87 protein-coding genes and 1 riboswitch (1 of these 88 only partly in view) are annotated in these 106,946 nt (G+C 74.3%); of the genes, 38 read left to right on the top strand and 49 right to left on the bottom strand.

All coding sequences use genetic code 11. The features are described 5' to 3' along the window. Positions 1 to 525: 525 nt before the first annotated feature. Both ICW24_RS15580 and ICW24_RS15575 read right to left on the bottom strand, forming a co-directional pair. Positions 526 to 2,265, bottom strand: coding sequence for an acyl-CoA carboxylase subunit beta (locus ICW24_RS15580; protein ID WP_226346642.1), 1,740 nt, complete (start codon positions 2,263 to 2,265; stop codon positions 526 to 528). A gap of 28 nt (positions 2,266 to 2,293) precedes the next feature. Beyond that, positions 2,294 to 3,472 carry an acyl-CoA dehydrogenase family protein gene (locus tag ICW24_RS15575; RefSeq protein ID WP_226346641.1) on the bottom strand — a complete coding sequence of 393 codons (1,179 nt, stop codon included), beginning with the start codon at positions 3,470 to 3,472 and terminating at the stop codon, positions 2,294 to 2,296. 495 nt (positions 3,473 to 3,967) lie between these two features. On the opposite strand from ICW24_RS15575, the gene ICW24_RS15570 reads away from it, so the two are divergent. The 5 genes from ICW24_RS15570 (at position 3,968) to ICW24_RS15550 (ending at position 11,651) form a co-directional block, all read left to right on the top strand. Then, positions 3,968 to 4,957: an ABC transporter permease gene (locus ICW24_RS15570; protein ID WP_226346640.1), complete on the top strand. Its 990-nt coding sequence runs from the start codon at positions 3,968 to 3,970 to the stop codon at positions 4,955 to 4,957. A 1-nt stretch (position 4,958) separates the two neighbouring features. Further along, complete coding sequence (locus ICW24_RS15565; protein WP_226346639.1) at positions 4,959 to 6,050, top strand: ABC transporter permease; 1,092 nt, start codon at positions 4,959 to 4,961, stop codon at positions 6,048 to 6,050. Beyond that, positions 6,047 to 8,422, top strand: a complete 2,376-nt coding sequence (locus tag ICW24_RS15560; RefSeq protein ID WP_226346638.1) for an ABC transporter ATP-binding protein — start codon at positions 6,047 to 6,049, stop codon at positions 8,420 to 8,422. The genes ICW24_RS15565 and ICW24_RS15560 overlap by 4 nt, the downstream gene beginning before the upstream one ends. Next, positions 8,419 to 10,146 carry an ABC transporter family substrate-binding protein gene (locus ICW24_RS15555; RefSeq protein ID WP_226346637.1) on the top strand — a complete coding sequence of 576 codons (1,728 nt, stop codon included), beginning with the start codon at positions 8,419 to 8,421 and terminating at the stop codon, positions 10,144 to 10,146. Before ICW24_RS15560 ends, ICW24_RS15555 begins: the two co-directional genes overlap by 4 nt. An 878-nt stretch (positions 10,147 to 11,024) precedes the next feature. Then, complete coding sequence (locus ICW24_RS15550) at positions 11,025 to 11,651, top strand: hypothetical protein (RefSeq protein WP_226346636.1); 627 nt, start codon at positions 11,025 to 11,027, stop codon at positions 11,649 to 11,651. 262 nt (positions 11,652 to 11,913) lie between these two features. Here the strand turns inward: ICW24_RS15550 and ICW24_RS15545 are convergent, their stop codons facing one another. Both ICW24_RS15545 and ICW24_RS15540 read right to left on the bottom strand, forming a co-directional pair. After that, on the bottom strand, positions 11,914 to 13,494 hold the full coding sequence (locus tag ICW24_RS15545) for an amidohydrolase (RefSeq protein WP_226346635.1): 1,581 nt from the start codon (positions 13,492 to 13,494) through the stop codon (positions 11,914 to 11,916). Between the two features lie 582 nt (positions 13,495 to 14,076). Beyond that, positions 14,077 to 15,087, bottom strand: a complete 1,011-nt coding sequence (locus ICW24_RS15540; RefSeq protein ID WP_226346634.1) for an aldo/keto reductase — start codon at positions 15,085 to 15,087, stop codon at positions 14,077 to 14,079. 826 nt (positions 15,088 to 15,913) lie between these two features. Here ICW24_RS15540 and ICW24_RS15535 point away from each other — a divergent pair. Then, complete coding sequence (locus tag ICW24_RS15535; RefSeq protein ID WP_226346633.1) at positions 15,914 to 17,704, top strand: acetyl/propionyl/methylcrotonyl-CoA carboxylase subunit alpha; 1,791 nt, start codon at positions 15,914 to 15,916, stop codon at positions 17,702 to 17,704. A gap of 109 nt (positions 17,705 to 17,813) precedes the next feature. Here ICW24_RS15535 and ICW24_RS15530 read toward each other — a convergent pair whose 3' ends face one another. Then, a complete protein-coding gene (locus ICW24_RS15530) occupies positions 17,814 to 18,122 on the bottom strand; it encodes an antitoxin (protein ID WP_226346632.1) in 309 nt (102 codons plus the stop codon). Positions 18,123 to 18,289: 167 nt separating this feature from the next. Continuing rightward, positions 18,290 to 19,714, bottom strand: a complete 1,425-nt coding sequence (locus ICW24_RS15525; protein ID WP_226346631.1) for an NAD(P)H-quinone dehydrogenase — start codon at positions 19,712 to 19,714, stop codon at positions 18,290 to 18,292. A 187-nt stretch (positions 19,715 to 19,901) separates the two neighbouring features. Here ICW24_RS15525 and ICW24_RS15520 point away from each other — a divergent pair, with 187 nt between their 5' ends. From ICW24_RS15520 to ICW24_RS15500, 5 genes are read left to right on the top strand one after another with little or no spacing between them, the layout of a single operon-like run. Further along, entirely contained in the window at positions 19,902 to 21,002 is a 1,101-nt protein-coding gene (locus ICW24_RS15520; RefSeq protein WP_226346630.1) for a DUF7847 domain-containing protein, read from the top strand. After that, positions 20,999 to 21,688 carry a DUF4129 domain-containing protein gene (locus ICW24_RS15515; RefSeq protein WP_226346629.1) on the top strand — a complete coding sequence of 230 codons (690 nt, stop codon included), beginning with the start codon at positions 20,999 to 21,001 and terminating at the stop codon, positions 21,686 to 21,688. Before ICW24_RS15520 ends, ICW24_RS15515 begins: the two co-directional genes overlap by 4 nt. Then, entirely contained in the window at positions 21,685 to 22,959 is a 1,275-nt protein-coding gene (locus ICW24_RS15510; protein ID WP_226346628.1) for a DUF4350 domain-containing protein, read from the top strand. Before ICW24_RS15515 ends, ICW24_RS15510 begins: the two co-directional genes overlap by 4 nt. Further along, positions 22,956 to 24,035 (top strand): AAA family ATPase, encoded by a 1,080-nt coding sequence (locus ICW24_RS15505; protein ID WP_264176652.1) that lies wholly within the window; start codon positions 22,956 to 22,958, stop codon positions 24,033 to 24,035. The genes ICW24_RS15510 and ICW24_RS15505 overlap by 4 nt, the downstream gene beginning before the upstream one ends. 48 nt (positions 24,036 to 24,083) lie before the next feature. Then, a complete protein-coding gene (locus tag ICW24_RS15500) occupies positions 24,084 to 25,394 on the top strand; it encodes a DUF58 domain-containing protein (protein ID WP_226346626.1) in 1,311 nt (436 codons plus the stop codon). Between the two features lie 37 nt (positions 25,395 to 25,431). Here the strand turns inward: ICW24_RS15500 and ICW24_RS15495 are convergent, their stop codons facing one another. Beyond that, complete coding sequence (locus ICW24_RS15495; RefSeq protein WP_226346625.1) at positions 25,432 to 26,421, bottom strand: stage II sporulation protein M; 990 nt, start codon at positions 26,419 to 26,421, stop codon at positions 25,432 to 25,434. A gap of 195 nt (positions 26,422 to 26,616) precedes the next feature. Here ICW24_RS15495 and ICW24_RS15490 point away from each other — a divergent pair, with 195 nt between their 5' ends. Beyond that, positions 26,617 to 27,423, top strand: a complete 807-nt coding sequence (locus ICW24_RS15490; protein WP_226346624.1) for an RDD family protein — start codon at positions 26,617 to 26,619, stop codon at positions 27,421 to 27,423. A gap of 48 nt (positions 27,424 to 27,471) precedes the next feature. On the opposite strand, the gene ICW24_RS15485 is transcribed toward ICW24_RS15490, so the two are convergent. Both ICW24_RS15485 and ICW24_RS15480 read right to left on the bottom strand, forming a co-directional pair. Then, positions 27,472 to 28,689: an amidohydrolase gene (locus tag ICW24_RS15485; RefSeq protein ID WP_226346623.1), complete on the bottom strand. Its 1,218-nt coding sequence runs from the start codon at positions 28,687 to 28,689 to the stop codon at positions 27,472 to 27,474. Positions 28,690 to 28,815: 126 nt separating this feature from the next. Next, positions 28,816 to 29,916, bottom strand: a complete 1,101-nt coding sequence (locus ICW24_RS15480; protein ID WP_226346622.1) for a mannose-1-phosphate guanylyltransferase — start codon at positions 29,914 to 29,916, stop codon at positions 28,816 to 28,818. Between the two features lie 284 nt (positions 29,917 to 30,200). Here ICW24_RS15480 and ICW24_RS15475 point away from each other — a divergent pair, with 284 nt between their 5' ends. Together ICW24_RS15475 and ICW24_RS15470 are read left to right on the top strand one after the other, a co-directional pair. Continuing rightward, positions 30,201 to 31,334: a glycosyltransferase family 4 protein gene (locus ICW24_RS15475; protein ID WP_226346621.1), complete on the top strand. Its 1,134-nt coding sequence runs from the start codon at positions 30,201 to 30,203 to the stop codon at positions 31,332 to 31,334. A 221-nt stretch (positions 31,335 to 31,555) separates the two neighbouring features. Next, a complete protein-coding gene (locus ICW24_RS15470; protein WP_226346620.1) occupies positions 31,556 to 32,776 on the top strand; it encodes a D-alanyl-D-alanine carboxypeptidase family protein in 1,221 nt (406 codons plus the stop codon). Positions 32,777 to 32,928: 152 nt separating this feature from the next. On the opposite strand, the gene ICW24_RS15465 is transcribed toward ICW24_RS15470, so the two are convergent. The 6 genes from ICW24_RS15465 to ICW24_RS15440 form a co-directional block, all read right to left on the bottom strand. Further along, positions 32,929 to 33,498: a 2'-5' RNA ligase family protein gene (locus ICW24_RS15465; protein ID WP_226346619.1), complete on the bottom strand. Its 570-nt coding sequence runs from the start codon at positions 33,496 to 33,498 to the stop codon at positions 32,929 to 32,931. A 166-nt stretch (positions 33,499 to 33,664) separates the two neighbouring features. Further along, on the bottom strand, positions 33,665 to 34,609 hold the full coding sequence (locus tag ICW24_RS15460) for a hypothetical protein (protein WP_226346618.1): 945 nt from the start codon (positions 34,607 to 34,609) through the stop codon (positions 33,665 to 33,667). Next, entirely contained in the window at positions 34,606 to 35,448 is an 843-nt protein-coding gene (locus tag ICW24_RS15455) for a hypothetical protein (protein WP_226346617.1), read from the bottom strand. Before ICW24_RS15455 ends, ICW24_RS15460 begins: the two co-directional genes overlap by 4 nt. Before the next feature lie 66 nt (positions 35,449 to 35,514). After that, a complete protein-coding gene (locus ICW24_RS15450; RefSeq protein WP_226346616.1) occupies positions 35,515 to 36,366 on the bottom strand; it encodes an exodeoxyribonuclease III in 852 nt (283 codons plus the stop codon). Between the two features lie 98 nt (positions 36,367 to 36,464). Next, positions 36,465 to 37,328 (bottom strand): HAD-IIA family hydrolase, encoded by an 864-nt coding sequence (locus ICW24_RS15445; RefSeq protein ID WP_226346615.1) that lies wholly within the window; start codon positions 37,326 to 37,328, stop codon positions 36,465 to 36,467. A gap of 148 nt (positions 37,329 to 37,476) precedes the next feature. Beyond that, on the bottom strand, positions 37,477 to 39,702 hold the full coding sequence (locus tag ICW24_RS15440; RefSeq protein WP_226346614.1) for an NADP-dependent isocitrate dehydrogenase: 2,226 nt from the start codon (positions 39,700 to 39,702) through the stop codon (positions 37,477 to 37,479). Positions 39,703 to 40,139: 437 nt separating this feature from the next. Here ICW24_RS15440 and aqpZ point away from each other — a divergent pair, with 437 nt between their 5' ends. The 3 genes from aqpZ to ICW24_RS15425 all read left to right on the top strand — a co-directional run bounded on the left by aqpZ (position 40,140) and on the right by ICW24_RS15425 (position 43,270). Next, positions 40,140 to 40,889 carry an aquaporin Z gene (gene aqpZ, locus ICW24_RS15435; protein ID WP_226346613.1) on the top strand — a complete coding sequence of 250 codons (750 nt, stop codon included), beginning with the start codon at positions 40,140 to 40,142 and terminating at the stop codon, positions 40,887 to 40,889. Between the two features lie 226 nt (positions 40,890 to 41,115). Then, positions 41,116 to 42,147, top strand: coding sequence for a hypothetical protein (locus tag ICW24_RS15430; protein WP_226346612.1), 1,032 nt, complete (start codon positions 41,116 to 41,118; stop codon positions 42,145 to 42,147). Between the two features lie 133 nt (positions 42,148 to 42,280). Then, positions 42,281 to 43,270, top strand: a complete 990-nt coding sequence (locus ICW24_RS15425) for a malate dehydrogenase (RefSeq protein ID WP_226346611.1) — start codon at positions 42,281 to 42,283, stop codon at positions 43,268 to 43,270. Positions 43,271 to 43,361: 91 nt separating this feature from the next. Here ICW24_RS15425 and ICW24_RS15420 read toward each other — a convergent pair whose 3' ends face one another. Continuing rightward, positions 43,362 to 43,712, bottom strand: coding sequence for a DUF3017 domain-containing protein (locus tag ICW24_RS15420; protein ID WP_226346610.1), 351 nt, complete (start codon positions 43,710 to 43,712; stop codon positions 43,362 to 43,364). Next, positions 43,709 to 44,557 carry a bifunctional methylenetetrahydrofolate dehydrogenase/methenyltetrahydrofolate cyclohydrolase gene (locus ICW24_RS15415; protein WP_226346609.1) on the bottom strand — a complete coding sequence of 283 codons (849 nt, stop codon included), beginning with the start codon at positions 44,555 to 44,557 and terminating at the stop codon, positions 43,709 to 43,711. The genes ICW24_RS15420 and ICW24_RS15415 overlap by 4 nt, the downstream gene beginning before the upstream one ends. A 67-nt stretch (positions 44,558 to 44,624) precedes the next feature. Between ICW24_RS15415 and ICW24_RS15410 the strand changes: the two genes are divergently transcribed. Further along, positions 44,625 to 45,620, top strand: a complete 996-nt coding sequence (locus ICW24_RS15410) for a hypothetical protein (protein WP_226346608.1) — start codon at positions 44,625 to 44,627, stop codon at positions 45,618 to 45,620. A 65-nt stretch (positions 45,621 to 45,685) separates the two neighbouring features. On the opposite strand, the gene bar is transcribed toward ICW24_RS15410, so the two are convergent. The 3 genes from bar to ICW24_RS15395 form a co-directional block, all read right to left on the bottom strand. Continuing rightward, positions 45,686 to 46,822, bottom strand: a complete 1,137-nt coding sequence (gene bar / locus ICW24_RS15405) for a barbiturase (RefSeq protein ID WP_226346607.1) — start codon at positions 46,820 to 46,822, stop codon at positions 45,686 to 45,688. 70 nt (positions 46,823 to 46,892) lie between these two features. Next, positions 46,893 to 47,864: a carbamate kinase gene (locus ICW24_RS15400; protein WP_226346606.1), complete on the bottom strand. Its 972-nt coding sequence runs from the start codon at positions 47,862 to 47,864 to the stop codon at positions 46,893 to 46,895. Positions 47,865 to 48,090: 226 nt separating this feature from the next. Further along, the gene (locus tag ICW24_RS15395) at positions 48,091 to 49,254 is read right to left on the bottom strand and encodes a CaiB/BaiF CoA transferase family protein (RefSeq protein ID WP_226346605.1); all 1,164 of its coding nucleotides are present in this window, start codon (positions 49,252 to 49,254) and stop codon (positions 48,091 to 48,093) included. Positions 49,255 to 49,421: 167 nt separating this feature from the next. Here ICW24_RS15395 and ICW24_RS15390 point away from each other — a divergent pair, with 167 nt between their 5' ends. Both ICW24_RS15390 and ICW24_RS15385 read left to right on the top strand, forming a co-directional pair. Further along, positions 49,422 to 50,417 carry a ketopantoate reductase family protein gene (locus ICW24_RS15390; protein ID WP_226346604.1) on the top strand — a complete coding sequence of 332 codons (996 nt, stop codon included), beginning with the start codon at positions 49,422 to 49,424 and terminating at the stop codon, positions 50,415 to 50,417. Further along, positions 50,414 to 51,664, top strand: coding sequence for a glycosyltransferase (locus ICW24_RS15385; RefSeq protein WP_226346603.1), 1,251 nt, complete (start codon positions 50,414 to 50,416; stop codon positions 51,662 to 51,664). The genes ICW24_RS15390 and ICW24_RS15385 overlap by 4 nt, the downstream gene beginning before the upstream one ends. Before the next feature lie 33 nt (positions 51,665 to 51,697). On the opposite strand, the gene ICW24_RS15380 is transcribed toward ICW24_RS15385, so the two are convergent. The 10 genes from ICW24_RS15380 to ICW24_RS15335 form a co-directional block, all read right to left on the bottom strand. Continuing rightward, positions 51,698 to 51,946 carry a hypothetical protein gene (locus ICW24_RS15380; RefSeq protein ID WP_226346602.1) on the bottom strand — a complete coding sequence of 83 codons (249 nt, stop codon included), beginning with the start codon at positions 51,944 to 51,946 and terminating at the stop codon, positions 51,698 to 51,700. 177 nt (positions 51,947 to 52,123) lie between these two features. Then, on the bottom strand, positions 52,124 to 52,645 hold the full coding sequence (locus ICW24_RS15375) for a hypothetical protein (protein ID WP_226346601.1): 522 nt from the start codon (positions 52,643 to 52,645) through the stop codon (positions 52,124 to 52,126). 287 nt (positions 52,646 to 52,932) lie between these two features. After that, entirely contained in the window at positions 52,933 to 54,828 is a 1,896-nt protein-coding gene (locus ICW24_RS15370) for a hydantoinase B/oxoprolinase family protein (protein ID WP_226346600.1), read from the bottom strand. Beyond that, positions 54,825 to 56,936, bottom strand: a complete 2,112-nt coding sequence (locus ICW24_RS15365) for a hydantoinase/oxoprolinase family protein (protein ID WP_226346599.1) — start codon at positions 56,934 to 56,936, stop codon at positions 54,825 to 54,827. Before ICW24_RS15365 ends, ICW24_RS15370 begins: the two co-directional genes overlap by 4 nt. 152 nt (positions 56,937 to 57,088) lie before the next feature. After that, complete coding sequence (locus ICW24_RS15360) at positions 57,089 to 57,799, bottom strand: SRPBCC domain-containing protein (RefSeq protein ID WP_226346598.1); 711 nt, start codon at positions 57,797 to 57,799, stop codon at positions 57,089 to 57,091. Then, a complete protein-coding gene (gene cutA / locus ICW24_RS15355; protein ID WP_226346597.1) occupies positions 57,796 to 60,282 on the bottom strand; it encodes an aerobic carbon-monoxide dehydrogenase large subunit in 2,487 nt (828 codons plus the stop codon). Before cutA ends, ICW24_RS15360 begins: the two co-directional genes overlap by 4 nt. Beyond that, positions 60,279 to 61,019, bottom strand: coding sequence for a (2Fe-2S)-binding protein (locus ICW24_RS15350; protein ID WP_226346596.1), 741 nt, complete (start codon positions 61,017 to 61,019; stop codon positions 60,279 to 60,281). The genes cutA and ICW24_RS15350 overlap by 4 nt, the downstream gene beginning before the upstream one ends. Continuing rightward, entirely contained in the window at positions 61,016 to 61,951 is a 936-nt protein-coding gene (locus ICW24_RS15345) for an FAD binding domain-containing protein (RefSeq protein WP_226346595.1), read from the bottom strand. Before ICW24_RS15345 ends, ICW24_RS15350 begins: the two co-directional genes overlap by 4 nt. A 102-nt stretch (positions 61,952 to 62,053) precedes the next feature. Continuing rightward, the gene (locus tag ICW24_RS15340) at positions 62,054 to 63,664 is read right to left on the bottom strand and encodes a uracil-xanthine permease family protein (RefSeq protein ID WP_226346594.1); all 1,611 of its coding nucleotides are present in this window, start codon (positions 63,662 to 63,664) and stop codon (positions 62,054 to 62,056) included. 284 nt (positions 63,665 to 63,948) lie between these two features. Beyond that, entirely contained in the window at positions 63,949 to 65,709 is a 1,761-nt protein-coding gene (locus ICW24_RS15335) for a PucR family transcriptional regulator (protein WP_226346593.1), read from the bottom strand. A 34-nt stretch (positions 65,710 to 65,743) separates the two neighbouring features. On the opposite strand from ICW24_RS15335, the gene ICW24_RS15330 reads away from it, so the two are divergent. The 4 genes from ICW24_RS15330 to ICW24_RS15315 all read left to right on the top strand — a co-directional run bounded on the left by ICW24_RS15330 (position 65,744) and on the right by ICW24_RS15315 (position 70,861). Next, positions 65,744 to 66,919, top strand: a complete 1,176-nt coding sequence (locus ICW24_RS15330; RefSeq protein ID WP_226346592.1) for an oxamate carbamoyltransferase subunit AllH family protein — start codon at positions 65,744 to 65,746, stop codon at positions 66,917 to 66,919. Then, positions 66,916 to 68,598: an AllF/FdrA family protein gene (locus ICW24_RS15325; RefSeq protein ID WP_226346591.1), complete on the top strand. Its 1,683-nt coding sequence runs from the start codon at positions 66,916 to 66,918 to the stop codon at positions 68,596 to 68,598. The genes ICW24_RS15330 and ICW24_RS15325 overlap by 4 nt, the downstream gene beginning before the upstream one ends. Before the next feature lies 1 nt (position 68,599). Then, the gene (locus ICW24_RS15320) at positions 68,600 to 70,099 is read left to right on the top strand and encodes a YlbE family protein (RefSeq protein WP_226346590.1); all 1,500 of its coding nucleotides are present in this window, start codon (positions 68,600 to 68,602) and stop codon (positions 70,097 to 70,099) included. A 63-nt stretch (positions 70,100 to 70,162) separates the two neighbouring features. After that, positions 70,163 to 70,861 carry a nucleotidyltransferase family protein gene (locus tag ICW24_RS15315; RefSeq protein WP_226346589.1) on the top strand — a complete coding sequence of 233 codons (699 nt, stop codon included), beginning with the start codon at positions 70,163 to 70,165 and terminating at the stop codon, positions 70,859 to 70,861. Positions 70,862 to 71,049: 188 nt separating this feature from the next. On the opposite strand, the gene ICW24_RS15310 is transcribed toward ICW24_RS15315, so the two are convergent. The 6 genes from ICW24_RS15310 to purN all read right to left on the bottom strand — a co-directional run bounded on the left by ICW24_RS15310 (position 71,050) and on the right by purN (position 76,227). After that, positions 71,050 to 71,187, bottom strand: coding sequence for a hypothetical protein (locus tag ICW24_RS15310; protein WP_226346588.1), 138 nt, complete (start codon positions 71,185 to 71,187; stop codon positions 71,050 to 71,052). Between the two features lie 14 nt (positions 71,188 to 71,201). Further along, positions 71,202 to 72,338: an APC family permease gene (locus ICW24_RS15305; RefSeq protein ID WP_226346587.1), complete on the bottom strand. Its 1,137-nt coding sequence runs from the start codon at positions 72,336 to 72,338 to the stop codon at positions 71,202 to 71,204. Positions 72,339 to 72,402: 64 nt separating this feature from the next. Next, positions 72,403 to 73,089 (bottom strand): carbon-nitrogen hydrolase family protein, encoded by a 687-nt coding sequence (locus ICW24_RS15300; protein WP_226346586.1) that lies wholly within the window; start codon positions 73,087 to 73,089, stop codon positions 72,403 to 72,405. Between the two features lie 5 nt (positions 73,090 to 73,094). Beyond that, the gene (locus ICW24_RS15295; protein ID WP_226346585.1) at positions 73,095 to 73,355 is read right to left on the bottom strand and encodes a hypothetical protein; all 261 of its coding nucleotides are present in this window, start codon (positions 73,353 to 73,355) and stop codon (positions 73,095 to 73,097) included. Positions 73,356 to 73,574: 219 nt separating this feature from the next. After that, a complete protein-coding gene (gene purH, locus ICW24_RS15290) occupies positions 73,575 to 75,224 on the bottom strand; it encodes a bifunctional phosphoribosylaminoimidazolecarboxamide formyltransferase/IMP cyclohydrolase (protein WP_226346584.1) in 1,650 nt (549 codons plus the stop codon). A gap of 29 nt (positions 75,225 to 75,253) precedes the next feature. Next, positions 75,254 to 75,332, bottom strand: a riboswitch (ZMP/ZTP riboswitch). A 262-nt stretch (positions 75,333 to 75,594) separates the two neighbouring features. Then, positions 75,595 to 76,227 (bottom strand): phosphoribosylglycinamide formyltransferase, encoded by a 633-nt coding sequence (gene purN, locus ICW24_RS15285; protein WP_226346583.1) that lies wholly within the window; start codon positions 76,225 to 76,227, stop codon positions 75,595 to 75,597. 55 nt (positions 76,228 to 76,282) lie between these two features. Here purN and uriH point away from each other — a divergent pair, with 55 nt between their 5' ends. Beyond that, on the top strand, positions 76,283 to 77,236 hold the full coding sequence (uriH, locus tag ICW24_RS15280; protein WP_226346582.1) for a uridine-preferring nucleoside hydrolase UriH: 954 nt from the start codon (positions 76,283 to 76,285) through the stop codon (positions 77,234 to 77,236). A 255-nt stretch (positions 77,237 to 77,491) separates the two neighbouring features. Next, a complete protein-coding gene (locus tag ICW24_RS15275) occupies positions 77,492 to 77,812 on the top strand; it encodes a nucleotidyltransferase family protein (RefSeq protein ID WP_226346581.1) in 321 nt (106 codons plus the stop codon). 163 nt (positions 77,813 to 77,975) lie between these two features. Here the strand turns inward: ICW24_RS15275 and ICW24_RS15270 are convergent, their stop codons facing one another. Then, positions 77,976 to 79,229, bottom strand: coding sequence for a cell division protein PerM (locus tag ICW24_RS15270; RefSeq protein ID WP_226346580.1), 1,254 nt, complete (start codon positions 79,227 to 79,229; stop codon positions 77,976 to 77,978). Positions 79,230 to 79,608: 379 nt separating this feature from the next. Between ICW24_RS15270 and ICW24_RS19765 the strand changes: the two genes are divergently transcribed. Next, positions 79,609 to 80,310, top strand: coding sequence for a prepilin peptidase (locus ICW24_RS19765; protein WP_226346579.1), 702 nt, complete (start codon positions 79,609 to 79,611; stop codon positions 80,308 to 80,310). A 74-nt stretch (positions 80,311 to 80,384) separates the two neighbouring features. Here the strand turns inward: ICW24_RS19765 and ICW24_RS15260 are convergent, their stop codons facing one another. The 3 genes from ICW24_RS15260 to sucC form a co-directional block, all read right to left on the bottom strand. Beyond that, positions 80,385 to 81,707: a cation:dicarboxylate symporter family transporter gene (locus ICW24_RS15260; protein WP_226346578.1), complete on the bottom strand. Its 1,323-nt coding sequence runs from the start codon at positions 81,705 to 81,707 to the stop codon at positions 80,385 to 80,387. 215 nt (positions 81,708 to 81,922) lie between these two features. Then, positions 81,923 to 82,807 (bottom strand): succinate--CoA ligase subunit alpha, encoded by an 885-nt coding sequence (gene sucD / locus ICW24_RS15255; protein ID WP_226346577.1) that lies wholly within the window; start codon positions 82,805 to 82,807, stop codon positions 81,923 to 81,925. 16 nt (positions 82,808 to 82,823) lie between these two features. After that, complete coding sequence (gene sucC / locus ICW24_RS15250) at positions 82,824 to 84,005, bottom strand: ADP-forming succinate--CoA ligase subunit beta (protein ID WP_226346576.1); 1,182 nt, start codon at positions 84,003 to 84,005, stop codon at positions 82,824 to 82,826. Positions 84,006 to 84,529: 524 nt separating this feature from the next. On the opposite strand from sucC, the gene ICW24_RS15245 reads away from it, so the two are divergent. Together ICW24_RS15245 and ICW24_RS15240 are read left to right on the top strand one after the other, a co-directional pair. Continuing rightward, positions 84,530 to 85,144: a M23 family metallopeptidase gene (locus ICW24_RS15245; RefSeq protein WP_226346575.1), complete on the top strand. Its 615-nt coding sequence runs from the start codon at positions 84,530 to 84,532 to the stop codon at positions 85,142 to 85,144. A 62-nt stretch (positions 85,145 to 85,206) separates the two neighbouring features. After that, positions 85,207 to 85,653 (top strand): SRPBCC family protein, encoded by a 447-nt coding sequence (locus tag ICW24_RS15240; RefSeq protein WP_226346574.1) that lies wholly within the window; start codon positions 85,207 to 85,209, stop codon positions 85,651 to 85,653. Positions 85,654 to 85,716: 63 nt separating this feature from the next. Here the strand turns inward: ICW24_RS15240 and pcrA are convergent, their stop codons facing one another. Continuing rightward, positions 85,717 to 88,170, bottom strand: coding sequence for a DNA helicase PcrA (gene pcrA, locus ICW24_RS15235; RefSeq protein ID WP_226346573.1), 2,454 nt, complete (start codon positions 88,168 to 88,170; stop codon positions 85,717 to 85,719). Positions 88,171 to 88,446: 276 nt separating this feature from the next. On the opposite strand from pcrA, the gene ICW24_RS15230 reads away from it, so the two are divergent. Together ICW24_RS15230 and ICW24_RS15225 are read left to right on the top strand one after the other, a co-directional pair. Next, the gene (locus ICW24_RS15230; RefSeq protein WP_226346572.1) at positions 88,447 to 88,692 is read left to right on the top strand and encodes a ribbon-helix-helix protein, CopG family; all 246 of its coding nucleotides are present in this window, start codon (positions 88,447 to 88,449) and stop codon (positions 88,690 to 88,692) included. Beyond that, positions 88,689 to 88,931, top strand: coding sequence for a toxin (locus tag ICW24_RS15225; RefSeq protein WP_226346571.1), 243 nt, complete (start codon positions 88,689 to 88,691; stop codon positions 88,929 to 88,931). Before ICW24_RS15230 ends, ICW24_RS15225 begins: the two co-directional genes overlap by 4 nt. Positions 88,932 to 89,260: 329 nt before the next feature. On the opposite strand, the gene ICW24_RS19760 is transcribed toward ICW24_RS15225, so the two are convergent. From ICW24_RS19760 to ICW24_RS15205, 4 genes are all read right to left on the bottom strand, one after another. Further along, positions 89,261 to 89,626 (bottom strand): hypothetical protein, encoded by a 366-nt coding sequence (locus ICW24_RS19760; protein ID WP_307781359.1) that lies wholly within the window; start codon positions 89,624 to 89,626, stop codon positions 89,261 to 89,263. Between the two features lie 142 nt (positions 89,627 to 89,768). Beyond that, positions 89,769 to 93,590: an efflux RND transporter permease subunit gene (locus ICW24_RS15215; RefSeq protein ID WP_226346570.1), complete on the bottom strand. Its 3,822-nt coding sequence runs from the start codon at positions 93,588 to 93,590 to the stop codon at positions 89,769 to 89,771. Positions 93,591 to 93,855: 265 nt separating this feature from the next. Beyond that, entirely contained in the window at positions 93,856 to 94,269 is a 414-nt protein-coding gene (locus ICW24_RS15210) for a pyridoxamine 5'-phosphate oxidase family protein (protein WP_307781358.1), read from the bottom strand. Between the two features lie 484 nt (positions 94,270 to 94,753). Further along, positions 94,754 to 95,761: a LacI family DNA-binding transcriptional regulator gene (locus ICW24_RS15205; protein WP_226346569.1), complete on the bottom strand. Its 1,008-nt coding sequence runs from the start codon at positions 95,759 to 95,761 to the stop codon at positions 94,754 to 94,756. 246 nt (positions 95,762 to 96,007) lie between these two features. Here ICW24_RS15205 and ICW24_RS15200 point away from each other — a divergent pair, with 246 nt between their 5' ends. Genes ICW24_RS15200 through ICW24_RS15180 form a run of 5 tightly spaced genes read left to right on the top strand, consistent with a single transcriptional unit; the run spans position 96,008 to position 100,504 of the window. Beyond that, on the top strand, positions 96,008 to 96,970 hold the full coding sequence (locus ICW24_RS15200) for a substrate-binding domain-containing protein (RefSeq protein ID WP_226346568.1): 963 nt from the start codon (positions 96,008 to 96,010) through the stop codon (positions 96,968 to 96,970). Positions 96,971 to 96,973: 3 nt separating this feature from the next. Then, positions 96,974 to 97,981: an ABC transporter permease gene (locus tag ICW24_RS15195; RefSeq protein WP_226346567.1), complete on the top strand. Its 1,008-nt coding sequence runs from the start codon at positions 96,974 to 96,976 to the stop codon at positions 97,979 to 97,981. Next, positions 97,978 to 98,838 carry an ATP-binding cassette domain-containing protein gene (locus ICW24_RS15190; protein ID WP_226346566.1) on the top strand — a complete coding sequence of 287 codons (861 nt, stop codon included), beginning with the start codon at positions 97,978 to 97,980 and terminating at the stop codon, positions 98,836 to 98,838. Before ICW24_RS15195 ends, ICW24_RS15190 begins: the two co-directional genes overlap by 4 nt. Further along, a complete protein-coding gene (locus ICW24_RS15185) occupies positions 98,835 to 99,857 on the top strand; it encodes a PfkB family carbohydrate kinase (RefSeq protein WP_226346565.1) in 1,023 nt (340 codons plus the stop codon). Before ICW24_RS15190 ends, ICW24_RS15185 begins: the two co-directional genes overlap by 4 nt. Next, positions 99,854 to 100,504: a nucleoside/nucleotide kinase family protein gene (locus ICW24_RS15180; protein WP_226346564.1), complete on the top strand. Its 651-nt coding sequence runs from the start codon at positions 99,854 to 99,856 to the stop codon at positions 100,502 to 100,504. The genes ICW24_RS15185 and ICW24_RS15180 overlap by 4 nt, the downstream gene beginning before the upstream one ends. Before the next feature lie 78 nt (positions 100,505 to 100,582). Here the strand turns inward: ICW24_RS15180 and ICW24_RS15175 are convergent, their stop codons facing one another. Beyond that, positions 100,583 to 102,142, bottom strand: a complete 1,560-nt coding sequence (locus tag ICW24_RS15175) for an OFA family MFS transporter (protein WP_226346563.1) — start codon at positions 102,140 to 102,142, stop codon at positions 100,583 to 100,585. 139 nt (positions 102,143 to 102,281) lie between these two features. Next, positions 102,282 to 103,493, bottom strand: coding sequence for a glycosyltransferase family 4 protein (locus tag ICW24_RS15170; RefSeq protein WP_226346562.1), 1,212 nt, complete (start codon positions 103,491 to 103,493; stop codon positions 102,282 to 102,284). Between the two features lie 135 nt (positions 103,494 to 103,628). Here ICW24_RS15170 and ICW24_RS15165 point away from each other — a divergent pair, with 135 nt between their 5' ends. Together ICW24_RS15165 and ICW24_RS15160 are read left to right on the top strand one after the other, a co-directional pair. Then, positions 103,629 to 104,447, top strand: coding sequence for a PIG-L family deacetylase (locus ICW24_RS15165; RefSeq protein ID WP_226346561.1), 819 nt, complete (start codon positions 103,629 to 103,631; stop codon positions 104,445 to 104,447). Then, on the top strand, positions 104,444 to 105,775 hold the full coding sequence (locus ICW24_RS15160) for a lysylphosphatidylglycerol synthase domain-containing protein (protein ID WP_226346560.1): 1,332 nt from the start codon (positions 104,444 to 104,446) through the stop codon (positions 105,773 to 105,775). Before ICW24_RS15165 ends, ICW24_RS15160 begins: the two co-directional genes overlap by 4 nt. On the opposite strand, the gene ICW24_RS15155 is transcribed toward ICW24_RS15160, so the two are convergent. Together ICW24_RS15155 and ICW24_RS15150 are read right to left on the bottom strand one after the other, a co-directional pair. Continuing rightward, positions 105,726 to 106,511 (bottom strand): type 1 glutamine amidotransferase, encoded by a 786-nt coding sequence (locus tag ICW24_RS15155; protein ID WP_226346559.1) that lies wholly within the window; start codon positions 106,509 to 106,511, stop codon positions 105,726 to 105,728. The genes ICW24_RS15160 and ICW24_RS15155 overlap by 50 nt on opposite strands. Next, positions 106,508 to 106,946: the 3' end of a Mur ligase family protein gene (locus tag ICW24_RS15150; protein ID WP_226346558.1), read on the bottom strand. Its footprint extends 863 nt past the window's final position; 439 of the gene's 1,302 nt are visible here — the last part of the coding sequence; the start codon falls outside the window, past its right edge; it ends in the stop codon at positions 106,508 to 106,510. Before ICW24_RS15150 ends, ICW24_RS15155 begins: the two co-directional genes overlap by 4 nt.

The raw sequence follows: 106,946 nt of genomic DNA, 5'->3' as shown, positions 1-106,946 counted from the left end.
AGACACACCCGAAAATCCTGGCTGAAACAATGCAACCCATCACAGGCTGCGAATTGACTTCAACCAACAAACAATTGGCATCGATTTTTGGCACGCTGTTGAGTTCTCAAACATCGGACGCTCTCGAAAGATCCGGAAGCTTTTCGCTTCGTTCTCTTCCCGGCTGACTTCTTCAGCTTATCTCTTCCTCTTCGTGCCGGTCAAATTCGCTCTTTCCGATGTGATTCGGAAGGAGAGGCTTCGACCTGCGCTTCGGAAGCGACTCGCAGAAACTTATTGCGCTGTCCTCGAAGAGTCAAATCCGCCGACTCGCGGGCACGCTCGTAGAGCGAGATCCTCGTCGGTGGGTGTGCTCCCGGAACCGGGCAACCTGGACATCATAAGCACGTCGTCGGTGACGGGTCAACTCCGGGCCGGGCGGTCGGCGCGTGTGCGACCGCACCACTGCCGGCGACCGGGAGCTCGGGCCCGGAAAAGCCCTGGTCAACCCGGTCAGCCCTGGTCGGGCCCCGGTCGGCCCCACGGTCAGACGGGGTACACCCCGTGGCGCCGCCGGGAGAACTCCCGTTCCCGGCGGGTGGCGAACCGGAGGCGACGCGCGATGTCGTCGCGGAGTTCGTCGGCCTCGACGACGGAGTCGATGACGAGGTCGGCGGCCAACCGCTCGAGGTCGACGTCCGTCTCGTACTCCGCCCGCCGCGCCGCGACGAACGCCTCACGCTCGTCCGGGTCCTCGATCCCCGCGATCCGGTTCGCGTACACCGCGTTGACCGCGGCCTCGGGGCCCATCACCGCGATGCGGGCCGTCGGCAGCGCGATCGTCGCCTCCGGCCCGAACCCCGGACCGCCCATCGCGTACAGGCCGGCGCCGTACGCCTTGCGGACGACGACGCAGAGCTGGGGCACCGTGGCCTCGGACACGGCGGCGACCATCTTGGCGCCGTGCCGGATGATCCCGCCCCGCTCGACCTCCGAGCCGATCATGAAGCCCGGCACGTCGGCGAGGTACACGAGCGGGATCGAGAACGCGTCGCAGAGCCAGATGAAGCGGGTGGCCTTGTCGGCCGAGTCGGTGAACAGCACCCCGCCCTTGACCATCGAGTTGTTAGCGACGATGCCGATCGTGCGCCCCTCCAGGCGCCCGAACCCCACGACGAGCTCGGCCGCGAACAGCGGCTTGATCTCGAAGAACGACTCGTCGTCGACGAGCCCGTCGATGACCTCGTGGACGTCGAACGGGCGGCTCTCCACCTCCGGCACGGTCGTGCGGGTCAGCGGCGCCGACGGCTCCTCCGCCTCGTAGACCGGAGGGTCGAGCCGCCAGTTCTCGGGCAGGTAGGAGAAGTACAGGCGCGCGAGGTCGATGGCCTCCTCGTCGTCGGCCACGAGAAGGTCGCCCACCCCGGAGACCGTGCAGTGCATCCGCGCCCCGCCCATCTCCTCGAGGCTGACCCGCTCCCCCACGACCATCTCGGCCATGCGGGGGCTGCCGAGGTACATCGACGCGTTGCCGTCGACCATGATGACGACGTCGGTGAAGCTGGGGATGTAGGCGCCGCCCGCCGCCGAGGGGCCGAAGAGGCAGCAGATCTGCGGGACCCGCCCCGAGAGGGCGACCTGGTTGTGGAAGATCCGCCCCGCCCCCCGGCGCCCCGGGAACATCTCGACCTGGTCGGTGATGCGCGCCCCGGCCGAGTCGACGAACCAGAAGACCGGGAGTTCCTCGCGCAGCGCGGCCTCCGTCGCCCGGATGATCTTCTCGACCGTGCGCGCCCCCCAGGAGCCGGCCTTCACCGAGGGGTCGTTGGCGATGACGATCGCCGGACGCCCGTCGACGGTCCCCCGACCCGTGACCACCCCGTCCGCGGGCAGGCCCGGCGCCATCGCGTTGGCGTACCGCCCGTCCTCGACGAAGCTACCCGGGTCGAAGAGGCGATCGATCCGGTCGCGGACGTACAGCTTGTTCTGCGAGTCGAGCTTGGCGCGCGCCTTCTCGGACAGCGTCCCCGACGCCTCGTGGGCGGCGGCGAGCCGGGCCCGGACGTCGGCGACGCGCGGGTCGCCGCCCCGCTCCGGCGGCGTCGGTGCCGCGAACGACCCGTCCGTGGGGCCGTCCGGCGGCGTGGGCAGGACCGTCCTCGCCGCGGCCGTGCCGGTCGTGGTGGTCCTGGTGGTCGTCGGGGTCGTCTCGGCGCCTGCGCCGAGGGAGGTGTCGGTGGCGTCCGTGGTCTCGGTGGTCTCGGTGGTGTCGGTGGTCTCGCTCATGTGTGGTCCTCGTCGTCTCGGGCGGGCGTCAGCTCGGCAGGCCGAGGCCGCGACCGATGAGCATCCGCTGGACCTCCGACGTGCCCTCGCCGACCTCGAGGATCTTCGCGTCCCGGTAGAACCGGGCGATCGGGTACTCCTCCATGAACCCGTTGCCCCCGAACACCTGCGCGGCCGTGCGCGTCGCCGACACGGCGGCCTCCGTGGCGTACAGCTTGGCCATGGCGGCGGCGTTCTTGACCTCGGCGGACGTGCGCCGGCCGGCCTCCAGCTCGTCCTTGAGCCACGCCGCCTTGTAGGTGAGCAGGCGGGCGGCCTCGACGGACACGGCCAGGTCGGCGATCGGGAACGAGACGCCCTGGTTGACGCCGATCGGACGCCCGAAGGCGATGCGCGTCTTCGCGTACTCGGTGGACTGCTCGAGCATCGCCTGCGCCATGCCCACCGCGAGCGCCGCGATGGCGATGCGACCGTCGTCGAGGGTGGCGAGGAACTGGCGGAACCCGTGCCCGCGCGCCCCGAGCAGGTTCTCCTCCGGGACGCGGCAGTTCTCGAACGTGAGCCCGTGGGTGTCGCTGATGTGCCAGCCGAGCTTGCGGTAGGGGGGCTCCACGGTGAACCCGGGGGTTCCGGCGGGGATCATGATGGCGCTGATCTCGGGACGCCCGTCCTCGCGCTGCCCCGTGCGGGCCGTCACCGTGACCACCGACGTGATGTCGGTGCCGGAGTTCGTGATGAACGCCTTGGCGCCGTCGACGACCCACTGGTCGCCCTCCAGGCGCGCCCGGGTCTTCGTGGCCCCCGCGTCGGAACCCGCCTCCGGTTCCGTGAGACCGAAGCCGGCCAGCGCGCGCCCGGCGACGAGGTCGGGCAGGAAGCGCTCCTTCTGGGCGTGGTCGCCGAAGGTGAGGATCGGGTTGATGCCGAGGCCGACGCCCGCCGACAGGGTGATGCCGATCGACTGGTCGACCCGGCCCAGCTCCTCGATCGCGAGGCACAGGTAGGTGAACGCGCCCTCTTCGCGGGTGCCGCCGTACTCCTCCGGGACGACGATGCCGAAGAGGCCCATCTCGCCCATCTTGGGCACGAGCTCACTCGGGAAGTAGGAGTCGCGGTCCCACTGCGCGACGTGCGGGGCCACCTCCTGCTCGGCGAAGTCGCGGACCGCCTGGCGGAAGTCCTCGTGGTCGCTCGACAGTTCGAACATCGGCTGCTCCTTCGGCACGGGTGTCCGACCGGCCGCGGTCGCGGCGGTCGGCGCCGACGCGATGGCGACCGCGATCCGATCGGGACCGAGGGCCGGACGCGCCGTCGACGTCCCCGCCAACGTAGATCAGATCGGCGCCGGATGCGGCCCGGGCCCGACTGGCGGGCATGGACGTCTCGGGGGGCAATCCCTCCCGGGTCGCGGCGCAGCGGGACTCGATTCGACTCGGGCACAGTAGGTTTGCGACGCGACGCACCCGAATCGACGGGACCCTGTCGGTGCCCGGTGTTAGCTTCCGGTCATCGGCAGCGCAGGTCGCGCCGACGTCGACCCCGGCGTGGGCGCGCCCGGCGGTCCCCGTCGCGGACCGCCGCCCACGACACGACCGCCGGGAGGGGCCATGACCACACGTCCGGCCCGGCGTGGCCCGCGTCGACGCCGGCGCCCGGCCGCCGGATGGGCGGGCCCCGCTCCGACGGACGGCGGTGAGCCCGCGTGATCCGCTACCTCACGGCTCGGGTGGCCTCGTACGCGCTCATGGTGTTCGTCGCGACCTCCCTGTCGTACGTCGCGGCCGTGTCGTTCCTCGACCCGCGGCCCCGGCTCCTGCTGCGCACCCCGCGCCCCACGCCGGAGGCGGTCACGGCCCAGCTCACGGCCAACGGCCTCGATCCCGACGCCGGCGTGCTCGAGCGGTACGCGCGCTGGCTCGCCGGGGTCGTCTTCCGCTTCGACTGGGGGCTCGGTCCGGACGGTACCCGCGTGAACGACGAGTTCTTCGCCCGCGCTCTGGTCTCGGGGCGGCTCGTCCTCCTCGCGACGCTCGCCTCGATCGTCGTCGGCGTCGCCCTGGGGGTGTACGCGGCCTCCCGGCAGTACAGCTGGGGCGACCGGGTCGTCACCGGGGCGAGCTACCTGGTCAGCACGATCCCCGCCGTCGTGCTGTGCCTCGGCGTGCAGCTGGCGGGGATCGCGGTCAACGAGCGCGCCGGCCGCAGGCTCGTCCATGTCAGCGGCGCCTCGTCACCCACGCCGCCGGCGGGCGCGTGGGGCGGGCTCGTCGACGTCGCACAGCACCTCGCCCTCCCGACGATCGCCCTGACGCTCCTCGGCCACGCCGGCTATCAGCTCCTCCAGCGCTCTCTGCTCCTCGACACGATCGGGGCCGATCACGTGCGCGCCGCCCGCGCCCGGGGCCTCACGCGGGGGCAGGCGGTGCGGCGGCACGCGGTGCGGACCTCGTTCATCCCCGTGGCGCAGGGCATCGCGTTCGCCATCCCGGCGATCTTCACGGGCACGTTCGTCGTCGAACAGGTCTTCGCGTGGCAGGGGCTCGGCGTGTACACCCTGAGCGCGATCACGGCGACGCAGGACGTCAACGCGGTCGTCGCCGGGGTCGCCTTCGGCGGCGTGACGTTCGCCGTGGGGGCGATCCTCGCCGACCTCTCGGTCGCTCTCGTCGACCCCCGGGTGCGGGTGCACTGACGTGACGGAGCACAGCGTGCAGCACGGACCGGGCCGCCGGCACGAACAGCACGGACCGGGCGAACGGGGCGGGCGCGGCCGGCAGGGCGGCGAGGGGCCGACGACGGGGCCCGGACCGGTGCGCACGCCGTCGCTCCCGGGTGCCACGGGCGGTGTCGGCGGCGGTCTCGCGACGCCGGGGGCGGCCGCCGGGGCCGGGTTCGCGCGGATCACGACGCCGGTCCGGGCGCCGGTGGGCACCCCGAGGATGCGGCTCGTCACCCGGCGCCTCGCGCGCAACCCGGGCGCGGTGCTCGGCGGGGTGATGCTGGCCGCGGTCGTGCTCTTCGCTCTCGCGGGCAACGCCGGAAACCCGTACGCCTACGACCAGCAGGACCTGCTCAACCTCGGGTCGCCGCCCGGGACCGCCGGTCACCGCCTCGGTACGGACGCCGGCGGGTTCGACCTGTGGGCGATGCTCGTCCGGGGCACCGGGCGATCCCTGCTCGTCGCGCTCGTCGTCGGCCTCGTCACGCCGCTGCTCGCCGCCGTCTACGGGACGGCCATCGCCGTCCGGGGCGGCACGGTGGAGCGGGTCGGGGTGTGGGTGCTCGACATGATGCTCGTGCTGCCGTCGTTCCTCGTCGTCGCCGTGCTCATGGGCTCGACCGGCGGAGGCGCGCTCCACCTGGCCCTCGCCCTCACGGCGTTCGGCTGGGCCGGGCTCGCCCGCGTCGTCCGTGCGAGCGCCGCCTCGCTGCGCGAGCGCGACTACGTCCGCGCGGCCCGGTACCTCGGGGTGAGCGACCGGGAGATCGTCCTGCGCCACATCGTCCCCAACCTCGGCTCCTACCTCGTCGTCACGGTGGTGCTCACGACGTTCGGCGCGATCGTCGCGGAGACCACGCTGTCGTTCCTCGGGGTCGGCGTGCGACCGCCCGACGTCTCCCTCGGTCGGCTCATCGGCGACTCCGCCTCGCAGCTGGCCGCCTATCCGTGGCTCTTCTGGGGCCCGACGATCACCCTGCAGTGGCTGACGATCGCCCTCGCCCTCGTCGGCGACGGGGTGCGCGACACCCTCGACCCCACCTCCGGCTCGGGGGGTCGGGCGTGAGCCCCGGCCCGGTCGCCGGGAGCCGGACACCGGAGCGCGGCGCGGCGCCCGCCGGGGAACCGATCCTGTCGGTCCGCGACCTGCGCGTGCGCCTGGGCTCCGAGGCCGGTCCCGTCCACGCGGTGCGCGGCATCGACCTCGACGTGCACGCCGGGCGGACGCTCGCGCTCGTGGGCGAGTCGGGGGCCGGCAAGTCGGTCACCGCCCTCGCCCTCATGGGGCTGCTGCCCGACCGGGCGAACGTCGAGGGGTCCGTGCGGCTCGGGGGCACGCAGCTGCTCGGCCTGCCCGACCGGGCCATGTCCGCGTACCGGGGCCGCGACCTCGCGATGATCTTCCAGGACCCGTCGAGCTCCCTGACGCCGGTGCTCACCGTCGGCGATCAGATCGTCGAGGCCGTGCGCGCCCACCAGGACGTGTCCCGGCCGGCGGCGCGGCGCCGCGCGGTGGAGCTGGCCGACCTCGTGGGTCTCCCGAACCCGCGGACCGTGCTCGACGCCTACCCGCACGAGCTCTCGGGGGGCATGCGGCAACGGGTCGTCATCGCCGCCGCGATCGCGAACGAGCCCCGGGTCCTCGTCGCCGACGAGCCCACGACCGCGCTGGACGTGACGGTCCAGGCCCAGGTCCTTGACGTCCTGCGCTTCGCGCAGCACGAGACGGGCGCCGGGCTCCTGCTGCTCACGCACGACCTCGGGATCGTCGCCGGTCTCGCCGACGACGTGGCCGTCCTGTACGCGGGGCGCGTCGTCGAGCGCGCCGGGGTCGACGAGACCTTCGCCGGGCCCCGCATGCCGTACACGCTCGGGCTGCTCGGCGCCCTCCCGCGGCTCGAGCGCGCGCCGGGGCCGCCGATCACCGGTGTCGACGGCTCGCCGCCCACGCTGCTCGCCGAGCCGACCGGCTGCCCGTTCCTGCCGCGGTGTCCCCTCGCCGTCCCCGCGTGCGCGGACGGCGAACCCGCCCTGGTCCCGGTGCCGGCGGGAGGTGGGGGCGGGCCGTCCCCGACCGATCGACACGGCGCGCGGGTCGGGTGGTCCGGGCCGGGGGACTCCGGGCACGTCGCGGCGTGCCGTCGCGCGGGCGACCTGGGCCCCGGGGTCGACCCCCGAGACGTCTTCCCGGCACCGGTTCCCGCGACGCCGGCGCTGCGGGCGATCCCGCGGGAGGAGCGCCCGCCCGTGCTCGAGGTACGCGACCTCCGGGCCTCGTTCCCCCTCGGCGGGCGTGCCCCCTTCCGGCGACGCCGGGGCTCGGTGCGCGTCGTGGACGGCGTCGACCTCGACCTCGTCGCGGGTGAGTGCCTCGCTCTCGTGGGCGAGTCGGGGTGCGGGAAGACGACGACGCTGCGCCGGATCATGGACCTCGCCTGCGGGATGAGCACGGGGACGGACGTCGACGCGTCACGCGGCACGTCGGGAGGCGGGGCCAACGGTGAGTCCGGCGACGTCCGGGTGCTGGGCACACCGGTGTCGGGCCCGCCCGCGCGACGGCGGGCGCGGGCGGTTCGCGCGTCGGGCCGGCACGTGCAGCTCGTGTTCCAGGACTCGAGCGACGCGCTCGACCCGAGGCTGACCGTGTTCGAGGCGGTCGCCGAGGGTGCGCGCGCCGCCGGGACGCCCGCCGGGGACGTCGCCGCGCGCGTCGGCGAGCTCCTCGGCCTCGTCGACCTCGACCCGGTCCACGCGGACCGCTTCCCCGCCCAGCTCTCCGGCGGACAGCGCCAGCGCGTGGGCCTCGCCCGCGCGCTCGCGGTCGCCCCGAGCGTCCTCCTTCTCGACGAGCCCGTCTCGGCCCTCGACGTGTCGGTGCGGGCCGGCGTCCTCGACCTGCTCGGTGCCCTGCGGGCCGAGCTCGGTCTCGCCTACGTCCTCGTCGCGCACGACCTCGCCGTGGTCGCCCACGTCGCCGACCGGGTGGCCGTCATGTACCTCGGCCGCATCGTCGAGATCGGCGCCGTCGAGCAGGTCTTCGCCCGGCCCCGCCACCCGTACACGCGGGCGCTGCTGTCGGCCGTCCCGATCCCGGACCCGCCGCGGGAGCGTCGACGCGAACGCATCGCGCTCGCCGGCGACCCGCCCTCGCCCCTCGACCGCCCGGCGGGGTGCGTGTTCGCCTCCCGCTGCCCCGTCCTGCCCGGGCTCGACGCACCGGAGGCACACCGGTGCCGGACCCGGCAGCCCCCGCTGGTCGACGCGGACTCCCGTGCCGACCACCGGCACGCCTGCTTCTTCCCGGACGCTCCCCTGCTCGACCGGTCGACCCCCCGCGACACCGCGGCAACGTCCGGCCCGCACCTCGGCACCCGCCCGCGCCCCGCCTCCGATGCCCCCGTAGCCCCAGGGTCGCCCCTCGAAAGGACCCCCCGATGAGCGCACGTCCCCTCACCCTGGTCACGGCGGTCGCCCTCGCCGCCGCCGCGGGCCTCGCCGGATGCAGTTCCGGCGGTGGGGAACCGGGCGGCGGCGCCGCCACCCCGGCGACCCAGGACGCCGACGGGGCGAGCCGGCTCGCCGCGAACCACCCCGCCGATCGGTCGACGCTCGAGCAGGGCGGCACGCTGCGGCTGCCGATGACGGACTGGCCGGCGAACTTCAACGCCTGGCACATCGGCGGGAACGTCTCGTCCTACCGCGACGTCGTCGCGGCGACCGACCCCGTGCTCTACGACTACGCGCCGGACGGCACGATCTCGCCGCGGACCGACTTCCTCCTCGCCCTGCCGACGGTGCGGACCGAGGGCGGCCGGCAGGTCGTGACGTACCGGCTCAACCCGAAGGCGCGCTGGAACGACGGCACCCCGATCGACCACACCGCGTTCGCCGCGACGTGGAAGGCGAACGCCGCCCCGACGGGCAGAGGCCCGTACCAGAACGTCGCCACCGCGGGCTACGAGGACATCGCGGCGGTCTCGCGGGGGGCGACCGCGCACGAGGTCGTCGTCACGTTCGCCCGTCCGTTCCACCCGGTCACCGAGGTGTTCGGCAGCCTGCTCCACCCGAAGGTCGCCGCCTCCCCCGAGACGTTCAACGCGGGCCTGCGGACCGACGTCCACGCGGAGTGGCGCTCAGGGCCGTTCACGGTCGAGCGGGTGGACCCGACGAACAAGAGCCTGGTGCTCGTGCGCAACCCGTCCTGGTGGGGCGCGCGGCCGCTGCTCGACCGCGTGGTCTTCACCCAGATGGACGACTCGGCCACGATCCCGGCGTTCCGTAACGGCGAGATCGACGCGACCGGCGTGTCGACCAAGGCCCGCTACGCCCAGATCCAGGGCGCCCCCGGCCTCGACCTGCGCCGCAGCCAGCGGACGACGACGAACGTGCTCGTCCTCAACGCCAAGGCCGAGGGACTCACCGACGTGCGCGTGCGCAAGGCCCTGTGGCAGGCCGTCGACCGCGAGGAGTGGAAGCGGGTCCGGTACGCGGGGCTGAACTGGAGCGAGAAACCCGCGAATTCGGCCCTGTACTACTCCTTCCAGCCGGAGGCCCGCGACAACGTGCCGGTGAGCTTCTCGGTGCCGGAGGCGAGGAGGACGCTGGAGGCCGCCGGCTACACGGCGGGTGCCGACGGCGTCTACGCCAAGGCCGGGCGCCCCCTGTCCGTGACGTACACGAGCTTCGGGGACGACCCGATCCAGACCGCCCTCGCGCAGCTCCTGCGCACCCAGGTCCGCAAGGCGGGGATCGACCTGCGCCTCGACATCCGCCCCAAGGCCGCCTTCGGCGAGACCATCGCGAAGCGGGAGTACGGCATCGTCGCGATGGGATGGTCGTCCGGCTCACCGAGCCCGCTCGTCGCCGTCTGCCAGCTGTACTGCTCGGATTCCCCGTCGAACGCGTCGGGCGCCGGGACCCCGGACCTCGACACGACACTGCGCGGCCTCGGTGCGATCGCCGACCCGGCGCAGCAGGCCGCCGCGATCAACGCGGCGGAGAAGGCCTGGATGGCCCAGACCTACGGCCAGCTCCCGATCTCGAACGGGCCCGTCATCACGGCCACGCGGGCCGGTCTCGCGAACTGGGGGCCCGCGATGTTCGCGTCGCTGACCCCGCGGTGGGAGAACGTCGGTTGGACCCCGGGCAGCGCCCACGGCTGAGCCGCGGGTTCACCATCCGGGCAAGGGCGGAAGGGGGCCGGGCGGCGAGGGCACGTCGGGCAGGGCCGGCGCCGACGGGGCGGCCGGGACACTCGGGAACGGCGGCGGCGGGGCGGGCGTCGGCACCGTGGGGATCGCGGTGGACGGAGCAGGCACGGGCGGCTCCGGGGTGGTCGGGGTGGTCGGCCCGTCGGTCGCCGTCGCGCGGCCCGGATCGGTCGCGCCGGCGTCCGGCGACGCGCCCGGGGCCGCTCCGGTCCCGGTCGGGGTGGCCGGGGTCTCGGTGGGGTCCTGGGTACCCCCACCGGGGGGAGGTTCGGTGGCAGGGGTGCTCGCCCCGGTCGCCGGGTGCGTCGGGGTCGCCGTGACGGTCACGACGCCCGACGGACGGTTCCCGGGCAGCCCCGGGCCGCCGGGGCCGAGCAGCAGCCATCCGCCCGCGAGCGCCAGCGCGAGCGCCGCGGCCCCGCCCACCCACGCGAGCTGCCGCGCCGGCGAGATCGGCGCGGGCGGCCTCGAGGCGCCGGGAGTCCCCGGCGCCCCCGCCCCCGCCCGACGCCCGAAGCGCCTCCACCCACGAGGTGGCGTCGGTGCCGCCCGGGGCGTCGTCGCCGTCCGGGGCTCCCGTGTCGTCGATCGCTGCGGTGACGTCGGTGGCATCGCCGGCTCTGATGCGTGCGGTGTCCGCGCCCGGCGCGGCGTGCCGGCTTCGCCCGATTCGTCGGACATGCGTGGTCTCCCCTCCCCGCTCCCCGTCCCAGGGTCGCACGCTCCGACCCGTGCTCCGACACGGCGGACCGGCCGGCGAGGCGCTTGCCTGCACCCGGCATCTGGTCTACACACGAGTGAGGACAGGCGGTTTCGAGGAGGTGGGGCGGGTGACGCGGCGCACGTGGAGTCCGATCGTCGTCTTCCTCGGCGTGCTCGCGCTCATCTTCCTCGTGCTCGCCCCGATCCGAGCGGCGACGCGGGCCGACGACTCCTCACCCTCACCCCGGACGACGATCACCGACGGCGCCACTCCGGCCCCCAGCGCCTCGCCTCGCCGCACGACCCCCGCGACCCCCCGGCCGCGCGGCTCGGGCCGGTCCGCCCGCCCGAGCACCGAACCGAGGAGCATGTGGGACGCGCTCGACGAGGCCGCGGAACGCAAGCGACGCTCCGACGCGCAACTCGACGAGGACTCCACCGACCGCACCGGCACCCGCTGGACGCCGTTCTCCGGGCGGCAGACGGCGACGACGCGCCGGAGCCCGGCGAGGACCTCCTCGCCGCGCACCTCGCGCACCGCCCTCCCGCGCACCGCGCGCGAATCGGAGGCCTCCGCGGCACGCGCCCGGCGCAGCGAGCGGACCGCCCCCTGGACCCCCTCGCCGCGCTCCTCCAGCCGGTCGACGTCGTCGACCCGGTCGTGGGCCACGCCCCAGCCCGGCGCCCCCGACCGCCTCGCCGACTCCGTGGCCGAGTTGTTCGACGTCCTCGGCTCGGACCCCGGCCGCCGCTGACGCCCAGCGCCCCGTCAGGCGCGCTCGGGCCGTCCAGCGCTCAGGCCGTGCGAGTCGCCGGTGTCCCCTGCCGCGCTCACTCCGGCCCGCACGCTCACCTACGCTCGCCGCCCGATGCCCCCCCGTCGCGCTCACTCCAGCCCGCACGCTCACCTACGCTCGCCGCCCGATGCCCCCCCGTCGCGCTCACTCCAGCCCGCACGCCCACCTACGCTCGCCGCCCGATGCCCCCCGTCGCGCTCACTCCGGCTCGCACGCTCACCTACGTTCGCCGCTCGTACCGGCACTCCCCGGCGACCCACGTCTGCAGCACCCGGGTGGACCGCACCGACTCGGGCGCCTCGCCGAACGGGTCGCGGTCGAGGACGACGACGTCGGCGAGCCGGCCCGGCGCGATCGCCCCGACGCGCCCCTCCCCCATCGGGTCGGCGGGCGAGGTCGTGTACGCGTGCAACGCCTGCCGCATCGTCAGACGCTCGTGCGGCTGCCACCCCCCGGCCGGGGTGCCGTCGGCGCGGGTCCGAAGGACGGCGGCACCGAGGCCCTCGAACGGGTCGGCGGTCTCGACGGGGGCGTCGGAGCCGAAGGTCAGGGCGATCCCGGCCGCCCGCACCGAGTTCCACGCGTACGACAGCAGGCCGCGGCCCGCCAGGAGCGACTCGACGAGGTCGATGTCGCTCGGGGCGTGCGCGGGCTGCATCGAGGCGACGACACCGAGCGCCGCCATCCGCGGCAGGTCGGCCGGGTCGACGTGCTGCACGTGCTCGATCCGGTGCCGCAGTCGACGCCACCACGTCTCGCGGCTGCGCTCGAACGCGTCGAGCACGTCGGAGATCGCGCGGTCGCCGATGGCGTGCGCCGCCACCGCGATCCCGTTCGAACAGGCCAGACCGACGAGACGGTCGAGCTCCGCCGGCGGCGTCACGCACATGCCCGCGTTGCCGGGTTCACCGTCGAACTCGTGGCTCATGTGGCAGGTGTGCGAGCCGAGCGCGCCGTCGGTGAAGATCTTCACAGCGCCGGTCCGGAACCAGTCGTCACCGTCCCCGGTGCGGCGGCCCTCGGCGACCGCCGACTCGAGGGCCGCCGCCGGGATCGACTTGCGGACCCGCAGGCGCAGCTCCCCGGCCCGGTGCAGGTCGAGATACGCCTCGCGGACGTCCTCGCCGTCGAAGCACGTGACGCTCGTCAGCCCGAGCGACAGCAGGTGCTCCTGACCGCGACGCAGCAGCTCGCGCAGGTCGCCGCCGGCGTCGGACCCCTCGATGGCCTCGACCGGGTGCCGGGCCGCCTCGAGGAGGAGGCCCGTCGCGCGTCCGGCGTCGTCGCGGACGATCTGCCCGCCGGGCGGGTCCGGTGTCGCCGCGTCGATGCCGAGACGCGCGAGGGCCGCCGAGTTGACCCACATCGAGTGGCAGTCACCGCTGATGAGCGCGACCGAGCGCTCGGGGCATACGGCGTCGAGCACGTCGCGGTGTGGGACGTCGCCCGCGGCCCACAGGTTGGCGTCCCACAGCCCACCGAACGCCCACCGCGTGCTCGGCCACCCCGCGACGTGGTCGGCGAGGCGCCGCGCGCACTCCGCCGACGACGTCGCGGTGCGCAGATCCACGGACACCAGGCCCCGCGAGAGCAACCCCGAATGCAGATGCGCGTCGGCGATGCCGGGGATGACGGCCGCGCCCTCGAGGTCGACGACCTCGGCGCCCGTCCCGACGGCCCGGCGAACCTGCGCCTCCGAGCCCACCGCGAGGATCTGCCCGGCCCGCACCGCAAACGCCTCGGCGGGCCGCTCGGCGGCTCCGGTGTGGATGCGTCCGTGGCGGAAGACGCGGATGGTCACGGTGGCTCCTGGGGCGACGGGGGACAGCAGACGAACAGGGACCGACGTGGGCGAACGAGGCCGGGCCCGGGATCACGACGAGGGACGGACCGGCAGGTGCGTCGGTCCCGGCAGGGTACCCAGCGCGACCCGGCCGGATCATGTCGGCCGGGGACGGTGGGACGTGCGCGGCCGGCCCGTCCGACGAGGTCGGCTCCGGTCGACGCGGTCCGCCCTGTGGGACTGGTCGTCGCGGGTCGGCCGGGCCGACCGGGGCGGCCAGGTCGGGGCGGTCGATCCCCCGGCCGGCCGCTCCGGGCCCGTGCCGGCGCCGACAACGACAGTGACCCGGTTCTCGACGCGGTCGGCCCGGTCGGCCCGATCAAGGCGGTCCGCGCCGGTCGGCCCGATCAAGGCGGTCCGCGCCGGTCGACCCGATCAAGGCGGTCCGCGCCGGTCGACCCGGTCGGGCCGGTCGGCCCGGTCAAGGCGGTCCGCGCCGGTCGGCCCGATCGGGGCGCTCGATCCCCCGGCCGGCCGCTCCGGGCCTGTCCCGGGCCCGTGCCGGCGCCGACAACGACGGTGGCCCGGTTCCCGACTCGGTCAGCGACGCGGGGACATGAACCGGCGCAATGCCGCGGACGGACGCCGCAGGGCCCGGCGACGGCGGGGCACGGGGCGCCCGGTCGGGCCCGGCGCGGGCGTGCCGCCGTCGAGACCGTCGAGCAGGGCGACGTGCTCGGGCGAGAGGCGCAGATCGAGGGACGCCACCTGGTCGAGGAGCTGGCGCGGCCTCGTCGCCGTGCTCACGACCGCATCGCCGTGGAGCCACTGCCACGCGAGGACCACCTGAGCGGGCGACGCGCCCATCGCCAACGCCACGCGGTGCACGGTGGGCTCGTGCAGCAGGACGGCGCCGGTGGCGAGGGGCCGCAAGGCCGCGGTGGCGATGCCGTGCTGGGCGTGGAAGCCCCGCAGGTCGCGCCGGGCCCGGTACGGGTGCAACTCGATCTGGTTGACCGCGGGCGCCTCGCCCGTGGAGTCCATGAGCAGGGCGAGATCGACGGCCTCGGCGCCCGCGGTGCCCACGACGCGGATGCGTCCCTCGTCGCGGAGCGCGAGCAGCTCCCGCCAGGCGTCCACCCACGCGTGGACCTGGCGCGGGTCGGGCGCCGGCGAGGGATCGAAGTCGAGGTCGCCGACGTCGGCCTGCGACGGACCACCGCGCGGCGCGGCGGCGGCGGCGGCGGCGGCGCCGAAGGGTGCTCCCGGCAGGAGCGCGAGGTCGACCACGGGGTGGCGCAGCCGGCGACCCGCCTCGAGGAAGGCCTCGCGCGGACCCGGGCCGGCCGGACCGGCGGTGACGGTCACGGTGACGAAGGCCGACCCCTCGTCGGTGCGGGAGGCGGCCAGGGCGCCGGCGACGACGTCCTCGGCTCCCGCGGCCACGTCGAGACCGAGGCCGAGCCCGACGGCCCGCGCCACCACCGCCTCGGGCGACCCCGCCCTCCAGCGCAGCGAGTGAGGGGTGCGGGGAGGCACCCGCAGCCCCAGCGCGGGCATCGGCACGCAATGGCCGCCCGCGGGCAGCATGAGTGCCTCGACCCGGGACATGGTCACAACCGTATAACGCCCGCGCCGGACCCACAGGGAGCTCGGCGGACACCGCGGCGCCCTGGGTCGGCCCGACCCCGCTCGAGATCGTCGACGACGTCTTCCGCTGGAGCGAGGTCCGGTGGGGCCCCGCCGCGCTGACCGTCGGTCGTCCCCCGACGACGGGCTCCGCTACGGAGACGCCGAGTCGGTCCCGCAGCGCGTCGCGGACGCTCCCCCTCGGGTCGGGTAGGAGGACGCTCCCCCTCGAATCGGGTGGATCGTGCCGCGCAGGATCCGGGGCTGCCCCGGCGCGACCACGCCGACGGCACCCGCGGTCAGGCCGTGACGGCGCCCTCGGGCGATGGGAGTCCCGCGTGACGTGCGGCAGTCGGTGAGATCCGCCACGGGGCGAGTTTTCACGACAACTGCACGGGCAATGGCCCCGACCCGAAAAGCCCACGCCTCTGACCAGCGATGATGCGAACGGCGGTGCGAATGGCAGTGCAGTTGTCGTGAAAACTCCCTGATTCCGCTGCCGCCGGGCCGACGGCGAGGCCGGGCCCGTCGCGCAGGGCCGGACGGGCGCGCGTGGGCGGAGTCGGCGCCGGGACGGAGTCGGCGCCGGGACGGCGGGGCGGGCGGGCGGGGCAGACCGCCCGCCCGCGCCGCTGCGGGCGGCGCTGCGGGCCCCGGCAGGGACGGGCCGGACCGAGCTCGACGCGCGGCCGTGGGGCGCGTCGCGGACGGGACCGGCGCGCACGCCCGCCCCGGACCGGCCCGCCCCTGCCCGGAGTCGGGGCCATCGTCGGGCCGCACGTGCGAACCGACGCTAGGCTTCCGGCCCATGGCCCCCATCTCATCAGTGCTGATCGCCAACCGCGGGGAGATCGCCGTGCGCATCGCGCGCGCGTGCAAGGACTCCGGCCTCACTTCCGTCGCCGTGTACGCCGACCCCGACCGGGACGCGCTGCACGTGAAGGTGGCCGACGAGGCCTACGCCCTCGGTGGGTCGACCCCCGGTGAGAGCTACCTCGTCGTGGACAAGCTGCTCGACGTCGCGCGGCGCAGCGGCGCCGACGCCGTCCACCCCGGGTACGGCTTCCTCGCCGAGAACGCCGAGTTCGCGCGCGCCGTCATCGACGCCGGCCTGACGTGGATCGGCCCCGGGCCGGAGGCGATCGACTCCCTCGGCGACAAGGTCAAGGCGCGCCACATCGCCACCCGCGCCGACGCGCCGCTCGTCCCCGGCACGAAGGACCCGGTGTCGGGCGCCGACGAGGTCGTGGACTTCGCCCGCGAGCACGGACTGCCCGTCGCCATCAAGGCGGCCTACGGCGGCGGCGGTCGCGGACTCAAGGTGGCCCGCACGATGGAGGAGATCCCCGAGCTGTACGACTCGGCGGTCCGCGAGGCCGTCGGCGCGTTCGGCCGGGGCGAGTGCTTCGTCGAGCGCTACCTCGACCAGCCGCGGCACGTCGAGACCCAGTGCCTCGCCGACACCCACGGCAACGTCGTCGTCGTGTCCACCCGCGACTGCTCGCTGCAGCGCCGGCACCAGAAGCTCGTCGAGGAGGCACCCGCGCCCTTCCTCACCGCCGAGCAGGAGGACGAGCTGATCCGCGCCAGCCGCGCGATCCTCGCCGAGGCGAACTACGTCGGCGCCGGGACGTGCGAGTACCTCGTCGCCGCCGACGGGACCATCAGCTTCCTCGAGGTCAACACGCGCCTGCAGGTCGAGCACCCCGTCACCGAGGAGGTCACGGGGATCGACCTCGTCCGCGAGCAGTTCCGCATCGCGAACGGCGAGGAGCTGGGTTACACCCAGGAGGAGCTGCGCGCGGGCACCCGCGGGCACAGCTTCGAGTTCCGCATCAACGGCGAGGACCCGGGGCGCGGCTTTCTGCCGGCCCCCGGAACGGTCCTCACGTTCCGCCCGCCGTCGGGCCCCGGCGTGCGCCTCGACTCGGGGGTGGAGGCCGGTGACGTCGTCTCGGGTGCGTTCGACTCGATGCTCGCCAAGCTCGTCGTCACCGGCGCGACCCGCGCCCAGGCGCTCGAGCGGTCTCGCCGCGCGCTCGCCGAGATCGTCGTCGAGGGCATGCCGACCGCCCTGACGTTCCACCGGGCGGTCGTCGACGACCCGGCGTTCGCGCCCGCGGGGGACGCCCCCTTCACGGTGCACACGCGCTGGATCGAGACGGAGTTCGACAACACCATCGAGCCCTACGCCGGCCCCACCGCCGAGGGCTGCGAGGTCGACGAGCGCTCCCGCGTCGTCGTCGAGGTGGGCGGGAAGCGGCTCGAGGTGACCCTGCCGGGCGACCTCCGGGTCGGCGGCGCCGGCGGGGGCGGGTCCCGCCGCAAGGCGCCCCGGCGATCCTCGGCGCGCGCCGGCGGCGGGGCCGCGGCCGGCGGCGACGCCCTCACCGCGCCCATGCAGGGCACGATCGTCAAGCTCGCGGTCGAGGACGGCGCGACCGTGGCCGCCGGCGACCTCGTCGTCGTCCTCGAGGCCATGAAGATGGAGCAGCCGATCACCGCCCACAAGGCCGGCGTCGTCTCGGGGCTGACCGCCGCGGTGGGCGAGACGGTGGCGAGCGGCACCGTGCTCGCGACCATCACCGACGCCGACTGACCCGGCCCGGACACGACGAGAGCGGGGCGCCACCGTGAGGGTGGCGCCCCGCTCTCGTGGGTCGCTCAGGCGCGTCGGCCGAGCCGACCGGGCCGCGTCGAGGCCGGGCTCAGAGCCGCTCGTCCCGGATGGGGCCGGGGCGGTCGACCGGCTCGGGCGGGGTGACCGGGTCGGTGTGCACCGTGTCGGGGCGCTGGGTGGGGCGGCTCGCCTCGTCGCGGAACGCGTCGCGGGACCGGGTGGGCACCCCGATCGCGCTCTCGAGGCCGCCGCGCCCCTGGCGGAGCTTGCCGGCGTACTTGTTGCCGGTCCTGCTGTTGATCGTGCCCTCCACCCGGTCGAGACCGGAGCGCACCTTGTCGGGGTTGTCGGCGACGGCTCGGCGCACCTTGCCGATGAGGCGGTTGAAATCGACCATGTCGGTTCTCCTGTGGGTTGCGCGGGATCCTGGCGGATCCCCGGTGTCCGATCCCCGGCCCGGCGGGCGGGGTCCATCCGTCCCGAGGCTCCCGGAGGAGCCCGGGAGTCACCGGTCATGTTCCTGTCCTGCCCCTGGACGCCCCCGTCGAAACGGGTGGGCCGTGCTCAGCCCGCGACGTGGAGGCGGCGGGCCGCCTCGGCCACGGAGCCCGACAGCGACGGGTACACGGTGATCGTCGAGGCCACCTGGTCGACGGTGAGGCGGTGGTGCACGGCCAGGGCGATCGGGAAGATGATCTCGGAGGCCCGGGGGGCGACGACGACGCCCCCGAGCACCGTGTTGCCGCCCTTGGCGGCGAAGAGCTTGACGAACCCTTCCGTCAGGCCCTCCATCTTGGCCCGGGCGTTCGTGGCCAGCGACATCCGCAACGAGCGGACGTCGTTGCGCGCGTCGGCCTCCTCCTGCGTGAGCCCGACGGTGGCGATCTCGGGGTCGGTGAAGATGTTCGCCGCGATGCCCTCGACGTCGAGCGGGGTGACCCCGTCGCCGAGCGCGTGCGCCATGGCGATGCGGCCCTGCATGGCCGCCACCGACGCGAGGGGGAGGACGCCGGTGCAGTCGCCCGCCGCGTAGACGCCGCGCACGGACGTGCGCGAGACGCGGTCGACGACGATGTGCCCGCTCTCGGTCGTCTCGACGCCGACGTCCGCCAGACCGAGGTCGGTCGTCAGCGGAACGGAGCCGACAGCGAGCAGCGCGTGGGTGCCGGTGACCTGCCGGCCGTCGGTGAGCCGCACGAGGACGCCGTCCTGCGTTCGCTCGACGGACTCGGCGCGCGAGCGGTTGAGGACCTCCATGCCCCGCTCGCGGAACACGCGCTCGACGACCTCCGCGGCGTCGGGGTCCTCGCCGGGCAGCACCCGGTCGCGCGAGGACACGAGGACGACCTCGGTGCCGAGGTGCAGGTAGGCCTGCGCGAGCTCGGCACCGGTGACCCCGGAGCCGATGACGACGAGGCGGCGCGGGACGTCGCGCAGCGCCCAGATCTGCTGCCACGTGAGGATGCGGTCGCCGTCGGGGACGGCGCTGGACAGCACGCGCGGCGAGGCGCCCGTCGCGACCAGGATCGTGTCGGCGTCGAACTCCTGCCGCGACCCGTCGGCGAGCTCCGCCTCGACCCGGGTCGGCGACGCGAGCCGGCCGCGCCCGACGACGACGCTCACGCCCGCCGCCTCGAGGCCGGCGCGGATGTCGTCCGACTGCGCCCGCGCGAGGTGGAGGATGCGGTCGTTGACCTCGCCGAGGTCGGCGCCCATGAGCTCGATGTCGGGGTCGTCGGCGAGCTCGGGCGCGACGTGGGTCTCGTAGTGGACACCCATGCTCGCGGCGCTGTCGACGAGCCGGCCGAGGTAGCCGCCGGCGGCGACGAGCGCCTTGCTCGGGACGCAGTCGGTGAGCACGGCCGCGCCCCCGATCCCCCCGGACTCGACGATCGTCACCTCGGCCCCGACCCCGGCCGCCACGAGGGCCGCCTCGTAGCCACCCGGGCCGCCCCCGATCACCACCACCTGCTCGCGTCGCTCAGTCACGACCCCATCATCGCAAGCCGGGCGCCGGCCTCGCCCACCGTGGTCGCGGCCCGCGCGACGCCGCCCGCGGTTCCACAGGCGGCCGGCGCCTCCCGGGACCCCGGCCACCGGTGGGTCATGATGGACGGGCAGGAGCGCGAAGACCGACACCGGTCCGGGAGGGCCGCGACCGCACGGGAGGGACCACGTGTCCGACGACGACCGCCCCCAGAACCGACGGGACGACGCACCGGATCGACGGTGGCCGGGGGCGTACCCCCCGCCGGGCGGATCCGCCTCGCTGCCGCCGGAGCCCTCCCCACCGCCGCGCGGGCCGATGTACCCCGGTGGCGACACGTGGTCGGAGGTCCGGCCCGGCATCGTCCCGCTGCGTCCCCTCGGGGTGGGCGACATCCTCGGCGGCTCCTTCGCGACGATGCGCTACAACCCGAGGACGATGCTGGGGGTCAGCTTCGCCTTCTTCCTCGTCGTCGGCGTCCTCGCCGCGATTCCGGGCGTGATCTCGGGCGAGATGTTCCGTCAGGCGAACCCCTGGACCACGAGCGCGGCGGACGTCCCGATCAACGTGTTCCAGATCGTCACGGGCCTGCTGTCGGGGCTGCTCACCGGGTTCCTCATGATCCCGGTCGCCGCGGCGGTCCAGGGGAGGCGTCCCGGCCCGGGCGCGACGTGGACGCGACTGCGCCCCCGCATCCCGGCCCTCATCGGCCTCCTCCTCCTCGAGTTGCTCGGCGCGGCCCTCCTCACGCTCCCGTTCATCGGCATCGGTCTCGCCCTCGGCGCCGGGGCGCTGTCGAGCGACCCGGGGGGAGAGAGCGTGTTCGCGCTCGTCCTGCTGGTCGTGGGGCTGTTCGTGGGCTTCTTCGTCGCGCTCGCCGTGCTCTGGACGTTCCTCGCGTTCTCCGCCCCGGCGATCGTGCTCGAGGGGATCGGACCGGTGGCGGGGATCAAGCGGTCGTTCCGGCTCGTGCGGGGCGCGTTCTGGCGCACCCTCGGCGTGCTGCTGCTCGCGAGCATCGTCACCGGGATCGTGTCGGTGGCGCTCGTCGTCCCCGTCAGCCTGCTCACCGCGGTCGTGGGGTTCGGGCTGGGCGAGGCCACCGCGGCGGCCGCCGCGGTCCTCCTGGTCGTCGGTCTGCTGACCGTCGCGGTCCAGGCCGTCGCCCAGCCGTTCGGGGCCGGCGTCACCGCCCTGCTCTACCTCGACCGCCGCCTGCGCACCGAAGGCGCCTTCCCCGGCGAGCCGACTCTGACGCAGGAGTCACCTCAGGACCGCCCCCGCCGGTGACTCCGCCCCTGCTCCCCGCGGCCGCCTGGCCACCCGCCCCCGACGAGGCCCGTCGGCAACTGCGGGACGAGCTGGCGCGGCCGGAGTACGTGACGACGTGGTGGAGCCGGGTGCGCCGCTGGTTCGCCGACCTGATGTCGGTCGGCACGGGCGAGGGCGATCTCACCGGGGCCCTCGCCGTGGGCGGGGTCCTGCTGCTGGCCCTCGTGGCGCTCGTCGCCTGGCGGAGCGTGCGGGCGCGGCGGGCCGCACGAGCCGCCGCGGCCGCCCCGCCGGGGGTCGATCTGCAGCCGGGCACGACCGCGGCGCAGTACCGCCGCCGGGCGGAGGAGCACCTGCGCGGCGGGCGGCCGCACGACGCGGTCCTCGACGCCTACCGGGCGCTCACCGCCCGGGGGGCCGAGCTCGGCGTCGCGACCCCGGCACCCAACCGCACGGCGGGGGCCGTGGCGCGAGAGGTGGCCGGGCACCGCCCCGACCTCGCCGACGACCTGCGCGCGGCCGCGGCCCGCTTCGACGCAGTGCGCTACGGCGACGCCCCCGCCGAGCCCGTCGACGCCCTCGCGATCCTCGGTGTGGAACAGCGACTCGGGCCGGGAGTCGAACGCCCTCGCGTCGACGCCGGGATCGGTGCGACCGCCACCCCCACGGACCGCGGCGTCCCCGCGCCCCGGGACGCACCATGAGCGCGCCGACCGGCTCCCCCGGCACGAGCGCCGGCCCCGCCGGAGGTCGCCCCGAGCGCACCCCGGCCCGATCGTCGTCACGGAGTGGACCGCGCCGCGGGTGGGGCCGGCGGGTGGCGATCGCCGCCCTCGTCCTCCTCGGCGGCGGGGTGGTGGCGCTCGGCTCGGCGCCGGAGGAACGTATCCCGCTCGACCCCACCGGCGCCTACCCCGAGGGCGCTCGGGCGCTCGCCCAGGTCCTCGACCGCTCGTACGGAGTGCGCGTCGAGCCGGTGCGCGGCGCGGCCGCCCTCCGCGCCGCGCGGGTCGACTCCGGCACGACGCTCCTCGTCACCCACGCGGGCTCGCTGTCGGCCGCCGCCGCCGACGGCGTGACCCGTTCGGCCCGCGGCGCCCGCCGCCTCGTGCTGCTCGACCCCGCCGAGGAGACGCTGACCCACCTGGGGGTGCCGGTCGCCCCCGCGGACGGCCCGGTGCTCGCCCCGACCCTGCGGGGCGGGTGCTCGAGCACCGACGTCGACCCGGGCGACACGATCGACCTCGTCGGCGAGCCGCTCTACCGGGCCACCGGGGCCGGCGACGTGTGCCTGCGACCCGACGTCGAGGCCGATTCGGCCGACTCGGAGACCCCGACCGACGACGCCGACGGCACCTCCGACGGTGGGGCGTACGTCCGCGTCGCGGCCCGCGGCACCCGACCCGAGACCGTCGTGCTCGGGCTGTCACCCGCCCTGTCGAACGAGGCCATCGGCGACGACGACGCCTCCGCCGCAGTGGCCCTGCGGACCCTGCGGCACGGCGACCGGGTGCTCTGGTACCTCCCGTCGCCGGACGACGGCGCCCCCCTGCCGACCGGGACGGCCGTCGTGCCCGCCTGGTTCGGTCCCGGCGTCGCGCTGACCGGGGTGGCGTTGCTCACCCTCTGCCTGTGGCGCGGGCGACGCTTCGGTCCGCTCGTCGTCGAGCCCCTGCCCGCGGTGGTGCCGGCCGTCGAGACGGTCCACGCCCGCGCTCGCCTCTACGCCCGCAGCGGCGACGCCCGCCACGCGCTCGACCTGCTCCGGCGCGGCACGAGCGAGCGGATCGCCCGCCGGCTCGGCCTGCCGCCCGAGGAGGACCCGGCGATCGTCGCGCGCCACGCGGCGGAACGCACCGGCCTGCCCCCCGACGACGTCCGCGACACCTTGACCGGCGTCGACGTGACTCCCGCGCAACTGCCCGCCCGCGCCGCGCGTCTGCGCCGGCTCGAACGAGAGGTCGACCGCCCATGAGCCACCCGTCCGACGAGCCACGCCCCCCGACGGCGCCGCGGCACCCGCTCGAGAGAGCCGAGGTGGCCGACTCCCGGACACTCGCCGAGAACCAGGGCCACTCGCGGGCTGCGGCCCCCGACCCGGTCGACGACGACGCGCTCCGGGCGGCCGTCAACGCGGTCCGCGACGAGGTGGCCAAGGCGGTCGTGGGCCAGGGTCCAGCGGTCAGCGGTGTGCTCGTCGCCCTGCTCGCGCGCGGCCACGTGCTCTTCGAAGGGGTGCCCGGCGTCGCGAAGACGCTTCTCGTCCGGTCGCTCGCCGCCGCCCTCGACATCGAGACGCGGCGGGTGCAGTTCACACCCGACCTCATGCCGGGCGACATCACGGGCTCGCTCGTCTATGACGGCTCGGACTTCACGTTCCGACCCGGCCCGGTCTTCACGCAGCTCCTCCTCGCCGACGAGATCAACCGCACGCCGCCGAAGACGCAGGCGGCGCTGCTCGAGGCCATGGCCGAGCGTCAGGTCACCGTCGACGGCACGGCGCACCCGCTTCCCGAGCCGTTCCTCGTCGCCGCGACCCAGAACCCGGTGGAGTACGAGGGCACCTATCCCCTGCCCGAGGCGCAGCTCGACCGCTTCCTGCTCAAGGTGTCGGTGGCTCTACCCGGTCGGGACGACGAGGTGGAGGTCGTGCGCCGGCACGCGGCGGGCTTCGACCCCGCCGACCTCGGCGCCGCCGGGCTGCGCGCCGTCTGCGGGCCGACGGAACTGCTGACCGCGGCGGACCGGGTCCGTCGCGTCGGCGTCGGGTCGGACGTGGCCGGGTACATCGTGGACCTCGTCCGGGCCACCCGAACGCTGCCCGCCGTCGAGCTCGGGGTGAGCCCCCGCGGCGCGACCGCGCTGCTGGCGACCAGCCGGGCGTGGGCCTGGCTCTGCGGGCGCGAATTCGTCACCCCCGACGACGTCCAGGCCCTCGCGCACGCCACCCTCGCCCACCGGCTCACCCTGCGCCCCGAGGCCGAGCTCGACGGACTCGACGCCGACGCCGTCCTCGACGTCGCCCTGCGCTCGGTGGCCGTCCCGCGATGAGCCGGCCGGTGACCACCCGATGACGGACGCGACTCCCCGGAGGCCGCGATGGCCCTGACCGGCAGGGCCGTCCTGCTCGTCCTGTGCGGGTTTGTCGCCCTCGCCCTCGCCCCGTCGGGCGCGACGGTGCGGTGGTGGGTGCTCGCCGTCGCCGCGCTGGTCACGCTCGACCTGCTCCTGGCCCCCCGCACGGCGACCCTGGCGATCGCCCGCGGGACCACACCCCCGCTGCGGCGCTTCGACGACGGCGCGTCGCCGCTGGAGGTCACCAACACCGGCCGCCGACGCGTCCGGGCCGTGCTGCGCGACGCCTGGGTGCCCTCGGCCGGGGCGCACGAGACCCGGCACCGGCTGGACCTGGCGCCCGGCGCGACCGAGGCCGTGGCGACGCGGCTGCGCCCGACCCGCCGGGGCGACCGGCCCGCCGACCGCGTCACCGTGCGCACGGCCGGCCCGCTCGGACTCGCCTGGCGGCAGCGGTCGACGCCGATCGGCGGCAGCGTCCGCGTCCTGCCCGAGTTCGCGTCCCGGCGCCACCTGCCGGACCTCATGTCGCGGCTGCGGGACATCGAGGGCCGCGCCGTCGTCCGCGTCCGCGGCCGCGGCAGCGAGTTCGACTCCCTGCGCGACTACGTCGAGGGCGACGACGTCCGCAGCATCGACTGGCGCGCCACCGCGCGCCGACGCGACACGGTCGTGCGCACGTGGCGTCCCGAACGCGACCGCCGCGTCGTCATCGTCCTCGACACGTCGCGCACCAGCGCCGCCCGGGTGGGCGACGCGCCGCGTCTCGACACCGGCATCGAGGCGACGCTTCTCCTCGCGGCGGTCGCGGCGGGGGCGGGCGACGCCATCGACGTCGTCGCCGGGGACCAGGTCGTGCGCGCCCGCGTCACCGACGCCCGCCGCGGCCAGGTGCTGCCCCGCTGCAGCGAGGCCGTCGCGCCCCTGCAGCCCGCGCTCGTGGAGGCGAACTGGCCGGCCCTCGTCGCGGCCGCGACGGGTGGCGCCCGCCCGCGCTCCCTCGTCGTCCTCGTCACCGCCCTCGACCCGGTCACCGTGCAGGAGGGGCTGCTGCCGGTGCTGCCCGCCCTGCTGCGCCGGCACGCCGTCGTCCTCGCCTCGACGCGAGATCCCGAGCTCGAGCGCCTGGCGCGCGGGGTGGGCACCGGGCAGGACGGCGGCCGCGCCGACGACGCCTACCTGGCGGCCGCCGCGCAGCACGACCTCGACGAGCGGGAGCGCACGGCGCACGTCCTGCGCCGGCTCGGGGTGGACGTCGTCGACGCCGAACCCGAGGACGCCCCACGGGTACTCGCCGAGCACTACCTGCAGCTCAAGGACCTGGGGCGACTCTGAGTCCGGCGCTCGCGACCGGCCGGCCGGCACCGGCGCGTCACGCGGACGCGGGGGCCAGCGCCTCCTGGTCCTGGGCGTCGCCGGTCACGCCGCGGCGGGCGGCGGCCCGGCCGAGCCCGAAGACGTAGGCGAGGAAGGCGAGTTCCACGGCGACCCCGATGCCGATGCGCCCCCACGTGGGCAGGGGCGACGGCGTGACGAACGCCTCGACGATCCCGCTGACGAGCAGGACCCCGACGAGTCCGACGGCAATGCCGACGCTCGTGCGCCCCTCCTGGGCGACGGCGACGGTACGCGGCCTCGCACCGGGACTCACCCACGACGCGAACCAGCGCAACCCGACGCCGGCCGCGACGAAGACCGCGGTCAGCTCGAGGAGCCCGTGCGGGAGGATGAGGCCGAAGAAGAGCTCGCCCCGGCCGTGGCGCACCATGATCGACCCCGTCAGGGCGAGGTTGAGGACGTTCTGCCACAGCAGGTACAGCACGGGCGCACCGAGCACGCCGAACGCAATGCACAGGGCGGCCACCCACGCGTTGTTCGTCCAGACCCGGAACGCGAAGCTCGACGCGGCGTGCTCGCTGTAGTACCGCTCGAAGTCGACCTCGACGAGCCGGCGCACGGTCTCGGGGTCGGAGACGGCCGCCTCGAACTCGGGGTGCGCGACGAACCAGGCGCCCATCGCGACCGCGACGGCCAGGCTGACGAGCATCGTCGGCACCCACCAGCGCGCGCTGCGGTACAACGCGGCCGGAAAGGTGGCGCCGAAGAACCGGCCGACCCCCGCGGGGGCGACGCGACGCGGCGCGAGCCCGCGGCGACGCACGCGCATGAGCAGCGCCGACAGGTAGCCGACGGTGTCGGGATCGGGGTCCTCCGTGCGGATCCGTGAGAGGTCGGTGGCGCTGCGGCGGTAGAGGTCGAGCATCTCGTCGACGTCGGCCCCGGTGCGCCGCGGGCTCCGCTCCAGCTCCTCGAGCCGACCCCAGCGGCCGCGGCGCCGGTCGACGTACGCGTCGTGATCCACCCGACCACGGTACCCAGGCCGCGCCGGACGCACGGAGCGACCGGCCCGTCTACCCTGGCCGATGAGGGGGCGGTCCACGCTGGTGGCCCCGTCGCCGCGGGGACACGACCGCGCCGCCGGGTGACGACCACCGGGTGGAGCCGACCGGGGCGGGCGGGCCCGTCGGCCCGAGTGGCGAGGAAGGTGGTGGTCGGCGTGGTGACGGACGCGCGACGCGACGAGCTCGTCACCGGCGAGGCCGTCGCGGTCGAGCTGCCGGGGGCCGGACTGGGCCTGCGGGTGCTCTCGGGCCTCGTCGACGTCGTGCTCGCGGTCGTCGTGCTCGTCGTCGCCGTCCTGCTCTTCGGCGACGTCGTCTCCGGCCTCGACGAGGCGCTCGGCGCGGGGGTCGGGCTCGTGGCGACCGTCGGCGTCCTCGTCCTGCTGCCGGCGGTCACCGAGCACCTGACCGGCGGACGGACCCTCGGCAAGCGGATCACGGGTCTGCGCACGGTCCGCGCCGACGGCGGGCCCGCCGACCTCCGCCGCTACCTGACCCGCCACCTCATCGGGTTCGTCGAGGTGTGGCTGCTCGCCGGCGGGCCCGCCCTCGTGTCCGCCCTCGCGACGGCCCGCACCCAACGCCTCGGCGACCTCGCGGCCGGGACGGTCGTCACCCGCGACCGGCGCGCCCTGCGGGCGCCGGAGCCGATCGTCATGCCGCCCGCACTCGCGTCGTGGGCCGCGCACGCTCAGATCGGCGCCCTGCCGCCCGACCTCGTCGCGCGCACCCGCCGCCTCCTCCGGCACGGCGCCCAGCTCGACCCGGACCTGCGGGCGCGGCTCGCGGGCGAGCTGGCCGCGCAGCTGAGCGACCACGTGGCGCCGCCGCCCCCGGCGGGCGCCCGCGACGACGACGTGTGCCGGGCCGTCCTCGCCCGGCGTCTCGACCTCGACGGCGCCCGGCTCGACGCGCAGGACCGTCTCCGGGCGCGCCTCTTCGAGCAGCGGCCCCGCGGCTGACCCCTCGGTCGATCCGCGGCCGCCGGACGCGTGGCCGTCGGCGACGGCTCAGCCGAGTTCGCGCTCGGCCTCCCGGACCGCGAGCGACGCGAACGGCAGGGCCGCGAGCACCTTCGCGCCGACGAGCACGGCGCGCTCGTCGACGACGAGGTCACCCCGGTGCAGGTCGTAGGTCGGCCCGCCGGGCGCCCGGGTCCCCAGCCGGGCGTAGGCGCCGCCCCGATCGAGGAGCATCCACGCGAAGTCCTCGCCCCCGAGGGACTGCTGGGCGGCCTGCACGGCCGCGCCGCCGAGGGCCTCGCTGACGGCGATGCGCATCGCGTCGGCGCCGTCGGGGGAATTGACCACCGGCGGGACGCCACGCGTGTAGTCGACGTGGGCCGTGACGCCGAAGGGCGCGACGATCTGCTCGACGAGCTCGACGACGAGCGGTCTGGCCCGCTCCCACGCGACGACGTCGAGGATGCGCAGCGTGCCGGACACGCAGCCCTCGTCGGGGATGACGTTGGGGGCCGAGCCGCCGGAGATGCTCCCCCACACGAGGGCGGCCCCCGCGCGCGGGTCGAGGCGTCGCGAGATGGCACCCGGCAACGCCGTGGCCAGGTGTCCGAGGGCGTACACGAGATCGGCCGTGAGGTGTGGCCGCGACGTGTGGCCGCCCGGGCCGGTCAACCGCACGGTGACTTGATCGCTCGCCGCGGTGATCGGGCCGCGCTTGAGGCCGACGTACCCGACGTCGCGGCCCGGGTCGCAGTGCAGGGCGAAGACGGCGTCGAGGTCGTCGAGCAGGCCCGCCTCGACGAGCCGCGTCGCCCCGCCCGGCATCGTCTCCTCGGCCGGCTGGAAGATGATGCGCACGCCGAGCCCGCGCGCGTCGAGCTCGTCACGGCGGGCGTGGAGCGCCAGCGTCGCCCCGTAGAGGGCGGCGGTGTGGACGTCGTGCCCGCACGCGTGGCTGACGCCCTCGGTGCGGGACCGGAACGGCAGGCCCGTCTTCTCGAGCAGGGGCAGTGCGTCGATGTCGGCGCGCAGGCCCACCCGGTAGGTCGGATCGGTCGGTCCGAGGTCGAGGACGAGACCGGTGGGCACCAGGGGGCGAGGGGAGAGTCCGGCGATCTCGAGCCGTTCGCGGATCCGCCCGGTGGTCCGCGTCTCCTGCCAGGACAGCTCCGGGTCACGGTGGATGTCGCGCCGGAGGCGGACCATGTCGTCCTCGACGGTGAGCACATGTGCCAGGACCGCGGCCGGAATGCGTTCGATGCTCACAAAAAACGCAGTCTACGCCGGGGCCGACCACCCCACGGTGGCGCACAGGGGCCGCCGGGCGCGCGGGGACGACCGCCGACCGGGCTCGGACCCGGTGCAGAGGGAGGTGAGTGGCGGCAGGGCCGGTCAGGTGAGATCGGCGCGGCCGCCGGACTTCAGCGAGTCGACGATCGACTTGACCTGCTGGGCGCGCCGCCGGGTCGTGACGAGCAGGGCGTCGGGGGTGTCGACGACGACGACGTCGTCCATGCCGAGCACGGCGACGAGCCGGTCGGACGAGGAGACGACGACTCCCGAGGACTCGCTGACGAGCACCGAGCTCGTGTCGCCGAGGATGCGCACCTCGCCCGACTCGGTGTCGGTCGGCAGCAGCCCGGCGAGCGAGTCGAAGTCGCCCACGTCGTCCCACGGGAAGTCGGCGAGGACCACGGCGACCTTCCCGTCGGCCGAGGCGGGCTCGGCCACGGCGTGGTCGATGGCGATCTTCCGCAGGCCGTCCCACAGCTCCTCGAGCCGTTCGGGCTCCGCGGCGATGGCGCGCAGGCCCGCGGCGAGCTCCGGCTGGTACACGGCCAGCAGGTCGAGCAGCACCCGCGCCTTGACGACGAACATGCCCGCGTTCCAGCGGTATCCCCCGTTGTCGACGTACTGCTGGGCGGTGCGGGCGTCGGGCTTCTCGACGAAGGAGACGACCCGTCGGGCCCGGGGCGCGCCGTCGACGCCGATGGGACCGCCCGCGTGGATGTAGCCGAAACCGGTGGAGGCGAAGGTCGGCCGGATGCCGATCGTGACGACGAGCCCGGTGCGGGCCACGGCCACGGCCTCCCGGACGATGCTGCGGAACTCCTCCTCCCGGCCGACGACGTGGTCGGCGGCGAAGGAGCCGATGACGGCCTCCGGGTCCCGGCGCTCGATGAGGGCCGCGGCGAGCCCGATGGCGGCCATCGAGTCCCGCGGCGAGGGCTCGGCCACGAGTCCGTCGGGGGCGAGGTCGGGCAGCTGCTCGCGGACCGCGTCCTGGTGGGCCACGCCGGTGACGACGACGAGGCGGCCGTCCGACAGCGGCTCGAGGCGGTCGGCCGTGGCTTGCAGGAGGGAGCGGCCCCGGCTCGTGAGGTCGTGGAGGAACTTCGGCGACCCGGCGCGGGACAGCGGCCAGAGCCTCGTCCCGGCACCCCCAGCGGGGATGACGGACCAGAAATCGTCGATGCGACCGGGGGCGACCATACCCACCACGCTAACCGAGGCGAGTGATCCCGTGGTTCGCGCGCGGCCGGGCGGGGCGTCCGGATACCTGACGTGCCAGTCGAGTTCGCCGATCGGGCCGGAACACTGAGCGGCACTGGGTGGCCACCGGACGGCACCGGGGCCGGCGCCCGCCGCGCCCGTCACGTGCCCCTCGCCCGGGGTTCACCGGCACGTCACCCGCGTGGCCCACCTGTCACCCGGGCTTCATCCGTCCCACCCGCGGGCGTCGACGTCGATCCACCGGGGGCGGCGACGCTGGCGGCGTGCGGATCGCGATCGTCACCGAGTCGTTCCTCCCCTCGCTCAACGGGGTCACCACGAGCGTCTGCCGAGTCCTCGACCACCTGGCCCGGCTCGGCCACGAGGCGCTCGTCATCGCCCCCGGCCCCGCCCCGAGCAGCTATCGCGGCTTCCCGGTGGCCGCTGTGAGCAGTGTGCCGGTCCGGCAGTTCCACGTCGGGCTGCCCACCACGCAGATCGCGGCGTTGCTCGCCGACTTCGGCCCCGATGTCGTCCACGTCGCCTCCCCGTTCTTCCTCGGGGCAGGCGGCCTCGTCGCCGCGCGCGACCTCGGCGTCCCCACCGTCGCGATCTACCAGACCGACATGGCCGGGTACGTCGTGCAGCACGGTGGACGAGCCGGGCGGCCGGCCGCGCGGGCCACGTGGCGCTACCTGCGGTGGGTGCACACGCTCGCCGACCTGACCCTCGCGCCCTCCAACGCCGCGGCCGACGACCTGCGTCGGCACGGCATCGAGCGGATCGACCGCTGGGAGCGCGGCGTGGACACCGACCTGTTCCATCCGCGATGGGCCGACGACGCCGGCTGCCGCGCCTTGCGCCGCACCCTCGCCCCGCGCGGCGAGACGATCATCGGGTACGTCGGTCGCCTGGCCCCCGAGAAGGAGCTCGACCGGCTCGCCCCGCTGCTCGACCTGCCGCACACGCGCCTCGTGCTCACCGGCGACGGACCCGACCGGCAGCGCCTGGCCGCGGACCTGCCCGGTGCGGTGTTCCTCGGCCGCCGCGAGGGCGACGACCTCGCCCGCGCCTACGCCGCCGCCGACGTGTTCGTCCACACGGGCACGCGGGAGACGTTCGGCCAGACGCTCCAGGAGGCCGCCGCGACCGGGCTGCCCGTGATCGCCCCGCGTCGCGGCGGGCCCGTCGACCTCGTCGACGAGGGCGTCACGGGCCTGCTCTTCGACCCCGACGACCCGCACGACCTGCGGCGCCGCGTCGCGTCGTTGACCACCGACGACGAGGCGTGGGAGCGCCGTGCGTTGATGGGCGAGGCCGGCCTGCGCCGGGTCGCCCGGCGCTCGTGGGCGTCCCTCGTCGACCGTCTCCTCGACCACTACGCCTCCGTCGCCACCCCCGCGGCCCTGGCGCCCTGACGTCCCGACGTCCTCACCGCCGCGACGTCCCGACCGCCGCGGCACCCGACGTCCATGCCTTCTCGACATCCCGACGTCCCACGACACCTGGGGCTCACCCGGATCGCCCCGGCGGACGTCTACCCTGACCGGGGACGGTGCGACGGGCGAATCCCCGTCGGGAGCAGGGACGTCGCTTCGGCGAACCGCGGCCGGACGACGACGCCGAAAGGGGCAGGTGCGTGTCACGACGTGACGAGGGGCTCACCAGCCGACGCCGCGCGACCCGGGTGGTCGCCGCGCTGGGCGGTCTCGCCCTCACCGCCGGGGCCCTCGCCCCGACCGGGCCCGCGTCCGCCGCGACCAGCGACGATCCCCCGCCGGTGCCGAAGGAGGCCCAGGAGGCGAAGGACGACGGCCGGCCCGTCGGGGGCGACGCCCTCGGCCGAGGGGGCCTGGTCTACACCGGCGGCTCGGGAGTGCCCGCGCCCCCGGCCTACCCGGCCGGCGGCTACGTGCTCGCCGACGTCGACACCGGCGACGTCCTGGTCGCGAAGAGCCCGCACGCCCAGGCCCTGCCCGCGTCGACGATGAAGACCCTCACGGCCCTCGCCGTCGTCCCGCGCGTGCCTGCCGAGACCGTGTTCACGGCGCAGCCGGAGGACGCGAACGTCGACGGCACGCAGGTGGGCATCGACCCGGGGGTCCGGTACACGACGGGTCAGTGCACGTTGGCGCTGCTCATGTCGTCGGCCAACGACTGCGCGGTCGCGCTCGCCCGCGTCAACGGTGGTCTGGCCAAGACGACGAACGAGATGAACACGCTGGCCCGCTCGCTCGGCGCCCTCGACACCACGGCCCGCAACACGAGCGGGCTCGACGCCGCGGCGCAGGTGACGAGCGCCTACGACCTCGCGCTCATCGGCCGCGCCGCGGTGAGGGACCCCGACGTCGCCCCTTACCTCACGGTCAAGACCGCGAAGTTCCCCGGCGGGCGCACCAAGCAGGGCCAGAAGCGCACCGTCTACGAGATCACGAGCCACAACCGCCTGCTGTGGAACTACGCGGGCACCCTCGGGGTGAAGAACGGGTACACGGTCCGGGCCCGGCACACCAACATCGCCGTCGTCCGCCGCGGCCGGAAGTCGTACGTCTTCGCCTTCCTCAACGGCGCCTCCAACGGGTGGCGCGAGAACGCGAAGATGTTCGACTGGGCGTTCGCGCACGGGCCGAAGGTCGCGCCCGTCGGGCGCCTCGTCGACCCGGCGACGTCGCAGGACGACGAGCAGGGAGCCGGCGGGAGCGACTCCCCCGTCGCCGCGGCGGGTCAACGGGCCGGCGCGGTGTCGCAGCAGGCCGCGCAACGGCTCGGGGTGGACCCCCGCCTGCTGGCCGGTGGAGTCGCCGCCCTCGTGCTGCTCGGCGGGGCCGCGGCTCTGCGGGCGCGAGCCCGCCGCCGCTGATCGATCGGAGCGGCGAACGCAGGCGAGCTTGCGAGCCGCAGTGAGCGCGACAGCAAGCATTAGCGGCGAACGCAGGCGAGCTTGCGAGCCGCAGCGAGCGCGGCAGACAGCACCCCCACTCGTCCGGGCCGGTTCAGCAGGCTCGGTGCGGCTCAGGCGTCGAAGGCGGCCGGGTCGGCGGGGTCCTGCTCGGTCGGGCGGGCGTCGCCGGTGAGCTCGAACCCCCAGAGCCGCTCCCACTCCCCCTCGCCCTCGCGGGCGTAGAGGACGAGCTCGTGGACGACGAAGGCGGTGTCGACGCGCGCGAGCTCGGCCTGCGCGCGGTCGAGCGCGGCGTCGTCGAGATGGTGGGCCACGGTCACGTGCGGGTGGTAGGCGAAGTCGAGGGGCCGGTCGAGCGGGCCGCTGCGCACCCCCGCCGCGAGCGCGGCACACTCCTGGGCGCCCTCGGCGACGCACACGAAGACGACGGGTGAGACCGGGCGGAACGTGCCGGTGCCGCGCAGGACGACGTCGAACGGGGCGGTGCCCGCGGCCACCAGAGCGAGGTGCTCGAGGACGAGCGGCAGGCCCCCGTCCTCGATCGGGCCGGGCGGCAGCAACGTGATGTGCGTGGGGATGACGTCGGCCTGCACGTCGCCGAACGACCGGCGGGCGCGCCGCAGCATCGTGCCGTACGGCTCCGGGACGGCGATGGCGATGCCGATGGTCGTGCCCGTCACCGCCGGCCCTCCGGCGGCAATGCGGTCCGGCCGACCGGGCCGACCCGGCTCCGGCGTGCCGGCCGGGACGCCTCCGTGGTGCGCATCACGCCAGACATTGTGACAGGCGCGGGAGCTGCCCGAGCCTGACCGCCCGCCGCGGGGTCGACGGTCGCCGCCGGGCCCCTCACGCCCAGCGCCACTGCAATCCGTAGATGCCCGGCCCGAAGTCCTCGAGCAGCAGCGTGACCGTCGACGTCCTCAGCGCGGCCGGCACGAGCGTCTCGCGGCCCCCGACCTGCGTGATGATCTCGACGGCGATGGGCAGGTCCTCCGGGGTGAAGGCGACCTCGGTGAAGAACAGTCGCGTGCGTTGATCGGTGGACCGGAAGTAGCCGTCCTCCCACCGCTTCGTGCCCTCGGTGCGCAGCTCGAGCTCGACGACGATCGACTCGCCCCGGTTCAGGGGGCGCGGCAGGACGACCTCGGCCGCGAGCGTGGCCGTGGCCGCGTCGTCGATGACCCGGCCGAGGCGGGCGTTGCTGAGCGGGACGAGCTCGAGTCGGGCCTCCGGCTCGTCGTTGTGGTAGACGACCGGGAACCGGTCGAACCCGTCGCGCGTGGCCCGGAGCACGTCCCGCATGATCCGCGGGCCGAGGGTCCGGTCGGGGCGGATCCGCAGCCGGTCCTGCAGGCCGACCCGTAGGTAACCGTCGTTGCGCTTGAGACCGAGCTGCTCGCACAGCGAGCGGAAGTAGGCGTCGAGGTCGTCCTGCGGCCCCTCGCGGACCTCGTCGAGCGCGGCCGCGCGGGACCGGGTGCGTTCCACGAGCCGGTCCTTGAGGGCGCCGCGGGGCAGGTCCAGGACGCGTTCGAGCTCGGCGAGCGCGGCGAGCGACGCGCCGCGGACGGGCCGGCTGCGGCCGGTCTGCCAGTGGCTCAACGTGGCGATCGACACGTGGTGGCCGCGCTGCGCGAGATGGTGCCGCAACCGGTCCAGGGTAAGCCCGCGCTCCTCGACGGCGCAGCGCAGCGCCGCGTCGAAGCTCTCGGGGGCCGACCGGCCGAGCCGGTCCCGGTTGGGCAGCGGCTGCTCGTCGGGCCCGGCGGCCGCCTGGATCGCCCCGGTCACCACGTCCACCGCAACCCGTGCCGCCCGGGCGGCGCCTCCAGGACGACGACGGTGAGGGGGGCGGCGACGCGCACGGGCGCGATGTGCTCCCGGCCGTCCACCACGCTGATCGCCTCGGCCGTCGTCGGCGGGGCGGCGGGGTCGTAGGCGACCTCGACGACGTACTCGCGCACCAGCTCGTCGAGCAGGCGCGTGTACCCCGTCCACGGCCGGTCGCCCGCGCTCGTCACCTCGTACTCGAACAGGGCGGACTCGCCGACCTGGAGGGGGTGGTCCAGGACCATCTCCGCCGCGAGACCACCGCTGGCGGGCATGGGGACCGCGCGCCCCACCCGGCAGTTGACGACGCCCCGCACGTGCGCCCCCGCGTGCCACCCCTGGCGCCCGGTCCACACCGGGACGGCGGCCACCCGGTCGGCGACGGCCGTCACGACGCAGCGCACCCGGTGCACCCGGTGTCGTCCGGCGGCGTCGAGCTCGATGCGGTCGTGGATGCTGCGGCGGCGCACGACCGGGTGTTCGCCGGCGCCGAGGAGGCGCATCGCCTCCTCCGCCAGCGGTCCCGGGTGGGTGTTGGTCCAGTCGGAGGCGCGGGGGGTCGGCGGACGGACCCGCGAGACGAGGTGACCACGCGGGATCCCCAGGACCTCCTCGAGCGGGCCGAGGGCCGCGAGGGAGGCGGCCCGGTGGGGCCGGCTCCGGCCGCTCTGCCAGTAGCTCAGGGACGCGATGGACACGCGGACGTCGTGCGCCATGAGCCGGGTCCGGACCTCGTCCAGGCTCAGCCCGCTCGCGGCGATCGCCGCCCGCAGCGCGGTCGCGAAGTCGTCGTCGTCCATCGACGCCAGGCTACTGGCCCGTAGGCCGACCATGGCCCGAGCGGCGCGCCCACCCGGGTCGGCCCGTCAGCCGATCGCGACGTCGTAGTCGACCGCGATCGCCGCGTGATCGCTCCACCGCAGGTCGTACGCGCTCGCCCGGCCCACGGTGAAATACGTGGCGCGTGGTGCGAGGCCGGGGCCGGCGAGGTGGTAGTCGATGCGCCAGCCGGCGTCGTTGTCGAAGGCCTTGCCGCGCCACGACCACCACGTGTACGGGCAGTGCGGCCCCGGTCCGGGGCCGGCGAGGGCCCGTGCGACGTCGACGACGCCGCCCGCGAACCAGCGATCGAGGTAGGCCCGTTCCACCGGCAGGAACCCCGGCTTGCGCACGTTGCCCTTCGCGTTCTTGAGGTCGTGCTCGGTGTGGGCGACGTTGACGTCGCCCACGACGACGAACCGGTCGGAGGGGGCGCGGTCGAACCACGCCGACACGGCCTCGAGGAACGCGAGTTTGCCCGCCAGGAGCGGGCCGTCGGGGCCGCCCTTGGGCATGTACGCCGAGACGACCGTCACCGGGTCGCCGTCGGCGGCGGCCAGATCGATCTCGACCCACCGCCCGCTGTCGGCGAACGCCGCGAACGGCTCCCGGTGCGCGGGCGGGAGCACCTGCGCGGGCACGTCCAGGGTGAAGGCACGCCGGGTCGGCGGCGTGCGCGTGAGCAGCGCCACCCCCGCGCGCCCCAGGGTGGCCGCCTCGGCGTGGGTCACGGCCCAGTCCTCGAAAGGGGTCCCCCGCAGTTGCTCGGCCAGTTGGGCGCCGGTGGCCCGGACCTCCTGGAGGGCGACGACGTCGGCGTCGGCCGCCGCGAGCGCGTCCAGCCCGCCCCGCCGGGCCGCCGCGCGGATGCCGTTGACGTTCGCGGAGACGAGTCGCATGCCCTCATTCTCGGGCGGCGCGGCCGGGGCCAGGGTCCGGGGGGCGCCGTCCGGGGGCGCCGTCCGAGGGCGGGGCTCGATCGGCGCCCGCCGCCGGGTCAGCTCATGTCGGAGTCGAGGACGATCGACGACGGCTCGAGGTCGGGCTCCTCCACCCGCGCCGGCAGCTCCGAGCGGAACCGGCCGACGAGGGGTACGACGTCGGCGATGGACTCGCAGATGCGGGTGGGCTGGTAGGGGAACCGGTCGACGCGGTCCCGGGTCGTCGACCCCGTGAGGACGAGGATGGTGCGCAGGCCCGCCTCGAGTCCGCTGATGACGTCGGTGTCCATGCGGTCGCCGATCATCACCGTCGACTCCGAGTGCGCGTCGATCCGGTTGAGCGCCGTGCGCATCATGAGCGGGTTCGGCTTGCCGACGTAGTACGGCTCGACGTTCGTCGCGCGGGTGATGAGCGCCGCCACCGAGCCGGTCGCCGGCAGCGACCCCTCCGGCGAGGGGCCCGACGCGTCGGGGTTCGTCGCGATGAAGCGGGCGCCCTTCTCGATGAGCCGGATGGCACGGGTGATGCTCTCGAAGGAGTAGGTGCGGGTCTCGCCGAGCACGACGTAGTCGGGGTCGCGTTCGGTGAGGATGTAGCCGACGTCGTGCAGCGCCGTCGTCAGCCCCGCCTCGCCGATGACGTAGGCGCTGCCCTCCGGCCGCTGCTCGGACAGGAAGCTGGCCGTGGCGAGGGCGCTGGTCCAGATGGCCGACTCGGGGATCGAGATGCCGCTCGCCTGGAGCCTGGCCCGCAGGTCTCGGGCCGTGTAGATCGAGTTGTTCGTGAGGACCTGGAAGCGGCAGTCGCTCGCGACGAGCGCGGCGATGAACTCGCTCGCGCCGGGGATCTCGTGTTCCTCGCGGACGAGGACGCCGTCCATGTCGGTGAGCCAGCAGTCGACGGGCTTGATCTCGCTCATGTCCCCAGTATCCCGGAGCGGGGTCGCCCGGGGTGTCCCCTGCCACACGAGATCGAACGACGGGTCGGTGAACGGCGAGAGACGACGAGGGCCGGTCACCGCGTGTCGCGGTGACCGGCCCTCGTCGACCGGTGACGGATCCTCGTGCTCAGGCGAACATCCCGTCGATGATGCGGTTGAGCGTCGGGCTCGGGCGCATCGCGGCCGCGGCCTTGGCCGCGTCGGGCCGGTAGTACCCGCCGAGGTCGACCGGGGAGCCCTGGGCGCCGATGAGCTCGGCCTCGATGGTCTGCTCGTTGTCGGCGAGCTCCTGGGCGACCCGGGTGAACCGCTCCTTGAGCTCGGCGTCGCGGTCCTGCGCCGCGAGCGCCTGGGCCCAGTAGAGCGCGAGGTAGAAGTGGCTGCCGCGGTTGTCGATCTGCCCGAGGCGGCGGGCCGGGGACTTGTTCTCCTCGAGGAAGCGGGCGATGGCCTCGTCGAGGGTGTCGGCGAGGACCTGCGCCTTCTCGTTGCCCACGCGGTTCGCGAGGTACTCGAGCGAGGCGCCCAGCGCCGAGAACTCGCCGAGGCTGTCCCAGCGCAGGTAGTTCTCCTTGACGAACTGCTGCACGTGCTTCGGCGCCGAGCCACCGGCGCCGGTCTCGAACAGGCCACCGCCGTTGAGCAGCGGGACGATCGAGAGCATCTTCGCGCTCGTGCCGAGCTCGAGGATCGGGAAGAGGTCGGTGAGGTAGTCGCGCAGCACGTTGCCGGTGACCGAGATCGTGTCCTCGCCGCGGCGGATGCGCTCCAGGCAGTAGCGCATGGCCTCGACCGGGGCCTTGATCTCGATGGTGAGACCGTCCGTGTCGAGGTCGGCCAGCGCCGCCTTCACCTTGCGGATGACGTTGTGGTCGTGGCCGCGGTCCTCGTCGAGGAAGAAGCACGCCGGGGCGCCGGTGGCGCGGGCGCGGTCGACGGCGAGCTTGACCCAGTCCTGGATGGCGACGTCCTTGACGCGCGACATGCGCCAGATGTCGCCCGGGCCGACCTCGTGCTGCGTGACGACGACGCCCTTGGCGTCGACGACGCGGACGCTGCCCTCCTCGGTCATGACGAAGGTCGTGGGGTGCGAGCCGTACTCCTCGGCCTTCTGCGCCATGAGGCCGACGTTGGGAACGCTGCCCATCGTGGCCGGGTCGAGCGCGCCGTGGGCCTTGCAGTCCTCGATGACCGCCTCGTACATCGGGCCATAGCTGCGGTCCGGCACGAGCGCGAGGGTCTCCTGTTGGTTGCCGTCGGCGTTCCACATCTGCCCGGAGTCGCGGACGACGACGGGGAGCGAGGCGTCGATGATGATGTCGCTCGGGACGTGCAGGTTGGTGATGCCCTTGTCGGAGTCGACCATCGCGAGCGACGGGCGCTGCCCGTACTCGCCCTCGATGTCGGCCTCGATCTCCCGGCGCTGGTCCTCGGGCAGGCTCTTGATCTGCTCGAGCAGGGCGCCGAGCCCCACGTTCGGGTTGACGCCGAGGGCGGCGAACGCCTGGCCGTGCTTGGCGAAGACGTCCGAGAAGAAGGTCGAGACCGCGTGGCCGAACATGACCGGGTCGGAGACCTTCATCATCGTCGCCTTGAGGTGCAACGACAGGAGCAGGTCCTCGGCGCGCGCGAGCTCCATCTGCTCGGCGTAGAACGTGCGCAGGGCGCGGGCGCTCATGAACGTCGTGCTGACGATCTCGCCGTCCGTCGTGGGGACCTTCTCGGCGAGGACGGTGGTCTCGCCGTCGGTGGAGACGAACTCGATGCGCAGGTCGATGCCCCGGTGGACGATGACCGACTTCTCGTTGCCGTAGAAGTCGTTGCCGCTCATCGAGGCCACGCGGGCCTTGTTGTCGGGCGTCCACGCGCCGAGACGGTGCGGGTGCTTCTTGGCGAAGTTCTTCACCGACAACGGGGCGCGGCGGTCGGAGTTACCCTCGCGCAGCACGGGGTTGACGGCCGAACCGAGGACGTTCGCGTAGCGCGCCCGGATCTCCTTCTCGGCGTCGTCACGCGGCTCGTCGGGGTAGTCGGGCAGGTCGACGCCCTGGGCCTGCAGCTCCTTGATCGCGGCCTTGAGCTGCGGCACGGAGGCGCTGATGTTCGGCAGTTTGATGATGTTCGCGTCGGCCTGCTTGGCCAGCTCACCGAGCTCGGCCAGGTGGTCGGACACCGCGTCGTCGCCGGAGGTGCGGTCGGGGAACTGGGCGAGGATGCGGCCGGCGAGCGAGATGTCGCTCGTCTCGACCTCGATGCCGGTGCCGTGGGTGAAGGCGCGGACGATGGGGAGCAAAGAGTAGCTCGCCAGCGCGGGCGCCTCGTCGATCTGGGTCCAGACGATCTTCTCGGTCACGTCGCGGGCTCCTTCGTCGGGCGGTGTGGGAGGACTTGCGTGACCCACCGGGCGCGTCCGTGGACGCGCCGCGACGGGCGCCGGCCTGTCCGGAGGTCCGGCCGGGGCCGGGTCCGGTGCGGTCGTCGCGACCCAATTTACCTCGACATCGAAATAACCCCGGGGCGCTCGTGTCGAGCCTATCGACCTCCGACCGCCGATGACCGGGCCGGAGGCCACCCGACCGGCGTTCCTGAGTGGCCGGAGGCGTCCGGAGCCGATCCGGCAACGGAGCGGCGCCGGACCGGGCCCCGCCCCTCTTGCGCGAGACCGGGCGGGCAGGCTTGGGCGACAGTGCGTTTCCTGCGCAGTGCGATGGCCGGCGCCCCCCCACCCCACCGTGGAGACGCACGCCGACCGACCGCGGTCGGCGCGTCACGGAACACGAGGAACGCACGATGAGCACCCCGGCCCTGCCCCACCGCCTCGGAGCCGAGGCCCTCGGGACCTTCTGGCTCGTCTTCGGCGGATGCGCCAGCGCCGTCTTCGCCGCCCATGTCGCGCACGCGAAGGACCCCGTGAACATGGGGATCGGCTACGTCGGCGTGGCCCTGGCCGTCGGCCTGACCGTGCTGACGATGGCCTACGCCGTCGGGCACGTCTCCGGCGGCCACGTCAACCCCGCGGTGACGATCGGGTGCGCCGTCGCCCGCCGCTTCGCCTGGAAGGACGTGCCGGCCTACGTCATCACCCAGGTCGTCTCCGGCCTCGTCGCCGGCGCGCTGCTGTGGTTCATCGCCTCCGGCAAGCAGTGCTTCGACGCGACCGGGAACCTGGCCGCGAACGGCTACGGCACCGCCTCGCCCGACGGCTACTCGCTCCTCGCCTGCCTCGTCGCCGAGACGGTGCTCACGGCCTTCTTCCTCGACGTCATCCTCGGCTCCACCGACGGCCGCGCCCCGGTCGCCTTCGCGCCCATCGCGATCGGCCTCGCGCTGACGCTCATCCACCTCATCTCCATCCCGATCACGACCACCTCCGTCAACCCGGCCCGCTCGACCGCGGTGGCGTTCTTCTCCGGCGGGCAGGCCCCCGGCCAGCTCTGGCTGTTCTGGGTCGCCCCCATCCTCGGCGCGGCCATCGCCGGCGCCACCTACGCCGCCCTGACCGGCGAGCACCGCGAGGCGCCGATCACCGGCGAGAACTGACCGCACCCGCGCGTGCGGCACGACGACGGGCCGGCCGTCCCCATCTCGGGGAGGCCGGCCCGTCGGCGTTCCCGCGTCGGTGGGCCCGGCCCCCTCCGGCCCCGGTGCTCGGCGCTCCCTCGCGCTCCGTGTGACGTCGTGTGTCCGTGTGACGTCGTGTGACTGCGCGGTGCGCCGGGGCGTGGCACACCGCGCACGCCGCCGGCCATGCGCGAGGATGGGGAGCATGGCCGGAAACGCGTACCCGCACATCGTCTTCGCCAAGGACGCCGACGCCCTCCCCAAGGAGCGGCTCGGCGAGCTCGTCACGCACGCGATCGGAGGGGTGGCCACACCGGGGTCGATCAACGTCGTCGTCGACGTCGACGGCTACGCCCTGACGTTCTGGTACGACGACGACGCCGAGGGTCTCGCGGAGCGCTACGCCGACTTCCTGCCGGAGTCCGCGCGCCGTCGCCGCCTCGCGGCGTGCACGACGATGATCGACGCCTCCGGCGACGCCGACCCCGACCGCGCGCACGCGGCCGCCCTCGACCGGGTGTGGGACGCGCTCGCCGCCACCGAGTGCGTGTGGGTGTTCTCCGAGGCGGCCAAGCGGTTCGTCGGCCTCGACTACGGCGACGGGACGGCGGCGGTCCCCGCGCCATCGGAGGTCCCCGTCCCTCTCGACAACGAGCCCGACCCCGACCTCGTCGAAGTGCCCGAGTCGGGCGCCTACTCCCCCGCCCCGGTGTGGGAGCCGACCCCGGCCCGCCCCTCGACCCCCGAGCCGGCCGCCCCCGAGCCCGCGCCCGCCGCCGAACCGGTCGAGCCCGCCGCGTCCACCCTCGGCCCGGACCGGCCCGACGAGGCCGTCCGACCCGAGCGCGAGCCGGACGGCGAGCCGCTGTCGGCGCCGATGTTCATTCCCGAGCCGGTGGCCGCGCCCGAGACCGTGACCACGTACGCGCCGCCGCGCCCCGAGCCCGAGATCCGCGAGGCCGATGTCACGCGCGAGGAGTCGCCGGCCGCCGCGCCGGCGGCCCGGGCGCAGGACGTGCCGGCCCCGGACACCACGGTTCCGGCCGACGCTCCGGCCGACGCCGAGACGCCCTCGGGGACGCCCGTGCCCTCCGAACCGCCGGCCGTGCCCGTCGACGACTACCGGCACTCCTCGTCCGAGGACTCGACCGGGTCCACAGAGTCCCCTGAGTCCACCGACCAGGAGGCGCCCAAGGAGGGCGGATTCCTGCGTCGGCTCTTCGGCCGCCGGAAGTAGAGCCGTGGCAGGCCCGGCGAGCCGCGTGTCGCGCGCGGCTCGCCGCGGGCCTGCGTTCGCGCTCGGCCCGCGACGACGCTTTGGTAGCGTCGATGAACACACCGTCTCCCTCGCAGCGAAGGGTCTACACATCGTGAGCAACGCCCCCGTCAAGGTCGCCGTCACCGGCGCGGCCGGCCAGATCGGCTACAGCCTCCTCTTCCGCATCGCGAGCGGTGCCCTGCTCGGGCCGGACACCCCCGTCCAGCTGCAGCTCCTCGAGATCACCCCGGCGCTCAAGGCGCTCGAGGGCGTCGTCATGGAACTCGACGACTGCGCGTTCGACACGCTCGCCGGGGTCGAGATCGGTGACGACCCGAACCGCATCTTCGACGGCGTCAACCTCGCGCTCCTCGTCGGTGCGCGCCCGCGCACCAAGGGCATGGAGCGGGGCGACCTCCTCGAGGCCAACGGGGCGATCTTCACCGGTCAGGGCAAGGCCCTCAACGACCACGCCGCCGACGACGTCCGCATCGGCGTGACGGGCAACCCGGCGAACACGAACGCGCTCATCGCGATGAGCAATGCGCCCGACATCCCCCGGGAGCGGTTCTCGGCGCTCACGCGGCTCGACCACAACCGCGCCATCAGCCAGCTCGCCGCCAAGCTCGGCGCTCCCGTCTCCGACGTCTCGAAGATGACGATCTGGGGCAACCACTCGGCGACCCAGTACCCCGACCTCTTCCACGCGGAGGTCGCGGGGAAGAACGCGGCCGAGGCCGTCGGCGACCAGGCCTGGATCGAGAACGACTTCATCCCGACCGTCGCCAAGCGCGGCGCGGCCATCATCGAGGCGCGCGGCGCGTCGTCCGCCGCCTCCGCCGCGTCGGCGACGATCGACGCGGCCCGCGACTGGCTGCGCGGCACGCCGGAGGGCGACTGGGTCTCGATGGCGGTCGTGTCCGACGGCTCCTACGGCGTGCAGGAGGGCATCATCAGCTCGTTCCCCGTCACGACGAAGAACGGGGACTGGGAGATCGTCCAGGGCCTCGAGATCGACGACTTCAGCCGCGGCAAGATCGACGCCACCGTCGCCGAGCTCGTCGACGAGCGGGACGCCGTCACCAAGCTGGGTCTCATCTGAGCTCAGGCACCCGATCACGTGCCGACGGGGCCGTCCACCGATCCGGTGGGCGGCCCCGTCGGGCGTCGTGAGACGGCCGGGCCGTGCGTCGTCAGGACCGCACCGCCCGGGACCACATCGACAACAGGACGGCGCCGAAGACGGCGTTGACGGCGAGCAGCAGCCGCGGTTCGAGGTCGTGGGTGACGATGAGCGTCGCGCCCGCGACGTCGACCGCGGCGGCCGTGTAGAAGAGCACGTCGAGCCCGCGGCTGCGCACGTGCAGCCCGCCGGCCCGCTCCTCGGAGAGCCCGACGCGCAGCGCGAGGGCGACGACGAAGGCGGCCGCCATGAGCAGCCCCCCGAGCAGGAGCCGGTCGGACACGCCGGCGACGACGAGACCGGCGAGGAGCAGGGCCCCGCTGAACCACCAGGCGCGCAGGCGCACGGCGGGGCGGCTCACGGGTTGGCGAACCGCTCGGCGATCGACACGACGTTCGACAGGAGCATGGCGCGGGTCATCGGCCCGACGCCGCCGGGGTTCGGGGCCACCCACCCGGCCACCTCGGCGACGTCCGGCGCGACGTCGCCCGCGATGGCGCCGTCGACCCGCGACACGCCCACGTCGAGGACCGCGGCGCCCGGCCGGATCATGTCGGCCGTCACGAGGTTCGGCACCCCCGCCGCCGCGACGACGATGTCGGCCCGCCGCGTCTCGGCGGCGAGGTCGGCCGTGCGGGTGTGGCACAGGGTGACCGTCGCGTCGATGCCCCGGCCCGCCATGAGCAGGCCCAGCGACCGGCCGACCGTGAGGCCGCGGCCGATGACGACGACGTGCGCCCCGGAGAGCGGGACGTCGTGGCGGCGCAGGAGCTCGACGATGCCGACGGGCGTGCAGGGGCGGGGGGCCTCCCGGCCCAGAGCGAGGCATCCGAGGTTGTAAGGGTGCAGGCCGTCGACGTCCTTGGCGGGGGCGACGCGCGACAGGAGCGCGAACTCGTCGAGCCCGGTGGGCTGCTGGACGATGAACCCCGTGCAGTCGGGGTCGTTGTTGAGGGCGTCGACGACGGCCTCGACCTCGGCCTGGGTCGCGTCGGCGGGCAGGTCGTGGCGGAAGCCGCGGATCCCGATCCGGGCGCAGTCGCGGTGCTTGGCGCCGACGTACCAGGCGCTGCCCGGGTCGTCGCCGACGAGGATGGTCCCGAGCCCCGGGACGACGCCCTGTTCGGCGAGGACCGCGACCCGCGCGGCCAGTTCGTCGAAGATCGTCGCCGCCGTGGCCTTGCCGTCGAGTACGCGTGCCGCCATGCGCCAGATCATGGCACACCGGCCGACCGCCGCGGCGGCGCGCCGCGGGCCCTCTACCCTGGAGACCATGACCTCGTCACGACGACGTCGCGGCGGTGCAGGGGGGAACGATCCGGTGGTCGGCGCGCGGGGGCGCGCCGCGGGGGACGCCGGCGTACTGCACCGCGGCGGCGCGCATCCCGACCTCGCCCCGATCGCCTCGAACCGCCCCGTCCGCGCGCGCCGAGCGACGATGGCGATCGCCGGCGCCCTCGCGGTCGTTTCGGGCCTGACCGGCTGCTCCCTGCTCGCGCCCGCCCCCGCTCCGGCGACGGTCACCGTGCCGGCGGCACCGGCCCCGACGGGCTCGATGACCGACCCGTCCGCCGATCCGTCCGGCGCGACCACGGGCCCGACGAGTGCGGCGAGCACCCCTCCTCCCACCGGGACCGCGGCGCCGAGCAACGTGTCGACCCTCCCGGGCGGCAACGGGACGGCGATGCGGCTCGTCCTGCCGACGTCGGCCCTGCCGGCCGGGTGGGCGGACGCGGAGCCGCGCGAGACCGGCGGATACCGCATGACCGTCTGCGGGGTCGACCTCGAGCCCGCCTCCCCGCTCGACGCCGCGCAGCGCCGCTGGCAACGCGCGGCGTCCGGGCCGTTCCTCGAACAGCACGTGCGGGTGTACTCGGGGCACACCGCCCGCGACGTCGTGGCCCGCCTCCGCGCCGCCCTGCCGGCGTGCTCGAGCTACCGGCAGGGGGCGCAGACGTTCACGGTGCGCCCGATCACGGCGACCGGAGCCGGGCGCAGCGTCGCCGCGTGGCGGCAGAGCGCGGTCCTGCCGCTGCCGACCGCGACCCCGACCGCCACGGGGAGCGCGACCACCCCCGCGACCCCGGCACCCCCGACGGCCACCGGGTCGGCGACGTCAGCCGCCCCCACCGCGACCCTCGTGCAGGACGTCGCCGTGCTCAAGGTGGGCAGCTCCGTGGTCCTGGTGTCCTCCTACGCCGTCGACACGACGCCGCAGCCCGACGTCCTGGCCGCCGCCGTGCGCGGCGCGGCCCGCGCCGGGCGCTGAGGCCCGGCGCGGGCCGGAGTGGATCGCCGGCGGTGGCTCGACCGGGGCCGGCCGGGACGCCGGCGTCAGCCGGAGTAGCGGTACCCCGTCGGCTCGCCCTCGCCGAGATCGACGATCGCGGCGACCGGGCCGCCGCCGTCGGGCCCCTGGTGGGCGGCCGACACGGAGACGAACACCGCGGGGTCGCCCGTGACCGAGGCGGTGACGCCACCGACGCAGCTCTTGATCTGCCGGTGCCAGTGCACGTCGGAGTCGTCGAGCATCGCGTTGCGGCGGCCGCGGACCTGGCCGTCCTGACTCACCTCGCACTTGAGGAAGAGGTTGACGAGGCGCCCGGCGAGGTCGTCGCGCTGCGGCCGCTCCGGCAGCTCGAGGCCGGCGTCGGCGATCGCCTCCCAGAGACCGTCGGTGTCGAGGGCGTCCTTCATGACCGAGTGCCCGATGCGGTAGCGGCCGCCGATGCCGCGGGTGTTGCCGACGACGACGACCTGCGCCCGGTCGAGCTCGACGCCCGAGGAGCACGAGGCCACCGCGGAGTAGAGGTCGCGGTTGTGCATGACGTCCGCGTCGGTCGGCATCTCGATCTCGCCGAGGGCGACGGCGATGCCGAGCCCCGTCGTGCCGTTCGAGAGGTCCATCGACTCGTGCGTGTGCTCGGTCCAGACCTGCTGCCCGCGGGACTTCGCGTCGCGGATCGTGTGGATCGTCAGCAGCGGGGTCTTCGTCTGGACGTAGTGGACGTCCTTCGGATCGGTGATGCCCGCCTCGGCCATCGCGGCCGTCACCGCGTCAGCGACCTTGCGGATCATGCCGGTGTAGCCGATCTCCTCGGGCAGGATCGGCTCGCTCATCGCGAACCCGACGGTGAGGCGCAGGTCGTCGCTCGGCTCCGCCTTCGCGGGGTCGAGGGTCGCGAAGATCGTCGCGTGCGGGCTGATGACGCCGTCGGTTCCGCCGGACCACACGATGGGGATCCGCATGACCCGGTCGGCGTCGGCGCCGGCGGCGACGAGGGCCTCGCGGAAGGCGCGGTCCGCGATGATCCGCGTGTAGTCGTTGACGCCGCCGTTGCCCTCGGTCTTGCCGATGATGGCGACGACGCGGTCGGCCTCCAGGACGCCGTCGTCGATGAGCGCCGTCAGCTCCGAGGCGTCGGCGACGGAGTGGATCGGGACCTTGCGGACCTCGATGGGATCGGGCATGTGTTCCTCCTGGTCTGCGGTGGTGCGGTCGGTTCTCGGGGCGGGTCGGCGGGTGGTCTCACGGTGACGCCTACCCGGGTTCGGGGCCGCGGCCGGAGCGCTCGTCGGGCTCGTCGGGCTCGACGACGGTGCCGGCGCCGCCCTGCACGGCGGGGACGATCCTCTCGAGGGAGGTGATGACGCTGCGCCCGCCCGCCCGGGCGAAACGCAGCGCCGCCTCGACCTTGGGGCCCATCGAACCGGAGGCGAAGTGGCCCGCCCGCGCGAGGCTCTCGAGCTCGGCGACCCGGATGCGCCCCAGCGGGCGCGGGTCGGGCGTCCCGTACCCGACGATCGCGTTCTCGACGTCGGTCGCGACGAGCAGGACGTCGGCGCCGACGGTGCGGGCGAGCAGCGCCGCGGTGAGGTCCTTGTCGATGACCGCCTCGACGCCCCGGGCCCGGCCGTCCTCGTCGAGTACGACGGGGATGCCGCCGCCGCCCGCGGCGACGACGAGGTACCCGGCGGCGAGCAGGGTGACGACCGTGTGGGCGTCGAGGATCTCGCGCGGTTCGGGCGAGGCCACGACGCGTCGCCACCCGCGCTCGCCGCGGTCCTGCCAGACCTGGCCGTGCGCGACGAGGGGCCGGGCGTCCTGCGCCGACAGGTGGCGCCCGACGGGCTTGGTCGGACGGGAGAAACCGGGATCGTCGCCGTCCACTCGGGTGCGGGTGACGACGGCGGCGACGGGGCGGCTCAGGCCGCGGTCGCGCAGGGCCGCCTCGAGCGCACCGACCATGGTGAACCCGATCGTCCCCTGCGTCTGTGCGCCGCACCAGTCGAGGGGCACGGGCGGCACGGTCGCCGCCGCCATCTCGTTCTTGACGAGGAGATTGCCGACCTGAGGCCCGTTGCCGTGGGTGAGGACGACGTCGTGGCCGACCGCGACGAGGTCGGCCACCGCCTCCATCGCCACGCCGATGGCGCGCTGTTGATCCTCCGGGCGGGCCCGGCCGTCCGGGGCGGTCATGGCGTTCCCGCCGAGAGCCACGAGCACGCGCACGTCCGGCCTCCCTCCGCCGACATCCGGGGCGGCCGGGGATCGCCGGTGTCGGTCGCGCGACGGCGCGGACCGGCCACGTCGACCCCGGGCCTTCTCCGCCGACCCTAGCCAGCCGCACCCTCGCGCCGACGTGTCAGATCGTGCCGACGAACGCCCGCCGCCTTGTCGTGTTCTGACGACACGGTCGAGGCCGAGCGCATCACGAGTCGGCACGATCGGCCGGCGACTACTCCTTGTCGAGCCAGGCGCGGATGGCGTCGCCGTGCTGGTCGAGCGAGGGCGGGGCCGTGTGCCGCTCGCGGCCCCCGGCGTGGGCGTTGTCGTCGAAGCGGATGGCCGGCCCGGGCAGCTCGATGGTCCCGAGGACGTCGTGCTCGACGTCGATGAGCAGGCCCTGGCTGCGGGTCTGGTCCCACGTGTACACGTCGTCGAGGGTGCGCACCTTGCCGCTGGGGATGCCCGCGTCCGCCAGCTTCGCGAGCAGGTCCTCCGCCGCGTACTCAGCGAACACGGCGTTGACCGCGGCGATCGTCTTCTCCCGGTTGGCGACGCGCTGGCTGTTCGTCGCCATCCCGTCGGCGGCGACGTCGAGCCCGAACGTCGAGCAGAACGTGGCCCACTGCTTCTCGCTGCCGACGGCGATCTGCACCATCCCGTCGCGGGCCTCGAACAGCCCGTACGGGGCGATGGACGGGTGGTGGTTGCCCTGGGCGTGCCCGACCTTGCCGGCGACCGTGTACCCGGTGCCGTGGAACGCGTGGACCCCGACGACGGAGGCGAGCAGACTCGTGCGGACGACGCGGCCGCGGCCCGTGCGCTCGCGCTCGTGCAGCGCCGAGACGATGCCGAAGGCGGCGTTCATCCCGGCGAGAAGGTCGCCGATCGGCACGCCGACGCGTGTCGGGTGCTCGGGGTCGGGCCCGGTCAGGCTCATGAGACCCGCCTCGCCCTGCGCGATCTGGTCGTAGCCGGCGCGCCCGCCCTCGGGGCCGTCGTGACCGAAGCCGCTGATGGCGGCGACGACGAGGCGCGGGTTGAGCTCGTGCAGGCGCTCCTCGGAGAAGCCGAGCCGGGACAGCACACCGGGGCGGAAGTTCTCGATGAGGACGTCGGCGCGCTCGACGAGCCGTTCCAGCGTGCGCTTGCCGTCCTCCGACTTCAGATCCAGCGCGATCGACTCCTTGTTGCGGTTGCAGCACAGGAAGTAGGTCGACACGTCGCCGTCGGGCCCCACGAACGGCGGCCCCCAGCCGCGCGTGTCGTCGCCGGTGCCCGGCGTCTCGACCTTGATGACGCGGGCGCCCATGTCGCCCAGCATCATGCCCGCCTGCGGGCCGGCGAGAGCACGGGAGAGGTCGATGACGACGATGTCCTGCAGGGGCGCGGTCATGGTGCGTCCTTTCGCGAAGAGGGTGACCCCCACCCTCTCAGATCGACCCACGCCATCCGCCGCGTGAGACGGCAGGACCGACCGCTCGTCACGGACCGGGCACGGCACTTCTCGACGTCTCACGGTCCGGACCGCGGCGGCGGGGCCGCGAGCGCTAGCCTCGGCCCATGGCATCGCCGTCGACCGGCGACGACGCAGGAGCCCGGACGTGGAGGTTCGAGATGCGTGTCGTCGTCCTGGGAGCCGGAGCCGTGGGGTGCTACTTCGGAGGCATGCTGGCGCGCGGCGGCCACGAGGTCGTCCTCGTCGGACGGGGCGTGCACGTCGACGCCGTGAACGCGCGGGGTCTGCGCATCGAGACCGCGGCCTTCGACGAGGTCGTGCCCGTGGCCGCGTCCACCGACCCCGCCGCGGCGGCGGGCGCCGACGTCGTCCTCGTGTGCGTGAAGTCGTCCGACTCCCACGAGGCCGCGAACGCCCTCGCGCCGCACCTGCCCCGCCCCGACGCCGGTCCCGGCACCGATCGGCCCGAGGGCGGACCGATCGTGCTCAGCCTGCAGAACGGTCTCGACAACGCCGACCGGATCGCGGCGGTGCTGGGGCGGCCCGTCCTCCCGGCTGTGGTCTACGTGGCGACCGAGATGGCCGGGCCGGGGCACGTGCGCCACCACGGCCGCGGCGAGCTCGTCGTCGAGACCGGCGTGGCGGCGACCCGTCTCCGCGAGGAGTTCGCGCCCGCCGGGATACCGCTCCACCTCGTCCCCGACGTGCGCGTCGCGCTCTGGGCCAAGCTGGCCGCCAACTGCGGCTGGAACGCCCTGTCCGCCGTCACCGACCGCCCGTACGGCTGGCTCGCCGAGGTCGACGGGATGCCGGAGGTCGTCGCCGACGCGGTCGCCGAGTGCCGGGCCGTGGCCGCCGCCGACGGCGTCGAGGTGCCCGGCAGCCTGTTCGAGGACGTCGCGTCGCTCGCGCACAGCATGGCCGGCCAGCGCTCCTCCACCGCACAGGATCTCGCCCGCCGGCGCCCGAGCGAGATCGACCACCTCAACGGGTACGTCGCGCGGCGCGGCGCGGAGCTGGGGGTGCCGACGCCGGTCAACCGCGCGCTCCTCGCGCTGGTGAAGGCGTTCGAGCGGCGCGGCGGGGAGCCGTCGTCGTGAGCCACCTCCTGCTCACGACGACGCCCTTCGCCGGACACCAGCCCCCGCTGCTGGGCCTGGCCCGCGAGCTCGTCCGCGACGGCCATCGCGTGACGTACTACACCGGGGCGCGGTTCCGCGACCGCGCCGAGGCCGTGGGCGCGACGTGGCTGCCGTGGCGCGAGGCCGGCGACTTCGACGACACCGACCTCGCCGCGACGTTCCCCACGATGCGGACCGACGCGAGCCTCGCGGCGATGTTCGGCAGCTTCGAGCAGGTCTTCTTCGGGACCGGGCCCGGCCAGCTGCGCGACCTGCTCCGCCTCCACGAGTTCGATCCGGTCGACGTCGTGGTCAGCGAGGTGACCTGCGTCGGCGGCGGGTTCCTGCACGAGGCGGCCGGCGTGCCGTGGGCGTCGTTCTCGCTGTCCCCGCTGCCCCTGACGAGCCGGCACCTCCCGCCGAGCGGGCTGCCCGTGCGCCCGGGCGCCGGCCCCGTCGGTCGCGCCCGCGACGCCGCCCTCCGCGCTCTCGTCGGGGCCACGGTGGGCCGCCGGTTCCGGGAGCTCATCAACGCCGCGCGCGCCCGGGCCGGGCTCGCGCCCACGACGCAGCTCGGGTTCGACTCCTTGTGTTCGACGGCCCTGCTGTTGGGTCAGGGCGTGCCGAGCCTGGAGTACGACCGCCCCGACCTGCCCGCCCACGTGCACCTCGTCGGCGACGCCGCCGCCGGCACCCGCGCGGCCTCCGCGGAGCCCGCCTGGCTGCGCCACCTCGACCCCGGCCGGCCGATCGTGCACGTCACCCAGGGCACGCTGGGGACGGCGGGGTTCGACCTCCCGCGGGCGGCCGTCGCGGCCCTCGCGGGGACGCCGGCCCAGGTCGTCGTCTCGGGCGACCCCGCGCTCGTACCGGCCGCCCCGAACGTCCTCGCCCCCGGCTGGGTGCCGCACGACCTCCTGCTGCCGCGCACCGCCGTCATGATCACGAACGGCGGCTACGGCGCGGTGCTCGCGGCGCTCGCCCACGGCGTGCCGCTCGTGCTCACCCCGGGCGCGCAGGACAAGCCCGAGGTCGCCCGCCGCGTCGCCTGGTCGGGCGCCGGCCTCGACGTCGGCGGCCGCCCCTCGCCGGCCCGGCTGCGGCGCGCGGTCGAGGCGTGCCTCGGCGACTCGACCCAGCGCCGCCGGGCCCACGAGCTGGCGGCCGAGCTGCACCTCGCGGGCGGCGCCCGCCGCGCCGCCGACCTCGTCGCCGAGCTGAGGTGAGTGCCACCGGACGCCGGGCCGAGCGAGGGAGTGTCACCGGCGACTCGCCACGTCCAGCTTCTGCAGTGCCTCGATCACCGCGGTGCTGCTCCAACGCCGACGCTCGTCACTCAGTGGGCGAGCGGCGAGGGTCAGGTGTTCCCGATCCCGGGAGGTGAACTCCGCATCCTCGATGTCGCGTTGCTTCAGCAGGGGCAGCAACACGACGAGATCATCCAGATGCCGCTCCGGGCAGTCTCCCTGGTGCGACAGCGCCGCGGCCTTCGCGACGATGCTGCCCACGAGGCTCGGCCGGCGGATCACCCCACCTGTCCCGGACGGGAGCATCAGAGTGATGGACTCCGAGCGTCGGTCCGGGCGTCGGCGGGAAGCTGGGTACCGAACGCGATCGTGGCCCTCCACAACGCCTCTTGCCGGGCGGAGAGAATCGGGGCGCGGACCGTGATCACCGGGAGCCCTTCACCGCGTCGTCGACTCTGCGTCCACGCCCACCGAGCGACCGAGGCTCGCCACCCTCAGCAGGCGGCTCGCGTCGGCCGACTCGCGCGCGCCGTCGTGCTCGACCAGATCGAAGACGACGTCGCCCACCGACCAGTCGTCACTGCAGTGCACCCACACGTCCAGCGCCGCCGCCGCACGGGGCGCGCATGTCGCCCGCTCGACGGCGCGCACACCCTCGCCCCCCGTCACATGGATCTCGATCTCCCCTGCGGGTTCCAGCCGGGACAGCGGGTGGCTGACGCCGGACAGGCGCACCCCCGCCAGGTCGATGAGCGGAACTTCGGCCGGGACCGACACACGACGACGCCCCTGAGTCACCCGACGATGCCGCGTCCAGGCCCGCACCAGCCTCACCGGATCCGACTCGACCCCCAGCCGCTCCAGGTGAGCGGAAGCCCGGCCCCGATCGCGGGAGCTCGCGTCGCCCCACGCGGCCGACGGCTCCTCGCCCAGGCCGAGGGCGATCGCGTCGGCGAGCAAGCGCGCGCCCCGCATCGCAAGGGGCCGAACGGGTCGTGGTTCCTGCTCCGCACGTGCGACGACCGACATGCGCGACACCTGCCACGCACCGTCCGCCCCCGGGCGGCCCTCGAGGGCGCCCTCGGCGAGGAGTGCCCGTACCCGCCGACCGGACACGCCCAACCACTCCGCCGCCTCCGCCGCGCTCAACCACGCCGGAGGCGCGTGAACCTGGCCCAGACCGAACACGGCCCCCACCTCCCGGCGTCCACTAGGGTTCCAGGTTAGCAGCGGAAGGTCGGCCGGGCCTACAACCAGTCGCAGGCCGGGGCGCTCTCGCCGTCGGGGTGCAGGCGCGCGTAGCCGGGGCCGCGATCGAAGAACGGCTCGTCGCCGCTGCGGGCGGCCCGCAGCTCCGCGCGCAGCGCCTCCGAGGCGTCGTGGTCGACGACGGGCTGCCCGCCCTCGCTCGTCGCGACGACGCCGTAGTCGGCGCGGGCCCCGGCGAGGCTGACCTTGCCCCAGCGCAGGTCGCGCTCGACCTCCGTCAGGGGGCGCTCGAGCGGGTCGCCCCAGCCGCCGCCGCCGGTCGTGCGGATGCGGATGACCTCACCGGCGGTCACGGGCTCGGCGTCGGCGAGGGCGTCGATCTCACGCTCGTTCGGTCCGCCCGGGTCGATCGTCACCTGGAACGGCCGGCCCGCCTTGCCGCCCTTGACGCCCCAGCACGCGAGGATCGACCGGTCGGCGATCGACATGAAGTGCGCGTCCTTGAGCATCCGGATGTGCTTCTCGTAGCCGAGGCCGCCGCGGTAGCGGCCCGGGCCGCCGGAGTCGACGGCCAGCCCGAGGCGCTCGACGAGGAACGGGAACCGCGACTCGGTGAACTCGGTCGGCAGGTTGCGGCTGTCGGGCACGACGTGGATCGTGTCCTCGCCGTCGGCGTAGTACCGGCCGCCGGCGCCGCCGCCGAGCACCTCGCGCATGAGGTAGTCGCGGCCGTCGCGGTCGTGGCCGTAGACCCCGGTGTAGCGGATCGTCTCCTGGTCGGCGGGCATCCGGCCGTCGACGGCCTTCGCGACGACCCCGGCGAGCACGCCGAGCAGCCGGAGGATGACGAAGGTCCGGGCGTTCGTCGGGGCCGGGAAGATCGGCGTGAGCAGCGTCCCCTTCTCGGGGAACCGCATCTCGATGAGCGGCACGACGCCCTCGTTGACGTCGAGCTCGGCCATCCGCTCCGGGGTGTCGGCGAGGTTGCGCAGGATCGGCGCGAGCCACTTCTTGAGGAAGTTGCCGTCGGCGTAGTCGCCGCAGTGGTTGATCGGGCCCTTGGCCTGCGGGGCGGTACCGGTGAAGTCGATGACGAGCTTCGGCCCGTCGTCCGGGCCGCCGGTCGAGGTCTTCGTCAGGGTGATCCGCTGCGTGTGCAGCCTCGGCTCGTCGACGCCGTCGTGCTCGGCGTAGTCCTCCCAGACGTACTCGCCGTCGGGGATCTTCGACAGGATCTCGCGGCGGTAGGTCTCGGTCGTCCGGTCGAGGATCGCCTGGAACGCGGCCTCGACGGTGTCGCGGCCGTAGCGCGCGAAGAGCTCGGTGAGCCGGCGGGCGCCCATGAGGCAGGCGGAGCACTCGGCGTCGAGGTCGGCGGCGAGCGAGTCGGGCATCCGGGAGTTGCGCGTCATGATCCGCAGCGCCGCCTGGTTGGGCACGCCGGCGTCCCACAGCTTGATCGGGGGGACCATGAGCCCCTCCTCGAACACGCTCGTCGCGCCCGAGGGCATCGAGCCGGGGCAGCCGCCGCCGATGTCGTCGTGGTGGCCGAACGCCTGGACGAAGCAGACGACCTCGCCCTCGTGGAAGACCGGCACCGTGACGCACAGGTCGGGCAGGTGGCCGATGCCGCCCTCGGACTCGTAGACGTCGTTGTGGAAGAAGACGTCGCCCTCGCGCATGGTCTCGAGGGGGAAGTCGCGGGCCACCGGGTGCACGAGCGCGCTGTAGCTGCGGCCGGTGAGCTTGCGCAGCTGCCGGTCGTGGATGCCGGCGCGGAAGTCGTGGGCGTCGCGGATCATCGGCGAGCGTGACGTCCGGGCGATGGCCGTCTCGACCTCCATCTCGACGGAGGCGAGGGTGCCCTCGACGATCTCGACGACGATCGGGTCGGCCGGCGTGGTCGACGGGTTCGCGGGGGCCTGCGCGGTCATCGGGCCTCCTCCTTGGTCATGACGAGGTTGGCGTACGCGTCGACGCGCACGACGAATCCGGGGTGGATCGGGACGGTGGAGCCGAACTCCTCGATGATCGCCGGGCCGACCACGACGTCGCCGTCCCCGAGGTCGGGGCGGGCGTAGATCGGGGTGTCGACCGGGCCGGTGTCGGCGTCGAAGCAGACGGGCCGGGTGCCGGTGCGGGCGCGTTCCACGCCGCCCTCCCCGGCGGCGATCGTCGGCAGCTCGGGGCGCGTGATCGGGCCGATCCCGGTCACCCTCAGGTTGACCCACTCGACCGGCTGCGTCGCCTGGCCGCGGAAGTCGTAGCCGTACAGCGCGCGGTGCGCGTCGTGGAAGGCGTCCGCGACGTCGGCGGCCGACTCCGTCCCCAGCGGGCCGTCCGGCACGGGCACGCGCACCTCGAAGGCCTGGCCGACGTACCGCAGGTCGGCCGAGCGCTGGGAGGTGTGCCGGTCGCGGGAGAAGCCCTCGACATCGAGCGCCCGGGCGGCCTGTGCCTCGAGGTCGTCGAAGGCGTCCTGGACCGCGGCGAGGTCGAGGGTGTCGGCCTTGCTCACCATCGTCTGCACGTAGTCGTTCTTCACGTCGACGGTGAGCAGCCCGAACGCGGAGACGTTGCCCGGGTCGAGGGGCACGACGACGCCGGCGAGGCCGAGGATGTCGACGAGACGGCACGCGAGCAGGGAGCCGGAGCCGCCGAACGTCGCGAGCATGAAGTCGCGGACGTCGAGGCCGCGCTTGACCGAGATCTGCCGCAGGGCGTTGGCCTGGTTCCACGCGCTGATCTCGAGGATGCCCGTGGCGCAACGGGTCTCGTCGAGGCCGAGCCGCCCGGCGAGCTCGGCGATGCCGGCGCGGGCCGCCTCGACGTCGAGGGGGATCTCGCCGCCGAGCAGGTGCGCCGGGATGCGGCCGAGGACGAGGTGGGCGTCGGTGATCGTCGGCTCGGTGCCGCCCTTGCCGTAGCAGAGCGGGCCCGGGTCGGCGCCGGCCGAGCGGGGGCCGACCTTGAGCGATCCCTCCGGCGAGATCCACGCGATCGAGCCGCCGCCCGCGCCGACGGTGACGACGTCGATCATGGGGATCTTGCTCGGGTAGACCCCGACACTGCCCTCCGTCGTCAGGGTCGGTTCCCCGCCGAGCACGACGGACACGTCGGTCGAGGTGCCGCCTCCGTCGCAGGTGAGGACCTTGTCGAAGCCGGCGAGCCCGCTGACGAGTGCGGCGCCCAGGGCGCCGGCCGCCGGGCCGGACAGGACCGTCGTGATCGGCTGGTTGACGACCTCCTGGGCCGAGAGCACGCCCCCGTTGCTCTTCATGATGTAGAAGCCGGTGCCGGGGGCGAGCTCCTCGAGGCGCTCGGAGATGTTCGCGACGTACTGCCCGACCTTGGGCTTGACGGCGGCGTCGACGAGCGTCGTCATCGACCGCTCGTACTCGCGGTACTCGCGCAGCACCTCGCTGCTCAGCGAGACGATCGCGGCGGGGTGCTCCTGCAGGAGGATCTCGCGCATCCGGCGCTCGTGGGCGGGGTTGGCGTAGGCGTGCAGGAAGTTGACGCCGAGGGTGGTGATCCCCGCCTGGCGGAAGAACCGGGCCGCGGCGCGGGCGTCGTCCTCGTCGAACGGGCGGACCTCGTGACCCTCGAAGTCCATCCGGCCGCGGACGGTCCGCACGAGGTCGGGCGGCACGATGCGGTCGGGCTTGACCCAGAAGTAGGAGTTGCCGTAGCCGTCGGGCACGGCCTGCCGAGCGATCTCGAGGATGAATTCGTAACCCTCGGTCGTGATGAAGCCGAGCCGGTCGACCTTGCCCTCGAGCAGCTGGTTCGTCGCGACGGTCGTGCCGTGGCAGACGGCGCTCACGTCCTGCCCGCTCGCGCCGAGCAGGCGTAGCACCTTGTGCACGCCGTCGATGAACCCGTCGGCCGGGTTGCTCGGCGTGGAGGGCGTCTTCGTCGTCGTCAGGGTGCCGGCGTCCTCGTCGAAGGCGACGACGTCGGTGAACGTGCCGCCCGTGTCGATGCCGATGCGGATGCGTCGCGCCGGGGCCTGCGGGCCGCCGGTCTGGCCGTCTGTCATCTCGTCCTCGCCGTTCGGGGAAGGGGTCGAGTCCGATTCAACCCCGGCCCCGGCGGCGATCCGTCGGCAACCTTCGCCGAAAGCACCGGCGGACCGTCGGCAGGTGGCGGGCTCTCCCACCCGAACCCGCCGAAGGCGCGGCAGAGATCCGCTCAGCGGCGGGTGCCTCGGGCGGCGACCCAGCCGAGCGTGACGCCCGCGAGGGTGCACGCCGCGCCCGTGCCCACGCCGGCGAGGACGACCCAGAACGGCACCTGACCGGGCGTGGCGGGGGTCGGCGCGGCGGCGGGGCGCGGCGTGGTGGGTGCCACGGGGACCTCCTCCGCCGGCGCCTCCTCCGGCGTCGAGGACGCGGGCGCCTCCGACGCCCCGACCGACGCGACAGCGGTCTCGCCCGCGGCGGTCGACTCCGGCGCAGCTCCGCCCCGGGCGATGTCCCGGTCGATGGCGGCGAAGAACTGCGCGGCGACGCGGCGGGCCACCCCGGCGAGCATCCGCTGCCCGACTCCCCCGACGGCGCCGCCGACGATCGCGTCGGCGTCGAAGGCGATGTCGGTCCCGCCGTCGCCGGCCTCGGCGAGCCGCACCGCGACCTTCGCGCCGATCGTGCCGGCCGCGCCCGCCCCGTCGGCCGCGAGGACGAACGACTCGTGCTCGACCTGCTCGGTGAGCGCCACCTTCCCCTCGTAGGTGCCCTTGATCGAGGCCACGCCCATGCTGACGACGAGGTCGTAGGCGTCGTCGCCGGTCCGCCGCAGGCTCTTGACGCCCGGGATCGTGCGCTCCAGCACGCCGGGATCGTGGAACGCGTCCCAGGCGACGGCGACGGGGGCGTCCATGTGGCACGTGCCGGTGATGTTCATCGCTGTCCTTCCGGGACGTCGGGGGCGGCGTCGGAGGTGGCCGAGGCATCCGCCCCACCCCCATCGCGGGCGCCGTGGCGCAGCGACGGGAGGTCGCCGGCGGCGTGGGCGCGGCGCAGCTCCCACAGGTCGTAGGGGCTGATGGGCATGGCGTGGATCGGGAAGCCCTCGGCGTCCTCGATCGCGCTCGCGATCGCGGCGCTCGCGGGGATGGTGCCGGCCTCGCCCGCGCCCTTGATCCCGAGGGGGTTGAGGGGGCTCGGCGTCTCGAGGTGGTCGGTCTCGATGTGGGGCACCTCGGAGGCGAACGGCATGAGGAAGTCCATGAACGAGGCGTTGAGGAGCTGCCCCGACGGGTCGTAGACGAGCTTCTCGTACAGCGCTCCCCCGACGCCCTGGGCGACGCCGCCGTGCACCTGGCCCTCGACGATCGTCGGGTTGATCATGTTGCCGCAGTCGTGGACGACGCAGTAGCGCAGGATGCGGATGTCGGCCGTGTCCGGGTCGGTCTCGACGATCACGGCGTGCATCCCGTTCGCGAACGTCGCGCGCGGCGGCGAGTAGAAGTCCTTGCCCTCCAGGCCGGGCTCCTCGCCGCGGGCCACGGGCGGCGCGTCGGGGTCGGTCGTCGGGCTGCCGAACTGGGTGGCCGCCTTCGCGCTCTCGTCGAAGGCGTACCGCAGGGGGTTGCTCAGCACGGCGACCGTCGCGAGCGGGATCGAGGACCCCGGTCCCCCGCCGCTGCCCCGGACCGAGACGACCCCGTCGACGATCTCGAGGTCGCGGGGGTCGACCTCGAGCACGTCGCCCGCGATGCGCAGGGCCTTCTCGCGGGCCCGCCGGGCGGCGAGCGCGATGGCGTTGCCGCTCATCACGGCGGCGCGGGAGGCGAAGGTGCCGACCGAGTAGCCCATGCGGCGCGTGTCGCCCGTCGTCACGTGCACGTCCTCGACGCGCACGCCGAGCTCGTCGGCGACGATCTGCGCGAAGACGGTCTCGTGCCCCTGACCCTGCGTGGTCAGGCCCGTCGCGACGTTGACGCGCCCCGACGTCTCGATCTGGACGTGACCGCCCTCGTACGGACCGACGCCGGTCCCCTCGACGTAGCAGCCGATCCCGAGCCCGACGCGGCGGCCCTGCGCCCGGGCCTGCTCGCGGTAGGCCTCGAACTCGTCCCAGCCGACGAGCGCCTTGAGCTTGGCGAGGCTCGCCGGGAAGTCGCCCGAGTCGTAGACCGTGGGCCGGCCGTCCTGGAAGAGCAGGCCGACGTCGTAGGGCATCTCGTCGGGGGTGATGAAGTTGCGCTCCCGCACGAGGGTGCGGTCGAGCCCGAGGGCGTCGGCGATCGCGTCGACCGTCCGCTCCATGACGAAGACGCCCTGCGGCCGGCCGGCGCCGCGGTAGGGCGTGACGATGACGGTGTTCGTGTACAGCGACACGTACTCCACGCGGTAGTTGCGCAGCTTGTACGGCCCGACGAGCTGCACGGCGCTGTTCATGGGCACGATGACGCCGTAGGGCAGGTACGCCCCGTGATCGTGCCAGAGCGTGACGTCGAGGCCGAGGATGCGCCCCTCGTCGTCGAAACCGACCGTGGCCCGCTGGAGCTGGCCGCGCTCGTGGGCGGAGGAGACGAAGTGCTCGCGCCGGTCCTCGACCCACTTGACCTTGCGGCCCAGGCGGATCGCGGCCGCGCTGACGCAGACCTCCTCCGGCCACGGGTGGTTGATCTTCACGCCGAACCCGCCGCCGACGTCGGGGACGACGACGTCGACCCGGGCGAGCGGAAGGTCGAGCTTCGCGGCGAGCGCGGCGCGCACCCCCGAGGCCGTCTGCGTGGAGCTGTGCACGGTGAGGTGGCCGGCGTCGGTGTCCCAGGACGCGAGGACGCCCTTGCCCTCCATCGGCATGCAGGCGCTGCGCTGGAAGTCGAGGTCGAGCGTCAGCCGGTGCGGGGCCGACTCGAGCGCGGCGACCGCGTCGCCCACCTCCTGGACGAGCTGGGCGCCGACGTTGCCGGGCGCGTCGGGGTGGACGAGGTCGGCGCCGTCGCGCGCGGCGGCGACGCCGACGACCGCGGGGAGGAACTCGTAGTCGACGCGGATGGCCGCGCAGGCGTCCTCGGCGACGTACCGGTCGGTGGCGACGACCATGGCGACCGGCTCGCCGACGTGGTTGACCTCGTCCCTCGCGAGGGCGTACCCGGTGACGCCGGAGACGATGCTCGGGTGCGGGATGAGCAGCGGCAGAGGGTCGCCCGCGCGGCCGGGCAGGTCCTCGTGGGTCCACACGGCGACGACACCCGCGACGTCGAGCGCCCCCGAGACGTCGATGTCGACGATCCGGGCGTGGGCGTGGGGGCTGCGCACGAACGCGGCCTCCAGCGCCCCCGCGCCGAGGTCGTCGAGGTAGTGCCCGCCGCCGGTGACGAGGCGGGGGTCCTCGCGGCGCGCCACGGGGGCTCCGAACATCTTCGTCGTCATCGCGCCTCCCCGGTCGCCTCGGGCGGGGCCGGCCGCCGCGCCGCCGACGGGTCCGTGTCCGTGTCCCGGTCCGCAGCGCCGGGGGCGTCGGGATCGGCCGCGCCGACGACGTCGCCCGGGCCGGCGCCCGACGCCTGCTCCCCCGCCCGCGCGGTGGTGCCCGAGCGGTGCGGGACGACCTCGTCCACCACCTCGTCGCCGCCCGGCGGGTCGGCCGCGGCCGGTTCGGCCGTCCCGCGGCGCAGCTCGGCGGCGCGGCAGACGGCCTTGACGATGTTCTGGTACCCCGTGCACCGGCACAGGTTGCCCGAGATCGCCTCCCGCGCCTCCTCCGGCGTCGGGTCCGGGTGCTCCTCCAGGTACGCGGTGATCGTCGTGAGGAACCCGGGCGTGCAGAAGCCGCACTGGAGGCCGTGGCAGTCGATGAACGCCTGCTGCACCGGGCCGAGGGCCTCGAGCGTGCCGAGCCCTTCGACGGTGGTGACCTCGTGGCCCTGCGCGCTCGCGGCGAACATGAGGCAGGCCGGGACGGGGCGGCCGTCGAGCAGGACCGTGCAGGCCCCGCACACGCCGTGCTCGCAGCCCACGTGCGTGCCCGTCAGCCCGAGGTCGTGGCGCAGCGCGTCCGAGAGCAGCCGCCGGCCCGGGACGTCGATCCGGTGCTGGGTCCCGTTGACGCGCAGCGTGACGTCCAGCGTCGCCTCCGGGACGGGGTCGCCGAGGTCGGTGTCGGTCATGCCGCTCCTTCCGGGGCTTGGGCTTGGGCTTGGGCTTGGGCGACACCGTCGCCCACCCGCGCGAGGGCGGCGAGGACGACGCGGCGCGTGAGCACGACCGCCAGGTGGCGGCGGTACTCGGCGTCGGCGTGGATGTCGGTCTCGGGTTGCACGTGCCCCGCGACGAGCTCGCCGATCGCGCGGGCCGCCTCCTCGGGCAGCTCGGGCGGTCCCCCGTGGACGGTCACCCCGCGCAGGGCGGGCGTGAGGTCGAGGATGTCGGGCAGGTCGGTGACCGACACGAACGAGGCGCGGCCGCCGGTGACGGCGCCGCCGGCGACCCACAGGCGGACCGCGACGCCGGCGAGGGCGTAGTCGCCGCTGCGGCGGGCGAACTCGTCGTAGGCGTCGACGGTGCCGGCGGGCGGGAGGTCGAAGTGGGCCCGGACGGCGATCTCGTCGGGGCGGAGGCTCGACTCCAGCGGCGCGACGACGAGGTCCGCGGCCTCGATGGTCCGCTCCCCGGTCGCGGACCGGACGTCGACCCGGCCTCCGGTGAGCGCGAGGATCGCGGGCATCTCGCCGTTCGGGTCGGCGTGCACGAGCGACCCGACGGTGGTGCCCCGGTTGCGGATGGCGGGGTGGGCCACGTGGTGGAGGGTCTCGCGCAGGAGCGGGAGCGCCCGGGCGGTCGCCTCGTCGCGTTCGAGGTCGGCGTGGGTGACGAGGGCGCCGACGACGACCGAGCGGTCGGTCACGGTGACGTCGTGCAGGCCGGGGTCGGTCAGCGCCCCGAGGTCGACGAGGTGCTCGGTCTGGGCGAGGCGCATGTTGAGGGCCGGCACGAGGCTCTGCCCGCCGGCGAGCACCTTCGCGTCGTCGAGGCGACGGAGGAGCTCGACGGCCTCGGCGAGCGTGGCGGGGGCGTGGTACTCGAAGGGAGCCGGCTTCACCCGCATCATCCTTTCCTGCGCGCCCGCGGACGGGGTTGGTGCACACCTGACGGGAGCGGACGGACCCCTTCGTCATCTGCTGACGAAGGGGGCCCGCCGCGCTCACCGCTGCTCGTCGGGGTAGATCTCGTCGTGGTAGGTCCCGTCGCGGCGGGCCTGCCCCCGGGGCGTGTCGTCGCGGTGGACGTCGTCACGGTGGACGTCGTCGCGCCGGACCTGGTCCGGGTCTCCTTCTCGGCCGACCTCGGGCACTGCCTCGTGGCGACCCCGGCCCCGCACGCCGTGGTCCCGCTCGAGCCCGAGCCGGTCGAGGTCGTGGCTGCCGGAGGCGTCGACGACGAGCCCGGCCCCGTCGGCGCGGCGGCGCAGGTCGGCGGGGGCGAGGGCTCGCGCGAGGTGGTAGGCGAGAACGGTCACCAGGGTGCCGAACGCGATGCCCGAGAGCGCGAACGTGGGCGTGACCTGCAACGACGTGTCACCGATGGCGATGATGATGCCCGCGGCGACCGGCACGAGGTTGAGCGGGTTCGCGAAGTCGACCCGGTTCTCCTTCCAGATCTTCGCGCCGAGCAGGCCGATCATGCCGTAGAGCACGACGGTGATGCCGCCGAGCACACCGCCCGGGGTCGCCGACACGACGGCCCCGAACTTCGGGGAGAGCCCGAAGAGGATCGCGGTGAGGGCGGCGACGTAGTACGCGGCAGTGGAGTAGACACGCGTGCTCGCCATGACGCCGATGTTCTCGGCGTACGTCGTCGTCGGCGACCCGCCGACGCTCGTGGCGATGACGGTGCCGACGCCGTCGGCGAACAGCGCCCGGCCCATGTCCCCGTCGAGGTCCGTCTTCGTCATCTCGGCGACCGCCTTGACGTGACCGACGTTCTCGGCGACGAGGGCGATGACGGCCGGCAGGACGAGGAGCACGAAGCCGACGTTGAACGCCGGGAGGTGCCACCCCACGACGTTCGCGGCGGCGTCGGTGGCCGGCGGGAAGCCGAACCACGGCGCGGCCTGCACCCCGCTCCAGTCGACGCGCCAGTGGGTGTCGACCTTGTCGAGCGTCGCGTTGTACGCGGTGATCTGGCCGAAGACGCGGTCGAAGACCCACGAGAGGACGTAGCCGAGCAGGAGCCCGAGGAAGATCGAGACCCGGCCGAGGAAGCCGCGCAACCCGACGCTCATCGCGATGACGGCGATCATGACGATGAGGCCGATCCACTGGTCCTGCGGCCAGTAGACGTTCGCGACGACGGGCGCGAGGTTGAACCCGATGAGCATGACGACGGCGCCGGTGACGACGGGCGGCAGCACCTTGGTGAGCACGGCGGCGCCGGCGATGTGGATGAACACGCCGACGGCCGCGAGCACGAGCCCGGAGACGAGGATGGCGCCCGTGACGTGCGCCGGGGTGCCGCCCTGGGCCTTGATCGCGACGACCCCGCCGACGAAGGCCGCCGACGTGCCGAGGTAGCTGGGGATCCGGTTGCGCACGATGAGCAGGAAGCAGATCGTGGCGATGCCGCTCATCATGATCGCGAGCTGCGGGTTGAGCCCCATGATGAGCGGGAACACGAACGTCGCCCCGAACATCGCGACGACGTGCTGCATGCCGAGACCGACCGTGCGGCCCCAGCTCAGGCGCTCGTACGGGGCGACGACGTCGTCGGGGCCGAGGGTCTTGCCGTCCCCCTTGAGGGTCCATCCGATGGCCACGTCGGCCTCCTGAGCCTCGTGCGAGGGCGTCCACCGGGCGGGGGCCGCCGCGCGTCCGCCCCGTTCGGGGACGCCGCGTTGGTGGAACGGTAGGGCCTGCCCCGCGCCCACTTGATCAGCACATGCCGACGAGCCCGGATCGTTGCGGTTGGCACATTCGCGCAGGCGTGCCGGCGTCGGCGGTGGCGCCGTGTCGCGGTACCGCGATGACGCGGTGAGACCGTGAGGCCGTGGCCCGGCACGACGACCGGCCCGCCGGCCGCCACCCTCGGGTCGTGACCGGCTCAGAGCCCGCGCATGTGAATGACCTGCAGCGCGAGCGCCAGCGTGAGGCGGAGGTGGGGGTCGGTCGTGAAGGGGCCGACCATGCGCTCGAGCTTGCCGATGCGGTAGCGCAGCGTGTTGTAGTGGAAGTGCAGCTCCCGGGCCGTCTCCGCGACGTTGAGGTTGTTCGCGAGCAGCACCTCGAGGGTGTGCCGCAGGTCGACGATCTCCGGCTGGTCGTCGGCGGCGAGGTCGCCGAGGGTCTCGGCGACGTAGCCGCGCAGCTCGGCGGAGTCGGGCACGAGCGAGAGCAGCCGGAACACCCCGAGTCCGTCGAAGTGCGTGACCGCCTGCGGCCCGGACACGCGTCGGCCGACCGCCACGGCCTTGCGGGCCTGGTCGTAGGCGGTCGGCAGCTCGCCCACGGCGGCGATGTCGCGGGACACGCCCACCGAGAAGGCGCGTCGCCCGCCCCCGCCGAGGCCCCGCACGGCGCGGACGAGGTCGTCGACGAGACCCATGACGGCGTCCCGGCCCGACCCGCCGCCCGTCGGCGCGCAGCCGAGCACGGCGACGACGTCGTGGCCGAGGCCGACGACGGCGGCGCCCGGGTCGCGGGCGGCGACGCACTGCGTCCACGCCTGCCCGAACCGCTGCTGCGCGGCGCGCTCACCGGCGGGGTCGACGTCCTCGGCCCCGTCCTCGAGGCGGGCGACGACGACGGCCAGCGGGCGGTTGAGGTCCCAGCCGAGGGAGCGCGCGTGCTCCACGACGCGGGCGTCGGGACCGGCCCGGCCTGCGAGGGCGTCGCGCAGGAAGTCGGCCTGGTACTTGCTCTCGACCGCGGTGACCGCCTGCGCCTTGGTGAGCACGAGCGCGGCCACGGCGGCGGACCGCTCGACGAGGTGGGCCTCCTCCGCGCCGAGCACCGCGTCGGCCACGACGACGAGCCGGCCGTGGTCGTGGCGGCCGCCCGCGACGCGGGCCACGACGATCGACCCGCCGCCCGGCAGGGGCCGACAGCCGACGGGTTGGGACTCGACGAGGAAGCGACCCGAACGGTCGAAGGCGTGCAGGTCGGTGAGACGGGCGACGATGGCGTCGGCGGACTCGCCGCCGCCGGGGCCCCGGCTCGGCGCGCCGTGCTGCTCGGCCGCGGCGATGACCCGACCGTCGATGCTCGTGACGAGGGCCGTCCCGCCGAGGTCGTCGGCCAGGCCGGCGCACACCCGGCCCAGGTCGCCGCCGCCGACGACGAGGTCGACGAGCGAGCTGAGCATGGCCTCGCTGCGGGCGAGCATCTCGGCGCGGCGGTGCAGGACGGTGGCGAGGACGCCGTTGATGACGTCGTCGAACCCCACACCGTCGGGCAGGAGCACGACCGGCAGACCGCACGCGTCGGCCTCGGCGAGCATCTGCGGCGGCAGTTCGTCGAGGTAGCGGCCGAGCTTGACCCCGATCGCCGCCAGACCCCGGCCGTCGAGCTCCCGCACGAGGCCCACGAGCGCCTCGGGCTCCTGCCGCAGCGGATAGCCGGTCGTGAGCATGAGCTCGCCGGCCCGCACCCACGGCAGGATGTCCGGGACCTCCATGACGTTGAGCCGACTGACCCGCCGCCCCGACCCCGTCGACCCGGCGACGACGCGGGCCCCGGCGAGCACGTCGAGGCGGAGGACCTCCGCGACGGTCAGGCCGGGCGGGAGGTCGACGTCGGGACGGGACAGGGCGGCGCTTGGCAACGTCTGACCTGTCGGCCCGGCTGCGTTGGCAACTTCGACCATGCAGGGCAGTCTAGGGCGGGCATAGCGTCGCGCTGTGGTGATCACCGCTTCCCCCACCGCCACCGGTCCGGCCCCTCGCGGCCCGGCCCGCGACGGTCGCATCGGGCCCGCCGGCCACGCGGGCCCCACCTCCGTCTCGGCCCCGCCCGCCCCGATCGGCGCACCACCGGTGACGCCCGTCGCGGTCTCCTCCCTCGTCATCGACATCCTCGCGGCGCCGACGATGCGGAACGCCCGGGTGCTCGGCGCGGTGCCCCGGTGCCTGTACCTCCTCGTGCCCGCCGCCACCGACGGTGCCACCGACGGCGCCGGCCGTCGCGGGGCCCGCGACGTCGTCGTCCCGGTCGTCACCGGCGACGGCCTCGCGCTCCCCCACGCGGTCCGGTTGCCCACCGCCGCTGGTCGTCACGGCGGACACGGCGGACGCCTCGACCACGGCGGTGACCGGCGCCACGGCGGGTGGGGGGTGGTCGCCGGGGACACGGTGCGGGTGGGCGACGGACGCATCGACCTGCCCGACACGACTCTGCTCGCGGCGCGCACGTGGCGGCCCGCCCGAGTCGTGCGCGTCGACGACGAGCGCGACGGGACACACCGAGCGTCCGACGGAGCCGAGCTCGTCGTCGGGGCGGCCGCGGGCGACGCGCGCTCGCTGCTCGCGCGCCCCGACCGTCCGGCTGCGCTCGTCGCGGCCGCCCGACGTCTCGCCCGGTGCGTGTTCGCCGGGCCCGACCCCGCGGGCGTGGACGAGCTCGAGGCGGCCCTGCTCCCGCTCGTCGGGTGGGGACCCGGCTCGACGCCGAGCGGGGACGACGTCGTCGCCGCCACCGCTCTGGTGGCGTGGGCGCTCGGCGTCCCCGCGAGCGGCGACGTCGCGGGTCCGGGAACGCCTGCCCCCCTCGCGTCGGCGTGGGCGCGGCTCGCGGACCGCACGAGCACCCTGTCGGCGTCCCTCGTCCAGGCCGCCCTCGCCGGCTACGCGGTCCCCGAGCTCGTCACGCTCGTCGACGCGCTCGTCGCGCGCCCACCGGCGCCGGATCGGCACGTCGCCGGACTCGTCGCCCGCGTCGCGGCGTTCGGGCACACCTCCGGCGGCGACCTCCTGCTCGGCCTCGCCCAGTCGCTCGCGGCGGTCTCCCGCCGTGCCCCCGGAGCGGCCGACTCCCCGCACGACGACCTCCACGTCACCGACGAAAGGACCGCGCGATGACCGACCACGTCGAGGTACGGCGGGGCAGCTACGCCGACTCCGTCAGCCTCATGCAGGTCACCCAACGGGTGCGCGACGCGGGCGGCGTCCGGGCGGCTGTCGTCGCCATGGCCACCCCGCTCAACGTCGAGGTGCTCGCCGACCTCGGGTTCGAGCCCGGTGACGCCGGGCCGAACGACCTCGTCGTCGCGATCCGCGGCGAGGACGCCGAGGGGATCGCGGCGGGGATCGCCGCTCTCGAGGCGGGACTGGCCGCGCTGGCGCGGGCGTCGGCGGGGGCCGGGGGCTTCGGGCCCGCCGAGCCGGCGCGCACGACGGCGTCGGCCTTCCGGCGCGACCCGGACGCGACCCTCGGGTTCGTGTCGGTGCCGGGCCCGGGCGCGTTCGCCGAGGCGAGCGACGCGATCGCCGCCGGTCGCAGCGTCATGGTGTTCTCCGACAACGTGGACCTCGAGGCCGAGATCGCGCTCAAGGCGGCCGCCGCGGAAGCCGGCGTCCTCGTCATGGGCCCGGACTGCGGCACGGCCCTCGTCGGCGGGGTCGCCCTGGGGTTCGCCAACCGGGTGCGCGCCGGCTCGATCGGGCTGGTCGCCGCCTCGGGCACGGGCGCCCAGCAGGTCATGTGCCTGCTCGACGCGGCGGGCGCGGGCGTGAGCCATTGCCTCGGGCTCGGCGGGCGCGACCTCGGGGCCCGGGTGCGCGGCGCCTCGGCCCGGACGGCGCTCGCGGCCCTCGCGGCGGACCCGGCCACCGACCGCGTCGTCGTCGTGTCCAAGCCCGCCGACCCGCAGGTCGTCGCGGAGGTCGAGGCCCTGGCGGACGGGCTCGGCGTCCCCGTCCACTGGATCACGCTCGGCCCGGGCCGCCCCGACCTCACCGCCGGGGTCGAGGAGGTCCTGACCGCCGCCGGCCTCGGCGTGCCGACGTGGCCCACGTGGTCGCCGTCCACCGCCTCCGCCGCCGCCCCCGACGCGGCGCCCTCCGACGCGCCCCCCGGCCCGGCCCAGCCGGCCGACCCGCGGGGCGCGGCCGACGCATCCGAAGCCGCCGACGACCCGATCGGCGCGACGGCCCATCCGCTGGGTGCGGCCGACACGTCCGCAGCCCCCTTCGACCCGGCGAGCCCCGCCGACCCGGCGAGCCCAGCCGACGGACCGTACCTGCGTGGCCTCTACTGCGGCGGCACGCTCGCCGACGAGGCGATGCTCATCGCGGCCGAGACGCTCGGGCCCATCCGCTCGAACATCCCGCTCGCCGACGAGCAGCGCCTCTCGGGCCGGGCGGCCTCCATCGGGCACGTCGTCGTCGACTTCGGGGACGACGAGCTCACGGCGGGCAGGCCGCATCCGATGATCGATCCGGGCCTGCGGCTCGAGCGCATCGCCGCCGAGGCCGCCGACCCCACCTGCGGCGTGCTCCTGCTCGACCTCGTCCTCGGGTACGGCGCACACCCCGACCCCGCGCCCGCCCTCGCCGCCGCGATCACCGACGCCCGCGCCGTCGCCGCGGACCAGGGGCGCGACCTGCCCGTCGTCGTCGCCCTCGTCGGCGCCGCCGACGACCCCCAGGGCCTGGAGGCGACCGGGCGCGCCCTCGCCGACGTGGGCGCCCACGTCTTCGCCTCGAACGCGCACGCCACGCGCCACGCGCTGCGCCTGCTCACCCGGAAGGACGGCTGACATGACCGACTCCCACGGCCGCGGCACCGACGCTCCCCTGGCCGACCTCCTGCGCACCGACCCCCGCGTCGTCACCGCCGGCGCCGACCTGCTCGGCCAGGCGCTGCGCGACCAGGCCGTGCCCGTCACCGAGGTCGACTGGCGGCCCCCGCTCCTCGGCGAGGACGGCGAGGACCGCCTCGGCGAGGACCGAGCGGGGCGCACGTACCGCGCGCTGCGGACCGTGCTCGGCGACGCGCGCCGGACCGTGGCGAACGCCCGCGCGCTGGAGCGCATGTGCGCCGCCGGCTCCGAGCTCGTCGCGATCCGCCCGGCCTCCGAGGTCCTCGGCCTGGAGAAGGGGCAGTTCCTGCACGCCGGCCCGCCGCTGGAGTGGGAGCGCGCGTCGGGGCCGATGCGGGGCGCGCTGATCGGGGCCACGGTGTTCGAGGGCATCGCCGACACCCCGGAGGAGGCCGAGCGGCTGCTCGCGTCCGGGTCGTTGGAGTTCGAGCCGTGCCACCACCGCGACGCCGTCGGGCCGATGGCGGGCGTCGTGTCGCCCTCGATGTGGATGTTCGAGCTGCGCGACCCCGTGCACGGGAACACGTCGTACTGCTCGCTCAACGAGGGGCTCGGCAAGGTGCTGCGGTACGGCGCCTACGGGCCGGAGGTGCAGACGCGCCTGCGGTGGATGGCCGACGTCCTCGGGCCGGTGCTCTCGCGGGCCGTGGCGGCGCACGGGAGCGTCGACGTCGCCGCGATCGTCGCGCAGATGGTGCAGATGGGCGACGAGGGGCACAACCGCAACCGCAGCGCGACGCTCATGTGGCTGCGCGACCTGCTGCCCGACCTGGTCTCGCTCGGGGTCGACGGAACCGATCTCGCGGACGTCGTCCGCTTCGTCGGCGCCAACGACCACTTCGCCCTCAACCTCGTCATGCCGACGTGCAAGCTGGCGATGCTCGCCGCCGCCGACATCGAGGGGTCGTCGATGGTGACGGTCATGGCGCGCAACGGCACCGACTTCGGCATCCAGACGGCGGGGACGGGCCGCGAGTGGTTCACGGGTCCGGCGAACCGGCCGGAGGGGCTCTTCCTCGGCGACTTCGGGCCCGACGACGCCAACCCCGACATCGGTGACTCCGCCATCACCGAGACCGCGGGCATCGGCGGGTTCGTCATGGCCGCGGCGCCCGCGATCGTCCGGCTCGTGGGCGGCGACGTCGACTTCGCCCTCGCCGCGACCCGCCGCATGTACGAGATCACGCTCGGCGAGCACCCGCGGATCCAGGTGCCCATCCTCGAGTTCCGGGGTGCGCCGGCCGGGATCGACGTCACGCAGGTCGTGCGCACCGGCATCCTGCCGCAGATCAACACAGGCATGGCCGGCGCCGTCGCCGGGACGGGGCAGGTGGGCGCGGGCCTCGTCACCCCTCCGGAGCGCTGCTTCACCGCGGCCCTCGACGCCCTCGCGTCCCGGGCGACGCCCGGGGCGGAGGTCGGCGCCGTCCGGGCCTGACCGGCGTCGCACCCCGTGCCGTCCGGAGCGCCCTGTCCTGCGCGGGCGGGCACACTGGGAGCCATGTCGGAACGCGGACCCATCGCCGTGGGGGTGCTCCTCGCCGCCGGGGCAGGTCGGCGGATGGGCTCACCCAAGGGCCTCCTGCGTCACCCCGACGGCACGCCGTGGGTGGCACGGGCCCTCGACGTGTTGATCGACGGTGGCTGCGACCGGGCCGTGCTCGTCGTCGGTGCCGCCGGCGACGACGTGACGGCCCTGGCCCGCCGGGCCCACCACCGCGACCGCGTCGACGTGGTCGAGGCGCCCGACTGGGCCGACGGCATGGGCGCCTCCCTGCGTGCGGGTCTCGCCGCCGCGGCCGGCCTCCCGCCGGGCGCACCGCACCTGGCAGGACGCAGTGGGACGCGAACCGCTACCCGGGGCGCGGGGATCGGTCCCGGACTCGTCGAAGGCACGGGGACCGATGGCGCCCCCGGGATTGCGCTCGTGCACCTCGTGGACCTGCCCGACGTCGGCGCCGACTGCGTGGCCCGAGTCCTCGCGGCCGCGTCCGACGAGACCGCCCTCGCCCGGGCCTGGTTCGCCGGGCGCCCCGGGCACCCGGTCGCCCTCGGCCGTCGGCACTGGGGCGAGGCGAGGTCCGCCGCCCGCGGCGACCGTGGGGCCCGCGACTTCCTCTCCGCCGCAGACGTGCTCGCCGTCGACTGCACGGACCTCGCCGGCGGCGGCGACGTCGACCTCCCCTCGCCGCCCGGCTGAGCAACCATGCACGCGGGCAGACCGACCGGCCGTGCCGCAGATCGAAGAACCGTACCGACGACATCGACAGCTCCGCGTTCAGCATCGCCGCAGGTCACCGGCCTGACGCTCTCACGGTGGCCGCGCCGATGTCGTCGGTACGGTTCTTCAGCCCCGGGGACATGCGCCCGCAGGGTCCCTGCCTGCTCTCACTCCTCGAACTCGAGCTCGGGGGGCGGCGTCCGGAAGCCCCTCGTCAGCACGGTCAACCACACGACGCCGAGGACGGTCCACACGCCACCGAGCACGAGAGCGTGGACGTCGAGATGGCTGAACAGCCAGGCCACGACCGCCGATCCGATCAGGGCGCGACGACCCAGCCGAGGACCGTTCCCCGGGCAGGAGTGCCGCGGTCGCGCCACCACTGGGCGACGACACTGACGTTGACGAACGCGAACGCCGTGAAGGCACCGAAGTTGATGAACGACGTGGAGGCGCTGGCCGTGAGGAACAACGCGAGCGTTCCGACGGCCCCGGTGATGAGCAGGTTGACGACGGGAGTGCCCCACCTCGGGTGCAACCGTCCGAAGACGGCCTTGGGCAGGACGCCGTCGCGTCCCATCGCGTACATGAGCCGGGCGCCGGCCGCCTGGATGGGGACGCCCGCCGTGAACTTGGCGAGGATGACCATGGTGAGGAACACCGCGGCGAACAGGTCGCCACGGATGAGGCGTGCGATGTCCAGGGCCGCCGCGTCCGGGTCGTCGAAGACACCGCCCGGGTGGACGAGCTGGACGACGAACGCGACGGCCACGAAGACGAGGCCGGCGCAGAGTGCGGTGAGGACGATGGCCCTCGGGATGGTGCGCCGGGCGTCGCGCGCTTCCTCCGCGAAGGTCGACACCGCGTCGAAGCCGATGAACGAGTAGGCCGTCAGGGCGGCGCCGGCCGACACCGCCGCGACCGTCGTCGTCGGGTTCCAGAACGGCTCGATGGTGACCCCGCTCCCGTCCGGAGAGAGCACCCGGCGCAGGTACAGGACGACGAACAGGCCGAGCACGAGGAACTGGGCCGAGATGAGGACCACGTTGACCCGGGCCGCCATCGTGATGCCACGGACGTTCAGCCCCGTCGTCAGCACGATGAACAGGGCCACGAAGACCCACGCGGGCACCTCGGGGAACTGAGCCGTGAGGTAGGCGGAGCCGTACAGCCACACCACCATCGGCAGGAACAGGTAGTCGAGCAGGACGGCCCAGCCCACGAGGAAGCCGACCCGTGAGTCGATCGCCCGTCGGGCGTAGGCGTACGCCGACCCCGCCACCGGGTAGCGACCCGCCATCTTCGCGTAGCTCAGCGCCGAGAAGAGCATGGCGACCGTGGCCACCGCGTACGCCGCCGCCAGCGTGCCGCTGCTGGCCTCCGAGAACGCGCCGAAGGTGGTGAGGACGATGAACGGTGTCGTGTGTACGCCAGCCCGAGGAGGACGATCGGCCACAGGGTGAGCCGACCGGTCGGCGACGCCGACGACGAGGCGGTGGCGGATCCGTCCGCCGGGCGGGTCACGACGACCTCCGGCCGCCCGAAACGGACGGGTCCTCGCCCCGCAGCGACGCCGGTGTCCACGTCGCGGGGTCGATCCGCCCTCCGCAGACGGGCAGGTCGACGACCGGGTCCCCCGGTCCCAGCTGATGCCAGATCCGGTTGAGCGCGCACGTGCCGAACTCCCGGACCGTGCGGACCGCCCCGAGGTCGAGGGCGTCCGTGAGCACGGCCGGGTTCTCGCTGGGGGCCATGAACCGGACCACGCCCTCGGGGTCCACGAGCAGGGAACGCCCCACCCCGGACGGGGCGGCCGCGTTGAGGCTGAGGACGAACACCTGGTTGGTGATGGCCGCGGCCCGGGCGAGGACGATCTCCTGCTCGCGGTCTCGCGTCGAGGTCTGGGTGGGGATGACGATGAGCTCCGCCCCCGACCAGGCGAGTTGCCGGGCGATCTCGGGGAACCACAGGTCGTAACAGATGGCGAAGCCCACCCGCCCGAATCCCGCCAGCTCGACGACCGGCAGGTCGACGCCCATCTCGAACGGCTCGAACGGGCGCCACGGGAAGATCTTCCGATAGACGCAGGTCAGCTCCCCGTCCGGGCCGACGAGGACGGTCGTGTTGTGGACGCCCCCGCCGGGTGCGGACTCGGGAACCGTACCCGGCACGAGCCACACCCCGAGATCCCGCGCGACCTCCCGCACGGCGGTCAGCCGGGCAGGACCGCCTCGTCGAGCAGGCCGCGCAGGGCCCGCGGACCGTCGAGCGGCTCCGCCAGCCGGTCGAACTCGGCGGCACGCGCCGCGGGGGTCCCGTTCACCCGGGTCAGGTGGTACTCGGGGAGCACGACCAGCCGCGTGCGGGGGAAGTCCTCCAACAGCTCCGACAGGTCGGCCTGCAGCCCGTCGACCGCCCCCTCGGGCGGACGGGCCGCCGCCTGCCAGGCCAGAAGGCCGATCACCGAACCCATGCGTACTCCCCGGATGTCGACGGTCCGCGGTGCCCGGCCGATGCGCTCCGGGCCGCGGGCAGGATGCGCCGACCCTACCCACGGCCTCGACGGGATGCGCGAGCGCCGCTGTCTCCGGCGTAGACCGGGCGAGTCACCGTCCTGGTGCGCACCTCGGCGGGTCCGCTCATGCCTGCGGTCGCGCTCACTCCGACTCGCACACTCGCCTACGTTCGCCGCTCAATGCGCGAAGTGCCGGGTTCCCGTGAAGTACAGCGTCACGCCGGCGGCGCGGGCGGCCTCGATGACCTCGTCGTCGCGCACCGAACCGCCCGGTGCGACGACCGCGCGCACGCCCGCGTCGAGGAGGATCTGCAGGCCGTCGGCGAAGGGGAAGAAGGCGTCGGAGGCCGCCACCGCGCCCCGCGCCCGCTCCTGGCCGGCCCGCGAGACCGCGAGGCGGCACGAGTCGACGCGGTTGACCTGGCCCATGCCGATGCCGACGGAGGCGCGGTCCTTCGCGAGCAGGATCGCGTTCGACTTCACCGCGCGGACCGCCTTCCACGCGAAGCCGAGGTCGTTGAGCGTCGCGTCGTCCGGGGACGGGCCGGCGACGAGGGTCCAGTACAGGGGCGCGTCGCCGTGGCCGGCGGTCGGCTTGTCGTCCTCGCCCGGCTCGAGCACGGCGTCGACGAGGTCGCGCTGCTGCATGAGGAGGCCGCCGCTGATCGAGCGGGTCTCGACGCCACCCCGCGGCGGCGCCGGGCACTCCAGGAGGCGGATGCTCTTCTTGGCCGTGAGGATCTCGACGGCCCCCGGCGCGAACGACGGCGCGATGACGACCTCGGTGAAGATGTCCTTGACCGTCTCCGCCATCGCCGCGTCGACCTCGCGGTTCGTCGCGATGATGCCGCCGAAGGCGCTGACCGGGTCGCAGGCGTGGGCGCGGGCGTGCACCGCCGCGATGCCCTCGTCGGCGCTACCGACGGCGATGCCGCACGGGTTGGCGTGCTTGACGATCGCGACCGTGGGCACGTCGCCGTGGTCGTAGGCGGCGCGCACCGCGGCGTCCCCGTCGACGTAGTTGTTGTAGCTCATCGCCTTGCCGTGAAGCTGACGCGCCTGCGCCAACCCCGGCCCCCCGAAACGGGCCTCGTACAGGGCCGCGCGCTGGTGCGGGTTCTCGCCGTAGCGCAGCACGTCGAGGCGGGAGTAGGAGCCGCCGATCCAGGCGGGAAACCCGGTGCCCTCGCTCGTGTCGGCGTACCCGCCCGACATCCACGAGGCGACGGCGATGTCGTAGGCCGCGGTGTGTGCGAACGCCTGCGCGGCGAGCCGCTTGCGGACCTCGAGCGAGAACCCGCCACCCGCGACGGCCTCCAGGGCCGCGGCGTACTGGTCGGGCGAGGTGAGCACCGCGACGCTCGGGTGGTTCTTCGCGGCCGCCCGCACCATCGAGGGCCCGCCGATGTCGATCTGCTCGACGCACTCGTCGGGGCTCGCGCCCGAGGCGACGGTGTCGGCGAACGGGTAGAGGTTGACGACGACGAGCTCGAACGCCGCGATGCCGAGGTCGGCGAGCTGGGCCACGTGGTCGGGCTTGCGCGTGTCGGCGAGGATCCCGGCGTGCACCTTCGGGTGCAGCGTCTTCACGCGCCCCTCGAGGCACTCGGGGAAGCCGGTGAGGTCTTCGACTCGGGTGACGGGGAGGCCGAGCGCGGCGATCGCCTTCGCGGACCCGCCGGTGGAGACGAGTTCGACGCCGGCGTCGTGCAGGCCGTGCACCAACTCGTCGAGGCCGGTCTTGTCGTACACGGAGACGAGCGCACGCCGCACGGGGCGACGGCCCTCGCTCTGCTCGGGTGCGGCGGTTACGGGCTGGTCGGACATGACTCTCCTGAGGGTCGGTCTCGCTGCCGGTCGAGCACCCAGGCGGGCGATGCTCACAACGTCGTCACTCCCCGGTGGTGGCCCACCCGCGCCAGTCGTGTGCCGCCACCCTATCGGGGCGGGCGAGCCGAGGTCGGGCCACCGCCCGACGGCGGTCGGCGCCCGGGCCGGTGCCGGTCGCTCACGGAACGGTCCCGGTCGCCGCCCTGACGGCCGCCGCCCCCGCCGGCCCTCGTCACGTGGGCCGGCGTCACGTGGGCCGACATCCGTCCGTCACGGAACCGTGCCGCGCGCCGGGCGCAACCCGAGATCACCGGACCGGGCGACCCGCGATCGGGCCCCCGCGCCCGCCGGAGCCTCCCGGCCGTCGTCAGTCCGTACCCGGGCCCCGCACCCGGCGGCCCTCGACGGTGACGCCGCCGCGGGCGAGGCGGCCGACGACGTCGACGAGCATGGCCCGCTCGGCGGTCTTGATGCGCTCGTGCAGCGACTCCCGCGTGTCGTCGTCCTGCACCCGGACGGCCCGCTGGTCGAGGATGGGCCCGGTGTCGACGCCGGCGTCGACCACGTGACACGTGCAGCCGGTCACGCGGACGCCGTGATCGAGGGCGTCCCGGACCGCGTGGGCGCCAGGGAAGCTCGGCAGCAGCGCGGGGTGGGTGTTGATCACGCGGCTCTCGAACCTGGCGAGGAACTGCGGCCCGAGGATCTTCATGAACCCCGCGGAGACGACGAGGTCGGGCGCGTGGGCGGCGACGGCCCGCGTGAGGGCGGCGTCCCACGCGGCACGGTCCGGGTGGTCGCTCACGCGTTCGACGAACGTCGGCACCCCGGCCCGCTCCCCCCGGGCGAGCCCCTCGATCCCGGCTCGGTCCGCCCCCACCGCGACGACGCGCGCCCCGTACCCGGGCTGCGCGCACGCGTCGAGCAGCGCCTGCAGGTTGGTGCCGCTGCCCGACACGAGCACGACGAGGGAGGCGGGGCTGGTGCGCGGCGAGTCCACGCACGTCACCCTAAGCGCCGCCGGCGGCGCCGCGGCCGACGGTAGCGTCGCGTCCATGACGCGCAAGATCATCCTCGACTGCGACCCCGGCCACGACGACGCCGTCGCCCTCCTCCTCGCCCACGCGAACCCCGAGATCGAGCTGCTGGCGGTCACGACGGTCGGCGGGAACCAGACCCTCGACAAGGTCACCCGGAACGCGCTCGGGGTCCTCACCCTCCTGGGCGCCACCGACGTCCCGGTCTCGGCGGGGTGCACCCGGCCGCTCCTGCGCGAGGTCGTCGTCGCCGCCGACATCCACGGCGAGTCAGGACTGGATGGCGTCGACCTGCCCGACCCCGGCTCCCCCGGCCACGTCGCCCTCGACGGGCGACACGCGGTCGACGCCATCATCGAGACGGTCATGGCGCACGAGCCCGGCGAGGTGACCCTCGTCCCGACCGGCCCGCTGACGAACATCGCCCTCGCACTGCGCAAGGAACCCCGGATCGTCGAGCGGGTCCGCGAGGTCGTCCTCATGGGTGGCGGGTACCACGCGGGCAACGCGAGCCCGGTCGCCGAGTTCAACGTCATCGTCGACCCCGAGGCCGCCTCCATCGTCATCGGCGCCGGCTGGCCGGTCGTCATGGTCGGGCTGGACCTCACCCACCAGGCGCTCGCGACGGCCGACGTCGCGGAGCGCGTCGCCGCGATCGACTCGGCCCCCGCCCGGTTCGTCGGCCAGCTCATCGAGGCGTTCGGTCGCGCCTACCTTGAGGTCGCCGGGTTCGACGCGCCTCCGGTACACGACCCGTGCACGCTGGCCTACCTCATCGACCCCTCCCTGGTCCGCGTGCGCCGGGCCCCGATCACGGTCGAACTGCGCGGCGAGTTCACGACCGGCATGACCGTCGTCGACCTGCGCGGCGACGAGCCGCAGGAGTGCCCGACGGCCGTGGCGACGACGCTGGACGTGGACGGGTTCTGGGACCTCGTCATCGACGCCGTGGAACGGGTCGGGCGCTCCTGAGCGCGCGGGTCGGGGCCCGCGAGGCCGCGAGATCGCCGGCCCGCGCGTACGCCGACCGGACGAACCGTTCGGGCCGGGTCGATCGGGCTGCACCGAAGGCTACGGCGCCCTCCACAGCGCATGTGTGCCGAGGAGCACGCCGGCGTGGCGGCCGACCGGTCCGAGTGGTTCTGAGTGCCCGCGCGCATGGGCCCGGAACCTGATGCGGCGCCAGGGGACCAGGACCTCTGCGCGGCCCCGCCCTACCCTTGACGTATGAGCGTCGTGACCGAGCAGAGTGCAGCACTCCGTGCTGCCCTGCTCGCGCGTCGCGACCTGGTCGAGGAGGTTCTGGGCCGCTACCGCGCCACCCACCCCCGGCTGTTCGGGTCCGTGGCCCGCGGGGAGGCCACAGAGCACAGTGACATCGACCTGCTCGTGGACCTCGAGCCCGGTGGCGGGAACGAGCTTCTCCGCGTGGCCGGGATCGCCGAGGAACTCGGCAACGCCCTGGGCACCAGGGTCGACGTGGTCGCCGCCGGCTTGCTCCGCCCAGACGTCTCCCTGACCGCTCTGCAGGACGCTGTACCGCTATGACCCGCTCGGAGCAGGAACGGTTCGCCGACATCCTGGCCGCGATCGATCGGCTCACCGATGTCGTAGACCACCTGAACCAGGGCCCCGACAGCTAGGACGCGCACGCACTCTCGTGCGGCGCGATCTGTGCGACCGTGGTCCACACCATTCGGACCCGCGTCGATCAGTCGCGGCGGCGGCGCAGCCGCAGGCCGGAGAGGGCCCAGGCCACGAACCCGCCGAGGGCGAGTTCACCGAGCAGCGCCGGCCCGACGAGCCAGGCGACCGGGCCGACGTGCGCGAGCCGCGCCGACCCGAGCGACCCGCCCGCGGCGACGACGAGCCCGGTCAGGAGAAGAGCGCACAGGCCGACCGCCGCCGCGGCGAGGCGCAGCCGGTCGCGACCCGAGCGGGGGCGGTCCGGACCGCGCAGGGCCAGCCAGGCGACGACGAACCCGACGAGGACGGGTGCCGCGACCGCGGCGAGCGTCCACTCGGGCAGGGGCCCCGGGTCGGGCAGGGCTCCGAGCACGGGAACGAGCGGCATCGGGCCCGGCTGGGCCTGGGTCCACGTGATCGACGACCCCTCGCCGAGACCGAACCCGGGGCCGGCCGCGAACGAGACGGCCCACATCGCCAGCGTCGGCAGATAGCAGAGCTGGCCGAGGGTGAGGACCACGCCACCGACCCAGCCGGCGCCGACGTCGCCGTACAACCCGACGACGCGCGTCAGGTTCGCCGCGACGAGCACGAGGACACCGATCGCCCCGAAGCCGACGAGCAGCGCGGCGCCCCGGGCGGCGGGGGCGATCGCGCGGCGCAGCCACCACGGCACGTACTCGCGCCACGCCCACCGGGCGCGGGGGGCGAGGTCGGTTCCGCGGGTGCGGAACTCCCGCACCGCCTGCCACGCGAACACGGCGGCGGCCCAGAGCGCGGCGAGCAGCGGCGCGCTCCACCACGTGGGGGCCAGCCCCGGGAAGCGCCCGATCAGCGCGACGACGAACGCGAGCGCCGCGTACGCGCCGACGAAGCAGGCGCCCGCGACACCGACGTCGCGGCGCAGGCCGCCGAGCAGCGCGGGGCCGGCGTCGCGGTCGGCGACCCCGGCGAGGATGCGCTGCGCCCCCCACCGCAGCGTGAGCAGCGGGACGGCGAGCAGCAGCCAGGGCGTGAGCGTCACCGCGCCCGCGTTGGTGTGCAGGCCGACCCCGTGCGCCATGAGCCACAGGTCGCCACCGACCTCGAGCGACTGCCCCGCCGACACGGTCGACGCGGTGCTGGCGAGCCAGGCGACGAAGAACGGCAGGACCACGAGGACGAGCGAGCTGGCCCCCGCGCCCAGCGCCGACAAGGCCCCCGCCAGCGGCAGCGGGGCCTTGTCGAGCAGCCCGGGTTCGGGCGGGTCCGTCGGGCGGGGGGTCGATCGAGAGGTCACCGGAGTCCGTTCACGCACAGGCATCAGGGCCCCATCGTCCCCGCCCGCGGCGCCGGACCCAAACGGGCGCGCCGACACCCGGTCCGTCGTGGGAACCGCACCCGGCACCCGGTTGCGGACTGCGCCGGGCGGCGAGCCGCACGGAGACCGTCGACACCGGGAGCCTCGAGCGGACCTCGCCCTCGTCCGGTCCCCGCGGGTCCCGCGCCGGCCCCCCGTCGCGCTGGGGGGCGCGACCGACGCCCCACGATCCACAACCGGTGCCGGCCGGGAGCGCCACCGCCGCTCCTGCACACCCGGACCCCGAGAGGCGGCCCGCGACGGACCGCCGGGCCGAGGCTGGTCGAGGGCGCCGAGGGGCGTCCGGGGCGGAGGGGTCGTGGACGGGGGGACGTGGGCGGGCGCGCTGCTCGCCGGGGCGGCGGGCACGGCGGTGGGGTACCGGGTCGCGGGGCCGATCGGCGCCGGGGCCCACCTGCTCGCGGGCGAGTCGAGGCGGCGCCGGGCCCCGGGGCCGGTGATCGCGGCGGCGACGGCGCTCGCCTGGGCCGCCGTCGCGGTGCGGAGCGACCGGCCGTGGCTCTCGGACGTCGCGGACTCCCCACCGGCCCGCCTCGTCCTCCTCGCCGGGCTGCTCACCCTCACCGCGCTCCTCGTGGCCCTCGCCGCCGTCGACGTCGAGACGCACCGGTTGCCCCGGGCGCTCACCCGGCCCGCGCTGGCCGGCGCCGCCGCGTGGGTGGGGCTCCTGCTCGCGACGGGAGGGCTCGGCGTGGGTGACGCCCTGCGTTGCGCGGGGGGTGGTCTTGCCTTGCGCGTGACGTATCGACTGTGGCGGGCCTTGTCCCCCGGCGGGACCGCGGTCGGGCTCGGGGACGTCGAGCTCGCGGGCGTCCTCGGGCTCGTCCTCGGCGTGCGCGGCTGGGGGGCGGTGGCCACGGGCGCCTACCTCGGCGTCCTCCTCGCCGGGGGCGTCGCCGGGTTCCTCCTGCTGACGCGGCGGGTCGGCCGCCACGACGCGCTGCCCCACGGCCCGTTCATGATCGCGGGGTTCGGTCTCGCCCTGCTCGGCCCCGGATAACCCGTCCCGAGCGGCCCCGGACGACGACGGCCGCCTCCCGAGATCCGGGAGACGGCCGCCAGGAGCGGGCGAGGTCAGTGCTCGTCGACCATCGTCGTGTAGTCGAACGGGTCGTCGCCGCGCAGGACGGCCCCGACGCGCTCGCGGTCGATGGACCGCGTCCACGTGCCGACGAGCACGGTGGCCACGGCGTTGCCGGTGAAGTTCGTCAGGGCGCGGGCCTCAGACATGAAGCGGTCGATGCCGACGATGACGCCGACGCCGTCGACCAGCTCCGGCCGGTGCGACTGGAGGCCGCCGGCCAGCGTGGCGAGACCGGCGCCCGTGACGCCCGCCGCACCCTTGCTCGCGACGATCATGAAGACGAGCAGGCCGATCTGCTCGCCCATCGACATCGGCATGTGCATCGCGTCGGCGATGAAGATCGACGCCATCGTCAGGTAGATCGCGGTGCCGTCGAGGTTGAACGAGTACCCGGTCGGGACGACGATGCCGACGGTCGAGCGGTTGATCCCGAGGTGCTCCATCTTCGCGATGAGGTTCGGCAGGGCCGACTCCGAGCTCGACGTCGCGACGATGAGCAGGTACTCGCGGGCGAGGTACTTCAGCAGGGTGAAGATGTTGACCCGGGTGAAGAACCAGAGGACCGAGCCGAGGACGACGACGATGAACAGGATGCACGTCACGTAGAAGGCGAGCATGAGCTTGAGGATCTCGCCGACGGCGGCGGCCCCCGAGTCGCCGACGACCCCGGCGATCGCGCCGAAGGCGCCGATGGGCGCGACCCACAGGATCATCGTCAGGACGCGGAACACGAGCTTCTGGAGCTGGCCGATGAGGGCGACGACCGGCTCCCCCGCCCGGCCCATCTGCTGGAGCGCGAAGCCGACGAGCAGGGCGACGAAGAGGGTCTGCAGCACCGACCCGGACGTCAGGGCGCTGACGAGGGTGTCGGGGATGAGGTCGAGCCCGCCCGCGTGCGACGCGTTGTCGACGTACTTGTCGGCTTTGCCCGGCGTGATGACGATGCCGTCACCCGGCTTGACGAGGTTGCCGACGACGAGGCCGATGGCCAGGGCGAACGTCGACATGGTGATGAAGTAGGCGAGGGCGATACCGCCCGCCTTGCCGACCGTCGCGGCCGCCCTGATGGAGCCGATGCCGAGCACGATCGTGCAGAAGATGACCGGGCTGATCATCATCTTGATGAGATCGACGAACATCGTCCCGAGCGGCTTGAGCGCCTTGCCCGTCTCCGGCGACACGAGGCCGACGATGACGCCGAGGACGACGGCGACGACGACGCCGATGTAGAGCCAGTGGCTCCGGTCCTTGTGCGGCCGGCCGGTCTGAGGTCCGGCCGGTGAGGGCGCGGTCTGGTCGGTGCTGCTGCTCATGGGTCGGGGCTCCTCGACGCTGCGGGTGCGGACTGTCTGCCGCGGGCACACCCTACGAGCCAGGGTGGTTCTCTCCCGGTTGGGACACAGTCACGATTCGGCCAACGTTCAGGGAGTCGGTCGGCCCGGGGCTTGTCGATGACCGCCCCCGGGCGGACGACGGCGGGGCCGGCCTCGAGGAGAGGCCGGCCCCGTCGGGGTGGATCGCGTGCGGATCAGAGGGAGGTCATGATCTCCGCCATGAGGGCGGCGGTCTCGGACGGCGTCTTGCCGACCTTGACGCCGGCGGCCTCGAGGGCCTCCTTCTTCGCGGCGGCGGTGCCCGAGGAGCCGGAGACGATCGCGCCGGCGTGGCCCATCGTCTTGCCCTCGGGGGCCGTGAAGCCCGCGACGTAGCCGACGACCGGCTTGGTCACGTTCTCCTTGATGTAGGCGGCGGCCCGCTCCTCGGCGTCGCCGCCGATCTCGCCGATCATCACCATCGCGACGGTCTCGGGGTCGGCCTCGAACGCCTCGAGGCAGTCGATGTGCGTCGTGCCGATGACCGGGTCCCCGCCGATGCCGACGGCCGTCGAGAAGCCGAAGTCCCGCAGCTCGTACATCATCTGGTAGGTCAGGGTGCCCGACTTGCTGACGAGGCCGATCTTCCCGCCCTCGGCGATGTCGGCCGGGATGATGCCCGCGTTGCTCTGCCCGGGGCTGATGAGGCCGGGGCAGTTCGGGCCGATGATGCGCGTGCCGCCCTTGGCCTTCGCGTAGTTGTAGAACTCCGCGGTGTCCTTGACGGCGATGCCCTCGGTGATGACGACGACGAGCGGCATGCCCGCGTCGACGGCCTCGACGACGGCGTCCTTCGCGAACTTCGGCGGGACGAAGACGACGGAGACGTCGGCGCCCGTCTCGCGCATCGCGTCGGCGACGGTGCCGAAGACCGGCACGTCGGTGCCGTCGACGTCGACGCTCTGGCCCGCCTTGCGCGGGTTGACGCCGCCCACGATGTTCGTGCCCGAGGCGAGCATGCGCTTCGTGTGCTTCATGCCCTCCGAGCCCGTCATGCCCTGGACGACGACCTTGCTGTCCTTCGTGAGGAAGATGGCCATTGGTTTCTCGACTCCCTTACTTCGCGGCGAGCTCGGCGGCCCGGCGGGCCGCGCCGTCCATGGTCGGTTCGATGGTGACGAGCGGGTGGTTGCGGTCGGCGAGGATGCGACGACCCTCCTCGACGTTGTTGCCGTCCAGGCGGACGACGAGCGGCTTGGTGGCCGCGTCGCCCAGCTTGTCGAGCGCGCCGACGATGCCGTTGGCGACGGCGTCGCACGCGGTGATCCCGCCGAAGACGTTGACGAAGACGGACTTGACCTGCTCGTCGCCGAGGATGACGTCGAGGCCGTTGGCCATGACCTCGGCGGAGGCACCGCCGCCGATGTCGAGGAAGTTGGCGGGCTTGCTCGCCCCGCCCGTGTGGTCCTGCCCGGCGTACGCGACGACGTCGAGGGTGCTCATGACGAGGCCCGCGCCGTTGCCGATGATGCCGACGTTGCCGTCGAGCTTGACGTAGTTCAGGCCCAGCTCCTTGGCCTTGGCCTCGAGCGGGTCCTCGGCCTTGGCGTCGACGAGCCCGGCGTGGTCGGGCTGCCGGAAGTCGGCGTTGTCGTCGAGGGTGACCTTGCCGTCGAGGGCGACGATCTCGCCGTCCTCGGTCTTGACCAGCGGGTTGACCTCGACGAGCGTCGCGTCCTCCTCGCGGTACACGTCCCACAGCTTCTGCAGCACCGGCACGATCTTGGCGCCGGTCTCGGCGTCGAAGCCCGCGGCGTCGACGATCTCCTTGCCCTTGGCCTCGTCGATGCCCATCTGCGGGTCGACCGCGACACGGGCGAGGGCCTCGGGGCGCTCGACGGCGAGCTGCTCGATCTCCATCCCGCCCTCCTTGCTGCACATCGCGAGGTAGTTGCGGTTCGCGCGGTCGAGCAGCAGCGAGAAGTAGTACTCCTCGGCGATCTTCGCCCCCTGGGCGATCATCACGACGTTGACGGTGTGGCCCTTGATGTCCATCCCGAGGATCTGCTCGGCGTGCTGCCGGGCCTCGTCCGCGGTCTTGGCGACCTTCACGCCGCCGGCCTTGCCGCGACCGCCCGTCTTGACCTGCGCCTTGACGACGGTGACACCGCCGCTGCGCGCGCCGACCCGCTCGGCGGCCGCGGCGGCCTGCTCGACCGTCTCGGCGACCTCGCCCGCGAGCACGGGGACGCCGTGCTTCTCGAACATGTCGCGCGCCTGGTATTCGAAAAGATCCATGACAGATTCCTCGTCTTCGGTGGAATGTCCGCGGCGATCCTATCGTCGCCGCCCCCGACCTGCGGTGCCGCCCGTCCGTGCACCGCCTCGACTCGGTCAGGTCGGACGTCCGCCTCACTGCGGTAGGCTCGGCCCATCCCGCAGCGTGTCGATGTCGCCATGCCCGTGCGCCTTTCGCCCGCTGCCGACGACGCGAGGTGGACGACGACGTGGGTGGACAGGACGTGGGTGGACAGCAGGGGCGGCACCGCCGGCCGATCACATCCCGCCGGCGGGGACGCCTCGCCGCCATGGGCGGCACGCTCGCTCTCGCGGCCGCTCTCGGCTGGCCCGCCGTCGGATCCGCAGACGCCGGGCAGGACGTCCCCGCAGCGTCGACCGTGACGGCCTCGGCCGCCGGCCACAGCCCGCTCGCCTCCGCCCAGCCCGCACCGACGCCCTCCCCCTCCCCCTCCGCGTCGGCGGGCGCCGCACGGCCTCGCGCCGCCGCGGCCCGACCCGGCCTCGCCCCCGCGAAACCGCAGGTGAGCCGCGCCGCCGAGTCGGCCCGAGCGGCGACCACCGCCCGGCCCCGCACGCTCGCCCCGCGGGCGCGGGCGGCCCGCACCCCCGTCGCCGCCTCCCGCTCCCGCGCGCAGACCCCGGCCGCCGCGCTCGCCGCGCGGCAGGCGCGGTTCCGGGCCGCCGTCGCCGGCTCGGCCGGCACGACGCGAGCCGCCTCGACCATGCTCCCCTTCCTGCGGACCTTCGCCTGGACCACCCCCGTCGCCGGCACGCATCTGACCAGCACCTTCGGGCAACGATGGGGGCGCCTCCACGCCGGCCTCGACTTCGCCGGCCCCGTCGGCACGCCGCTGCGCTCGGTGTGCTCGGGCCACGTGACGTTCGCCGGCCAGGCGGGGGGCTACGGCAACAAGGTCGAGGTCCTGTGCTGGGACGGCACGCTCGCGCGCTACGGCCACATGGACCGCATCGCCACCCGCGCCGGCCGCACCGTGCGGGCCGGCGGGCTCGTGGGCACCCTCGGCAACTCGGGCCACTCCACGGGCCCGCACCTGCACCTGGAGATCCGCCCCGGCGGCGGCGAGCCCATCGACCCGCACCCCTGGCTCGCGGCCCGCGGGATCCTGCCGCTCTGACGGCCTCCGCGATCTCGCGACCGGGTCTCGCCCTCGACCGGCAACCGTGGAAGCCTGACGGCATGACCGACATCGCTCCGGTGGTCCTCGACGCCACGTTCGCCGCACCGCCGGACGCGGTCTTCGACGCCTTCACGCGGGCCGAACACCTCACCCGCTGGTTCGCGGCGCGCGCCCGGATCGACGCGACACCCGGGGGCACCTGGCGTTACGAGTGGCCCGACGACCTGGCCGCCGAGGGACGCGTCCTCGACGCGGACCGACCGAACCGACTCGTCTGGACGTGGGAGGCCTCGATCAGCGGCCCCGTGCAGATGGACTCGGACGTCACGATCACCTACACGTTCGAGCCCGACGGCGACGGGACGCGCCTGCACCTCGAGGAGGTCGGCCACGACACGGCCGAGATCCGCGACGCCAACGCGTCGGGCAACGAACAGATGCTCGCGACGCTGCGCGCCTACCTCGAGGACGGGACGACCGTGGACTGGGCCGCTCCCCCGAGCTGACACTCGGCCGGCGGTCGGTGGGACGTCCGCGCGCTCACCCTGCCGTCGCGCTGACCTTGATCGTCACAGCTTCGTCAGTGGGGCGTACCGCAGCAGCAGCCGCTTCACCTGGTCGCCGCCGAAGTCGACGTGCGCCATCGTCTTGTCGCCCTCGCCCTCCACGCGCACGACGTTGCCCATCCCGAAGCTGTCGTGCGTGACGCGGTCGCCCTCCTTGAGGGCGATGACGGGGCGGTTCCCCGGTGAGCGCACCCCCGGCCGCGCCGCCAGGGTCGCGACCGCCGGCGCCGACGATCGGGAGGAGCTGGGCCCGGCGTAGTCGTTGAGGGTGCGCTCCCAGTCGAGCAGCTCCTCGGGGATCTCGTCGAGGAACCGCGACGGCGGGTTGTACTGCGGCTGACCCCACGCCGAGCGGACCACGGCCCGGGACAGGTGGAGGCGCTCGCGGGCCCGGGTGATACCGACGTAGGCGAGGCGCCGCTCCTCCTCGAGCTCGCCGGAGTCGCCGAGCGCGCGCAGATGCGGGAACGTGCCGTCCTCCATCCCGAGGAGGAACACGACGGGGAACTCCAGCCCCTTCGCCGTGTGCAGCGTCATCAGCGTGACGACGCCGTCGTCGCGAGCGGGTGTGCCGTCGGCGACGGCCTCGTCGGGAATCTCGTCCGCGTCCGCGACGAGCGAGACCCGCTCGAGGAACTCGTCGAGCACCGCGCCGGGGTCGGCGTCGGGCGCCACCCCGTCGACGAGGCGCGACTCGTCGAACTCCCGCCCCACGGCGACGAGCTCGGCGAGGTTGTCGAGGCGGGTCTCGTCCTGCGGGTCGCGGCTGCCGCGCAGCTCGTCGACATACCCCGTCTGCTCGAGGATCGCCTCGAGGAGCCCGGCCACCCCCGACCCGCCCTCGTGGACGGTCCGCAGGGCCTCGAGCAGGCTCGTGAACGACTGGATCGCCTTGACCGACCGCGTCGCGATGCCGGGCGCGTCGCCCGGGGTGGCGAGCGCCTGGACGAAGCTGATCCGGTCGCGCTCGGCGAGGGTCGCGATGCACGCCTCCGCGCGGTCGCCGATGCCGCGCTTGGGCACGTTGAGGATGCGACGCAGGTTGACCGTGTCCGTCGGGTTGGCGATGACGCGCAGGTAGGCGAGGGCGTCCTTGACCTCGCGGCGCTCGTAGAAGCGGGTGCCGCCGACGACCTTGTACGGCAGGCCGATCCGGACGAGCACCTCCTCCATGGCGCGCGACATCGCGTTGGTGCGGTAGAAGACGGCGACGTCGCCGGGGCGCACCCCGTGGGCGTCGGTGAGCTCGTCGATCTTCCGGCCGACGAACGCCGCCTCGTCGTACTCGTTGTCGGCGACGTAGCCGACGATCTTGGCGCCGTCGCCGCTGTCGGTCCACAGCCGCTTGGGGCGGCGGGAGGTGTTGCGGGCGATGACGCCGTTGGCGGCGGCGAGGATCGTCTGCGTCGAGCGGTAGTTCTGCTCGAGCAGGATCGTGCTCGCGTCCGGGTAGTCCTGCTCGAACTCGACGATGTTGCGGATCGTCGCGCCCCGGAAGGCGTAGATGGACTGGTCGGCGTCGCCGACGACGCACAGCTCCGCGGGCGCGACCTCGGGTTGGCCCTCGATGTGGATGCCGTCGCCGACGAGCTCCCGGATGAGCACGTACTGCGCGTGGTTCGTGTCCTGGTACTCGTCCACGAGGACGTGCCGGAACCGGCGCCGGTAGTGCTCGGCGACGTCCGGGAAGGCCTGGAGGATGTTGACCGTCGTCATGATGATGTCGTCGAAGTCGAGCGCGTTCGCCTGCCGCAGCCGCTGCTGGTACATCGTGTACGCCTGCGCGAGCACCTGGTCCGCGGGCGTCCCCGGGGAGTCGGGGTCCTCGCTGTGGGCGCGAGTCGAGAACGTCTCGTGGTCGACGAGTTCGTTCTTGAGGTTGCTCACCTGCGTCGAGAACGACCGCGGCGGGTAGCGCTTCGGGTCGAGGTCGAGGTCGCGCAGGACCATCGCCATGAGCCGCTGGCTGTCGGCCGCGTCGTAGATCGAGAAGCTGCTGCGCAGGCCCACTTTGTCGGCCTCGCGACGCAGGATGCGCACGCACGCGCTGTGGAACGTGCTCACCCACATCGACCGGGCCCGCGGCCCGACGAGCGCCTCGACCCGCTCGCGCATCTCACCGGCCGCCTTGTTCGTGAAGGTGATGGCGAGGATCTGGCCGGGCTGCACGTGCCGGTGGTCGAGCAGGTAGGCGATGCGGTGCGTGAGCACCCGCGTCTTGCCCGACCCGGCCCCCGCGACGATGAGCAGCGGCCCGCCGGCGTGCACGACCGCCTCCCGCTGCTGCGGGTTGAGCCCGGCGAGCATCTCGTCGACGTCACGCCCGGGCCGGGCGGCGGGCGGCACGCTCGGGGCCGTGCCGTTGCGCGCCCACGTGGGCACGCCGGAGTCGTCCACCTCCCCGCTCGCTTGGGCGGGGGTGGGACCGGGCAGGGGAAGGTCGTCGAAGAGGCTCATCTCGGCCCCGATTCTAGGCGCGTGACGCACGCGATTCTCCCCACCCGGAACCGATCGATGCCACCCGTCACGTGTCTGTCGTGAAGCCACGTCTGGAGGGGTCGTTGAGGCACAGGCCCGCAGGGAGCGGTCATCGCATGTCGCCACACGTGTCGGAGAACGGCAGCGCGCGCCGTCCTCGGCGCCGGCGCCGAACGCCTTGGTACGTGAGGGGATCTCGTCGCGCACCTGACGGCACTCGCCGACAAGACGCCCTTTTTCGTTTACGATATCCGCATGCGCGAGGACGAAGTCACCGAGGACCAGATCCAGCAGTGGGCCGACGAGGCCGAGGCCGGCTACGACGTAGACGCCCTCAAACGCCGCGGCCGCGGTCGACCCGGTCGAGGCGCCGAGCCCATGCAGGTCGTCGCGGTGCGACTGACCGCCCAGGAGATCGCCGCCCTGGACTCGTTCGCCGAGCGGGAGCACCTCACTCGATCCGAAGCCATCCGCCGAGCCCTGGCCGGCTTCGCGGCGTGAACGCCCACCCCAGCGCCCTCAAGCACGGGGTGACCCCAGAAGATGCCGCCCACGCTGCTCACTGGGCCCAATGGGTCGAACCCCTCGAGGACGACGACTGGCCCCACCGCGAGCTGCGCCTCGGGTTCGACACCCACGCCCGTTTCCTCGAGACCATCGTCCTCGTCTTCGAGAGCGGCAACGAGCTCGTCATCCACGCCATGCCCGCACGCAAGCACTACCTCGACCTCCTGCCCTGACCAGAACGACCCGATACGCGCTGATCTGCCGCAGATGGCCTGTGCCGCCCCGAGGCGGCCGCACGGGCCGTTGTGGAGCCCCCACAAACTGCTCGACATACGTGCTCGAAATCGTGTGCCTCCGCCATCGCGTACTCATCGGTGAGCGTGGCGACCTCGAAGCCGAGCGCCCGGTAGTGCTCGATCGAGCGGTCCACGTCGGTGACGGGCAGCACAGAGGCCGCGGCTACGACGTTCGCCGGGCGTCGGAACGCAGTCATGCGGCCACCATGAGGTGGCCGGAACGGAGTCAGATCCCAGGCCGGCCATCACGAGGAGTTGCAGCCGATTCAGAGCACCTCTCTCCGACGCCGGGAGGTGCGCTCGACGATCACCAGGAGAACGGTGGCGACGATCGCGGCGAGGGCGGGGAGCAGGAGCCACCACATCCACGGGGCGAGGGTCGCTCCCGCGTCGGGGCGGGAGCCCGGGTCGCGCGTCGCGTCGTAGGGGACCCGGACCCCGCGCACGAGCAGGCGGTGGCGGTTCGTGCCGTACGGGGTGCACGTGAGCAGGGTCAGGTGGTCCTCCCCGGCGACGGGGCGCAACCGCTCGGAGGACGGCGGCGGCGAGCCGGGCCACGGCAGGGGCGACGGCGCGATCGGGCCGGCCGCGCCGGGGCGGCCGACGGCCGACCGCGGGCAGCGCGACACCACTCATCGCTCCCCTTCCGGCCGGACCCCACGTGCGGAACGAACGTCAGCGCCACGTCGAGGACCTCATCGGCCCGCGACGCGCCCGGATGAGGGCCCCGTCCAGGGGAATTGGGCCCGCGACAGTGCCGCGGCGCCCGCCGGCTCACTCCGGGCGGGGCACGTACCGGATCCGTCGCCGGGCCGACTCGCCCGCCCCGGACTCCCCGCCGGTCGGCGACGGGTCGGCGATGTCGGGGGCATCGGTCGGGTCCGCGTCTCCCCCGCGGCGGCGGCCCCGGCGCAGGCGCACGCGCTCGACGAGGTCGTAGAGCACCGGCACGAGGACGAGCGTGAGCAGCGTGGAGCTGACGAGCCCGCCGATGACGACGATCGCGAGCGGCTTGCTGATGAACACCCCGCCCCCGGTGAGTCCGATCGACATGGGGACGAGCGCGCAGATCGTCGCGAGCGCCGTCATGAGGATGGGCCGCAGGCGCAGCCGGGCGCCGTCGACGATGGCCGCGTCGATCCCGACGCCGCGTTCGCGGTACTGGTTGACGAGGTCGATGAGGACGATCGCGTTCGTCACGACGATCCCGATGAGCATGAGCAGGCCGATCATCGCGGGCAGCCCGAGCGGGGTGTCCGTGAGCAGCAGCAGGGCGATGGCGCCCGTCGCCGCGAAGGGGATCGACACGAGCAGGATGAGCGGCTGCACGAGCGAGCGGAACGTCGCGACCATGACGAGGAAGACGATCGCGATCGCGACGAGCATCGCGAGCCCGAGCTGACGGAACGCCTCCTGCTGGTCCTGGGACACACCGCCGACGCTCGCGCTCACCCCGGCCGGCAGGCGCGTCGCGTCGAGCGCGCTCTGCAGCTGCTGGGTCGTGGCCCCGAGGTCGCCGCCGCTGGGGGTCGCCGTCACCGTCACCGACCGCACGCCGTCGACGCGCGTCACCGTCGCGGGCGTGCCGACCTGGCGGATGGTCGCCACCTGGGCGAGGGTGCGCGGCGTCGCCTCGGCCTCCTGGGCCGCCTGCGCGTCGTCGGCGAGGGCCCGGGCCTCCGCGGCCTTCGCGTCGGACTCGGCGAGCTGGTCCTGCGCCGAGGTGATCTGCTCGTCGAGCTCGCGCACCTGGTCCCGGGCCGCCTCGGCCTGCTTCTCGAGCTGGGCGACCTGCTGGGCCAGCGCGGCCCGGGGGTCGGTCGGGACCGGGGGCACCGGGTTCGTCGCCGCCCGGCGCAGGGCCTGCAGCTGGTCCTCGAGCGCGTCGGCCTGCTCGGCCGCCTGCTCCCGGCCGTCGCGCAGCTTCTCGATCTGGTCGCGGGCCTGCTGCTTCGCCTCCGCGGCCTGCTCGTCCTGCGCGGCCTGTTGCCGGTCGGCCACGCGTTCGCCGGCCGCCTTGCGCGCGTTCGCCGTCATCGTCTGCGTGACGGGCAGCTGCAGGGCCCGCAGCTGGGCGAGCGTCGTCACCGGCTCCTGGGAACGCACGAGGATGTCCTGCGTCTCGTCCTCGACCCGGACCTGGCCGGCCTTCGCGCCGGAGATCGCGGCGCGGACGGCGGCGCCGATGTCGGCCTGCGACATCCCGTACCGCGCGGCCCGCGTCGGGTCGATGTCGACCTGGAGGACCTGCCCCTCCTGGGAGAGGTCGGAGCGGACCTGACCGAGACCGCTCACCCCCTGCATCGCGGCGACGACCCGGTCGGTGCCCGTGCGCAGCGACGCGAGGTCGTTGCCGGAGACGTTGACGGTGACGTCCTGATTGCCGGCGCCGCCGCCACCCGCGGAGACGGTCACCTCGCCGACGCCGGACAGCTTCTCGACCGCCGCCTGCAGGCGCGTCGTCGCCGCCGGCCCGTCGGTGCCCTCGGCGAGCATGACCGACATCGACGCCGTGTTGCCGCCGGAGGCGAATCCGAGGGCGGCCGCCTGGGCGCCGCCCGACCCGATCGTGGCCTGCACGGTCCGCACCGCCGGGTCGGCCCGCAGCGCGGCCTCGACCTTCTTGGCGGCGGCGTCGGTGGCCGCCAGGCTCGAGCCCGGCGGGAGCTCCTGGGACACCCGGAGCGAGTTCTGGCCCGCGTCGCCGAGGAAGTCGGTCTTGAGCCGCGGCACCAGCGCGAACGTGCCAAGCAGCAGGAGCATCGCGAACACCAACGTCAGCGCCCGATGCCCGAGCGACCAGCGCAGCACCGGGAGGTAGGCCCGCTGCAGCCCGTTCTGGGCCTCGGCGTGCTCGGCGTCGAGGCCCGCGGCCTCTTCGGATCCCGGGACGACCGGCGCGTACGCGTGGTGCCGGGCCCGCAGGTCGTCGACGGCGGTGTCGATCCGCTCCGGCGAGGCGCCCTTGCGCTCGAGCTTCGCGACGAGCTTGTCCCGCTGCGCCTCGAACCGGGCGGTCGCCTTCTCGCGCTGCGCCTCCTGGCGGGCGCGGGCCGCCTCGGCCTTCGCCTCGGCGCGCTCGGCGCGGCGCCGGGCGCGGGGTCCGGTGGCGCGGGCCCGGCGCGAGCGGGGCCGCATGAACCACCACGCGAGGACCGGCACGATCGTCAGGGCGACGAGGAGCGAGGCGAGCAGGGCGATCGTCACCGTGAGGGCGAACGGGCGGAAGAGCTCCCCCACCTCGCCGCCGACGAGACCCAGCGGCAGGAACACCGCGACGGTCGTGATCGTCGAGGCCGTGACCGCGCCCGCGACCTCCCGGACCGCCCCGACGATCGCCTCCGGGCCGCGCTCCCCCCGCCCGAGGTGCCGTTTGATGTTCTCGATGACGACGATCGAGTCGTCGACGACCCGGCCGATCGCCACGGTGAGCGCCCCGAGCGTGAAGATGTTGAGCGTCTGGTCGCTCTGCCACAGGCCGATCATCGCGATGAGCAGCGACAACGGGATCGAGATGGCCGCGATGAGGGTCGAGGAGAACGACAGCAGGAACACGAAGATGACGACGACCGCGAAGGCGAGACCCAGCAGGCCCTCGGTCGACAGGTCGTGGATCGACTGCTCGATGAAGGGCGCCTGGTCGAAGACGGTGTCGAAGCGCACGTCGCCGCCGAGCTGGGTCGCGAGCCCGGGCAGCGCCTCGCGCACCTCGCGGGCGACGGCGACGGTGTTGCCGTCGGACTCCTTGACGACCGCGAGACCCAGCGACGGCCGCCCGTTCGTGCGGGAGATCGAGGTCAACGGTTCCGGGGCCAGCTTCACGTCGGCGACCTGCGACAACGCCACCTGCCCGTCGGTCCCGGTCAGGCGCAGGTTCGCGACGTCCTCCACGCCGGACAGTGCGCGCCCGACCTGCACGTTGACGTCCTTGCCGCCCGCCTGGAGCTGCCCGCCCGGCACGGCGGCGCCGGCCGCCTGGAGCACCTGCTGGAGCTGGGCGGTCTGCACGCCGTACCGGGTGACGTCCTGCGGCCGGAACGTGACGACGACCTCGTTGGCCCGCGCACCGGACACGCTGACCGACGTCACGCCGTCCAGGCCCGACAGGGCCGGGACCGCGACGTCCTCGAGCTTCGTCGACAGGGCGGCGGAGTCCTGGTCGCTCGAGACCGACAGCGCGACGATGGGCACGTCGTCGAAGCTCGCGAGGCCCGTCTGCGGGTCGACCCCGTCGGGCAGCTGCCCACCGAGGCGCCCGAGCGCCGACTCGACGTCGGCGCGGATCGCCTCGTCGTCGGCCCCGAAGTCCCACTGCAGGCTCACCTGCGACACGCCGGCCATCGACGTCGAGGTCACCTTGGTGACCCCGGCGACGCCCTTGACCGCGTCCTCGAGCGGCTCGGTGACCTCGCGCTCGACGACCTCTGGCGAGGCCCCCGGGTACGACGCGACGACGTTGGTTCCCGGCAGGTCGAGCGAGGGGAACAGCTCCTGCTTCAGCGACGTCGTCGCGAACAGGCCCACCCCCACGACGAGCAGCGTGAGCAGGGCGACGACCGCCCGGTTGGCGAGGCTGAGACGCGTGAGGAGAGTCAAGGGGATCCGTCCCGTCGAGATCGGTGCGGGATCGGCGTGCCCGCTCGGGCCCGTCACGGCCCGAGACGATTGTGTCAAAGGGGTCCGACAGCCCGCCTCGGCCGTCGGTCGGGGTGAGTCCCCCCGTGGGGGGAGTGGGCGATCAGACCCTGGACGCCGCCGCCAACGGCCCGTCCGTCTCGTGAGATGTCGTTCCTCCCCGCCGAGCGCGGGCCCCGGGCGGGAGAACGTGTCGTCTCACGATGTGGCTCGAGGGTCGGCGCGATCAGCCCAGGTGGCCGAGGATCCGCTCGATGCGGACGGCGAGGACGACGCGCTGCGGGTTCTCACGCGGCGTGCGGTACCGCAGGGCGTACCGGCGCTCGGCCTCGGCGACGTCGTCGCGGTCGGTCAGGACGCTCGCCGTCCCCTCGACGGTCGCCCACCGGCGCCCGTCGACCTGGCAGACCGCGACCCGCCCGTCGCCGCGGGCGTGCGCGGCCTTCCGACTCGTGCCGGAGGTGATGACCCGGAGCAGGCCCGCGTCGGGGTCCAGCGTCGCGCCGACCGGGACGACGTGGGGCGATCCGTCCGCGCGCAGGGTCGTCAGCGTGCACAGGTGGCGCTCGGACCAGAACCGCGCGAGCTCCGGATCGTGCACGTCGATGCCGTGGTCGGTGATGCGTCGTCGTCCGGTCACTCTCGCTGCCGCCTCGCTCGTCGTCGGTCCGGTGCCCCATCCTGCCCGCCCGCGGCTGCGCCCGCCCCGGCGCCCCGGCCGGCCGCCAGCGACCGACGCGACCCACCGGCGAAAAAAGCGTTGCCTCCGGGGCGCGGGGTTTCCTACCGTGGAGGGACACGGGAGAGGAGGTGGTCCGAACGTGATTGCACATCGGACGCGTGAGGTGACTGCGCGATAGCGCAGCCGTACCGATCGGCCGCATCAGCGGCCGAGGACGGCGCGTGACATCGAATTCCACGCTGTCACCGCGAGGTCCGCGGGAGCGCACGGCTCGTCCACCGTGCCGGGGTCGCCGGGAACGGCCACCCCACCCGCGGGCCTCTTCCGTGCCCGGGCACGCTCGGTCCTGACGTGCCCTTTCGTGCCCGTCCATGCCCTCTCATGCCCATGCATGCCGCCCGGGCAAGGACCTGGTCGCCCGCGTCCGCGACGCGGCCGGCGCTCAGTCCTGCGTGCAGCCGCAGGAGTTGCGGTGGCGGTACTCGGTGGGGGTGCGCAGGATCTGCGCCGGGGTGTCGGTGTCGCCCTCGATCCGGCGGATGAGCAGGTCGATCGCGGTGGAGCCCATCGACTCGACGTCCTGGGCGACGACGGTCAGGCGCGGCTCGAAGGCGTCGGCCCAGTCGAAGTCGTCGAAGCAGACGAGGGCGACGTCGGCCGGCACCCGCAACCCGGCGCTGCGCACCGCCCGCATGGCGCCGATCGTCATCGCGTTGTTGAGGGAGATCAGCGCGCTCGGGCGGGACCCGGGATCGGCGAGCAGCGTCGACGTGGCGGCGTAGCCGCCCTCGGCGGTCGAGTCCCCGTCCAGCACCCGCAGCCGGGCGCCCTCGACGCCCCGCGACGCGTCCTGCACCCCCTCCAGCCGCTCCCTCGTCGACTGCAGTCCGGCCAGGCCCGCGAGCACGCCGACGTCGCGGTGCCCGAGGTCGAACAGGTGCGCAGCCAGTCCGCGGGCCGACCGCACGTTCTCGGGGGCGACCTGATCGCAGTCGAAGCTCGGCACCTGCCGGTCGATGAGGACGAGCGGGGTCCCCTGGCGCAGGGCGCGGTCCAGCGCCTGGTGCTCGTCGCCGGGAGCCGGGGCCACCGCGAGACCGTCGACCTGCCAGTCGAGCAGCGCGTCGATGACCGCGTTCTCGACGGCCTGGTCGTCGTGGGCGTCACGGACGACGACGCCGTAGCCCCGGCTCGTCGCGCGGCGTTCCATCGCGTGGCACAGCGCCACGAAGTAGGGGTTGCTCAGGGTGGGCACGGCCAGGCCGAGCAGCCGGGTCCGCGAGTGGACCAGCGCGGAGGCGAGCGCGTTGCGGCGGAATCCCGTCTCCTCGATGGCGGCCAGCACCCGCCGGCGGGTCTCGGCCCGGACCGGTCGGGTGTCGTTGACGACGTGCGACACCGTCGTCACGGAGACTCCGGCGGCCCGCGCCACGTCCGACATCCTGGCCATGCGTGTCCTCCTCGAGGCTGGGCGCCCCGCGCTCGGGCCGCTCGCAAACGCTTGCGTAAGCGTTTGCGGTGCTTCTAGTATGACGCAACGCCGGGCGACGACGCCCGGCTCGATGCCCCAGGAGGCACCATGTCATCCGCCGCTGCTTCTTCTCGGTCCCCTCGCTCCCCCCGCTCCCCCCGTTCCCGCGGACGTGTCGCCTCGCGGGCCTGCGCCGTCGCCGTCGCGGGAGCCCTGACCGTCGGCGTGACCGCCTGTTCCCAGACCAAGGCCGGTTCGCAGAGCGCGCCCGCCGGCACCCAGGGCGCCGGCGCGGTCAAGGTCGGCCTCGTCACCAAGACCGACACCAACCCCTACTTCGTCAAGCTGCGCGACTCCGCCAAGGAGGAGGCGACCAAGCAGGGCGCCGAGCTCATCGCCCTCGCCGGCAAATTCGACGGCGACAACGAGGGCCAGGTGGCCGCGATCGAGAACCTCGTGCAGCAGGGCGTCAAGGGCATCCTCATCACCCCCAACAACTCCACCGGCATCCTCGGCGCGCTGAAGAAGGCCAAGGACCGCGGGGTGCTCGTCATCGCGCTCGACACCGAGACCGACCCCAAGGAGGCCGTCGACGCGACGTACGCGACGAACAACGTCACCGCGGGCGAGCTCCAGGGCAAGTACGTCAAAGCGGCTCTCGGCTCGACGCCGCCGAAGGTGCTCATGATCGACGGCACGGCCGGCGGCACCGTCGACGAGCAGCGGCACCGCGGGTTCCTCCAGGGCATGGGCCTGGCGGAGGGCGACCCGGCGATCCTCGGCAAGGAGAACGCGAACGGCGACCAGAACAAGGCGCAGACGGCCATGGAGAACCTCCTGCAGCGCGCCTCCGGCGTCAACGCCGTCTACACCCTCAACGAGCCCTCGGCCCGCGGCGCGTTCGCGGCCCTCAAGGCGAAGAACCTCACCGGCAAGGTCAAGCTCGCCTCGATCGACGGCGGCTGCCAGGGCGTGCAGGACGTCAAGGACGGCAAGTACCTCGCCACGGTCATGCAGTTCCCCAAGAAGATGGCCGCGCAGGGCGTCGCCGCGGTGGCCACGTTCGCCAAGGACGGCACCAAGCCCACCGGATTCCAGGACACCGGCGCCCAGCTCATCAGCGACACGCCCGTGCCCGGGCTCGACATCAAGGACACCGCCTGGGGTCTGCAGAACTGCTGGGGCTGATCGATGACCACCGCCCCCACCCGCCCGCGGGGCGCGTCGACGACGCGCACCGCCGGCGGGGTGGCCGAACGCCTGCTGCGGAACCCCACGCTGGGTCCGCTGGCCGCCCTCGTGCTCGCGATCGTCGTCTTCTCGGTGACGACCGACACCTTTCTCACCCTCGACAACGTCTCGCTCGTCGTCCAGCAGTCGCTCATCGTCGCGACGTTGGCGCTCGGGCAGACCCTCATCATCCTCACGGCCGGCATCGACCTGGCCAACGCGTCGATCATGGTGCTCGGCACCCTGGTCTTCGCGAAGATGGCGCAGCAGGGCACGTCGCCCCTGCTCGCGATGCTCATCGGCGCCGTCGTGTGCACCGGGCTGGGCGCGGTCTCCGGGGCGCTGGTCACCCGGCTCAAACTGCCGCCCTTCATCGTCACCCTCGGTATGCTGACGATCGTCACGGCGCTGGGCCGGCTCTACTCCGAGGGCAACTCGTGGCCGGTCACGAGCGACCTGCTCGGCTTCCTCGGGAGCGGGTCGTACCTGTTCGGCTACTTCTACGTGACCCCGGGCATGCTCCTCATGGTCGTCATGTTCGTGCTGACCTGGTACGCGCTCGCGCACACGGCCTGGGGCAAGCACGTCTACGCGGTCGGGAACGACCCCGAGGCGGCGCGGCTCACCGGGATCCACGTCGACCGCACCGTGTTCAGCGTGTACGTCGTGGCGGGGATCATCTACGCGATCGCCGCGTGGCAGGCGCTCGGCCGCATCCCCAACGCCGACCCGAACGCGTTCCAGACCGGCAACCTCGACAGCATCACCGCCGTCGTCATCGGCGGCACGAGCCTGTTCGGCGGACGGGGCGGCGTCTGGGGCACCGTCGTCGGCGCGTTCATCGTCGCGGTGCTGCGCAGCGGCCTCACGCAGGCGGGCATCGACAGCCTCTACCAGGACGTCGCGACGGGCATCCTCGTCATCGCGGCCGTCACCCTCGACCAGTGGGCGAGAAGGAGGTCGCTGTGAACACGGCAGGCGACGACAGGGCGACCCCGACCCTCCAGGCCCGGGGACTCGTCAAGCGGTACGGGCGGGTCACGGCCATCGACGGGGCCGACTTCGAGATCCTCCCCGGCGAGATCATGGCCGTCATCGGCGACAACGGCGCCGGGAAGTCCACGCTCATCAAGGCGCTGTCGGGCGCGGTCGTGCCCGACGCGGGCGAGATCCTGCTCGACGGGTCCCCCGTCGCGTTCACCTCCCCGCTCGACGCGCGCCGCGCGGGCATCGAGACGGTGTACCAGACGCTCGCGGTCGCGTCGGCCATGGACATCGCCTCGAACCTCTTCCTCGGCCGGGAGATGCGCCGGCCGGGCGTGCTCGGCTCGGTGTTCCGGATGCTCGACCACAAGGCCATGCGGGCGGCCGCGCAGGAACAGCTCGACTCCCTCGGCGTGGCCACGGTGCAGAACATCGGTCAGATCGTCGAGACGCTCTCCGGAGGTCAGCGGCAGGCCGTGGCGGTGTCCCGGGCGGCGATGTTCGGCCGGAAGGTCGTCATCATGGACGAGCCGACGGCGGCGCTCGGCGTCAAGGAGTCGGGGCAGGTGCTCGACCTCATCCGTCGGATCCGCGACCGCGGGCTGCCCGTCATCCTCATCAGCCACAACATGCCGCACGTGTTCGAGGTCGCCGACCGCATCCACGTGCACCGCATGGGCCGGCGGGCCGCGCTCGTGCGGCCGGCGGATCACACGATGAGCGAGGTGGTCGCCCTCATGACCGGCGCGTTGCGCTTCGACGAGGAGGGCCGGCTCGTGGACGCCGCCGGCCACCGCGCCGAGGTCGACGACCAGGGCCACACCATCACCGAGGCGCGATGACCGTCGGCGTCTTCGTCGGCCTGGCCACCCTCGACGTCGTGCAGCACGTCGAGGAGTTGCCGGGGCCGAACGAGAAGGTGACGGCGCGCTGGCAGGGGGTCGCCGCCGGCGGTCCCGCGCTCAACGCGGCCGTCACCTTCGCCGCCCTCGGCGGGGTGGCCCGGCTCGTCACCCGGGTGGGGACGGGGCCGGTGGCCGACCTCGTGCGCGCCGACCTCGCGGCCTGCGGCGTCGAGCTCGTCGACGTCGACCCGGGCCACTCCCCCTCGGTGTCGTCCGTCACCGTGCACGTCGGCACCGGGGACCGGCAGATCGTCTCGACGGACGGCGGGAGCGCGGCCGAGCTGAGCGCCGTGACGGCGGCGATGACCGGCGCGTTCGCGGACGCCGACGTCGTCGAGGTCGACGGCCACCACCCCGACCTGGCCGCGCTCTGCCTCCCCCTCGCCGGGCAGCTCCCGCGGGTGCTCGACGCGGGCCGGTGGAAACCCCAGATGGCCTGGCTCGTCCCCGCCTGCACCGACGTCGTGTGCTCCGCCGACTTCGTCGTCCCGCGCGGCGACCCGACGGGCGACGACGGCACGAGAGACGACGGCAGGGGCGACGACCGCACGGGCGACGACGTGCTCGAGGAGGTCCTGGCGCTCGGGCCGGTGGACGGCAGCGGCGTGCGGCTCGCGGCCGTCAGCGCCGGGGCCGGGCCGCTGCGGTGGCGCACCCGCGACGACGCCGGCGAGGTCACCGTCGACGCCGTCGACGTCGTCGACACCCTCGGCGCCGGGGACGTGCTGCACGGTGCGTACGCCTACGCGCGCGCCGCCCGGCCCACCGCCGGGCCCGCCGACCGGCTGCGCTTCGCCGCCGACGTCGCGTCGCGGTCCTGCCGGGAACGCGGAACCCGCTCGTGGCTGCGCGGACTGCGCGGCGCTACCCTCGCTGGACCCACCCCCACCCCGAAGCCCACTCCCGAGCCCCGACGCCCCGTCGTCCCCGGGCCGCACGCAGGAGAGAGTCGATGACGACGCCCACCCGAATGACGACGACCATGCAGCAGCTCGTCGACCGCGCCGAGGCGCTCGCCTCCTCCGGGCGGCGCCGCCTCATCGGCATCGTCGGGGCGCCCGGCGCGGGCAAGTCCACCCTGAGCGCCGCCCTGGTCTCGGCCCTCGGCGCCGACCGGGTCGTCGTCGTCCCGATGGACGGCTTCCACCTGTCCAACGCCGAGCTCGAGCGGCAGGGTCTGCGCCGCGTCAAGGGGGCCGTGACCACGTTCGACGACGGCGGGTACGCCGCTCTGCTGCGGCGGCTGCGCGACCAGCAGCCCGGCGAGGTCGTGTACGCGCCGTACTTCGACCGCTCGCTCGAGGAGTCGATCGGCAGCGCCGTGCGGGTCGAGGCCGACGTCCCGCTCGTCATCACGGAGGGCAACTACCTCCTCGCCGACACCGGCGCGTGGCCGAGTGCCCGGGCCGCCCTGGACGAGACGTGGTACCTGCGCACCGACGACGAGCTGCGCCTGGCCTGGCTCATCGCCCGGCACGTCGAGTTCGGCAAGACGCCGGACGAGGCCGAGGAGTGGGTCATGCGCTCCGACGAGGTCAACGCGCGCTTCATCGCGACGACGGCCCACCGGGCCGACCTCGTCGTCGACATCGGGGTCGGCTGACGGGGCGACCGTCCACGGCGGCGGACGCGACGCGGGCCCGGCGGATCGCTCCGCCGGGCCCGCGTGACGTGCGGGGGATCAGGCGAACAGCCGCAGCGCCGTCGTCAGCGTCATGAACACGCCGTAGGCCAGCAGCGCGAGCACGAGCGCCCACGACAGGACGACCCGGCTCAGGCCGCCACCCGCCCGCGTGCCGCGCTCGTCCTCGCCGGCGAGGACGGCCTCGGGCGCGCCGGGCGTGTGCGTGCCCTGCTCGTGGAACCGTTCCGCCACGGGGCGGATGAGCAGCGCGGCGAGGAAGCCGACGAGCAGGACGCCGACCATGGTCAGCAGCGCCGGTCGGTAGGCGTCGGCGGTGAGGGTGCCGGGCTTGCCCTGGGCGTCGAGGAACGCGTTGACGATGAGCGGTCCGGCGACCCCCGCGGCCGACCAGGCGGTCAACAGGCGGCCGTGGATCGCCCCGACCTGGTAGGTGCCGAACAGGTCGCGCAGGAACGCGGGCGCCGTGGCGAATCCGCCGCCGTAGAACGAGATGATGACCGAGGCGAGCAGCACGAAGATCGCCGTCGCGCCCTGCCCGACGAGGGCGAGCGCGGCGTACAGGACCATGCCGACGCCGAGGTAGACGAGGTAGATCGGCTTGCGCCCGACCTTGTCGGACGCCGTGCTCCAGGCGAACCGCCCGGCCATGTTGAACAGCGACAACACACCGACGAAGCCGCCGGCCGCCGCGACGGTCACCGTCGACGCGCCGCCGGGGCCGCGGAAGAAGTCCTGGATCATCGGGCTCGCCTGCTCGAGGATGCCGATGCCGGCGGTGACGTTGCAGAACAGGGCGACCCACAGCAGCCAGAACTGCGGCGTGCGGATGGCGTTCGCCGCCGACACGTGCCGGTCGGTGACCATCGGCTTGGCCTTCGCCATGGACGGGTCCCACCCGTCCGGCGCCCACCCGGCGGCGGGCACGCGCACGTTCGAGACGCCCACCATCATGACGAGCAGGTAGATGACGGCGAGGCAGACGAAGAGCATCGTCAGGGCGTGCCCGTTCGCGACGCTGCTCGAGTCGCCCGGGCGGTAGGACGGGTCGAAGAACGCCATGATCTGGCGCGACATCGGGCTGGCGACCATCGCGCCGCCGCCGAAGCCCATGATCGCCATGCCGGTCGCGAGTCCCGGGCGGTCGGGGAACCACTTGATGAGGGTCGACACCGGCGAGATGTAGCCGATGCCCAGGCCGATGCCGCCGACGACCCCGTACCCGAGGTAGAGCAGCCACAGCTGCTTCGTCGCGATGCCGAGGGCGCCGATGAGGAAGCCGGCGACCCAGCAGCAGGCCGCGACGAACATCGCCTTGCGCGGTCCGTTGCGGTCGACCCACGTCCCCATCACGGCCGCCGAGAGGCCGAGCATGACGATGGCGATCGAGAAGACGACCCCGACCGCGGTCTGCGACGTCTCGAAGTGGCGCACGAGGGACGTCTTGTAGACGCTCGTCGCGTACGCCTGACCGATGCACAGGTGCACCGCGAGCGCCGCCGGCGGGATGAGCCACCGGTTGTATCCGGGTGGCGCGATGGTGTGACGGCGGTCGAGGAAGTGCAAGGGGCCGGTGCTGCGGGCGGTCTGCTCGCTCATGGAGTCTCCGATATCGGACAGGGATCGACGGCCGTCATTGTGACCGATCGGACAGCCCGGACCGCGCACGGCCCTCGACGCCGGGCGGGACGGTGCGCCGAACGGGCGCCGACCGACGTCCGGCGGTCGCGAACGGGGGTCAGGCCCCGAGCGCGCCGGCCGGCCGCTCGCCCCCGGCGGGGGCGGGGGCCGGGGCGGGCAGGGCGTGCCGGTGGGCGACGAGCGCCCGCTCGTACTCCTGCACGGTCAGGCGGACGACGTTGCTCCAGTCGAGCTCGGTGGGGGCCACCGTGACGTTGTGCAGGTGCATCCGGTCGCGCAGGTCGTGGTCGGCGACGAGCCGCCCGATGGCCCGCGCCATGGCCTGGTCGTCCCGCGCGAGGAAGCCGTTGACCCCGTCGTGGACGAACTCCCCCGCCCCGTTCGTCGAGAGGCCGACGACCGGCAACCCCGTGCAGCGGGCCTCGAGGGCGGCGATGCCGAACGACTCGAGCTTGGCGGGCGAGACGTACAGGTGCGACGACGCGTACCGCTCGAGGAGCGTCTCGCGGCTGACCCGCCCCCCGAGCCGCACCCACGACTCCATCGCGTGCCGCCGCAGGTAGGCCTGGATCCGGCCGCGCAGGCGGCCGTCACCGAGGATCGTCACGCGGAACGGGGTGTCGGGGACGAGGGCGCGGACCTGGCGCAGGACGTCGAGCATGGGCAGGGGCCGCTTGCGTTCGACGAGACGCATCGCCGTGACGATCTCGACCCGGCCGCCGGGGCCGAGCGGCGGTACCGGTGCCCCCGCGGTGGGCCCCCACCAGCGCTCGACGTCGATGCCGTTGGGCAGGACCCGCACCTGGCCGCGGCCCCCGACGAGCCGTTGGACCGGCCGCGCCGCCACCGACGACACGGCGTTCATCGACACGCCGTCGCGGACCCAGCGCGGGACGGCGCCGGTCAGCCCGATGAGGGGGCCGGCCATCGCGAGCATGCAGTGCCACGTCATCGTCGCGGGCAGGCCCATCTCGCGGGCCACGTTCGTCGCCGCCACCGTGAAGGGGCTGACGACGCCCATGTGTACGTGCGCGACGTCGAACCCTCCGTCGCCGAGGCGCCGGCGCAGGACCGACTCGGCGACGGGGTTGACGGGGAACCCGAACGGCTCCCGGATCCCGAGGCGGTGGACGGGCACGCCGTCGACGACCTCGACCCGGCCGCGGCGGGCGCCGTCGGCCCCGACGGTGGCGGTGAACACCTCGACCCGGTGCCCGGCCGCGGCGAGCTGGTGGGCGAGGTCGCGCACCTGGACCTCGATCCCGCCGAGCCGGGGCAGGTAGCAGTCGGACACGAGGGCGATCTTCACCCCCACACCCTGACACAGCCGGGGCCGGCGGCCACCGCCGCTGCCGCCGCATCCGGCCGAGGGCGGGCCGGTGGCGGCGCGGCGCGCGGGCGGCGCGTCGAGGGCGTTCCCAGCCGCATCGGCCACACTGGGTCCGTGACCAGGACGATCGTGGCCCTCAACGCCCACCCCGACGACGAGGCCCTCCTCATGTCGGGGACGTTGGCCCGGGCCGCCGCCGCGGGTCACCGGGTCGTGCTCCTCGTGGCCACCGACGGGGATCTCGGCCTCACCGACGCCCGGCACCGCGCGGACGGCGACCTCGGGCACCGCCGGCTGGCCGAGCTGGCGGCGTCGGCGGAGGCGATCGGCGCGGCCCGGGTCGAGCACCTCGGGTACGCCGACAGCGGCATGGGTCCGGAGCTGTTCGAGGACCCGCCCGGTCGACGCCGGCTCGTCACCGTGCCCGTCGCCGAGGTGGCCGAGCAGGTCGCGCAGATCCTCCGCGAGGAGGCGGCGGACCTGCTCATCGGGTACGACGCGGCCGGCGGCTACGGGCACCGCGACCACGTGCGGGTCCACGAGATCGCCCGGAAGGCGGGCCGGCTCACCGGGGTGCGGCTCCTCGAGGCGACCGCTCCCCGCGACCTCCTCGCCGCGGGGGTCCGGCTGCTCGCCCGGCTGCGTCGCTTCCCCGCCGGATTCGACCCCGGCGTCTTCGAGCGGGCGTTCACCCCGCGAGCGCAGATCACCCACCGCATCGACGTGCGCCGCTCGGCCGCCGCCAAGCGCGCGAGCATGGCCGCGCACGCGTCGCAGGCCGCGGCCGACGACGGCGCCGACCGCACCCTCGCCGCCTTCCTCCGGGTGCCGCGGCCCCTGTACGACGTCGTCTTCGGTCGTGAGTGGTTCGTCGACGCGTCCCGGCCGGGTGCCCGGCCGGTGCGCCGGGACCTGTTCGAGGACGCCCCGTGACCCGCGCCGCCGAGGCGCCGGAGCCGCCCGGACGGGCAGAATCGGCCGCACCGACCGCGTCGCCCACGCCGCCGATGCAGCCGGCGCCGCGCCGCGGGGCGACCGTGCCCACGTCGCGGGTGCCGCTCAGCGCCGGGGAGCGGATCCGGCGGGGCGCGCAGGTCGTGGTCGGCTTCGCCCTGGCGGGGGCGCTCATGTACTGGGCCCTGCCGTGGATCACGAATACGTCGTGGCCCCAGGTGATCTCGATCATCGACGACGTCGGGTGGGAGACCTTCGCTCTCCTGCTGGGCCTCATGTTCCTCGGCCTGTACTGCTACACGTTCACGCTCAAGGGCTCGCTGCCGGGCCTCACGCACGGCCAGGCGCTCATGGCCAACCTCGCCGGCTCGGGGGTGAGCAACGTCCTGCCCGGTGGCGGCGCGTTCGGTGCCGCTCTCACGTACGCGATGTTCCGGTCGTGGCGGTTCAGCCACCGCAGCATCTCGACGTCGATCATCGTCACGACCGTGTGGAACCTGCTCGCGCGGGTGCTCCTGCCCGTGGCCGCGGCGGCCGTCCTCCTGCCGGAGCGCAGCGTCATCCCCGACGCCATCATCGACGGGGCCCTCGCCGGGGGCGTCGGGGGCGCGGTCATCGCCGGGCTCCTCGTCGCCGTCATCGCCTCGCGGCGCGCGGCGCACGGCGTCGGGCGCCTCGTCGACCGGCTGTTCGGACCGCTGGTGCGCCGCGTGCGCGCTGGGCGCCGTGGCGCCGTGAGCGATGGGGCCGGGGCGGCCGATGGGGCCGGGGCGGCCGATGGGGCCGACGAGGCCGGCGGGCCCGCCGACGCGCGGCTCGGGGCCGACAACGGCCAGCGGGTCGAGGCGCTCGCGCTGGACCTGCGCGAGAAGATCATCGAGGTCGTGTCGCGCCGCTGGGCGTTCCTCACGTTCGGGCTCGCCGGGTTCATGGGGGTGTACTTCCTGCTCTTCCTCGGGTGCGCGCGCGCCGTCGGGCTGGATCTCGGCTGGCCGCACGTGTTCGCCGCCTACGCGGTCGGTCGGCTGCTCACGGCCGTCGCCGTCACCCCCGGCGGCATCGGGGTCTCGGAGGCCGGGGCCGCCGCGGTGCTCGTCGCCCTCGGGGCGCCCGGCGACGTCACGGCCGCCACCGTCACCCTCTTCGCGCTCTTCAGCTTCCTGCTCGAGATCCCGTTCGGGGCCGTGGCGGGCGTGCTGTGGATGGCGACGCGCGACCTCTACCGGCGCAGGCCGGCGCCCCCGGGCGCGGCGCCGGTCAGCGACGGAGCAGCCGCTCCCGCAGCCCTCGACGCCGAACGGCCGTGAGGCGCGCCACCTGACGCTTCCGGGCCTGGTCGGCGAACGTGTCGTCGAGCTCCTCGGGCTCGAAGCCCCGGCTCACCACGCGATCGACCGCGGCCTTGATGAGGGCGTCGGCGAAGGCGGGGTTCGCGGGCAGGGCCGGGCCGTGCAGGTAGGTCCCGTAGACGTGGCCCTTCACGGCCCCCTCGGTGCCGTCGTCGCCATTGTTGCCGAACCCGGCCACGACCTGGCCGAACGGCTCCTGATCCGGGCCGAGCACGGTGGAGCCGGAGTGGTTCTCGTAGCCGACGACGTCCCCGAACGGGGTCTGCAGGGCGACCGGGCCGACCATCCGCTTCGTGTTCCCGCGGGTGGTCACGTCGAGGATGCCGAGGCCGGGCAGGCGGCGGCCGTCGACGGTCGTGAAGTCGTGGCCGAAGAGCTGGTACATGCCGCAGATCATGAGCATCGGGACACCGTCGCGCGCGAGGGCGGCGAGCAGGGGCCCGTTGTCCTCGAGGTCGGCCTCGACGCGCGCCTGCCCCGAGTCCTGCCCGCCGCCGCCGACGACGAGGTGGGCGCCCGCGGGTAGCTTCTGCCCGGGGTGGTGGTCGACGAGGTCGACGCCGTACCCGTGGCGGCGCAACCGCGTCGCGAGGACGTGCGTGTTGCCCAGATCGCCGTAGATGCTCATCTCGCGCGGGTAGAGGTGCACGAGCGTGATCCGGGCCTTCGGCTTCTGCGGGTCCTGCAGTCTCATGCGGGCGCGTCCTCTCCGAATTCGGGCAGCGTGTAGCGGTCGGCGAGGATCCGGCGCAGCGTCATCATCGCCGTGTACGTGCAGAACACGCGCAGCGGCCGATCGGGGTGGTCGGCGAGCAGACGGTCGAGCGCCACGGCCAGGTCGGGTTCGACCCCGCCGACCTCGACGTCGTCGTAGCGCAGCCGCAGGGCCATGTCGTAGGCGCGGATGCCGCTGGTCAGGGCCACGCCGTTCTCACGCAGCGACGCGAACGACACGTCGTAGAGCCACGACACGTCGCGCCCGTCTGCGTCGCGGTCGTTGATCGCAACCATCGTCGTCACCGGTGTCGCGCCGTACGTACCGAGGGCGACGGTGAACCCGGCCGGGTTCTTGACGAGGACGAGCTCGAGGGGCCGGCCGCCGGCGTCGACGACCTCGCCGCGCCCGAAC

The sequence above is a fragment of the Agilicoccus flavus genome (assembly GCF_014857905.1).
GTDB classification, from domain to species: domain Bacteria; phylum Actinomycetota; class Actinomycetes; order Actinomycetales; family Dermatophilaceae; genus Agilicoccus; species Agilicoccus flavus.
Note: the sequence above shows the minus strand (reverse complement) of the source record. Positions and strands in the feature narration are given on the sequence as shown.

What these genes read in the sequence shown, in the direction of transcription:
- ICW24_RS15555 (WP_226346637.1), top strand. Translation starts at nt 8,419, where the DNA reads ATGAGCGCACGTCCCCTCACCCTGGTCACGGCGGTCGCCCTCGCCGCC.
- ICW24_RS15335 (WP_226346593.1), bottom strand. Translation starts at nt 65,709, where the DNA reads ATGGTCGAAGTTGCCAACGCAGCCGGGCCGACAGGTCAGACGTTGCCA.
- ICW24_RS15510 (WP_226346628.1), top strand. Translation starts at nt 21,685, where the DNA reads ATGAGCGCGCCGACCGGCTCCCCCGGCACGAGCGCCGGCCCCGCCGGA.
- sucC (WP_226346576.1), bottom strand. Translation starts at nt 84,005, where the DNA reads ATGGATCTTTTCGAATACCAGGCGCGCGACATGTTCGAGAAGCACGGC.
- ICW24_RS15370 (WP_226346600.1), bottom strand. Translation starts at nt 54,828, where the DNA reads ATGACCGCGCAGGCCCCCGCGAACCCGTCGACCACGCCGGCCGACCCG.
- ICW24_RS15240 (WP_226346574.1), top strand. Translation starts at nt 85,207, where the DNA reads ATGACCGACATCGCTCCGGTGGTCCTCGACGCCACGTTCGCCGCACCG.
- ICW24_RS15260 (WP_226346578.1), bottom strand. Translation starts at nt 81,707, where the DNA reads ATGAGCAGCAGCACCGACCAGACCGCGCCCTCACCGGCCGGACCTCAG.
- ICW24_RS15325 (WP_226346591.1), top strand. Translation starts at nt 66,916, where the DNA reads ATGACCGACCACGTCGAGGTACGGCGGGGCAGCTACGCCGACTCCGTC.
- bar (WP_226346607.1), bottom strand. Translation starts at nt 46,822, where the DNA reads ATGCCCGATCCCATCGAGGTCCGCAAGGTCCCGATCCACTCCGTCGCC.
- ICW24_RS15500 (WP_226346626.1), top strand. Translation starts at nt 24,084, where the DNA reads ATGGCCCTGACCGGCAGGGCCGTCCTGCTCGTCCTGTGCGGGTTTGTC.
- ICW24_RS15505 (WP_264176652.1), top strand. Translation starts at nt 22,956, where the DNA reads ATGAGCCACCCGTCCGACGAGCCACGCCCCCCGACGGCGCCGCGGCAC.
- ICW24_RS15275 (WP_226346581.1), top strand. Translation starts at nt 77,492, where the DNA reads ATGAGCGTCGTGACCGAGCAGAGTGCAGCACTCCGTGCTGCCCTGCTC.
- ICW24_RS15580 (WP_226346642.1), bottom strand. Translation starts at nt 2,265, where the DNA reads ATGAGCGAGACCACCGACACCACCGAGACCACCGAGACCACGGACGCC.
- ICW24_RS15415 (WP_226346609.1), bottom strand. Translation starts at nt 44,557, where the DNA reads ATGGCGGCACGCGTACTCGACGGCAAGGCCACGGCGGCGACGATCTTC.
- ICW24_RS15395 (WP_226346605.1), bottom strand. Translation starts at nt 49,254, where the DNA reads ATGACCGCGCCCCTGCAGGACATCGTCGTCATCGACCTCTCCCGTGCT.
- ICW24_RS15540 (WP_226346634.1), bottom strand. Translation starts at nt 15,087, where the DNA reads ATGTCCCGGGTCGAGGCACTCATGCTGCCCGCGGGCGGCCATTGCGTG.
- ICW24_RS15535 (WP_226346633.1), top strand. Translation starts at nt 15,914, where the DNA reads ATGGCCCCCATCTCATCAGTGCTGATCGCCAACCGCGGGGAGATCGCC.
- ICW24_RS15360 (WP_226346598.1), bottom strand. Translation starts at nt 57,799, where the DNA reads ATGAACATCACCGGCACGTGCCACATGGACGCCCCCGTCGCCGTCGCC.
- ICW24_RS15450 (WP_226346616.1), bottom strand. Translation starts at nt 36,366, where the DNA reads ATGCGACTCGTCTCCGCGAACGTCAACGGCATCCGCGCGGCGGCCCGG.
- ICW24_RS15350 (WP_226346596.1), bottom strand. Translation starts at nt 61,019, where the DNA reads ATGACCGACACCGACCTCGGCGACCCCGTCCCGGAGGCGACGCTGGAC.
- ICW24_RS15390 (WP_226346604.1), top strand. Translation starts at nt 49,422, where the DNA reads ATGGCATCGCCGTCGACCGGCGACGACGCAGGAGCCCGGACGTGGAGG.
- uriH (WP_226346582.1), top strand. Translation starts at nt 76,283, where the DNA reads ATGACGCGCAAGATCATCCTCGACTGCGACCCCGGCCACGACGACGCC.
- ICW24_RS15320 (WP_226346590.1), top strand. Translation starts at nt 68,600, where the DNA reads ATGACCGACTCCCACGGCCGCGGCACCGACGCTCCCCTGGCCGACCTC.
- ICW24_RS15430 (WP_226346612.1), top strand. Translation starts at nt 41,116, where the DNA reads ATGGCCGGAAACGCGTACCCGCACATCGTCTTCGCCAAGGACGCCGAC.
- ICW24_RS15180 (WP_226346564.1), top strand. Translation starts at nt 99,854, where the DNA reads ATGACGACGCCCACCCGAATGACGACGACCATGCAGCAGCTCGTCGAC.
- ICW24_RS15195 (WP_226346567.1), top strand. Translation starts at nt 96,974, where the DNA reads ATGACCACCGCCCCCACCCGCCCGCGGGGCGCGTCGACGACGCGCACC.
- ICW24_RS15175 (WP_226346563.1), bottom strand. Translation starts at nt 102,142, where the DNA reads ATGAGCGAGCAGACCGCCCGCAGCACCGGCCCCTTGCACTTCCTCGAC.
- ICW24_RS15185 (WP_226346565.1), top strand. Translation starts at nt 98,835, where the DNA reads ATGACCGTCGGCGTCTTCGTCGGCCTGGCCACCCTCGACGTCGTGCAG.
- sucD (WP_226346577.1), bottom strand. Translation starts at nt 82,807, where the DNA reads ATGGCCATCTTCCTCACGAAGGACAGCAAGGTCGTCGTCCAGGGCATG.
- ICW24_RS15155 (WP_226346559.1), bottom strand. Translation starts at nt 106,511, where the DNA reads ATGAGACTGCAGGACCCGCAGAAGCCGAAGGCCCGGATCACGCTCGTG.
- ICW24_RS15530 (WP_226346632.1), bottom strand. Translation starts at nt 18,122, where the DNA reads ATGGTCGATTTCAACCGCCTCATCGGCAAGGTGCGCCGAGCCGTCGCC.
- pcrA (WP_226346573.1), bottom strand. Translation starts at nt 88,170, where the DNA reads ATGAGCCTCTTCGACGACCTTCCCCTGCCCGGTCCCACCCCCGCCCAA.
- ICW24_RS15575 (WP_226346641.1), bottom strand. Translation starts at nt 3,472, where the DNA reads ATGTTCGAACTGTCGAGCGACCACGAGGACTTCCGCCAGGCGGTCCGC.
- cutA (WP_226346597.1), bottom strand. Translation starts at nt 60,282, where the DNA reads ATGACGACGAAGATGTTCGGAGCCCCCGTGGCGCGCCGCGAGGACCCC.
- ICW24_RS15410 (WP_226346608.1), top strand. Translation starts at nt 44,625, where the DNA reads ATGACCTCGTCACGACGACGTCGCGGCGGTGCAGGGGGGAACGATCCG.
- aqpZ (WP_226346613.1), top strand. Translation starts at nt 40,140, where the DNA reads ATGAGCACCCCGGCCCTGCCCCACCGCCTCGGAGCCGAGGCCCTCGGG.
- ICW24_RS15480 (WP_226346622.1), bottom strand. Translation starts at nt 29,916, where the DNA reads ATGGTCGCCCCCGGTCGCATCGACGATTTCTGGTCCGTCATCCCCGCT.
- ICW24_RS15445 (WP_226346615.1), bottom strand. Translation starts at nt 37,328, where the DNA reads ATGAGCGAGATCAAGCCCGTCGACTGCTGGCTCACCGACATGGACGGC.
- ICW24_RS15455 (WP_226346617.1), bottom strand. Translation starts at nt 35,448, where the DNA reads ATGGACGACGACGACTTCGCGACCGCGCTGCGGGCGGCGATCGCCGCG.
- purH (WP_226346584.1), bottom strand. Translation starts at nt 75,224, where the DNA reads ATGTCCGACCAGCCCGTAACCGCCGCACCCGAGCAGAGCGAGGGCCGT.
- ICW24_RS15315 (WP_226346589.1), top strand. Translation starts at nt 70,163, where the DNA reads ATGTCGGAACGCGGACCCATCGCCGTGGGGGTGCTCCTCGCCGCCGGG.
- ICW24_RS15205 (WP_226346569.1), bottom strand. Translation starts at nt 95,761, where the DNA reads ATGGCCAGGATGTCGGACGTGGCGCGGGCCGCCGGAGTCTCCGTGACG.
- ICW24_RS15295 (WP_226346585.1), bottom strand. Translation starts at nt 73,355, where the DNA reads ATGGGTTCGGTGATCGGCCTTCTGGCCTGGCAGGCGGCGGCCCGTCCG.
- ICW24_RS15365 (WP_226346599.1), bottom strand. Translation starts at nt 56,936, where the DNA reads ATGACAGACGGCCAGACCGGCGGCCCGCAGGCCCCGGCGCGACGCATC.
- ICW24_RS15230 (WP_226346572.1), top strand. Translation starts at nt 88,447, where the DNA reads ATGCGCGAGGACGAAGTCACCGAGGACCAGATCCAGCAGTGGGCCGAC.